Below are 115,343 nucleotides of genomic sequence, written 5' to 3'. Positions count from 1 at the left end.
TGTACGCACTCGGTGTGCTGCTGCACGAACTCCTCAGCGGCGACGTCCCGTTCGCAGGCTCGACGGCACTCGGCGTACTGCACCGGCACCTGTACGAGCCGCCGGTCCCCGTGCGCCGTATCCGCCCCGAAGTCCCCGAGGCGCTCGAAACCCTCGTCCTGCGCCTGCTCGCCAAGGACCCGCTGCACCGCCCCGCCTCCGCCCAGGAGGTCTACGAGCACCTGGAGCTGCTGCTGCCCGCGCGCGGGACGCCCACCGGGGCGCCCCTGGACCCCACGCGTCCCTTCCTACGCCCGCACGCCCCCTGGCCGGACCGCGCGCGTACCCCCGCGCCCCAGCCCGCCCCGGCGGTCGAGAGAGCGGAGAAGGCGGAGAAACCGGACGTCGCCCGCGCCGTCGACGAAGTCAAGCGCCTCCTCGGCGAGGGTCGCATCACCCAGGCCGTCGACATCCTCGGCGCGATCCTGCCCGCCGCCGCCGAACAGCACGGCGAGCACTCCCCGGTCGTACGCACCCTGCGCAAGCAGTACGCGGCCACCCTCATGGACGACGGCCAGTACCGGCGCGCGCTGCCCGAACTGCGCCGCCTCGCCGACGAACGCGCCGCCGAGGCCGGCCAGGCCGACCCCCAGTCGCTGCGCTTCCGCTACGAGGCCGCACAGTGCCTGGAGTCGCTCGGTGAACCGGCCGCGGCGCTCGCCGAGTACCGCTCGCTGCTGCCGTACTACGAGAACCAGTACGTGGCCGGCGACCCCGAGCTCGCCCACGACGTCCGCCGCCGCATCGGCCACCTCCTGCTCGCCCTCGGCGACCGCGGGGCCGCCCACGAAACCCTGGCGCGACTGCTGATGGACGTGGAGCGACTGCGCGGACCCGGGCACCCGCTCGCCGCGGAGATCCGCAGGACGCTGCAGTGGCTGGGGCAGGTGCGCGGCTAGGGCCGGTGGATTTTGCCGTGCCCTGGGAGAATCTTGTGATCTTGCGGGGCTTATGTTTCCCGAACACATGAGTGGTGCCGGATACGTTGCCGTTCGTTTTACGCCAGGCAACGCACAACCAGGGTGGGGTACACATGGCAGGACATCGGCAGTCCAGGAAGCGCAGACACATCACGTGGGCCGTCGCCGGTGCCGCAGTCGTCGCCGGAGCGGGCATCGCCGCGCAGACCTCCATGGCCGCCACCACCTGGCCCGCGCAGAAGACATACACCGGACGCGCCTTCGACACCTGCGCCGCACCCTCCCTCGCCGCGATGAAGGCCTGGCACACCGGCTTCTACGGCGCCGCCGCCGTCTACATCGGCGGCAAGAACCGAGGCTGCCCCCAGCCCAACCTGAACGCCTCCTGGGTGAAGTCGGTCAGCACGGTCGGCTGGAAACTCATCCCGCTCTACGTCGGCGCCCAGCCGTCCTGCGGATCCGGCGGCTCCGAGAAGATCAGCGCCTCCACCGCCGCGACCGTCGGCAAGAGCGAGGCGGACGACGCGGTGGCCAAGGCCTCGGCGCTCGGTATCAAGGCCGGCAGCCCGATCTACCTGGACATGGAGTCGTACGACACCACGAACACGTCCTGCAACAACGCCGTGCTGACGTATGTGCGCGCCTTCGACAAGGAGCTGCACGCCAAGACGTACCGCACCGGCTACTACGGCTTCACCAGCTCCAGCGCCAAGGCGATCGCCACCGCGACCGACAAGACCGACCTGCCGGGCAACCTCTGGTACGCCCTGTGGGACAAGCAGAACACCACGACCACGGACTGGCCGTGGGGCTCCACCCAGTTCACCGACCACAGCCGCGCCCACCAGTACCTGGTCAACAGCAAGGAGACGCGGAACGGGTACACGATCACCGTGGACCGCGACGCCTGGGACGCCCCGGTGGCGATCACGAGCTGACCCCGGCACGCGCGCGCGTACGCGCTGCGGGGGCGCGGCGGTGCCCGAAGTCGCCGTGAATCGTTGGTCGAATGGGTTGGCCACAGCCGACCCACTGCCTACCATCGATCACCGCAAGACTTTGTGCACCGCCGCACAATCTCCTCGGGAGGCTTCCTTGCACCGCCGCCGTCGCACCGCGCTCGTCCTCACCGCCGCGATCGCCGCCGCGGCCCCCCTCCTCACCGCCTGCGGAAGCGCTGAGCACCCCGGTGCGGCAGCCGTCGTCGGCGGTCAGCGGATCACCGTGGCGGAGCTGGAGACCCGGGTGAACGAGGTGCGCACCGCACAGCGGGCGGCCGTGAAGGACGACGCGCAGTACAAGCAGGCCGTCGCGCAGACCGCCGGCCTCACCCGCGACACCCTCCACGGGATGGTCATCGACCGGGTGCTGCTGCGTGCCGCCCGGGACGCGGGCGTCACCGTCACCCCCAAGGAAGTCCAGCAGATGCGCTCCGGCCTGGAGCAGCAGGTCGGCGGCTCCAAGGCGCTGGAAACGGCCTGGCTGCAGCAGTACGGCGTCGCCCCGAAGCGTCTCGACGACAACCTGCGCCTCCAGCTCGAGGCCCAGAAGCTGGCGCAGGCACTCGGCGCCGACACCAGCAAGCCGGCCTTCTGGAACGCCCTGTCGAAGGCGTCCAGGGAACTCCACGTCGACGTCAACCCGCGCTACGGCACCTGGGACGTCCAGAAGAGCAGCCGCGTCGACGCCAAGACCCCATGGGTACGAGAGGTCACGACGACCGGGACGCAGCAGGCGACGTAAGACGACGTAAGACGGCATAGCGGTCCGGCAGAGCCGCCCGGCCGTCGGAAAACGCCCTGTGGACAACGGCCCCGCCGGACCACAGCCCTGTGGACAACTTCCGGGGCTGTCGGCGGGGTGCGTTACGTTCGGATCGTGAACGCAACCAGCTCCGAAGAGGCCGCCCCCGGCCGCATCGTCCTGCTCACCACCAGCCACCGCGTCGCGCCCGGCCTGCTGTCCTGGCCCGCCTGGCAGGCCCTGCACGCCGCCGACCGGGTGCTGTGCGCGGACGGCGCCCACCCGCAGCTGCCGTATCTGCGGGAGGCGGGCGTACGGGTCGACGAGGCGGCCCCCACCGCCGAGGAGCTGGTCGACACGTGCGCCGGCGGCCGTACGGTCGTCGTGGTCGCGACCGGCGAGGGCGAACCGGCCCTCACCGACGGCCTGGCCCGCCTCGCCGGCTCCGGACGCATACAGATGCCGGACCTGGAGCTGCTCCCCGCCTCCTACGACCTCCCGGGCGCCCGCCTCCTGGACCTCGTCCAGGTCATGGACCGCATCCGCGCCGAGTGCCCGTGGTCGTCCCAGCAGACCCACAAGGGCCTGGCCAAGTACGGCATCGAGGAGGCGTACGAGCTCGTCGAGGCGATCGAGGAGGGCGACCGCGACGAGCTCCGCGAGGAGCTCGGTGACGTCCTGCTGCAGGTCGTCTTCCACGCCCGTATCGCCGAGGAAGGCCGTGCCGAGGACGGGGCCGCCCCCTTCTCCATCGACGACGTGGCCGCCGGCATCGTCACCAAGCTGATCCACCGCCACCCGCATGTCTTCGGCGACGAGACGGCGTCGACGCCCGAGGAGGTCAAGGAGCACTGGCTGCGCACCAAGGCGATAGAGAAGCAGCGCACCTCGGTGACGGAGGGCATCCCCCTGGGACAGCCGGGCCTGGCCCTCGCGTCGAAGCTGGCGTCACGAGTGCGGACGGCAGGACTCGATGTCCCGCTGCCCCAAGTCGAGGGCGTCGGTTACGAGTTGCTCGCGCTGGCGGTGCGTGCCGAGGCCGACGGCGTGGACCCGGAGGCGGCGCTCCGGGCGGCCGCCCGGGCCTACCGGGATGCGATCAGACAGACGGAGACGGAGGACCGGGGCCGGTCAGGCGGCGGTGAACCGCACGGGCAGGTCCCGTAGGCCGCGCATGATGAGCCCGCCCCGCCAGCGCAGATCGGCGGGGTCGGCGGCGAGCTCCAGGTCGGGCAGGCGGCGCAGCAGTGTCTCCAGGGCGGTGCGGCCTTCGAGACGGGCCAGCGGGGCGCCGAGGCAGTAGTGGATGCCGTGGCCGTATCCGAGGTGCTGGTTGTCCCGGCGGGAGAGATCGAGCGCGTCGGGCTGCGCGAACCGTGCCGGGTCGCGGTCCGCCGCGGCCAGGACGACCAGGACGGGGTCGCCGGTGGCGATGCGCTGCCCGCCGATCGTCAGGGGCTCGGTGGCGAAGCGCCAGGTGGCCAGTTCCACGGGGCCGTCGTAGCGGAGCAGCTCCTCTATACCGGTGTCGAGCAGTGCGGTCTCGCCGCGCTCGATCGACTCCTGGAGCCGGTGCCGCTGTCCGGGGTTGCGCAAAAGCGCATATGTCCCGTTACCGATCAGGTTGATGGTGGTTTCGAAGCCGGCGAAGAGAAGCACGAAGCACATCGCGGCGGCCTCGTTCTCGGTGAGGTGTTCGCCGTGGTCGGAGGCGCGGATCAGGCCAGAGATCAGGTCCTCGCCGAGGTCGCCCCGCTTACGGTGGATGAGTTCGGCGAGATAGCCGCGGATCTTCTTCACGGAGCGCGCGACACCGCCGCGCGGGCCCCCGCCGTGCCGGATCATCATCCCCGCCCAGTCGCGGAAGTCGTCCTGGTCCTCGCGGGGGACACCGAGCAGGTCGCAGATCGCGTAGATGGGGAGGGGGAACGCGAAGTCGTGGATCAGATCGGCCTCGCCCCGCGGCGCGAACCGGTCGATGAGGTCGTCCGTCAACTCCTGTACGCGCGGGGCGAATTCGGCCACCCGGCGTGGGGTGAACGCCTTGGAGACGAGGCGGCGCAGCCGGGTGTGGTCCGGCGGGTCGATATTGAGCAGATGCGTCATCAGATTGGCGCTGCGTTCACCCGGGATGCCGGTCCTGCCCTTGGCCTCCGCGTCCTCGGCGTGATGGTCGGGGTTCTTGGACAGCCGTCCGTCCGCGAGCGCCTGACGCGCGTCGTCGTAGCGCGTGACCAGCCATGCCTCGACCCCGCTGGGAAGTTTCGTCCAGTGGACGGGGGAGTGCTCGCGCAGCCAGGCGTAGGCCGGGTACGGGTCGCCGGCGAATTCCCAGGTGAAGAGTTCGGGGGCGGTGTTCGGGACGTTCACAGGACGACCGTATCCGGAGCTCGGCGGTGAATGCGCGGCCGCGGCGGACCGGTCAAAGGTGACACGCGCTCAAGTCTGTGATCTTCACGTGATCTACGCGGCATTAACTTGTGACAAGTGATCGGCAGCAGATACGTTTCCGGACCAGCGCGGTGGTTTCGAACGCCTGTCGGTGTCATGCGCCGCGCGGTCACTGCTGTCTCGCGAAAGGCCTCCGCATGCTCTCCGGGAACGGTCGACACCGTCGCCCCCGTCAGGCTCCGGCTCTCCTCGTCGCGGCCGGAGTGACCGGCTCCGCCATCGCGATCCCGCTCTTCGCCGCGAGCGGCGCCAGCGCCGCCGACGGCACCACGTGGGACAAGGTGGCGCAGTGCGAGACCAGCGGCTCCTGGAGCGAGAACAGCGGCAACGGGTTCTACGGCGGGCTCCAGTTGACCCAGGAGAACTGGGAGAAGTACGGCGGCCTCGACTACGCCCCCAGCGCCGACCTGGCCAGCCGCAACCAGCAGATAGCCGTCGCCGAGAAGCTCCTGGACGACCAGGGCGTCGGCGCCTTCCACACCTGCGGACTGACCTCCGGGCTGACCAAGGACTCGGGTTCGGCCGACGTCGACACGGGTGTGCTGGACGGCGGTTCCGGTTCTGGTTCCGGTTCGTCGGACTCATCCGATTCATCCGGGGCATCCGACTCCACCGGCCTGTCCAATGGACTGTCCAACTCGTCGAGTGATGTGTCCGGCGGGTCCACTTCGTCGGATTCGTCCTCGGATTCTTCCTCCGACTCGTCCTCCGGTGCCTCCCCTTCGGCGTCTGCGGACGCGACGGACAACTCATCCGAATCCGGCACATCCGCCTCGCCTTCCACCTCCCCGTCCGAGAAGGCCACGGGCAACTCACGGGGCGGCGACAGCTCGTCCACAGACCAGGCGAAAGGTGATGACTCGGACAAGTCCGAGCAGGCGGTGGGCTCTTGGAGCCTCGTCGACACCGGTGCGATCGGCACCGGCCGCCACCGCGGCACCAGCGCCGACGAGACCAAGGGTGAGACCAAGGCGGACAGTCGCGCGGACGACACGTACACCGTCCATGCCGGCGACACCCTCGCCTCCATCGCCGACTCCCTTGACCTCCACGGTGGATGGCGGGCGCTCTACGCCGAGAACAAGAAGGCGATCGGTACCGACCCGAACCACATCGTCGCCGGTCAGACCCTGCAACTCGGTGTCGAATAGGGCGAAATCCAGCTGGAGTTCGCGTCACACTTCGCGCCGAATGTCCACTTTGGTGAAAGTGTGGGATGAGTCTCAGAAGCCCTGATCGTCTTTGAAATTCCCCCGATCGCATGTCTACCGTCGTCACCGCTCGTCACCACGAGCCCCGGCTGCCGCAACGCCGAATCCTGCCAGCGGCCGTACGGGAACAGTCGTCGCGTAAAGCGCCGTAGGCAGGAGCGGGGGACCCAAGGTAAGTGCCGGGTCCGGCAGTTGAGGCCGTATGGCCGAAGGCAGCCGGAACCGGCTTGGGGTGAAGCGGCGCACCGGGAGGTGCGTGGCAGGGCAACTCAACCGGCCCTAACCCGACAGCTCACCTCGCAGGCGTCGGTGAGGGGATGAACCATGCTGTTTTCCGGCAAGGGCAAGCACCGCCGTCCGTCCAAGGCCACCCGCGTCGCCGCGCTGGCCGGCGTCACCGGTGTCGCCATCGCCGCCCCGCTGATGGCGGCCGGCAACGCCTCCGCCGCCACCGCCTCCGAGTGGGACACGGTCGCCCAGTGCGAGTCCGGCGGCAACTGGTCCATCAACACCGGCAACGGCTACTACGGCGGCCTGCAGTTCTCCGCCTCCACCTGGGCCGCGTACGGCGGCACGCAGTACGCCTCCACCGCCAACCAGGCCAGCAAGGCGCAGCAGATAACCGTCGCCGAGAAGGTCCTCGCCGCCCAGGGCAAGGGCGCCTGGCCGGTCTGCGGCACGGGCCTGTCCGGCGCCGCCTACAACGGTGGCAGCGCGTCGAGCAGCTCCAGCAGCTCGTCCTCCACCAGCAGCCACTCCTCCGAGCAGAGCGCCTCCCGCTCCGCCGAGCGCCCGACGGTCAAGAAGTCGACGAAGACCGTCACCACCCCGACCGGCAAGAAGGTCAAGAAGGGCGACGGCGAGTACAAGGTCGTCAAGGGCGACACCCTCAGCTCGATCGCCGAGAAGCACGGCGTCAAGGGCGGCTGGCAGAAGCTGTTCAAGCTGAACAAGGACATCGTCGAGGACGCCAACCTCATCTACCCGGGTCAGCAGCTGCACCTCAAGTAATAGAGGGCTGGTAGCTGAACCACAGCGCCCTGACAGCCGTGTCCTCCAGCATGGAGGGCACGTGAGGGCCTCCCCCGTCCCCACGGGCTCCCCGCTCCGGTGCGTCTTCCCCCGTACGCACCGGGGCGGGGTTCTTTTTGCCCCCACGCTTTGTTCCGTTCGGAAACAATTTACTCTCGGTTCTGCCCAAGGCGTGGTCGGCAACGTGGCCGATCGGCCGGAGGCGGTTAGGCTCGTCTCGCAGAGCCACTGCGCTACTGCCGCAGCCGCGTCACATTGAAGAAGGAGATGCTCGTGCCGTCCATCGACGTCGTCGTAGCCCGGGAAATCCTGGACTCCCGAGGCAACCCCACGGTCGAGGTCGAGGTCGGCCTCGACGACGGCAGCACGGGTCGTGCCGCCGTCCCGTCCGGCGCCTCCACGGGCGCCTTCGAGGCCATCGAGCTCCGCGACGGTGACCCCAACCGCTACCAGGGCAAGGGTGTCGAGAAGGCCGTCCTCGCCGTCATCGAGCAGATCGGCCCGGAGCTGGTCGGCTACGACGCCACCGAGCAGCGCCTGATCGACCAGGCCATGTTCGACCTGGACGCCACCGACAACAAGGGCTCCCTCGGCGCCAACGCCATCCTCGGCGTCTCCCTCGCCGTCGCCCACGCCGCCTCCGAGGCGTCCGACCTGCCGCTGTTCCGCTACCTCGGTGGCCCGAACGCGCACCTGCTGCCCGTCCCGATGATGAACATCCTCAACGGCGGCTCGCACGCGGACTCCAACGTGGACATCCAGGAGTTCATGATCGCCCCGATCGGCGCGGAGTCCTTCTCCGAGGCCCTGCGCTGGGGCGCCGAGGTCTACCACACCCTCAAGAAGGTGCTGAAGACCAAGGGCCTGTCCACCGGCCTCGGCGACGAGGGCGGCTTCGCCCCGAACCTGGAGTCCAACCGCGCCGCCCTCGACCTCATCCTCGAGGCCATCAAGCAGGCCGGTTACATCCCCGGCGAGCAGATCGCGCTCGCGCTCGACGTCGCCGCGTCCGAGTTCTACAAGGACGGCAAGTACGAGTTCGAGGGCAAGTCCCGCTCGGCCGCCGAGATGACCGAGTACTACGAGGAGCTCGTGGCGGCCTACCCGCTCGTCTCCATCGAGGACCCGCTGTTCGAGGACGACTGGGCCGGCTGGAAGGTCATCACCGACAAGCTGGGCGACAAGGTCCAGATCGTCGGCGACGACCTGTTCGTCACCAACCCGGAGCGCCTGGCCCGTGGCATCGAGGAGGGCTCCGCCAACGCCCTGCTCGTCAAGGTGAACCAGATCGGCTCGCTGACCGAGACCCTCGACGCCGTCGAGATGGCCCAGCGCAACGGCTTCAAGTGCATGATGTCCCACCGCTCCGGCGAGACCGAGGACGTCACCATCGCCGACCTCGCGGTCGCGGTGAACTGCGGCCAGATCAAGACCGGCGCCCCGGCCCGCTCGGACCGCGTCGCCAAGTACAACCAGCTGCTGCGCATCGAGGAGATCCTCGACGACGCCGCGGAGTACGCCGGCCGCAGCGCGTTCCCGCGCTTCAAGGGCTGAGCCTTCCCCACGTCCGCTCTGCGGACCATGAGCACAGCAAGGGCTGACCCCTCAAGGGCTGAACCGTAAAGGGTTAAGCCTGCGCCAGTCGTACGTACGTCCCCGTACCGGTCCCGTACCGTGTGCGGGGACGTACGCGCGTGTGAACGGGAGGCGGGGAACATGGCCGTGAAGGACCGGGACCGGTTCTCCACCGCGACCAGGATCAGGCTGCTGGGCGAGCAGACGGCGGCCGTTGTCTACCGCTCCCAGACCAAACGGCAGGCCCGCCGCTCCCGGCTGACCGGCCGGGCGGCGCTGCTTGCCCTGGTCCTGTGCTCGATGGTGGTGGCCCTCGCCTACCCCATAAGGCAGTACGTCTCCCAGCGCTCCCAGATCGCCGATCTCCAGCGGGAGAAGGAGCAGGCCGCGGCGCGGGTCGAGCAGCTGCGCGACCTGAAGGCGCGCTGGCAGGACGACGCATACGCCGAGCAGCAGATCCGGGAGCGGCTGCACTACGTGCTGCCCGGCGAGACGAGCTACGTCGTGATCGACCCGAACGCGGCCAGGCAGTCCCGCTTCGAGCAGGGCGCGGGCCACCGCCCCTGGTACACGAACGTCTGGGACGGGGTCGACAAGTCCGACGCCTCCGCCCAGTGAACCGACAGAGGAATTCAGTACAGGCATGGATACGCCCCCGCCGCCCACCCCGCGCACCGAGCCCACCGACGCCGACGTCGAGGCCTTCAAGCAGCAGCTCGGGCGGCCGCCGCGCGGGCTGCGCGCCATTGCGCACCGCTGCCCGTGCGGTCAGCCGGACGTCGTCGAGACGGCGCCGCGGCTGCCCGACGGCACGCCCTTCCCGACGACGTACTACCTGACGTGTCCCCGCGCCGCCTCGGCGATCGGCACGCTGGAGGCGAACGGCGTCATGAAGGAGATGACGGAGCGGCTGGGGACCGACCCGGAGCTCGCGGCCGCGTACCGCGCCGCGCACGAGGACTACATCGCGCGCCGTGACGCCATCGAGGTCCTGGAGGGCTTCCCCAGCGCGGGCGGCATGCCGGACCGGGTGAAGTGCCTGCACGTACTGGTGGGCCACTCCCTGGCCGCGGGCCCGGGCGTCAACCCGCTGGGCGACGAGGCGATCGCGATGCTGCCGGAGTGGTGGCTCAAGGGGCCGTGCGTGCAGCCGCTTCAGGCGCCCGACCCGGCGGACGAGCTCCCCGGCGAGGCGCAGGGCGAGGTCACCGACCCCACCGCGATCCGCAGCAGCTTCTTCGCGTACGCCCCTCTCGTCCCCGAAGGCTTCAGCCGGGTCGCCGCCGTGGACTGCGGTACGAACTCCATCCGCCTGCTGGTCGCGGACGTCAACCCGGCCACCGGTGAGCTGCTGGAGCTCGACCGGCGCATGACCATCGTGCGGCTCGGCCAGGACGTGGACCGCACCGGCCGGCTGGCCCCCGAGGCGCTGGAGCGGACGTTCGCGGCGTGCCGCGACTACGCGGAGACGATCCGCGAACTGGGCGCCGAGAAGGTGCGGTTCGTGGCCACCTCGGCCTCCCGGGACGCCTCCAACCGCGACGAGTTCGTACGGGGCGTCGTGGACATCCTGGGTGTCGAGCCCGAGGTCATCTCCGGCGACCAGGAGGCCGAGTTCTCCTTCACGGGGGCGACCAAGGAACTGAAGGGGCGTGACGACCTCGCCCGGCCCTTCCTGGTCGTGGACATCGGCGGCGGCTCGACCGAGTTCGTCGTGGGCGAGGAGCACGTCCGTGCCGCGCGCTCCGTCGACGTCGGATGCGTGCGGATGACCGAGCGGCACCTCGTCCGGGACGGCGCCGTCACCGACCCGCCCACCGAGGAGCAGATCGCGGCCATGCGGGCCGACATCGAGCGTGCCCTCGACCTCGCCGAGGAGACGGTCCCGCTGTGCGAGGCCCGCACCCTGGTCGGGCTCGCCGGGTCCGTCACCACGGTGTCGTCGATCGCGCAGGAGCTGCCCGAGTACGACTCGGAGCGCATCCACCACTCCCGTATCTCCCGCGACAAGGTCCGCGAGATCACCGAGTGGCTGCTGCACTCCACCCACGCCGAGCGCGCGGCCGTCCCCTCCATGCACCCGGGGCGCGTCGACGTCATCGCCGCGGGGGCCCTCGTACTGCTGTCGATCATGGAACGGATCGGTGCGGAGGAGGTCGTGGTGAGCGAGCACGACATCCTCGACGGGATCGCCTTCAAGGTGGCGGAAGGCGTCTGACGATCCGGCGGCGGCCTACTTGAACCAGTACCGGACGCCGTGGTGGCGCGAACAGGTGCCCTGCGAGTGCCGTGAGTAGGACAGGGTGGCGTCCTTGCACTTCGCCGTCTCGTACTTGTCCTTCGGCCTCTGGTGGTGCGTCCAGCCGCATACGCCGGTGGTGTGGTGGACGCAGTGGTGGGACGTGTTGGTGGGCGGCAGAGTGGCCGCGGAAGCGGTCGGTGCGCTGATGAGGACGCCGGCCAGGGCGACGGTGATCGCCGAGGCAGCAAGACGTGCGCGCATAAGAGTTCCTCCCCCTTGGAGTGCGTGGCAGCGGGAGCTTATAGCGATGTGAGCGACTTGTGGTCTTTATCGGAGTAAGTCGTGGAGGCGAGCTCCATCCCCGTCGGTTGGGCCGTGTCGTAGGTCTCGATTGTTACCGATCGGTAGCTCTCGGACGAGCAGGTCGGATAGCGTATGAGCATGTCCCAGGGGGCCTTTCGGGGCCTCTTGGCGACACGCCGCCAGGAAAGTTCGTGAAGTTCTTCACAAGGAATTCCGCCCTGTGGAAGCACGAAAAGGGGCCGGTTGGGCCTTCCGGGGGTCCAACAGGCCCTTGAACGTGTTCAGAAGGGGTGTGAGAAGCTTCCGTGGAAGGTGCTCACGAAGGGGTGTTGCGGAAGGCTCACGACACCTTCGGAGACTCGGAGAGGCAGCTCACGCGGCATTGACAACGGGACGTACCGGTCCGGGGAACCCCCGCCGCGACGTGGCCCGTGTGAGCGAGTCGCGGAGGATAACACACCCCCTGCAAGAGCTTGTGAAGGGGCGCACGAGCGACCCCCCTGGGGCAGGTGGATACTCGATGGCATGAGCACCACGGAGCGTCCCAGGATCCTCGTAGTAGGCGGTGGGTACGTAGGCCTGTACGCAGCTCGGCGTATCCAGAAGAAGATGCGCTACGGAGAGGCGACCGTCACGGTCGTCGACCCCCGGTCGTACATGACCTACCAGCCCTTCCTTCCCGAAACCGCCGCCGGCAACATCTCCCCGCGCCACGTCGTCGTCCCGCTGCGACGCGTGCTGCCGAAGGCGGAGGTTCTCACCGGCCGGGTCACCACCATCGACCAGGACCGCAAGGTCGCCACCGTCGCGCCGCTGGTCGGCGAGGCGTACGAGCTGCCCTTCGACTACCTGGTGATCGCGCTCGGCGCGGTCTCCCGCACCTTCCCGATCCCCGGCCTCGCCGAGCAGGGCATCGGTATGAAGGGCGTCGAGGAGGCCATCGGCCTGCGCAACCACGTTCTTGAGCAGCTGGACAAGGCCGACTCCACCACCGACGAGGAGATCCGTCGCAAGGCGCTCACCTTCGTCTTCGTCGGCGGCGGCTTCGCCGGTGCGGAGACCATCGGTGAGGTCGAGGACCTGGCCCGGGACGCGGCCAAGTACTACAAGACCGTGTCCCGCGAGGACATGCGCTTCATCCTCGTCGATGCCGCCGACAAGATCCTTCCCGAGGTCGGCCCCAAGCTGGGCGCCTACGGCAAGGAGCACCTGGAGAGCCGCGGTGTGGAGATCTACCTCTCCACCTCCATGGACTCGTGCGTGGACGGGCACGTGGTGCTGAAGAACGGCCTCGAGGTCGACTCCAACACCATCGTGTGGACGGCCGGCGTCAAGCCGAACCCGGTCCTGTCCCGCTACGGCCTGCCGCTCGGCCCCCGCGGTCACGTCGACTGCGCCCCGACCCTCCAGGTCCAGGGCACCGACTACATCTGGGCCGCCGGCGACAACGCCCAGGTCCCGGACCTCGTCGGCCGCAAGGCGGGCAACGAGAACGCCTGGTGCCCGCCGAACGCCCAGCACGCGCTGCGTCAGGCCAAGGTCCTCGGGGACAACGTGATCTCCGGTATGCGGGGCTTCCCGCAGAAGGACTACAGCCACGGCAACAAGGGCGCCGTCGCGGGTCTCGGCCTGCACAAGGGCGTCGCGATGATCGTCATGGGCAAGATGAAGATCAAGCTCAAGGGCCGTCTCGCCTGGTACATGCACCGCGGCTACCACGGTCTGGCCATGCCGACCTGGAACCGCAAGGTCCGCGTCTTCGCCGACTGGACCCTCGGTATGTTCCTCAAGCGCGAGGTCGTGTCGCTGGGTGCGATGGAGCACCCGCGCGAGGAGTTCTACGAGGCTGCGAAGCCGGTACCTGCGGTGCCGAAGCCGGAGAAGACCGAGGCGAAGGCCTCCTGACCGGCTGCGGTCGCTGAACTTACCGAAGAGCCCCCTGCCATCCGTGGTGCAGGGGGTTCTTCGGCGTTCCTGGGGGCTGCCGCCCCCAGACCCCCGCTTCGGCCTGAACGGCCTCGTCCTCAAACGCCGGACGGGCTGGATTCGTAACGCCAACGGGGGACTGCGCAGCACGCCCATTTTGTTTATACGTGGTGTTGGACATTCCGGGATCGTTGTCACGGAGGTGTGCACCATGGCCGACGCCGCGCTGCGGCTGAAGAGCCTCGTCGAACAGTTGCTGGGGGTTCCGCTCCCGGTGCGCATCCGCGCCTGGGACGGTTCGCAGGCCGGGCCGCCGGGCGCGCCGGCGCTGGTCGTGCGCAATCGCCGGGCGGTACGGCGGCTGCTGTTCAAGCCGGGAGAGCTGGGGCTCGCCCGGGCCTGGGTCGCCGGGGACCTGGACATCGAGGGGGATCTCTACGCCGCCCTCGATCTGATGTCGGAGCACGTGTGGGAGCGCGGGGAGGACTCCAGGAGCCTGCTGCAGATGCTGCGCGACCCCGGGGTGCGCGCCGCCGCCCGCGGCCTGGTGAAGGTCGCCGGACTCCCGCTGCCGCCCGCCCCGCCCCGCGAGGAGGTCCGCCGGGCCCGCACCCATCTGCACACCAAACGCAGCGACAGACGCGCCATCAGCCACCACTACGACGTCGGCAACGACTTCTACGAGATCGTCCTCGGCCCGTCGATGGTCTACTCGTGCGCGTACTGGCCCGACCCCGACGCCTCCCGCGGTGCCACCCTTGAGGACGCCCAGCGCGACAAGCTCGAACTCATCTGCCGCAAGCTCGGCCTGACACCCGGTCAGCGGCTTCTCGACGTCGGCTGCGGCTGGGGCTCCCTGGCCATCCACGCCGCCCGCGGGTACGGCGTGCGCGTCGTCGGCATCACGCTGTCGCAGGAGCAGGCCGCGTACGCCCGTAAGCGCGCCGCGGACGAAGGGCTGACCGACCGGGTCACGATCAGGGTGCAGGACTACCGGGACGTCCCGGACGGGCCCTACGACGCCGTCGCCTCCATCGGCATGGCCGAACACGTGGGCAAGGAAAGGTACTTGGAGTACGCCGAGGACCTCCACGGCCTCCTGAAGCCCGGCGGGCGGCTGCTCAACCACCAGATCGCACGCCGGCCGCAGCGCGACGAATCGTCGTACAGCGTCGACGAGTTCATCGACGCCTACGTCTTTCCCGGCGGTGAACTCGCCCCCCTCGGCAGCACCGTCGGCCAGTTGGAGCGGGCCGGGTTCGAGGTGCGTGACGTGGAGGCGATCCGCGAGCACTACGGGCTCACCCTGCGCCGCTGGGTGGCCAATCTGGAGGCCGACTGGGCCCGGGCGATGCGGCTGGCCGGGCCCGGCCGCGCCCGCGTCTGGCGGCTGTACATGGCGGCCTGCGCCCTCGCCTTCGAGCGCAACCGCATCGGCGTCAACCAGGTGCTGGCCGTGCGGACACCGGAGGGCGGCGACTCCGGGATGCCGCTGCGCGCCCGGACCTGGGGTGCGTGAGTCCCGTACGTACGAAGGGGCCCCGTCCGTACACCGGACGGGGCCCCTTCGTACGTACGGCTACTCCGACTTGATGGCCGCCAGCATGTTGAGCCGCGCCGCCCGCCGGGCCGGCCACAGCGCCGCCAGGACGCCGACCGTCGCCGCCAGGAGGAGGAAGACGGCCATCCGCGCCCAGGGCAGGACCAGTTCGTACGTCGCCATCTTCGAACCGAGGAGTTCGCCGGCCGCCCAGCCGAAGAACACGCCCAGGCCGATGCCGAGCACCCCGCCGAAGAGCGAGATGACGAGGGACTCCAGGCGGACCATCCGCTTGATGCCCTTGCGGTCCAGGCCGATCGCGCGGAGCATGCCGATCTCCTGCGAGCGTTCGAAGACCGACATGGCCAAGGTGTTGATCACGCCGAGGACGGCCACGATCACCGCCATGGCCAGAAGGCCGTAGAGCATGTTCAGCATCAGCGTGAACATCTTCGCGATGTCGTTCGACAGATCCTGCTTGCTCTGGACCTTGATGGCCGGGTTGGTGCCGAGGGCCTTCTCCAGCTTGTCCTTGGTCGTGCCGGAGGCGCCGTCGGCCGTCCTGACCAGCACCTGCATGTCGCCGGGGTCGGTCATGTGAGGGGTGACGACGGTCTTGTCGAGGAGGATGCCCCGGATCAGGTCGTTGCCCTCGAAGATGCCGGAGACCGTCAGACGGGAGGACTTGCCGTCCTCGTAGTGCGCGGTGAAGGCCGAACCCGCCTTCCAGCCGTGGGACTTGGCGGTGTCCTGGTCGACGACGACCTGAGTGCCGCCCACCTTGAAGGCGCCGCTGTCCACCTTCAGGTCGGTCAGCTCGGCGATCGCCGAGCCGTTGACGCCCGTCAGGGACTCGCCCGTGCCGTCGATGCGCGAATAGACGTTGCGCAGGGGGCTGGTTGCGGTGACCCCGGCCGTGGCCTCCAGCTTCTTGGCGACGTCCGGCGAGAGCTCGTTGCCGTTCGCCATGGAGACCACGTAGTCGGCCTTGATGGCGGACGACGCCATCTTGTCGATCGACTTCTGCAGGCTGCCCGCCATCACCGTCATGCCGGTGATGAGGGTGAGCCCGATCATCAGCGCGGAGGCGGTCGCGGCCGTACGGCGCGGGTTGCGCACCGAGTTCTGGCGGGCCAGCTTGCCCGAGATGCCGAAGACGCGCAGGACCGGCGCCGCGGCCGCGATCAGGGGCCGGGACAGCAGCGGCGTGAGGATGAAGACACCGATGATCAGCAGGACCGCGCCGAGCCCCATGGGGGCCTGGCCGTCCGAGCCGTCCATCGTCGTGGCGGCCAGGACGGTCGCGATGCCCGCGGCGCCGAACAGCGCGCCCAGCGTGTTGCGCAGCACCAGCGACTTGGTCGTCGCCTGCGCGTGCACGCTGCTCATCGCGGCGACCGGCGGGATCTTCGCGGCCCGGCGGCCCGGCAGCCACGCCGCCAGCATGGTGATGACGATGCCGACGACGAGGGCGCTGACGATCGTGCCGGGGGAGATGACGAGCGGCCCGTCCGGGACGGTGGCGCCCAGCGTGTTCATGAGGGAACGCAGCCCGGCGCCGATGCCGATGCCGGCGACGAGGCCGCTCACACCGGCGACCGTACCGACCACGAAGGCCTCGATCAGCACGGACCGGGTGACCTGGCGGCGAGAGGCGCCGACGGCACGCAGCAGGGCAAGTTCCTTGGTGCGCTGGGCGACCAGCATGGTGAAGGTGTTGGCGATGATGAACGTGCCGACGAAGAGCGCGATGCCCGCGAACACCAGCAGGCCCTGCTTCAGCCCGCTCATCGACGAGGAGATCTGCTCGGCCTGGTCGTCGGCGAGCTTCTTGCCGGTGGTGGTCTCGACGAGCTTCGTCCCGAGAGCCTTGTCCAGTCCGGCCTTCAGCGCGGTCTGGGAGGTGCCCGCAGCGGCCTTCACATCGATCTCGTCGTACGTGCCCGGCTTGCCGAACAGCTTCTGGGCGGTGGCCGTGTCGTAGAGGGCGAGGCTGCCGCCCGCGGCGACATTGCCGTCGTCGGTGGTGAAGATGCCGGAGACGGTGGGCGTGAGGACCGGCCCGTTCACGGAGAGGCGGACCTTGTCGCCGACCTTGTACCCGGCGCGCTTCGCCGTCTCCGAGTCGATGGCGACCTGGTCCTTGCCGTGCGGCGCGCTGCCGGACTTCAGCGGGTACCGGGCGTCCTTGTCGCCCCAGTAGTTGCCGCCCTGCGACTGGAAGCCGCCGCCGATGAGCTTGCCGTCCTTGTCGGCGATGGCGGTGAAGCCGCTCACGACGCCGATCGAGGACGCCGCCCCCGGCACCTTGGTGCTCTTGTCGAGCATGGCCTGGGTCAGCGCGGGCCTCTTGCTGATCGTGTTGCCCTTGTCCTCCTGGTACTTGGCCGCCACGGAGACGTCGACCTGGTCGAAGCCCTTGGCCGAACTCTTCTGGTACGCCTGAGAGATGGTGTTGGTGAAGACCAGCGTGCCCGACACGAACGCGACGCCGAGCATCACGGCGAGCACGGTCATCAGCAGCCTGGCCTTGTGCGCGAATACGTTGCGCAGGGCGGTGCGGAACATCAGCTGGTGCGGCCCTTCGCGTCGAACTGCTTCATGAAGTCCAGGACGAGCTCCGCGGTCGGCTGCAGCATGTGGTCGACGATCTGTCCGTCCGCCAGGAAGACCACCCGGTCCGCGTACGCCGCGGCCACCGGGTCGTGGGTCACCATGACCACCGTCTGCCCCAACTCCCGTACGGAGTTGCGCAGAAAGCCCAGCACCTCGGCGCCGGAGCGGGAGTCGAGGTTTCCGGTCGGCTCGTCGCCGAAGATGATGTCCGGCCTGGAGGCGAGGGCGCGGGCGACGGCGACGCGCTGCTGCTGACCGCCGGAGAGCTGGGCGGGGCGGTGGCCGAGCCGGTCCCGCAGGCCCACCATGTCGATCACGGTGTTCAGCCACTGCTTGTCGGGCTTGCGGCCCGCGATGTCCATCGGGAGGGTGATGTTCTCCAGGGCCGTCAGCGTCGGCAGCAGGTTGAACGCCTGGAAGATGAAGCCGATCTTGTCCCGGCGCAACTTGGTGAGCTGCTTGTCCTTGAGCGAGCCCAGCTCGGTGTCGCCGATGCGCACGGAGCCGGAGGAGAAGGTGTCCAGCCCGGCCACACAGTGCATCAGCGTGGACTTGCCCGACCCGGAGGGGCCCATGATCGCGGTGAACTCGGCCTGTCGGAAGTCGACGGAGACCCGGTCGAGGGCGACCACCTGGGTCTCGCCCTGTCCGTAGATCTTCGAGAGATCCGTGGCTCGTGCGGCCACGGTGGTGGTGGACCGGTCGGCGACGGGTGTGGTGGTCACGGGAAAGAACTCCTCGCGGGACGACGTCTTGAAGGGGACGTGTTCCATCGTGGTGGCCGAACTCTGCCGTGTAGTCAGCCGCTGTTCCGGTTCGCGGGGGAGACTCCGGTCGGACCCAAGTCCGCCGTGTCATACCTGGGGATGACGGGAAACCCTGACCGCCCGTACGCCGCCGGCCCCGGCAAGCGCTTGCGACGGCAACCGTCGAGAACCGGTGGAGCACCCTCGTTCGGGCGGTGAAATTCCGTCATTCCGCATGTGCCGCCGACAGCCGCACGCAAGGCTATTGGCAAGTGCGGATGGCCCGTTCCACGGGCTGATGCACCCTCAGACCTCAATAAAATAAGACAACATCGGTCCACCGCTCCGCTGTTCGGGGGACGTATCCCGATAGGCTCGGAACCTCGACGCGGAGCCCATGGCCTGCCCGGATGGTGGAATGCAGACACGGCGAGCTTAAACCTCGCTGCCCCTACGCGGGCGTGCCGGTTCAAGTCCGGCTCCGGGCACCACCATGTTCGTCGACGCGTGGTGATCCCTGCATCCTCCATTGAAGACTTCACCGCGCGACCCGTTGACATCAGGCATGAGCGGACGGAAACTCACGTCAGCAATTGAGTGAAGTAAATTTCACTGGACGAACAAAGGAACGCAGGAGGACGCAGGATGCGCACCACCGTCGGCATCATCGGAGCGGGCCCCGCCGGCCTCCTCCTCGCCCGGCTGCTCCACAACGCCGGCATCGACTCGGTCGTGCTCGAAAGCCGCGACCGCGCCTACGTCGAGCAGCGCCAGCGCGCCGGGATCCTGGAGCAGGGCACCGTGGACGTGCTGCGCGCGGTCGGCGCCGGGGAGCGCATGGACCGCGAGGGGCTGCGCCACGACGGCATCGAGCTGCGGTACGCGAAGAAGCGCCACCGCGTCGACTTCCCCGCCCTCACCGGCGGCCGCTCCGTGACGGTCTACGCCCAGACCGAGGTGTGCAAGGACCTCATCGCCCTCCAGCTCAAGGAGGGCGGCCCGCTGCTGTTCGAGGCGGAGGCGCTGGCGGTGGAGGGAGCGGACACCGACAGTCCCTCCGTCCGGTTCCGGCACGAGGGGCGGGAGGAGCTCCTGGAGTGCGATTACGTCGTCGGCTGCGACGGCTCCTGGGGAGTGGCCAGGAAGGCGATCCCCGCCGAACTCACCCGCGTCTTCGAGCGGACGTACCCCTTCGGCTGGCTCGGCATCCTCGCCGACGTGCCGCCCTCGCACGACGAGCTCGTCTACGCCCGCCACGACCGCGGCTTCGCCCTGCTCTCCATGCGCCCGCCCGTCTCCCGCCACCACCCTTCCAAGGAAGTCGCTTCGCTCCCTATTGAATCCTTCGTCTCCCGCCTCTACCTCCAGGTGCCCGAGGGCACGGACGCCGAGGAGTGGGGCGACCAGGAGATCTGGGACGAGCTGGAGCGCCGCTTCGAGACGGAGGACGGGTGGCGGCTGGAGCGCGGGCCGATCACCCAGAAGTCGGTGACCCCCATGCGCTCGTACGTCCAGGAGCCCATGCGGTACGGCCGCCTCTTCCTCGCCGGCGACGCCGCCCACATCGTGCCGCCGACCGGCGCCAAGGGGCTGAACCTCGCCGTGGGGGACGTCGTGACGTTCGCGCGGGCGCTGACGTACCAGCAGGAGACCGGTTCGGCGGAGCTGCTCGACGCCTACTCCGAGACCTGTCTGCGCCGTGTCTGGCAGGCCGAGCGGTTCTCGTACGACATGACGACCCTGCTGCACCGCGCGCCGGACGCCACGCCCTTCGAGGACCGGCTGCAGCTCGCCCGGCTGGAGCGCATCGCCTCCTCGCGGGCCGCCGAGACCGACCTCGCCGAGGGGTACACGGGCTTCCCGCTGGACTGAGACGCGGGGTGATGCGCGGGGCGACACGCGGGGCGACATACGGATGGCGTAAGGAGGCGATCTCCGACCGGTTCCGGCCATGTCGCAGATTGGTCATGAATGGGCCCCTGCGGTCGGGGGAATCACGGACCCGGCTAGCGTGTTGCGCAGCACGACGAGGGAAAGATCCTCCCCAAGCACTAGGGTCAATCCTTTGCCTACCCATTACCCTTGATGCTCAAGGCCGCGCACGGCGGCCACGGAGGAGTGCAATGAGGAGCAGAAACCCGGTCTTCTCGCGACGGGGGTTCAGCCGCGACAACGGCTACGCGGGCTTCAACGCCGCGCCGCAGGCCGGGGGACCCGCCGTCGTCACGCAGGGCAACCCGTACGCCCAGCCGACCGGCAACCCGTACGCGCAGAACCCCTACGCCCAGCAGGGCCTGCAGCAGGGCGCCCCGCCGCAGGCCCCGGCCACCACCGGCCGGATGACGATGGACGACGTCGTGCTGCGCACGGCGTCCACGCTCGGCACCCTGATCGTGACGGCCGCGCTCGCCTGGGCACTGCTCCCGGTCGACGACGCCCACATCAGCCGGTCCTACGGCATCGGTATTGGCGCCGCCCTGGTCGGCATGGTCCTGGCGTTCGTCCAGTCCTTCAAGCGCACGGCCTCGCCGGCGCTGATCCTGTCGTACGCGGCCTTCGAGGGTGTCTTCCTCGGCGTCGTCTCCAGCGTCGTCGACAACCGCATCGCGAGCGGCGCGGCCATGCAGGCCGTGATCGGCACGATGGCGGTCTTCGCCGCGGTGCTGATCGCCTACAAGGCGGGCTGGATCCGCGTCAACCGCCGCTTCTACGGCTTTGTGATGGCGGCCGCGCTCGGCTTCGTGCTGCTGATGATGGTGAACATGCTGTTCGCGGTCTTCGGCGGCGGTGACGGCCTCGGCTTCCGCAGCGGCGGGCTCGGCATCTTCTTCGGTGTCATCGGCGTCATCCTCGGCGCCTGCTTCCTCGCCCTGGACTTCAAGCAGGTCGAGGACGGCATCGCCTACGGCGCGCCCCGCCAGGAGGCGTGGCTGGCGGCGTTCGGTCTGACCCTGACCCTGGTGTGGATCTACATGGAGTTCCTGCGGATCCTCGCGATCCTCAACAGCAACGACTAGCCGTACGGCCGGTTCGGCTGACAGCGCGTATGACGAAGGGCCCCGGTGGAACCGGGGCCCTTCGTCGTCGTCCAGACAGTGCGCGCCTAGAGGAATTTGCGCGCCGCCCTCCTCAGGTCGTACTCGTGGATGATCGCCTTCGCGTGGCCGTACGCGAGGTTGTGCTCGTGGCGGAGCCAGCTGACCTTCTCCTCGAAGCGGAAGAGAGCGGGGCCTTCTTCGACGGTGCGGAGCCAGTCGGACACTTCACGACCGGTGCAGTGGGGGATGCGGGCGAGCATATTGCGGTGGGTCTCCTCGGAGAGGACGTGGGACATCGGCGCCTCCGGACGCAAAGGGGATGTAAGCCGGTCCTTCAGGTCACGGTGCCTGAGCGTTCGCCTGTTGGCAACAGTCGGGATGCGACGCGTACGCTCCACTCCGTGGTTGATACGACGCCCTTGACTCGTGCCGTTGATCACTTTGCCGACCGTTTGCGGGCCGCCCCGCAGAGTCGGCTGCAACGCGGAGCTGCCGCTGAGGCGCTGCAATTGGCCAGGGAGTTGTCCTGCCGGGCGCAGGCTCTGGAGGAGCCGGGCGCCGAGCCGCGCGAGATGCCGGACGCGGGGATGTTCGCCGCCGCCGATCAAATCACCGTTGCGGTGCATGACTTGGCCCTCGTGCTGAGTGACGAGGGCCAGGTGGATGAGGCTGTGCGGTTGGTGGAGGAGTCGCAGCAGCGGGCGGGGGTCTGAGGAGCGTTTTCGGGTGCGGGTGCGTTGTGGCTGGTCGCGCAGTTCCCCGCGCCCCTTAAGGGGGTGCAGTGGCCCGGCGGCCTACAGCGACGCTATGACCCTGTCCGCCAGGATGTAGACGTTTTCTTCGCCGCACTCGAATGTCAGGGTGTACGCGCCCGAGATTCCGGAACCGCCGAGCAGGACCGGGGTTTCGCCCGCCCGCAGGGCCGCGGCGAGGCGTTCTGCCGTTTCGCGGTGGCCCGGGGTCATGCAGAGGGTGGTGCCGTCGGCGAAGACGTAGACGTCGAGGGTGCCGAGGGGGCCCGGGCGGACGTCGGCGAGTTCCACGCGGGACGCGGCGAGTTCCTCCAGGGTGGCCACCGTGCGCTCATGGTCGTTCACCACCGGTGACTGGACCGGGACGAAGTCCGGGTGGGAGGGGTGGCGGCGGCGGGCCGCGGCCAGTTCGGGGGAGTCCCCCGCGAACTCGTCGGCGTCCACGGTCGGCTCGCTCACCGGCTCCAGGCCCATGAAATCGGCCTGCCGGGGCAGGAACAGCTCGCTGTCCGCCAGACCCAGCAGCGAGGGCGCGTCGGAGGCGTCACGGGCCTCCTGTGCGGCCCAGAAGGCGCGTGCCTCGGCCAGTTCGCGCTCACGCTCCTCGGCGAGCGCCTCGGCCACCGCGGCGCGTATCTCGTCGGCCTCGGAGGAGGGGCGGGCGGCCGGCACGAGACCGCGCGCGGAGCGGTGCTCGGCGAGCTGGGTGTGCAGTACCGCGACCTCACGGCGCAGCACCATGAGCGTCCGCAGGACGGCGACGCCCACGGCGCCCGTGGCGGCCGTGATGACCAGCAAGGTGATCGGCATGGCGCTCACTGACGTACTCCCGGTTCAAAGTCGACCCCCGACTTCCTACATCAGCTTGAAGGGCGGACTAACCAGCTGTCAGTGCGTAACGTCACGAAACGGGCAGGGATTTGGGTCCCGGGTTTAGTGCCGCAACGGCCTTGACCTGCGTAAATCCCCCTTCTAAGGGAGATAGGTCACATCCTGGGGGAGATTGGATCACAAAACGGCCCGGAGGCCCGGGGTTTCCCGGACTCCGGGCCATCGGCTCACGGTGGGTGCCTTGTTGACTACCGAGAGGTTGGGTCAGGGGTTCAGCTGAGGCGCTCGATGACCATCGCCATGCCCTGGCCGCCGCCGACGCACATCGTCTCCAGGCCGAACTGCTTGTCGTGGAACTGGAGGGAGTTGATCAGCGTGCCGGTGATGCGGGCGCCGGTCATGCCGAAGGGGTGGCCGACGGCGATCGCGCCGCCGTTCACATTCAGCTTCTCCAGCGGGATGTTCAGGTCGCGGTAGGAGGGGATCACCTGGGCGGCGAACGCCTCGTTGATCTCGACCAGGTCGATGTCGTCGATGGTGAGGCCGGCGCGGCGCAGGGCCTGGTTGCTGGCCTCGACCGGGCCGAGGCCCATGATCTCCGGGGAGAGGCCGGAGACGCCGGTCGACACGATGCGGGCGAGCGGGGTCAGGCCGAGCTCGCGGGCCTTGGTGTCGCTCATGATGACGACCGCGGCGGCGCCGTCGTTCAGCGGGCAGCAGTTGCCGGCGGTGACCAGTCCGTCGGGGCGGAAGACCGGCTTGAGGCCTGCGACGCCCTCCAGGGTGACGCCGGCGCGGGGGCCGTCGTCCTTGGAGACGACGGTGCCGTCGGGGAGGGTGACCGGGGTGATCTCGCGCTCCCAGAAGCCGTTCTTGATGGCTTCCTCGGCGAGGTTCTGCGAGCGGACGCCGAACTCGTCCATGTCCTGGCGGGTGATGCCCTTGAGGCGGGCCAGGTTCTCGGCGGTCTGCCCCATCGCGATGTAGGGGTCGGGGAGCAGGCCGTCCTCACGCGGGTCGTGCCAGGTGGTGCCCTCCTGCTGGGCGACGGCCTCGGTGCGGGCCTCGGCCTCGGCGAAGAGGGGGTTGCGGCCGCTGGGCATGTCGGAGCTGCCGTTGGCGTAGCGGGAGACCATCTCGACACCGGCCGAGATGAAGACGTCGCCCTCGCCGGCCTTGATGGCGTGCAGGGCCATGCGGCTCGTCTGGAGCGACGAGGAACAGTAACGGGTGATCGTGCAGCCCGGGAGGTGGTCCATGCCCATCTGTACGGCGACGATCCGGCCGAGGTTGTGGCCCTGCTCGCCGCCGGGGAGGCCGCAGCCGAGGTGCAGGTCGTCGATGTCGCGGGGGTCCAGCTCGGGGACCTTGGCGAGGGCGGCCTGGATGATCGTGGCGGTGAGGTCGTCGGGGCGCAGGTCCTTGAGGGAGCCCTTGACGGCGCGGCCGATGGGGGAGCGGGCGGTCGAGACGATCACGGCTTCGGGCATCACGGCTCCATTGGCGTACGGGTGTTCTTCGGGGCAGGGCTGGTTGGGAAGTTACCCGTACGTACCTTCACGGTCACCCGTGTCGGGGTGTGACCCTGGCCGCAATTTTCTAAGCGCTTGCTTTTTTCGCCCCCGCCGCCCCTACCCGTCCCGTCCCTGGGGGCTGCCGCCCCCAGACCCCCGCTTCGGCCTGAACGGCCTCGTCCTCAAACGCCGGACGGGCTGAAAGACCAAGCCCCGGTCGGCGAAAATCAGCCCCTCCGGCGTTTGAGGAGCGGGGGTCCGGGGGCTGGCCCCCGGGACGGGTAGGGGCGGCGGGGGCGAGATCAAGGTGATGGCTGCTGCGCAGGGGCCCGTTCCGGCTCCGGTACGCGGCGGCGGCGCCTCCGCTTGAGGAGGGCCCAGGGGCCCCGTGGGCCCGTCGGCATGGCTGCCGTGACCTCTGTGCCCGCCTCGGAGGCCGCTTCTGCCGCCGCCCGTGCCACCGGCAGGAAGCCCTCGCGGCGGGTGACGTCGGGGCGCTCCTCCTCCGCCGGCCACAGGCCCAGGGCTGCGCAGACGGTGGGAAGGACTGCCATCGCCGCTGTCGCGTACCCCTCGGCCGAGGGGTGGTAGTTGTCGGGGCCGAACAGCTCGCGGGGGTTCGCCTCGAACTCCGGGCCGAGGAGGTCGCCGAGCGACACCGTGCGGCCGCCCTGTTCGACCGTGCCGATCGTCTGGGCGGCCGCCAGCTGGCGGGAGGCCCGGCGGGCCAGCCAGCGCAGGGGCTGCTGGACCCGTTCCACCGTGCCCAGGTCGGGACAGGTGCCTACGACCACCTCCGCACCGGCCGTACGCAGCCGCCGTACCGTCGACGACAGGTGGCGGACCGAGCGGGTCGCCGGCATGCGGTGGGTGACGTCGTTCGCGCCGATCATGATCACGCAGACGTCCGGCACCAGGGCGGGGTTCGCCAGGACCAGGGCCACCTGGCGGTCCAGGTCGTCGGACGTGGCCCCCGGAAGGGCCACGTTGTGGAGTTCCACCGGGCGCTCCGCCACCGCGGACAGCCCGGAGGCCAGCAGTGCGCCCGGTGTCTGGCCCGCCCGGTGCACGCCCTGGCCCGCGGCCGTGGAGTCACCGAGCATCGTCAGGCGCAGGGGAGGTTCGTCGGGGGTGGAGTACGTGGTGCCGTACTGGCCGTCCGCCACCGGGACACGTCCGCCGGAGCCGTTGCCCACATGGCGCCTGGCCATCCGGGCCTCCGCCAGCAGCAGACCGACGGCTGCTGCGCCGGCCAGTCCGATCCCACCACCGCCGTATGCCGCACCGGCCGCGATCCGCCGGGCCACCCTCGCCCTAGACATGCTCGTCATACGTCGCCGCCACCTCCTCGTAGCCGTACATCCACTCCTTGCCCCGAACCGGCCATTCGCCAATCTCAACGTCCGGTGAACGGCTCCGGTGAGCCGTAGGCTGGCGGAACAATCACGACCACTTCTTTTGCAAGCATCCGGAGACAACGGTGCAATTCCACGACTCGATGATCAGTCTCGTCGGCAACACCCCGCTGGTGAGGCTCAACAGCGTGACCAAGGGCATCCGGGCAACCGTCCTGGCCAAGGTCGAGTACTTCAATCCCGGCGGCTCCGTGAAGGACCGCATCGCCCTGCGCATGATCGAGGCGGCGGAGGAGAGCGGCGCGCTCAAGCCCGGCGGGACGATCGTGGAGCCGACCAGCGGGAACACCGGGGTCGGCCTGGCCATCGTGGCGCAGCAGAAGGGGTACAAGTGCATCTTCGTGTGCCCCGACAAGGTGAGCACGGACAAGATCAATGTGCTGAGGGCGTACGGGGCCGAGGTTGTCGTGTGCCCGACCGCCGTGGATCCCGAGCACCCCGACTCGTACTACAACGTCTCCGACCGGCTGGTGCGCGAGACGCCGGGCGCGTGGAAGCCCGACCAGTACTCCAACCCCAACAACCCCCTCTCCCACTACCACTCCACCGGCCCCGAGCTGTGGGAGCAGACGGAGGGGCGGATCACCCACTTCGTGGCGGGCGTCGGCACCGGCGGCACCATCTCCGGCACCGGCCGCTATCTGAAGGACGCGAGCGAGGGCCGCGTGCAGGTCGTCGGCGCCGACCCCGAGGGCTCCGTGTACTCCGGCGGCTCCGGGCGGCCGTATCTCGTCGAGGGCGTCGGTGAGGACTTCTGGCCCACCGCCTACGACCGGACCGTCGCCGACGAGATCGTCGCCGTGTCCGACAAGGACTCCTTCCAGATGACCCGCCGGCTCGCCAAGGAGGAGGGGCTGCTCGTCGGCGGCTCCTGCGGGATGGCCGTCGTGGCCGCGCTGCGGGTCGCCGAGCGGCTGGACGAGAACGGCGTCGTGGTCGTGCTGCTGCCGGACAGCGGCCGCGGGTACCTCAGCAAGATCTTCAATGATGAGTGGATGGCGGATTACGGCTTCCTGGAGGACGAGAGCTCCAGCGCCCGCGTCGCCGATGTCCTGAGCGACAAGGAGCACGGCGCCATCCCGTCCCTCGTCCACATGCACCCGGACGAGACCGTCGGCGAGGCCATCGAGGTGCTGCGCGAGTACGGCGTCTCGCAGATGCCGATCGTGAAGCCGGGCGCCGGTCACCCGGACGTCATGGCCGCCGAGGTCGTGGGGTCGGTCGTCGAACGCGAACTGCTCGACGCGCTCTTCACCCAGCGGGCCTCCCTCTCCGACCCGCTGGAGAAGCACATGTCCGCCCCGCTGCCCCAGGTCGGCTCCGGCGAGCCGGTCGGCGACCTGATGTCCGTGCTCGGCGCCGCGGACGCGGCGATCGTCCTCGTCGAGGGCAAGCCGACCGGTGTGGTCAGTCGGCAGGACCTGCTGGCCTTCCTCGCCAAGGGTGGGAAGTAGCAGGAAACGTCCGGTGAACCGCCGGTGCCGGAGGCGAACTTCCGGTTGCCCACCGAAGTGGTCGACTTCGCGGAAGTGGTACGAGGGCGTCACGTCCGCGCAGCACACGCTTAACACGGGTCCGGCACATTAGTGGGTGTCGGCAGGGCGGGAGCGGCTCCCCGCCCGAGCCGGCACCGAAACGTCCAAGGACCTCCGGAGCGGCTCCCGGACCTCCATGGACGCCCGGACGTAAGACCTGGCCTGACCCGGTCGACGTCCCTCGCGGGGACCGCCGTCGTCCCGCCCCCCGGCAACGGGGGTGCGGCGGTCCCCGCGCATATTTCTTTCCGGTTCTTCCGGTTTCTTCAGTTCTTTCCGCTTCAGTGGGCTGTCGCCCAACTCCCCAGCAGCGCAAGCCTTTCCGCCGTCTCCGAGCCCGGCTCCGGTGTGTAGACCACCAGGGTCTGTTCCGGTGTCTCCGGGAGCGTGAGGGACTCGTACGGCAGGGTCAGCAGGCCCGCCACCGGGTGCCGGAGGCGTTTCACGCCGTACAGGCACGCCTTGACCTGGTGGTCGGCCCACAGGCGGCGGAATTCCTCGCTCTTGAGGGAGAGTTCGCCGATGAGGTCGCGCACCCGGTGGTCGTCGGGGTGGGCGCCCGCGCTCAGTCGCAGATTGGCGACGGACTGGGCGGCGACCACGGCCCGGTCGGCGTAGAGGTCGCGGCCCTGGGATTCCAGGAAGAACTGGCGGACGAGATTGCGCCGGCCGGGAGGCATGCGGCCGAAGCCGTGCACGGTGTCGCCGAGGGTGTTCCAGGCCAGGGCGTCCATGGCGGGACCGAGGACGAAGGCCGGGGTGCGCTCCATGCCGTCGAGGAGCCGCTGGACGCCCGGGCGGACGCGGGGCGCGCTCCGTCGTCGCCCGTCCTTCTTCGGCGGCCGGGCCACCGAGAGCAGATAGGCGTGCTCGGTCTTGTCCAGGCGCAGCACGCGGGCGATGGAGTCCAGGACGGCGTCCGAGACTCCCCCGGACTTCGTCCGGGAGGTGCCCCCGGGCCCGCGGCCCTGCTCCAGCCGGATGTAGTAGTCGACGCTCACCCCGGCCAGCTGCGCCACCTCCTCGCGGCGCAGCCCGGGGACGCGGCGCCGGCCGTACGAGGGCAGCCCCACGTCCTCGGGCTGGATGCGGGCACGGCGCGAGCGCAGGAAGTCTCCGAGATCCCCGTCCATGGGCTCGATCGTAGGGGAGTCCCGGGCGCGGAACCTGGTACTGGCAGACCCAGGAAAAGCTCATCCCTGGGTACGGCGGCCGGGACGGCGGAGGGTCGTGGAGGAGGCCGGGGAGACACCCCGGCGGACTTCCCCTCCGACCTTCCGACGTTCCGAGGAGCACTTCCATGTCGTACGAGAACCTGGCCGGCCGTACCGCCGTCGTCACCGGGGCCGCGAGCGGGATCGGCGAGGCCGTCGCCGTGACGCTGGCCGCGCAGGGGGCGAGGGTCGCGCTGCTGGCGCGGCGCGCGGAGCGGCTGGAGGCAGGCGTCGAGAAGATTCGGGCCGACGGCGGACAGGCGCTGGCCGTGGCCGCCGATGTCACCGACGACGCATCCGTCGCGGCTGCCGTGGAGCGGATCCACGAGGCGTACGGGACCGTCGACCTGGTCGTCAACAACGCCGGCGTCATGCTGCCGAACCCGATCGAGGCCGCGCGCGTCGACGAGTGGCAGCGGATGATCGACACCAATGTCACCGGGGTGCTGCGCGTCACCGGCGCCTTCGCCGAGGACCTGACGGAAGCCGCCGCGCAGGGCCGCAGCGCGGACCTGGTGAACGTCTCGTCCATCGCCGCACACCTCACCGGCTTCCCCGGCTTCGCCGTGTACGGGGCGACGAAGGCCGCGGTCACCCACCTCTCGGCGATGCTGCGCGACGAGTTCGGGCCGCGGGACGTGCGGGTCACCAACATCGAGCCGGGGGTGACGGAGACCGAGATCGTCTCGCATCTCGCCGACGGTATGCAGGAGCAGGTCGGCGGGATGATGGAGGCGTTCGGCGCACTTGCGGCCGGTGAACTCGCCGATGTCGTCGCCTACGTCACCAGCCGCCCCCGGCACGTCAACCTGCGGCAGATCATGGTGCTGCCGACCCGGCAGGTGTGACCCCGAGGGTCACTCCTCCCACTCGCTGTCCTGGGCGGACTTGCGCCTACGGCCGCCGAACAGGCCGGGGTTGGCGCGGGCGGCCTGGAAGGCGTTGACGCCGACGATGCCCGCCCAGGCGGCCATCAGGCCGGGCAGGTGGGCGATGCCGCCGCCGATCGCGGACAGCGGGATCGCCAGGACCAGCGAGACGATGCCGAAGCCGAAGCGCTCGCCCCAGGAGTCGGTCGCCTTCGGCGCCCGGGAACCCCGGGCCACCACCATCTGCTGTTCGGCGAGCTGCCGGCGCACCCGGCGCTCCACCGCCCCGTCGATGCGCTGGTCGACCTTCTCCAGGAACGAGTCGACCAGCGCGGACTCGTACTCCTCGCCCAGTTCCCGGCGCGCCTGCAGGGTGGCGTTGAGTTCCTTCTTGAGCTCGGCGTCCCGCGCGTCCATCCCCGTCTCCATTCCCGTCATGGGAACTCACGTTAGGGAGCCGGGGCGGTCGCCGCACTGGGGTTAGCCCCCCTGTTCCTGCTCGGGTTCGCCGCGAGGACGCCCAGTGATTCCAGGACCCTGCGGTGGCCGTGCTCGACGCCGGTGATGTTGACCTCGATGCCGCGGGCGCGCAGGTCGCCGACCGCGTCCTTCAGGGCCAGCGCGCCGGTCGCGTCCACCGCGGTCAGGCCGGTCAGGCGCAGGTCCACCACCGAGACGCCTTCGACGTCGGCGAGGGTGCGGCGGATGCGGTGGGCGGCGGCGAAGAGGAGGGGACCGGCGCAGTGGTATGTCACATTGCACCGGCCCGGGAGCTCGTCGGAGGCCGCCCGGGTCAGGCAGGTGCCGCGGACCGCCGCCCGCAGGGCCAGCAGCACCGAGACGCCGAGCCCGATCAGCACCGCCCGCACCAGGTCCAGGGCGAGCGTCGAGGCCGCGGTGAGGACCAGGACCAGGGCGTCGCCGCGGGTCGCGCGGGCCATGGCCCGTACCGCGTCCGTCTCCACCATCCGTACGGCGGTCGCGAGCAGCACGCCCGCCAGCGCGGCCAGCGGGATGCGGCCCACCAGCGGGGCGGCGACCGCGACGATCCCGGCGAGGATCACGGCGTGCGCGAGGGCGGCAAGCCGGGAGGAGGCGCCGGTACGGACGTTGACCGCGGTGCGCGCGATGGCGCCCGTCGCCGGGACGCCGCCGAAGAGCGGGGCCGCGAGGTTGGCGATGCCCTGGCCGAAGAGTTCCTTGCCGGGGTCGTGGCGCTCGCCCGGGCGCATTCCGTCGGCCACGGAGGCGGAGAGGAGGGACTCCAGGGCGGCCAGCGCGGCGACCGCGGCTGCGGGCGCGAGCAGGGTGGGGATGCGCGAGACGTCGAGGAAGGCGAGGGAGGGGGCCGGGAGGGAAGGCGGGAGCTGGCCGATGCGGGTGACGTGGAGGTGCAAGGCCTCGGTCACCACGGCGGCCGCGGCGACGGCCGCGAGGGAGAAGGGGACCGTGGGCTTCCAGCGGGCGCCCGCGAGCATCAGCGCGGCGGAACCCAGGGCGAGCAGCAGGGCCGGCCAGTGCGGGGCGGCCCCGAACTCCTCGGCGGCCCGCGCCGCGACGACGGCGACCTGCTCGCCGTGCGGGAGCGGAACGCCGAGCGCGTTCGGCACCTGCTGGAGGGCGATCACCGCCGCGATGCCGATGGTGAACCCGGCGATCACGGGCGCGGGCACGTACGCCATGGCGGATCCGGCCCGGGCGAAGGCCAGCCCCAGCAGCATGAGCCCGGCGAGCAGGCCGACGGTGAGGACGCCGTCGGCGCCGTAGTGGTGGACGATCGGGACGAGGACGACGGTCATGGCGCCGGTGGGGCCGCTGACCTGGCGGGCGCTGCCGCCGAAGAGCGCGGCGAGCGCCCCGGCGACGATCGCGGTGACCAGCCCGGAGGTGGCACCGAGCCCGGAGGTGACCCCGAAGCCGAGGGCGAGGGGGAGGGCGACGACGGCGACGGTGAGGCCGCAGAGGAGGTCGCGCCGCGGGGCGCGGGTCATGGAGCGGAGGTCGGCGGCGGAGGGCAGGACGGAGAGGGACGGGCGAGGGGGGTTCATGGGTCTCTTCAGGTGGACTTCAAGTGGGGGGTTTCAAGCGGGAGTTGTGGTCGTTCAGGGCAGCAGGGACACCAACCCGGTATCCAGGTCGAACCTGGCCGCCGTCACCGTGGCCGCCGCGAACGCGGGATCAGCGCGGATCGCGTCCCGTACCCAGATGGTGTTCGCCCGCATGGTGTGTTCGGCCCAGTCGCCGGGCAGCGAACGGGTGCGGAGGGCGGCCGGGGCGATCTCGTCGACCAGCAGCTCCAGGTGGCCGGGGACCCGGGCGCCCGTGCGCAGATGGTCCAGCGTCGCCGCGATGGCCCCGCAGCGCTCGTGCCCGAGCACCAGCACCAGCGGGATGTGCAGCTCCGCGACGCCGTACTGGATGGATCCGAGGACCGCCTCGTCCAGCACCTGGCCGGCCGTCCTTATGCAGAGCAGGTCCCCGAGCCCCTGGTCGAAGACCAGCTCCGGCGGTACCCGCGAGTCGATGCAGCCGACGACCACCGCGAACGGGTGCTGCCCGGCCGCGAGCGTGTGCCGGCGCAGGAGACCCTCGTCGGGGTGGCGGGGCAGGCCGGTGGCGTAGCGCCGGTTGCCGGCGAGCAGTTCGGCCAGGGCGGCCGGGGCGGTCGTCGGGCGGGGGCGGTCGTCAGGTTCGGCGGGGGCCGCCGACGCGGGGGCGGCGGCCAGCGCGCCGACGGCGGCCGTGGCTGTCAGAAAGGCCCTGCGGTTCGAGGCCATGACGGTTCCTCAGGTGGTGTGCCAATAACGCATGTTCACCGTATGCATGCGATCAGTCACCCTGAGTGCCCGTTTAACGACACTTGGTTGATTCGTCGTCAGATCATCGACCCCGCGATACCCCTGCTTGATCCCCTGGTCGGTCAGGTCAGCCCGTGCTGCTTGGCGTAGGTGTTGGCCACGTCCTCCGGGTCCTTCTTGTCGTTGTCGACCTGGCTGTTGAGCTGGGTGAGCTGCTCGGTGGTGAGGATGTTGCCGAGCTTGGCGAGGGCCTTGCGGACCTTGTCGTCGGCCTTGCGGTCGGCGATGAGCGGGACGATGTGCTGGCTGGGGATGAGGTTCTTCGGGTCGGTCAGCACCACCCAGCCGTTGGCCGCGATGTCGGTGTCGGTGGTGAAGAGGTTCGCCACGTCCACATCGCCCTTCTTCAGGGCGCCCTTGACCAGCGGGCCGTCGGAGTCGAGCGACTTGAACTCCTTGAACTCCACGCCGTAGACGTCCTTGAGGCCGACCGCGCCGACCTGGCGCTTCTTCACCTCGGGGGCCGCGCCGATGACCAGCTTGCCGTTCTGCTTCTGCAGGTCGGCGAGGGAGGTCAGGCCGTACTTCCGCGCGGTCGCCCGGGTGACGACGAAGCAGTCGGAGTCGGCCGCCTGGCCGTACGGCAGCACCTGGAGGCCGCTGGGCATCGCCAGCGTGAGCGCGTTCTGCATGGTGCCCGGCTCCGCGGAGGTGTCCTTCGGGGCCAGGTAGTTGAGGAGGGCGCCCTGGTACTCGGGCAGCAGGTCGATGTCGCCCGCCTTGAGCGCGGGGATCACGATCTCGCGGGTGCCGAGGTTGGGGCGGACCTTCACCTTCACGCCGGCCTGCTGGAGTACGGCGGCGTAGAGGTAGCCCAGTACCTGGTTCTCGGTGAAGTTGGCGGTGCCGATGGTGACTCCGCCCTTGCTGGAGCCGCCGCCACCGGAGGAGGAGCCCTGGCTGTCGAGGGACGTGATGCCGCTCGCGCACGCGGAGAGGGCAGGGACGGACGCGGCCGCGAACAGGCCGCCGAGGAGGGTGCGTCGGTTCATGTTCTGGGTTCCCTAAACGGTTGTCTGTGTGGCCTATGCGGTGCGGTGGCGGAAGAGGAAGCGCTGGAGGGCGGAGAGCGCGAGGTCCAGGACCACGGCGACCACGGCGACCAGCACCGCGCCGCCCAGCACCTGCACGAGGTCGCGCTGGGCGAGGCCGTCGAAGACGTAGCGGCCGAGGCCGCCGAAGGAGACGTACGCGGCGATCGTGGCGGTGGCGACGACCTGGATGAGCGCGAGGCGCAGGCCCGTCATGATCAGGGGGAGCGCGAGCGGCAACTCGACCTGGAACAGGACCTGGTGGCCGCGCATGCCCTGGCCGCGCGCCGCGTCCTTCACATCCGGGTCGACGGCCGTCATGCCGGCGTAGGTGTTGGTGACGATCGCCGGGACCGCGAGGGCGACCAGGGCGACGTAGACCGGCAGCATCGACAGGCCGCCCGCCAGGAAGACCAGGACCACCAGGCCTACGGTCGGCAGGGCGCGGCCGAAGGAGGCGAGGTTGATCGCGACGAAGGCGCCCTTGCCGGTGTGGCCGATCAGCAGGCCGAGGGGGAGGCCGATCGCGGCCGCGATGAGGGTCGCGAGGAGCGAGTACTGGAGGTGCTCGGCGAGGCGGTGGGCGATGCCGTCCGAGCCGGCCCAACTCGCGCCGTTGGTCAGCCACTTGCCGAGGTTCTTGAAGAGTTCGAACATGTCAGGCTCGCCGCCTCCGCCACGGGGTCAGGACGTATTGGACGGCGACCAGCAGTGCGTCCGCGACCACCGCGAGCAGGATGGTGAGGACCACGCCCACGATCACCGGGGTCGGGAAGTTGCGCTGGAAGCCGTCGGTGAAGAGCTGGCCGAGGCCGCCGTCGCCGATGTAGGTCGCGACGGAGACCAGGGAGATCGACATGACCGTCGCGATCCGGACGCCCGCCATGATCACGGGGAGCGCGAGCGGGAACTCGACGGTGAGCAGCGTGCGCAGGGGGCGCGTGCCCATCGCCTTGGCCGCCTCCTTGGTCTTCGCGGGGACCGAGTCGAGGCCCTCGACCGTGTTCCGCAGCAGCACCACCAGGGTGTAGACCGTCAGGCCGATGACGGTCGTGGTGCGGGTCAGGCCGCTGATCGGCAGCAGGAGCACGAAGATCGCGATCGACGGGATCGTGAACAGGATGTTCGAGAAGCCGAGCAGGAAGCCGCGCAGGGGGCGGACCCGGTGCGCGATCACGGCGAGGGGGAGGGAGATCAGGACGCCGAAGAAGACTGCCGTCATGGCGGCCTGGAGGTGGGAGAGCGTCAGGCTGGTGAGGTCGTCGGTGTGGTCGCCGATCCACGACCAGTCGATGGTCATGCGGCCACCCGGGCTTCCGTGTGTGCCTGCCCTGCGTGCTCGTGGATGTCGTCGCGGGAGGTGACGCCGGTGAGGACGCCGTCCGCGTCGACGCGGGCGACCAGGCCGGCGGGGGAGGCGACGGACTCGTTGAGCGCCGAGAGCAGGGAGTCGGTGTCCTTGAGCGGCCGTACGGGGAGCTCGGTGTCCTTCGACGCCCAGTGCAGCGGCTTGTCCGCCTCGTCGAGTACGAGGGTCCAGGCGCCGCCCTCGGGGGCCGGGCCCTGCGGGACGGCCGCGAGGGTCTTCAGTGAGAGCAGCTTCAGGCCGCGCTCGGCGCCCAGGAAGTCGGCCACGAAGTCGTCGGCGGGGCGGGCGAGGAGCTCGGCGGGGGTGGCGCACTGGACCAGGTGGCCGCCGGTGCGGAAGATCGCGATCTGGTCGCCGAGCCGTACCGCCTCGTCGATGTCGTGGGTGACGAAGACGATGGTCTTGCTCAACTCCTTCTGGAGGCGCAGGAGTTCGTCCTGGAGCTGGGTGCGGACGACCGGGTCGACCGCGCCGAACGGCTCGTCCATGAGGAGCACCGGCGGGTCGGCGGCGAGTGCGCGGGCCACGCCCACGCGCTGCTGCTGGCCGCCGGAGAGCTGGTGGGGGTAGCGCTTGCCGGCCTCGGCGGTGAGGCCGACGGTCTCCAGCAGCTCGGCCGCGCGGGCCCGCGCCCTGCGGCGGCCGTGGCCGAGCAGCAGCGGCACGGTGGCGATGTTGTCGAGCACCGTGCGGTGCGGGAAGAGGCCCGACTGCTGGATGACGTACCCGATGGAGCGGCGCAGCTCGGCGGCGTCCTGCCGCGTGACGTCCTTGCCGCCGACCCGGATGGTCCCGGAGGTCGGCTCCACCATGCGGTTGATCATCCGCAGGGTGGTCGTCTTGCCGCAACCGGAGGATCCGACGAGGACCGTCACGCCCCCTTCCGGCATTTCCAGGGAGAGGTCGTGGACTGCTGTCGTGCCGTTGGGGAAGCGCTTGTGGACCGCGTCGAACTGGATCATGAGTTGTCCCTTGCCCGGCTGTATAACGTCATGCAGAGTTCTTGGTAGCTGAATAGGTTGTCAACGGGTTGGTGTTAATCCGAGGTAACGGATGACCGAAGAGCAAGATCGAGTGTCCGGATTGAGGGGAGTTTGGGGCCTTATGTCGTCTCGAATCGTGGACACGCCGGGAACGGTGTTCTCAGGGGGCACCGGTCTCGTCGTCCTCGACGGGGTCGGTCTCGGCGTCGCGGACGTCGTGCGCCTCGCCGACGGGAGCGCGCGGCCCGTCCCCGGGAGCGAGGCGATGCGGCGCGTCGAGGAGACCTGGGACGCCGCCCGGCAGATCGCCGCGACCGGGCGCGTCTACGGCCGCTCCACCGGCGTGGGCGCCAACCGGAACGAGGACGTGCCCACCGAGGCGGCCGCCGAGCACGGGCTCAGACTGCTGCGCAGCCATGCCGGCGCGATCGGCGCGGAGCTGCCCGCGCGGGAGGTGCGGGCGATGCTCGCCGTCCGCGCCAACCAGCTCCTCGCGGGCGGCGCCGGGCTCAGACCCACCGTCGTCACGGCGCTCTGCGAGGCGCTGGAGAGCGGGGCGTATCCGGTCGTCAACGAGTTCGGCTCGGTGGGTACGGGCGACATCGCGGCGCTGGCCCAGGCGGGCCTTGCGCTCGCCGGTGAGCACCCCTGGCGGGGGCCGGGAGCGCCCAAGCCGCAGCAGCTCGACAACAACGACGCGCTGGCCTTCATCAGCAGCAACGCCCTCACCCTCGGCCAGGCTGCCCTCGCCCTGCACGAACTGCGCGGGCTCGTGCAGGCCACCCAGGTCGTCGCCGCCCTCTCCCTGCTGGCCGTCGACGGCTCGCACGAGGCCTACGCCGCCCCCGTGCACGCCGCCCGCCCGCACCGGGGGTCCAGCGAGGTCGCCCGCCGGATGCGGGAGCTGATCGGCGCGGCGGACCGGCCCACCCCTCCGCTCGGCCGGATCCAGGACCCGTACGGCTTCCGCTGTCTGCCGCAGATCCACGGACCCGCGCTGGATGCGGCGGACGGCCTGGAGGAGGTCGTCGCGATCGAGATCAACGCGGCCAACGAGAACCCGCTGATCTCACCGCAGGACATGGCGGCCTACCACCACGGCGGCTTCTACCAGGCCCAACTCGCCCTCGCCCTGGACCACTTCAGGCTGGCCCTCACCCAGGTGGCCCGGCTGTCGACCTCACGCCTCTCGACGCTCAACGAGCCCGCCTTCACCCGTCTGCGGCCCTTCCTTGCCGACGAGGTGCCCGCCTCCTCGGGCGTGATGATCCTTGAATACGCCGCCGCGGCCGCCCTCGGTGATCTGCGGGCCTTCTCCGCTCCCGCCTCGCTCGGGCACGCTGTACTCTCCCGGGGCGTCGAGGAACAGGCCAGTTTCGCCTCGCTCGCCGCACGTCAGACGCTGCGCGCCTGTGGCGCGTACCGTCTCGTCGTCGGCTGCGAACTCGTCGCCGCCGTACGGGCGCTGCGCCAGCGCGACCTGCGGCCCGAACCGGACCTCCCGGTGGGCCGGGCGCTGGAGCTCGCCGAGTCGGTGCTGGCGGCAGACCTGGCCGACCGGCCGCTCACGGACGACGTGACGGCGGCGGCCGCACTGCTGGACCGGTTCACGGACATCTGGAGGGGGAGCGGGTCATGAGCACGGAGAGGGACTTGAGCGTGGTGGACAGTCCGGCGGGGCGGCTGCAGGCGCTCTTCGAGGGGCACCGGCTGACGCCGACCCAGCGGCGCATCGCGCACAGCATGGTGCGGCGGGCCGCCGACGTGCCGTTCCTGTCCAGCGTGGAGCTGGCCGAACTGGCCGGGGTCAGCCAGCCGTCCGTGACCCGCTTCGCCGTCGCCCTCGGCTTCGACGGCTACCCGGCCCTGCGCAAGCATCTGCGCGAGGTCGCGCCTGCCGAGCAGGCGGCGGAAGCGGGCTCGTACAACGAGTACCAGCAGGCCGTCGAGGCCGAGATCGAGAACCTGAAGCACCTCGCCGAGCTGCTGGCCGACCCGCGGCCCGTGCAGAAGGCGGGACGTCTGCTGGCGGCCTCCCGTCCGCTGCCCGTCCTCGGGCTGCGCGCCGCCGCCTCCCAGGCCTACGGCTTCGGCTACTTCGCCGCCAAGGTCCACCCGGACGTACGGCTGCTCAACGAGGGCGGCACGATGATCCACGATCGCATCGAGGCCGCCGTACGGGCGGGTGCGAGCGCCCTGCTGTGCTTCGCGCTGCCCCGGCATCCGCGCGAGGTCGTGGACACGCTGGCTTTCGCGAAGGAGGCCGGGCTGACGGTGGTGACGGTCGCGGACTCGGCCTTCGCCCCGGTCGCCAAGGTGTCCGACCTGCTGCTGCCCGCCGCCGTCGGCACGGGCCTGGCCTTCGACACCGCTTGCGCCCCGATGCTGCTGGGCCGGGTCCTGCTGGAGGCGATGTGCGACGACCTGCCGGACGCGCAGGCGCGGCTTGAGGAGTTCGACGCGCGGGCCGCGGCGCGGGGGCTGTTCGTCGAGTAGGCGGGCGTTTTCAGATCCCTCTCACGTTGCCTCGTTAGCGTGCGTCTCACGGATGCCGTACAGACGTGAGACGGAGGACTGACGTGGCACGCGGAGAAGGCAGGGCTCAGGGTCTGGCCCGGGTGGCCGTCGTCGTACGGGCCGGAGCCGCACCCCTGTGGTGGGCCGGGGTGTTCGCGGCGGGTGTCGGGGTGCTGGTACCGGGGGTCACGGGCCGGCGGATCGGGGTCATGGCCGGAGCGGCGCTGTTCATCGTCGCGGCGGCCGTGGTCTCGTACGCCGGCCGCAAGCGGTATGTCGAACTCGCCCGCTCGGCCGCCCGCGCGGGCAGGCACGATGTGCTCCAGGACCGCGCGGTCAGCGTGCGCAACTGGCGCCGCGGGCATCGCTGGTGGCTGCTGCTCGCGTTCGCGGTGGCGCTGGGCAGCGCGTTCGCGGTGCCTGCCGCCGGGGGCATGCTGCTCGCCGGATGCGGCACCGGGCTGCGGCTCAGGGCCGCCTGGCTCGGGCGGCGCGAACGGGCCGACGAGGCCCTGCTCTGGGTGCGTGTCGACTGGCTCGCCGCGAACGGCGGCCGCCCGGCCGGCAAGGCCGTCAAGGCGTACCGCAGCACGGGCATCGCGGCGGGCGACGCGGCCCCGGGCGGGGCGCGACGCCGCACCGCGGCGCTCGTCTAGCGGTCAGACTTCGAGATCCTCCTCGATCTTCTTCAGCTGGTGGCGGGCCATCGCCAGGTTGGACCTCTTGATGTCGAGCACCAGGTACAGGAAGAGGCCGTTGCCGCCGCGGCCGCTGATCAGGCGGATCAGGTGGTACTGGTCGGACAGGGTGATCAGGATGTCCTCGATCTGGCCCTTCAGTCCGAGGTGTTCCATCGTGCGCATTTTGGCGCGCACGACATCGGTGTTGCCGGCGGCAGCGACGTTCAGGTCGAAGCTCTTGCTGCCGCCCAGCGTGCCCAGCGCCATGCCGCTGGTGTAGTCGACGAGAGCGACGCCCGTGGCGCCCTCGATGGAGGCGAGCGCCTCTTTCAGTGCGGTTTCGGTATTGGCCATGACTCTGCTCCTGGTCCTTTCAACTTTCCGTGGTGGTACGCGCGTTGGTGGTCGTGGTGCGTGGCGCGCGCGGGGTTCTGGTCCTTGTGGCGGCCGGTTTGGGCTGCGGACCGGTCTCCGGGGCGGGCTGCGGTTTGGCTTCCCCGGCCGGCCTGGTCTGGTTCGCCGGTGTCGGACGGCTGTCGCCGAGCTCGCCGATGCGGGCGGCCGCCCGGCGGCCCTCCAGGAGGAGCCGGCCGACGTTCACACGGTCCTGGGCGAGCAGGGTCAGCACGGCAGTGCCGCCCGCCGCGTACGCAGCCACGTAGCCGTACACGCCCCGTACGAGCAGTTCGTGGAACTCGCCCTGCCCCGTCGCGTCCGCCAGCTTCACCGCTGCCCCGTGCGCGGTCCCGACGAGCGCGGCCGTGCCGTCCGGGTCGACGCCGGGGGTGTCCTGGGCGAGGACGCGCCCGTCGACGCCGGTCACAAGGGCGCCGGTGAGCTGGGGAACGCGGGCTCTCAGACGGCGCAGCTCGTCGAGAATGTGGGGGTCGGCGGACATCGGGTGTCTCCTCTCGAACCGGTCAAAGGGCCTCCAGCGCATCTCTGAGCCTCTTCAGCAGGGTGGTGTGGGGATCGGACGGCAGCTGATCGAGGGCGGTCGGCGGGGGCGGCTCGCCGCGGGCCAGGTTCGGCGGTGGAGGCTTGGGCTGTGGTTGTCTCGGCGGTGGTTGTCTCGGTTGTGGTCGTACGACCCCTGCCGCCATCAGCCGGCGCACGTCCATCAGCGTGTGGAACGCCGGGCGGCCCAGTTCGCGGGCGATGTCCGGTGCCGTGCAGGTGCCGTTCACCGCGGCCAGTACCGCCTTCTGGCGGCGGGTGAGGGCGGGGGCCGCCACGGGGTCCGCGCGGATCAGGGGAGCGCTGTCCGCCCCGGGGTCCGGCCAGATGCGGTGCAGGAGGTCCCGGCGGCGCAGCGTCTCGTGCTCCAGGGCGGCCACCGGGACCGGGTGGACCGGGCCGAGCCGGTGTGGGGTGCCGTAGCGGAAGCGGCCCGGGGTGCTGCTGGGGGCGAGGGTGAAGTACGCGGCGTCGTACAGGGCCGCCAGATGGCACAACTCCAGTGCGCCCGGCGCGAGATGACCGCCGTCGACCAGGTGGCGGCCGACGCCGCGTACTTCGCCCGCCTCCGTGAGCGCCCGCTGCCAGGCCTCGGTGGAGAGCGTGCCGTGGGCCGTGAGGAGGATGCCCAGGCCGGGTGCGGACGGGCTTTCGGCGTGCACGACCAGGCCGTCCGTGAGGTGGAGCGTGCCGCGCTCGCGGACCAGGACGCCGGTGGCACGCTCGGCGGCGAGCCGGGTCAGCATCGGTGAGACGCCGCTCCAGGCGCGCTCGCGGGCCGCCGCCTTGTCCCGTACAGGCAGCCGCGGGTGCTCGGTCATGTGGACGGCGGTCATGCCAGCACCAGCCGTTCGGCCATCTCGCCCAGCCGGATCCGGGCCAGCGCGAGGTTGCCCTCCGCACGGGCCAGCCACAGGTGCAGGAACACACTCCCGTCGAAGGAGGACCCCACGAACCGCAGCACGTGATAGCTGTCCCGGTTGCTGACGATCAGGTCCTCGACCGGCGGATCCGCGTCGGCCGCCACACCGTCGTCGGGATCGTCGTCGGGCGCGAACGCACGCTGCTCGGCGGCCAGCCGGGCGATCTCCGCGGCCTCCACCGCGGCCGTCTCCTGGTCGCCGCCCGGGGACTCCCCGACGGCGCCCAGGGCCAGCCCGCTCATCCAGTCGATCAGTGCGGCACCCCGGGCACCGGGCAGTCGCATCGCTTCGAGCAGGCACTCGTCGATTCCGGGCACCGTGGGTCCTCTCCCGCCTGACGTTCGGCTGAGTGACGCCGAAGCTACGCAACGTATGCGCGAGGGGTGAGGGATCTGGCATTTTCCGGTGGAACATGCGACGAGGGACTAGGGTGGGTCAACTCGCCTTGTTTTCAGCCCAATTGACGATCAGATCCACCGGCATGCGTCAACGGTGGTCAGGCGCACGGAGGGTGGTGAGCGAGCCCGCGTGCGCCCCTCCCGACTCGGCCACGATCTCGTCGAGGCTCTGGGGTTCCCGGACGGTCGCGAAGGCGACGCCCCCGGCGCCGTCCGGTGCGAAGCCGTAGATCCCGGGCCGGGCAAGGGAGTTGTACGCGTAGTGGTGGGCGAAGTAGTACGCGCCCGTGTCCAGCGCCGCCGCGTAGTCCCCCTGCTCCAGCAGCGGCAGCGCGCGCCCCTCCGCCAGCAGGTCGCCCGAGAAACAGGCTGGCCCGGCGACGTCCTGCACGACCGCCGGCCCCTCCTTGGGGCGCCCCTTCCCGTCGTACGCGGCGATCCTGAGCGGCCAGGCCCCCGGCGCATACACCGTCCGCGCCGCCACCTGCACGCCCGCGTGCGTGACCGCGACCGGGCGGCCGCCCGCGCTCTTGGCGTACTCCACCCGCGCCACCACCGTCCCGTGCTTGGCCAGCAGCGACCGCCCGAACTCGGTCACCAGCCCGTACCGCCCGCCGAACAGCCCCGGCACCGCCTCGCTCAGCAGTCGCGCATACTGCGCATACGTCGGCGTCGTCTCGTCCGAGCCGAAGTTCACCGGCAGCCCGCCGCCGATGTCGAGGGTGTCGATCTGCCGCCGCCCGAGCCGCCCGTTGATCTCCTCGGCGAGCGCGTACGTCTCGGCGACGCCCTGCGCCATCAGCGAGAGCGGGACGCCCTGGGACCCGGTGTGCGCATGCAGCCGTGTCAGCCACGGGCGGTCCGCATACGCCCGTACGACCCACTCGCGCGCCCCCTCGTCCCGCAGCGCCACCCCGAACTTCGAGGTCGCCGTCGCGGTCGACGTCGCCTCGATGGAACCCCCGCCGACCTGCGGGTTCACCCGGATCCCGAGGGGGGAGCGGCTGGTCGCCGACCGCATGAGCCCGTCGATGCGGTCCAGCTCCTGCGGATTGTCCGCGTTGACGGCAATCCCCAGCGCCAGCGCCTCGCGCAGCTCGGCCGGCGTCTTCGCGGGCGAGTCCAGGACCGTACGGTTCGGCGGCACCCCCGCGGCCCGCGCCAGCGCCAGTTCGCCCGGGCTCGCGACCTCCGCGCCGATCCCCTCCGCGTGCAGCAGCCGCAGCACCGGCACCAGCGGGGTCGCCTTCACCGCGAAGGCGTGCAGCACGGGCGTGCCGGGTGCGACGACCGCGTCGAACGCCGCCTGCAGCTCGGCGGCCGCCTCCCGGATGCCGGTGACGTCGAGCAGCCCCACGATGGGGGTGGCGGGCCCCAGCAGCCCCTGTTCCACGGCGGCCCGCACCGCGTCGTCCCGCCGGGCCGCCCGCACGGCCCCGTCGTCCCCGTGTATGCCGTTCACGCCGTCCCCGTTCTCCGCTGTCCGCGCCTGTACATCCAGCCAAACATCTGCGGCGGGCCGATGCTGGCCCACGGATGTATTGACTAGTTCTATTCAGGACGCCAGGATGTGAATAGACGCAGTAACAGTCACTGGGAGCAAATCCGCATAGGAGGCAGACCATGTCAGGACCCCGCCCCGTACGAGCGCCGCGCGGTACGGAACTGAGCGCCCTGGGATGGCAGCAGGAAGCCGCACTGCGGATGCTGCAGAACAACCTCGACCCGGAGGTCGCCGAGCACCCCGACAAGCTCGTCGTCTACGGCGGCACGGGCAAGGCGGCCCGCGACTGGCGCTCCTTCGACGCGATGGTGCGGACGCTGCAGACCCTGAAGCAGGACGAGACCATGCTGGTCCAGTCCGGCCGCCCGGTCGGCGTCATGCAGACCCACGAATGGGCCCCGCGCGTCCTCATCGCCAACTCCAACCTCGTCGGCGACTGGGCCAACTGGGAGGAGTTCCGCCGCCTGGAGGCCCTCGGCCTGACCATGTACGGCCAGATGACCGCCGGCTCCTGGATCTACATCGGCACCCAGGGCATCCTCCAGGGCACCTACGAGACCTTCTCCGCCGTCGCCGCGAAGAAGTTCAACGGCACGCTGGCGGGAACCATTACGTTGACGGCCGGTCTCGGCGGCATGGGCGGTGCCCAGCCGCTCGCAGTGACCATGAACGACGGCGTCGCCATCTGTATCGACTGCGACCCGCGCGCCATCGAGCGCCGCATCGAGCACCGCTACCTGGACGTCAGGGCCGACAACCTGGAGCACGCCCTCCAGCTCGCGGTCGAGGCCCGCGACGCTCGCCGCCCGCTCTCCATCGGCCTGCTGGGCAACGCCGCCGAACTGCTGCCGCGCATGCTCGCCGAGAGCGCCCCCATCGACATCGTCACCGACCAGACCTCCGCCCACGACCCGCTGTCGTACCTGCCGCTCGGCATCGACTTCGACGACATGGCGGACGCGGCGGCCAAGGACCCGGCCGGCTTCACCACCCGGGCCCGTGAGTCCATGGCCAAGCACGTCGAGGCGATGGTCGGCTTCATGGACGCCGGTGCCGAGGTCTTCGACTACGGCAACTCGATCCGCGGCGAGGCCCAACTCGCCGGGTACGAGCGGGCGTTCGCCTTCCCGGGCTTCGTCCCCGCGTACATCCGTCCGCTCTTCTGCGAGGGCAAGGGCCCCTTCCGCTGGGCTGCCCTGTCGGGCGAGGCGTCCGACATCGCCAAGACCGACAAGGCGATCCTGGACCTCTTCCCGGAGAACGAGTCCCTGGCCCGCTGGATCAAGATGGCGGGGGAGCGGGTCCACTTCCAGGGCCTGCCCGCCCGTATCTGCTGGCTCGGCTACGGCGAGCGGGACAAGGCGGGCGAGCGGTTCAACGACATGGTGGCTTCCGGTGAGCTTGCGGCGCCGCTGGCCATCGGGCGCGACCACCTCGACTGCGGTTCCGTCGCCTCGCCCTACCGCGAGACCGAGGCCATGCTCGACGGGTCGGACGCGATCGCCGACTGGCCGCTGCTGAACGCCATGGTCAACGTGGCTTCCGGTGCGTCGTGGGTCTCCATTCACCATGGCGGTGGTGTCGGTATGGGGCGGTCCATCCATGCCGGGCAGGTGTCGGTGGCCGACGGTACGAAGCTGGCCGGCGAGAAGATCCGGCGGGTCCTCACCAACGACCCCGGTATGGGCGTCATCCGGCATGTGGACGCCGGGTACGACATCGCGGAGTCCGTTGCCGGTGAGCGGGGTGTGCGGGTTCCTATGCGCGAGGGGGACGAAGCGTGAGGCAGTCTGAGGGCGGGCACGGCAACTCTTCGGTGGGGGCCGAGGTCTCGTCGCCGACTGCGGGTTCGGCTGTGCCCACCCGTTCCGCCCTGCGGAACGACTGCCCACAGCCTGGACGGTCTGACGCCCCACAGCCTGGACGGTCCGAGGCCTCGGCGCCTGCCGGTGGCAACTCGTTCCACTCCATGTGGCGTGAGCTGCTTCCCATCGGGCAGCACCCCGACTCCCACGGCTACCGCCGTTTCGCCTGGACCGGGGCCGACACCGAATGTCGGGCCTGGTTCAAGGAGCAGGCCGAGGCCCGCGGGCTGACCTGCGAGGTGGACCGCAACGGCAACCAGTGGGCCTGGCTCGGGGATCCGGCCGCCGGGGACGCCGTCGTCACGGGGTCGCACCTCGACTCCGTGCCCGACGGGGGTGCCTTCGACGGCCCCCTCGGTGTCGTGTCCTCCTTCGCCGCGCTCGATGAACTCCGCGGCAGGAACGCACAGTTCAGCAAGCCCCTCGCCATCGTCAACTTCGGCGACGAGGAGGGCGCCCGGTTCGGGCTCGCCTGCGTGGGGTCGCGGCTCACCGCCGGGCAGCTCACCGTCGAGAACGCCCACAAGCTGACCGACGGGGACGGGATCAGCCTGCCCCGGGCCATGGAGGCCGCCGGATACGACCCCGACGCCATCGGCGCGGACCCGGAGCGGCTCGCCCGCATCGGCGCCTTCGTCGAGCTGCACGTCGAGCAGGGGCGGGCCCTGGACCTGTCCGGCGACCGGGTCGGCATCGCCAGTGCCATCTGGCCGCACGGGCGCTGGCGGTTCGACTTCCGGGGCGAGGCCAACCACGCCGGCACGACCCGTCTCGTCGACCGGCGCGACCCCATGCTGTCGTACGCCGAGACCGTGCTCGCCGCCCGCCGGGAGGCCGAACTCGCCGGTGCCGTCGCCACCTTCGGCAAGATCGCCGTCGAGCCGAACGGTGTCAACGCCATTCCGTCGCTCGTGCGCGGCTGGCTCGACTCCCGCGCCGCCGACCAGGAGAGCCTGGACGCCGTGGTCGGCGGGGTCGAGAAGGCCGCCCGTGAGTACGCCGCCGCACACGGCGTCGACCTCGATGTCGTCCGTGAGTCCTTCACGCCCGTCGTCGAATTCGACCACGCCCTGCGTGACGAACTGGCCCGCATCCTGGGCAAGGACACGGAGCTGAAGGTCCCCGTCCTGGGCACCGGTGCCGGACACGACGCCGGAATCCTCTCCGGGAGCATCCCGACCGCCATGCTGTTCGTGCGCAACCCCACAGGCGTCTCGCACTCCCCGGCCGAGTTCGCCGCCGAGGACGACTGCCTGGCCGGGGTGCTCGCACTCGCCGACGTACTGGAAGGGCTGGCCTGCAGGTGACGCACCCCCACACGCGGACGTACTGGCTGGAGCACGCCTGGCTCGACACCCATGTCGAGCCGGGGGTGGCCGTCGAGGTCCTCGACGGCCGCATCACCGCCGTCCGCACGGACGTGCCCACCCCGCCCCCCGGCGCCGAGATCCTGCGCGGACTGACGCTCCCGGGCCTGGCGAACGCCCACTCGCACGCCTTCCACCGCGCCCTGCGCGGCACCGTCCAGGTGGGCTCCGGCACCTTCTGGACCTGGCGCGAGGTCATGTACTCGTTCGCGGACCGGCTGACACCGGAGACGTACCACGCGCTCGCCCGCGCGGTGTACGCCGAGATGGCCCTGGCGGGTGTCACCTCCGTCGGCGAGTTCCACTACGTGCACCATGCACCCGGCGGCACCCCGTACGCCGACCCCAACGCCATGGGCGAGGCCCTCATCGCGGCCGCCGCCGACGCCGGCATCCGTATCACCCTCCTCGACACCGTGTACCTCTCCTCCGGGATGTCGGACAAGCGCGGTGGCGAGCCGCCCAACACCCACCAGCTGCGCTTCTCCGACGGCAGCGCGGAGGCCTGGGCAGAACGCTGTTCAGTTCTCAAGGAACGGGATCACGCACGGATCGGGGCGGCGATCCACTCCGTACGGGCCGTGCCCGCCGACCAGTTGGCGACCGTGGCGCGCTGGGCCGAGGAGCGGCGGGCCCCGCTCCATGTGCACCTGTCCGAGCAGACCGCCGAGAACGACGCCTGCCAGGAGATCCACGGCTGCACCCCGACACAGCTCCTCGCCCTGCACGGGGTGCTCGGGCCGCGCACCACCGGCGTCCACAACACCCACCTCACCGCCGAGGACATCTCCCTCATCGGCGGCTCCGGCACCGGCACCTGCATGTGCCCGACGACCGAGCGGGACCTCGCGGACGGCATCGGGCCGGCCGTCGCCCTGCAGAACGAGGGCTCCCCGCTCTCCCTCGGCTCCGACAGCCACGCCGTCATCGACCTGCTCGAAGAGGCACGCGCGATGGAGCTCAACGAGCGCCTGCACACCCGCACCCGCGGCCACTGGACCGCCGCCGCCCTGCTGCGCGCCGCCTCCGCCGACGGTCACGTGGCCCTCGGCTGGGACGAGGCGGGCACCATCGAGGAAGGCGCCCTCGCCGACCTCACGACGATCGCGCTCGACTCCGTCAGGACGGCAGGCCCGCTGCCCAGGCTCGGCGCCGAGACCGCCGTATTCGCCGCGACGGCAGCGGACGTACGGCACACGATCGTGGGCGGGCGGCACGTCGTACGCGACGGCGCGCACGCGCTCGTACCGGATGTGCCGCAGGCCCTCGCCGCAGCCGTAGAAGCCCTGCGCGGCTGAGACCACCCACCGAAGCCCACGAGGACACGACGATGAGCAGCAGCACCGTCATCACCAACATCGCCACGCTGGTCACCAACGACCCCTCCCTCGGTGACGGCTCTCCCCTCGGCCTGATCCAGGACGCGGCCGTCGTCATCGACGGCGACCGCATCGCGTGGACCGGTGAATCAAGCAAAGCACCCGCCACTGACAATCGGGTCGACGCCGGCGGCCGGGCGGTCCTCCCCGGCTTCGTCGACTCCCACTCCCACCTGGTCTTCGCGGGCGACCGGACGCAGGAGTTCAACGCCCGTATGTCCGGGCGGTCGTACAGCGCGGGCGGCATCCGCACGACGGTGGCGGCGACCCGCGCGGCCACGGACGCCGAACTGGAGGCCAACCTCACCCGTTACCTCACCGAGGCGCTCCGCCAGGGCACGACGACCTTCGAGACGAAGTCCGGCTACGGCCTGACCACCGAGGACGAATCCCGCGCCCTGCGCATCGCCGCCGCCCACACCGACGAGGTCACCTACCTCGGCGCCCACATCGTCTCCCCCGACTACGCCGACGACCCCGCCGCCTACGTCGCCCTCGTCACCGGCGAGATGCTCGACGCCTGTGCCCCGTACGCCCGTTGGATCGACGTCTTCTGCGAGAAGGGCGCCTTCGACGGCGACCAGGCCCGCGCGATCCTGACGGCGGGCAAGGCCAAGGGCCTGCATCCCCGTGTCCACGCCAACCAGCTGTCTTACGGCCCAGGTGTGCAGCTCGCGGTCGAGCTCGACGCCGCCAGCGCCGACCACTGCACGCACCTGACGGACGCGGACGTCGACGCCCTCGCCCACAGCCGTACGGTCGCCACCCTCCTCCCCGGCGCCGAGTTCTCCACCCGCGCCGAGTGGCCGGACGCCCGCCGCCTCCTGGCCGCCGGCGTCACGGTCGCCCTCTCCACCGACTGCAACCCGGGCTCGTCCTTCACCTCCTCCGTCCCCTTCTGCATCGCCCTCGCGGTGCGGGACATGGGGATGACCCCGGACGAGGCGGTGTGGTCGGCCACGGCTGGCGGGGCGGCGGCACTGCGGCGCGACGACGTCGGCCGCCTGAGCACCGGCGCATACGCGGACCTGATCACCCTCGACGCGCCCAGCCATGTGCACCTTGCCTATCGGCCGGGAGTGCCGCTGGTCACGGACGTGTGGCGGCGGGGCGTTCGCCAAGGCTGAGCCAGAGGCTCACCGCGCCCCCGCCCGCCACCGCTGCTCCCCACCCCCGCTCAACGGCTCCAGCGACAGCCCGTCGCCGTCGCCCCCGTCGCCCCCACCGTTCGGAGTCACCGCCGTCTCGATGGCGATCGCCGGCCTGATCACACCGTCCGGATCCACGGTGAACCTCAGGTTCTGGCCGTTGCCGCCGTACACCGAGCTGCATTCCCAGATGCCCACGCCCCTGTCCACATTGCCCCGGCTGTCCAGGCAGAAGTCCGGGTCGGCGTACGACTGCACGACCCCGCGCGCGGAGTCGACCCGCCAGCGCTGGGTGCGTGAGGAGGAGCAGGGTGCCGTCACCACGTCCGTGCCCTTCTGGAAGTCGCCGTCGCGGACGTCCAGGCACAGGCCCGAACTCACATTGACCACCTGGGCGTACGTGCCGTTCGGGGCGTGCGTGGGGGAGGGCTTGGGGGACGGCCGTGCCGACTTCGAAGCCGACTTCGAAGGGGAGGGGCTTTTCGGATGAGTCCGGGTCGGGGTGGGGGACGGGGACGGGGACGGTGACCTGTTCGTCGCCGAGGGCAAGGGGATGGCCGACAGCGTCGGCGTCGGCGCCGTACCGACCGCTCCTGCCGCCTGCTCCGACGGCGAGGACGACGGACCGCCCTGCGAGAGCAGGAAGATCAGCAGTGGGGTCAGGGCCACCCCGAGGGCGACCGAGGTCAGCAGGACGCGCTGGGACAGTGGCCAAGTCGCGGGGATGGAAAGGGCCTTGGGGCGTGTGGGCGACTTGGCGCGTGGGGCGGACCTGGGGCGTGGGGAGGCCGCGTCGCGTGTGGCGTATGCCGTGCCCGCCCATGGCAGCAGGCCCTCGGCGAGTGCGGTGCGCGGGGCGTCGCGGAGGGCGGACAGCTCCTCGTAGGCCGCGGTGCAGTGGGCGCAGTGCACCATGTGGGCGCGAAGGTCCGTGCTGGTGCGCGGGTTGTCGGGGCGTACCGCCTCCCCGATGAGCCGGCCGAAGTTGCCGCAGCGGGGGTCCTCCGAGGCGGCCAGGCGGGTGCGCAGACAGGTCTGGCCCATGGTCTGGAGGGCGGCGGCGGTCTCGTGGGCGACGTCCTCGGGGGTCAGGCCGAGCAGGACGGCCGTCCGTGCTGTCGGCTCCCGCTCCACCATGCCGTACCAGAGCAGGCCCTGTGCCCTGGACGGGAGGGCTTGGTAGGCGGCCAGCATGGGTGGGGTGGGGATGTCGGGGGCCGTCGTGCTCAGGACGGGCAGCAGGTCGGGGGCGAGGCCGCCCGCCCGCTCGTCGGTCGCCCAGGCTGCCGCCAACTGGGCTGTCAGCAGCAGGAGTTGGAGCCGTAGCGGGACAAGTGGCTCGGTGCCGCGGGCCGTCTGGCGGGCCGCCAGGGTGAAGGTCTGCGCGGCCAGTTGGGCGGCGGCGGAGTCACTCGTCGTGCACAGGCGGGCGTAGGCGAGGACCGCGGGCTGGTGGCGCGTGCGGACTTCTTGGAGGGCCGGGTAGGCGGTGGGGGTGCTGGTGCGCAGCAGTTCGACGAGGCGTGCGTCGGATGTGTTTGCGTGAATCCCACCGCCGGTCTCGGGGATCCCGCCTCCGGTCTCGACGCCGCTGCCCGTACCGTCGGCCCGAGCCATCGCCACCCGCCTCCTTGCACTCTTGCTGCCCGCCCGGAGCTCTGGCGTACCGGCGGGTATGGGGGCCCATAGTGATGGATGTAAACCTCTGGGGAAAGAGTTTCTGTGGGTAACCCAGGGAAAGCCTGAGCGCGGTGTGCCCGGCAGTCAGCCGGGCGCACCGCGCTCAGAAACGCTCAGAAACGGTCACTGGAAGACCGGAGGAGGTGTCACTCCTCGAGTGTCAGCCCCTTGCGCAACCGCACCAGCGTCCGCGACAGCAGCCGCGACACATGCATCTGTGAGATCCCGAGCTCGTCGCCTATCTCCGACTGGGTCAGACCCGCGACGAAGCGCAGCGAGAGGATCTTCCGGTCCCGGGGCGGGAGTTCGGCGATCAGCGGCTTCAACGACTCGACGTACTCGATGCCTTCGAGCCCGTGGTCCTCGTACCCGATCCGGTCCGCGAGCGCGCCCTCGGCGTCGTCCTCCTCGGGCTGGGCGTCCAGCGAGGAGGCGGTGTACGCGTTCGACGCCGCCATGCCCTCGACGACCTCGTCCTTGGAGAGGTCGAGGCGCTCCGCGAGCTCCGCCACGGTCGGCGCCCGGTCGAGTTTCTGGGCCAGTTCGTCGCCGGCCTTGGCCAGGTCGAGCCTGAGCTCCTGCAGCCTGCGCGGCACGCGCACGGACCATGAGGTGTCGCGGAAGAAGCGCTTGATCTCGCCGACGATGGTCGGCATCGCGAACGTGGGGAACTCGACACCCCGGGCCAGCTCGAACCGGTCGATCGCCTTGATCAGGCCGATCGTGCCGACCTGGATGATGTCCTCCATCGGCTCGCTGCGCGAGCGGAAGCGGGAGGCGGCGAACTTGACCAGCGCGAGGTTGAGTTCGACGAGGGTGTTACGGACGTACGAGTATTCGTGCGTGCCTTCCTCGAGGGACTCCAGCCGCGTGAAGAGGGTCTTGGAGAGCGCTCGCGCGTCCACCGGTCCCACTTCGTCGTACGGGGGGATCTCCGGAAGGCCTGCCAGCCCGGTGAGCCCGGCAACTGCCTCTGGGTCGCTGCTCTCGATGTGCTCGATGCTCTCGATGGGATCCAGATGTTCCGGAGGGGATGCCGACGTCGCCTCCTGGGTATGCGATGCGTCGAGCCGGGGTGACATGATGTCCTCCATCGTTCTCGGCATATGGCTGCCGATGCCATTGCGTGCACTGCGGTGTGCGGCGCCTCCAAAGCCGGCCGTGTCGGTTACGTATCCCTACTAGCCCTACCCGCTTTACCACGCCCGCCGCAAGTGCGTTCCGTGTGGTTATGTCCGTTTATGGGCGGTTGTTCGGGTGTCGGAGAGTGTGAGGAAGGCGTAGTGTTCGAGGGCGTGAGTCAGCAGCCACGACGTCGGGAGAAAGACGGCATGGACCGCGGGACGGTCGGCAAGGCACAGTCTGGCCGGCTACTGGTGGAGGTCAGGGAAGAGGGCTCCAGCGCCGTCGTGACCCCGGTGGGTGAGTTGGATCACCACACCGCCGATCTGTTGCGTGAGCCACTCGAGGAATGCCTCGCCAAGGGGTTCAGCCGCCTGGTGGTGGACTGCTCGCGGCTGGAATTCTGCGACTCCACCGGACTCAATGTGCTGCTCGGCGCGCGACTCAAGGCGGAGGCCGCGGGGGGCGGGGTGCATCTCGCGGGGATGCAGCCCGTGGTGGCGCGCGTCTTCGAGATCACCGGGGCGGAAGCGGTCTTCACCGTCCATGACACGCTCGCGGCGGCCCTGGCCGACGAGGCGGGCTGAGCGGCGAGCCCGCCGCTGCCCCTGTGTGATGCCTCAATCACCTCTGTGTGACCGGCACTTTCCGGGCGTCACGCCGTCCGTGCGGAACAGGGGGGTGTTCGTCCGGTTCGGTCGGGCAGGAGACATCCTGAACCTGTCGGCGCTACGGCGACGGATCCGCCCTCGGGCTACGTACTGACGCTTGACGCTTGAACGACTCTTGAATCTTGAACTGGTGAATCGGTGAATCGGTGAGGTGAAGCGCTGATGAGCACCACCCGGCCTTACTCGCCGGGCGACCGCGGCCCGGAGTCCAGCGGCGCTTCCGGGGCGTCCGAGGGGGACGCGGCCGCGTCGTCGGCTGCGCCCGGGTCGTCCAGGGGCGGCCAGGTCCGCAGGCTGAACTTCGACGGCGAGAGCGGCGTCGTCCCGCTCGCCCGCGACTTCACCCGCCAGGCGCTGTACGCGTGGGGCTGGCTGCCCGCCGCCACGGCCGACCAGCGGGCCGCCGCCGAGGACGTACTGCTGGTCGTCTCCGAACTGGTCACCAACGCCTGTCTGCATGCGGAGGGCCCGGACGACCTGTGGATCGCCTGCGACAACAAGGTGATCCGCATCGAGGTCTCCGACAAGGGCTCGGGCCAGCCGGCACCCCGCACCCCGCACCGCGCGGGCCGCCCCGGCGGGCACGGCATGTTCATCGTGCAGCGGCTGTGCCTGGACTGGGGCGTCGTACGGACGCCGGGAGTGGCCGGCAAGACCGTGTGGGCGGAGCTGGGCGCACCCGCGTAATTCGCTTGGCCGTGCCGGAGGTGCTGCGGCGGTACGGGCTGCCGGAGGTGCTGAGCATGGCTTGACCCTCGGTTACCGCGGGTCACCCTCTCCATCACAACCCCCTCCCGTGCGCGCCGGATCCCCACAACTCCGGCGTGCACCGTGTCTTCCCTCCTCAAGACCCCGGGCGTACCTTGACGGCCGAATCTGATGTGCCGTCAGGAAGTTGAAGAGGAACTCGAAGAGGGAGCGGAACCGTGTCGTACCGGAAACGAACCGCCGCGCTCGCGTCCGCCGCAGCCCTGGCCGGCTCGGCGGTGCTGCTCGCCGCCCCCGCAGCCGAGGCCAAGGTCGTCGACGTCAACTACCAGTGCAAGACGCCGATCGGGAACAAGAGTGCCGTCTCGCCCATCGACATCAAGGGCGTCAAGAGCGGCAGCGGCTACCGGCTCACCATGTCGTGGCAGAAGGGCGTCTCCTCCAGTCCGGTCGAACTGGGCAAGGGAGCGATGAACCCGAGCGCCACCATCAAACTGGGCGGCGCCGACAGCGGCACCGTGTCCGTCTCCGGCCCCGCCAACCAGGCGGCGATTCCGGCCAACACCCCGATCAAGATCAACGACTTGACGGGCACCTACACCCCGAAGAAGACGGGCAGCGTCACCTTCACCCCGGGCATCCTCACCATCAAGGCGCTCGGTACGACGACCACCTGCACACCGTCGAACAACCCGGGACCGGCGCTCACCCTCTCCGTGACGGCCGCGAGTGGCTCCGCCGGCAACAGCCAGAGCGGCTCCGGTGCCTCCCTTCCGCAGACCGGCCCCGACGATTCCGCGATCGCGCTGGGCACGCTCGGCGGCACGGTGCTGCTCACCGGAGCGGCGGGGGCGCTGTGGCTGACCCGGCGGAACCAGGTGCCCCGCTAGGACTGCCGCGATGGGTCGTCTGTTGTCTGCGGCTTCGTCGTGGCTGGTCGCGCAGTTCCCCGCGCCCCTTACGGGGCGCTGCCCACCGCCGACTTACGACCACTGGAGCCGCCGGATGCCATCTGCTGCCCGTGTTCTGCTTGTGTCCCTGTTGCTGGTGATGACCGCCGCCCCGGCTGCCTCGGCCGCAGATGGCTGGTCGCTCGTGCCCTCCGGCGGCGGGCGTCCGTCCTTCTACGCCGAGGGCGCGCCCGGGGCGGTTCTGCAGGACACGGTGTCCGTGGTCAATCGGACTGGGCGGGCGGTCACGGTGCGGCTGAGCGGCACCGGCATCCCGGTCACCTTCGCGGCGGGCCGGGTACGGGTGCCCGCCCGCACCCGCGCCGACGTCCCCTTCACGGTGAGCGCGCGCGACGACCGCGCGGGCGAGATCGTCGCCCGCGACCAGGACGGCCGCAAGGCCACGGTCCCGGTCCGTCTGCGGGTGGGCGGACCGGCGCTGTCCGCGCTGACCGTCGAGCACGTCGCCATGAGCGGCCACAGCATCACATACGACCTGGTCAACCGCGGTACGACCACCCTCGTACCGCGCCTCGCCGTGCACGCGGACGGTGTCTTCGGCCCGGTCCTCGACCGCCCTTCGCGCACCCTGCCGATCCGCCTCGCCCCCGGCCGCCGCCTGCAACTCACCGAGCCGTGGCCGGACCGCCCCGCCCTGGACACCGTCGACGTACGGCTGACCGTGACGGCGGCGGGCGGCGCGCACGACTCGGCCGGGGCGTCGGCGCGGTTCGTGCCGTGGGGTGCGGTGGCGGGGATCGCGGGTGCGGTGGCGGCAGGGGGTGCGCTGCTTCTCGTACGACGTCGCAGGCGCCGTACGACCGATGACGAGGCGCTCGAACCCCCGCGTACGGAAGTCGAGTTGACGGGAGCGGTGACGTGAACGGCAAGCTGCGGATCACGGCGTTGCTGGGAGTGCTCGCGCTGCTCCTGCTGCCCCTGACGGCGGGGACGGCGACGGCGGACGGGCCCACCGTGAAACTCTCCAGGTCCCAGGCCGGTACCGGCGGTTCGGTCACCGTCAGCGGGAGCGGCTGGCGTTCGCACGCCCTGCTGATGATGCTGGTCTGCGGACAGTCGACGCCGTCCCGGGGCGTGATCGGCGGCACCAACTCCTGCGCCAACGCGGACGGAAGGGCCGTCACCACCGACGCCAAGGGCTCCTTCAGCAAGAAGCTGCCGGTCGCCGAACCGCCGGTGCCGTGCCCGTGCGTGGTGCACGTGGCGACCGTCGAGGGCACGAAGGCGCAGGCGGACGCGGTCTTCCAGGTGGCCGGGCACGCCGTGGAACCGCTTCCCGCCGAACCGTCCGGCGGGCGTCTGTCGGTCCTCACGGACGTCCGGCTAGACGGATCGAGCGGCCTGCTCACCTGGTTCGGTGCTCCGCCCTCGCGCACCCTCGTCCTCACCGTCGGCAACGCCGGTACGACCGCGATCAAGAACCCGGTCTTCCAACTCGGCACCTCCCACGGCGTGTTCGCCCCGCAGTGGGAGGACCAGCAGTGGCGCGGCACCATCGCGCCCGGCAAGAGGGCGCAGATCGAGCTCCCCGTCGAACTCACGGCGGGCGCGCACGGCGACTACACCGTCTCCCTCAAGTACGACGGGAAGGTCCTCGCCGAGCAGCCCTGGGGCGTGGGCCGCCCCTGGGGCGTGACCCTGTTCTGGCTCCTGGTCTGCCTGGTCGTGCCGGCCGCGGTGTTCCGCGCCGGGATGGCCGTCGTGGACCGGGTACGGCCGCGCCGCGCCGGCGGGCTCAGGCATCGCGGGCTGCGCCTGCCCGAACTCGCCCTGCACATGCCCAAGTTCAGCACCCGGGCGGCAGAAGCGCCCGCCTCCACTTCGACCCTGCCGTGGTTCACCCCGGACTCCGATCCGGGCACGGCCGGTCGGCTCTCCGCACCGCACGACGACAGCCCGACGAGTCCTACGACTCCCACGAGTCCTACGACTCCCACCAGGAAAGGACCCCCGTGAGAAAGCGCAGGAGAGTCACACCGGTCGGCAGCGGCAGCGGCAGCGGCAGAGCGGGTGCGGCGGGCGCCGCGCTGGTACTGGGCTCGGCAGGCGTCCTGCTGGGCCTGGCCGCCGCCCCCGCGCAGGCCGCGGAGGTGTCGTTCGCGACGCACTGCGTGCCGCCCGCGGGCATCACCCCCGTCGACGGCACCACGAAGGTCGAGATCACCGCGCCGGCCACGGCGAAGGTGGGCGACACGGTGGACGTCGTATGGAAGTTCGTCCAGGCCGCCTCCAAGAACCCCGACATCATCGACCTGCCCGCCAACTCGGTCCAGCCGTCCGGGGTGCTCAAGGCGGCGGGTGCGCAGGCGGCCGCCATTGCGATGCAGGGGGCGCGGGAGAACCCGGCCATCCCCAAGGGCGGCGCCATGGTCCTGTCCGACATGAAGGGCACCCTGAAGCTGACGACACCGGGCGAGGTGACGCTCACCCCGGACGCATACACCGTCAACGCCATGTCGACGGACACCAAGTGCACGCCGACCCAGACGGTGCAGAAGGCGGCGACCATCGAGGTGTCGCCGGGCGACGGAAGCTCGTCGAGCACGACACCGGACCCGACGGACTCGGCGTCGCAGTCGGCCTCGCCCTCAGCCTCCGCCTCGGACACGGCGACCGCGTCGGCCTCCGCGTCCGCCAGTGACGGCACCGGCAGCGACCAGACCGACTTCACCGGCAAGGAAGTCGACATCCCCTACACCTGCCAGTCGCCCATCGGCGAGAAGAAGGCGACCTCGCCCATCCAGATCGACGCCAAGAAGAACGGCGGCAGTTTCGACCTCACCGTGCAGTTCAAGAAGTCCGTGATGGACAGCCCGGCCGACATCCCGAAGGGCTCGGTCAAGCCGTCGATGGAGGTGGTCCTGGGCGGCGCCGACAAGGGCACGGTGCACGTCGAGGGCCCGACGAACTCCAAGGAGATCAAGTCCGGCGACCCCATCGAGATCCCCGACCTGACGGGCACCTACAAGCCGGGCGCGGACGGCAAGTCGACCTTGTCGCCGGGCGTCCTCACCATCAACGCCCTCGGTACGACCACAACCTGCAAGCCCGACAAGACAGAGGTCTCCCTGACCCTGGACACGACGCAGCAGGCGAGCGGGGCGTCGGGTGGTTCGTCGTCGTCCTCGTCGTCGAGCGGAGGCTTGGCGGAGACGGGTTCGGATGATCACGGTGCGCTGAAGGCCTTGGGCCTGGTGGCCGGTACGGCGGTGTTGTTGGGCGCGGGCGTGTTCACGTTCCTGCCAGGCCGCAGGGTCCGGTAACCGTCCTGTTTTTCAGGGGCGCGGGGAACTGCGCGACCAGCCACATACAACCGGCAGACGAAAGGGCCGCCGCACCCACGTGGATGCAACGGCCCTTTCGGCAAAGCCAACGCTCAGTGCACGTCACCCATGAGCGACTTCACCTTCCGCCGATACATCCACACCGCAAAGCCCGCGAGGGCAGCAAGGGCGGCTTCGCCGAAGACCGCAGGGGTACCGCTGAGGTCGACCCCCGCGATCGCCGGGTTCGACAGCAGGCCGGTGATCGAGTCACCCGCGGTGACCGCGAGGAACCACACGCCCATCATCTGGCTGGCGTACTTGGCCGGAGCCATCTTCGTCGTCACGGACAGGCCCACCGGCGACAGGCACAGCTCACCCACGGTCTGGATGAAGTAGATGCCCACCAGCCACATCGGGCTGACCGCGGTGCCGTTCGCCGCCATCGCGAGCGGGATCAGGAAGAAGAAGAACGAGACGCCGATCAGGACCAGGCCCATCGAGAACTTCACGATGGTGCTGGGCTCCTTGCCCTGGCGGTTCAGCCACATCCAGATCCAGGCGAAGACCGGGGCCAGCGCCATGACGAACAGCGGGTTCAGCGACTGGTACCAGGAGGTCGGGAAGCCGAAGCCGAGCATCGAGTGCGCGGCCTTGCCCTCGCCGAAGGCCTGGACGGTGGAGGCGCCCTGGTCGTAGATCATCCAGAACACGGCGGCCGCGACGAAGAACCAGATGTAGCCGGTCATCTTCGACTGGTCCGTGGCCGACAGGTCCTTGTCCCGCTTGATGCGCAGCAGCACACCCGCCGGGACGATCAGGCCGATGACGGTGAGCGGGATCATCGCCCAGTTCAGCGTGAAGTGGCCGGTGACACCGACGACGCCGTAGAAGACGGTCGCGGCGATCACCCAGAGCAGACCCTTGCGCAGAAAGGCCGTGCGCTCCTCGGCCGCCAGCGGCTTCGGGACGACGCTGCTCTTCGGGTTCAGGTTGCGGGTGCCGAGCAGGAACGCGGCCAGGCCGATCGCCATGCCGACGGCGGCCATGCCGAAGCCCAGGTGCCAGCTGACCTCCTGGCCGACGGTGCCGATGGTCAGCGGGGCGAAGAACGCGCCGGCGTTGATGCCCATGTAGAAGATCGTGAAGCCGCCGTCGCGGCGCGGGTCGTCCGGGCCGTTGTAGAGGTGGCCCACCATCGTGGAGATGTTGGCCTTGAGCAGACCGGAACCGGCCGCGACCAGCGCCAGACCTGCGAAGAACGGTGCCTGACCGCCGGGCAGTGCCAGCGTGATGTGGCCGGCCATGATCGTGACGGCCGCGATGGTCACCGTCTTGCGGGGGCCCCAGACGCGGTCGCCGAGCCAGCCGCCGGGCATGGCGAGCAGGTACACCATCGCCGAGTAGACGGAGACGATCACCGTGGTGGTGGCCACGTCCATGGCCAGGCCGCCGCCCATGCTCCCCTTGCCGGCGCCGGGGCCGCCGGAGAGCAGGTAGACGGTGAGCAGAGCTTTCATGCCGTAGTAGGAGAATCGCTCCCACATCTCGGTCATGAAGAGGGTGGCCAGACCGCGAGGGTGGCCGAAGAAGGTCTTCTCGGAACCGGGGGTGCCCGGGCGGACCGAGTCCTTCGTCAGGCTGGACGCCATGGTCGTTCCTTGCTGCTGTGGTGGGGGTTTACCGCACACAAAAGAGACCTTCGGCGTCAAGTCGTCGCCAAAGGTCCCCGCAGTGCTACAGGCGTTGAATCACCATACGGCAGGACAGTGCCGGATATGGAAGGACTTGAGACGCGGATCACAGGTGGAAGTGGAACCGTACACGCCTTTTCCAAGGTCTCTTTCAGGATCGCACCGCACAGACACAGGTTCGGTTCGGTGCGTCCAAAGGTAAGAATCACGGGTGCCGATCACACCACAGCACCTGTCAAGAGCGGACTACCATCACCTCATGACCCGTGTACTGCTCGCCGAGGACGACGCGTCCATCTCGGAGCCGCTGGCCCGCGCACTGCGCCGGGAAGGCTACGAGGTCGAGGTCCGCGAGGACGGCCCCACCGCACTCGACGCCGGAATGCAGGGCGGCGTCGACCTGGTCGTGCTGGATCTCGGTCTGCCCGGCATGGACGGCCTCGAGGTCGCCCGCCGGCTGCGCGCCGAAGGCCACACCGTGCCGATCCTCATCCTGACCGCGCGTGCCGACGAGGTGGACACCGTCGTCGGTCTCGACGCCGGCGCCGACGACTACGTCACCAAGCCGTTCCGCCTTGCCGAACTGCTCGCCCGGGTGCGGGCGCTGCTCCGCCGCGGCGCCGCGGAGCCGGCGCAGCCGCCTGCCACGCACGGCGTGCGGATCGACGTCGAGTCGCACCGTGCGTGGATGGGGGACGAGGAACTCCAGCTCACCGCCAAGGAGTTCGACCTGCTGCGGGTTCTTGTGCGGGACGCGGGGCGGGTTGTCACCCGGGATCAGCTGATGCGCGAGGTGTGGGACACCACCTGGTGGTCGTCCACGAAGACGTTGGACATGCACATCTCGTGGCTGCGTAAGAAGTTGGGTGACGATGCGGCGAACCCGCGGTATATCGCCACCGTGCGGGGTGTGGGTTTCCGGTTCGAGAAGAGTTAGTTGGCTACGCGCGTTGCGCCGTCGTGGCTTGGGTCGGTGCGCGGCTGACTGTCGTCTGTGGCTGGTCGCGCCCACGCGGCGGAGCCGCAAATCGATGCGGCCCGCGCCCCTGAGGGGGGTGCCCGGGCCCGGCGTTTTCAGGCTCCCACCGGCACACTGGTCGTCGTAGAACCATTGCCCGGAGGGCCCTGTGCGTCGTCGTCTTATTCAGTCCACGCTGGCTGTTGTGCTCGTGGTCATCGCTGTCTTCGGTGTGTCTCTGGTCATCGTCGAGACGCGGACCATCAGCAACAGTGCCCAGGAACGGGTGAGCTCCGAGGCGCAGCGGCTGGCCAGCATTGTGGACAGTCGGCTCATCGGGGCGGGGACCGTCAGCGCCGAGGTGCTGAAGGGCCAGGTCACGGGGGAGCGGTACGCCGTGGTCCAGCTCCCGGGGCAGTCCGCCATCGAGGTCGGGACCAAGCCCGAGGGTGAGGTCATCCGCGGGCGGGCCACGGGCGAGGAGGGCGAGCGGGTCGTCGTCGAGGAGCCGCGTTCGACCGTGAGCCGCGAGGTCGGCCGGACGCTGCTGGTCATCGGGCTGGTCGCGCTGCTCGCCGTGGTCGCCGCCGTACTGCTGGCGATCCGGCAGGCCAACCGGCTCGCATCCCCGCTCACCGACCTCGCGGAGACCGCCGAGCGGCTGGGTTCCGGCGACCCGCGGCCCCGTCACAAGCGGTACGGCGTTCCCGAGCTGGACCGGGTCGCGGACGTGCTGGACTCCTCCGCCGAGCGCATCGGCCGCATGCTCACCGCCGAGCGGCGGCTGGCCGCCGACGCCTCCCACCAGCTGCGTACGCCGCTGACCGCGCTGTCGATGCGGCTGGAGGAGATCACCCTCACCGACGACCCGGACACGGTGAAGGAGGAGGCCAACGTCGCGCTCGCCCAGGTCGAGCGGCTGACGGACGTGGTGGAGCGGCTGCTGACCAACGCCCGTGACCCCCGCACCGGCAGCGCCGTCTCCTTCGATCTCGACGAGGTCATCCAGCAGCAGCTCGCCGAGTGGCGGCCCGCGTACCGCCAGACGGGGCGGGCGATCGTGAGCTCCGGCAAGCGGCATCTGCAGGCGGTCGGCACGCCGGGCGCGGTCGCGCAGGTGCTGGCGGCGCTGATCGAGAACTCGCTGATGCACGGCGGGGGCACGGTGGCGCTGCGTACTCGGGTGACCGGCAACCAGGCGGTCGTGGAGGTCACCGACGAAGGGCCCGGCGTGCCCGCCGACCTCGGGGCGCGGATCTTCGAGCGCACGATCAGCGGACGGAACTCGACGGGCATCGGGCTGGCGGTGGCGCGGGATCTGGCGGAGGCGGACGGCGGGCGTCTGGAGATGCTGCAGACTCAGCCGCCGGTGTTCGGTCTGTTCCTGTCTCGTACGCCGCTGAAGAGGCCTCCGGCGGAGGACGAGGAGCCTATGGTCCGCTGAGGCTCGCTCCGCGGGGCGCAATGGGCCGTCGGTCCACTGCGGCGCCGTCGTGGCTGGTCGCGCAGTTCCCCGCGCCCCTTCGGGGCGCTTCAGCTCACGCGTGCCTTGGGCTTCGGGCGTTCGGCCTCGGCCTTCTCGGCCTCTTCCAGGAACGATTCGGCGCTGGCGACTGCCTCGTGGGCGGGGAGTGACTTGAACACCCAGGTGCGGTACGACCAGAACCGGAACAGTGTGGCGATAGCGATGCCGACGAACTTGAAGACGTTGCGCTCCAGCGAGCTCTCCCAGCCGAAGCCGTAGATGGCCGCGTAAAGGATGCCGTTCTCGATCACCAGGCCGACCGCGCTGAACGCGAGGAAAAGGGTGAGCTCCTTGGCCCGGTCGCCCTTGTCGCGGTCCCGGTAGGTGAAGTAGCGGAAGCCCACGTAGTTGAAGGCGATCGCGACGACAGTGGCGATCACATTGGCACGCACGGCCTGCAGGCTCGTGAGGTGCCAGAGGAGATTGGAGACTCCGAAGTTCACGATGGTGCCCAGTGCACCCACCGCACCGAACTTGGCAACTTCGTGTGCGAGCCTTCGCAGCCCGGCGGAACCATGTCCCATGGCCGTGCAGGCCCCCATTCGGTCGGTCGGTTTTGTCAACCCAGCCATGCTAACCACCCCCCTTCTCAAACGCCTGTGGTTGAGTTCACAGGTCGGATACAGGTCGGGAAGAGGACCGGAAAAGCCCGGAAAGGCCCGGGTAAGAGGGCCGGAAAACAGCCGGAAACCGGCCAGTGTGGCGCGGCCGATACCCTAGGGGCGTGACGTTCCCGGTAGTCGGCATGGTCGGCGGAGGCCAGCTTGCTCGTATGACACACGAGGCAGGCATCCCGCTCGGCATCAGATTCAAGCTCCTCAGTGACACCCCTCAGGATTCCGCGGCGCAGGTCGTCAGCGATGTCGTCATCGGCGACTATCGCGATCTCGACACGCTGCGCGACTTCGCGAGGGGCTGCGATGTGATCACCTTCGATCACGAACATGTACCCACCGAGCATCTACGGGCCCTGGAGGCGGACGGCATCCCCGTGCGCCCGGGCCCCGACGCGCTCGTGCACGCCCAGGACAAGGGTGTGATGCGCGCGAAGCTCGACGCGATCGGCGTGCCGTGCCCACGGCACCGGATCGTGAGCGACCCGGCCGACGTGGCCGCCTTCGCGGCGGAGGGCGACGGCTTCCCTGTCGTCCTCAAGACCGTCCGCGGCGGCTACGACGGCAAGGGTGTGTGGGTCGTCGACGATGTGACTCAGGCCGAGGCGCCCTTCCGCGCCGGCGTCCCCGTCCTCGCCGAGGAGAAGGTCGACTACGTACGGGAGCTGGCGGCGAACGTCGTCCGCTCCCCGCACGGCCAGGCGGTCGCCTACCCGGTCGTCGAGTCCCAGCAGGTGAACGGCGTCTGCGACACCGTGATCGCCCCCGCCCCCGGCCTCGACGAGGCCCTCGCCCTGCAGGCCGAGCAGCTGGCCCTGAACATCGCCAAGGAACTGGAGCTCGTCGGCCATCTCGCCGTCGAGCTGTTCCAGACCCGCGACGGCCGCATCCTCGTCAACGAGCTCGCGATGCGCCCGCACAACTCCGGCCACTGGACCCAGGACGGGGCGATAACCTCCCAGTTCGCCAACCACGTCCGCGCGGTCCTGGACCTCCCCCTCGGCGACCCGCGCCCGCGCGCCAGGTGGACCGTCATGGTCAACGTCCTCGGCGGCGACTACCCGGACATGTACTCCGCGTATCTGCACTGCATGGCCCGCGACCCCCAGCTGAAGATCCACATGTACGGCAAGGACGTGAAGCCCGGCCGCAAGGTGGGCCACGTCAACACCTACGGCGACGACCTGGACGACGTCCTGGAGCGGGCACGTCACGCTGCCGGTTACCTGAGAGGCACGATCACCGAATGAGCACCGCTGCCGGCCCTGTCGTGGGCATCGTCATGGGTTCGGACTCCGACTGGCCCGTCATGGAGGCCGCCGCCCAGGCCCTCGACGAGTTCGAGATCGACTACGAGGTCGACGTCGTCTCCGCGCACCGCATGCCGCGCGAGATGATCACGTACGGCGAGCAGGCTGCCGAGCGGGGTCTGAAGGTGATCATCGCGGGCGCGGGCGGCGCCGCCCACCTCCCCGGCATGCTCGCCTCCGTCACCCCGCTCCCGGTCATCGGCGTCCCAGTCCCGCTCAAGTACCTCGACGGCATGGACTCCCTGCTCTCCATCGTGCAGATGCCGGCCGGCGTCCCCGTCGCGACCGTCTCCGTCGCCGGCGCCCGCAACGCGGGCCTGCTCGCGGCCCGCATCCTGGCCACCCAGGACGACGAACTCCTCGGCCGCATGCGGGAGTTCCAGCAGGAACTGAACGACCAGGCCACCGAGAAGGGCAAGCGCCTGCGTGCCAAGGTCGAGGGCAACGGCGGCGGCTTCGGCTTCGGGAAGTGACGCGGATGACCTCCCTGGAGGAAGCCCGGGAACTCCTCGCCGAGTTCCCGGTCGTGGACGGGCACAACGACCTGCCCTGGGCACTGCGCAAGCAGGTCCGCTACGACCTCGACGCCCGCGACATCGCCGTACACCAGAACGCGCATCTGCACACCGACATCCCGCGCCTGCGCGAGGGCGGCGTCGGGGCGCAGTACTGGTCGGTGTACGTCCGCTCGGACCTGCCCGACGCGGTGCCGGCCACCCTCGAACAGATCGACTGCGTACGGCAGTTGCTGGCGCGCTACCCGGCGGACCTGGCGCCCGCGCTCACGGCCGCCGACATCGAGACGGCGCGCGGTGAGGGCCGTATCGCCTCCCTCATGGGCGCGGAGGGCGGCCACTCCATCGGCTGCTCGCTCGGCACGCTGCGCGGGCTGTACGGGCTGGGCGTGCGCTATATGACGCTCACCCACAACGACAACAACCCGTGGGCGGACTCGGCGACGGACGAGCCCGGCGTCGGCGGTCTGTCGGCCTTCGGCCGCGAGGTGGTCCGGGAGATGAACCGCCTCGGCATGCTGGTCGACCTCTCGCATGTGGCGGCGACGACCATGCGGGACGCGATGGACGCGACGTCCGCGCCGGTGATCTTCTCCCACTCGTCGTCGAGGGCGGTCTGCGACCATCCCCGCAACATCCCGGACGACGTCCTCGAACGCCTGCCGGGCAACGGCGGCGTCGCGATGGTGACGTTCGTGCCGAAGTTCGTGCTGCAGGCGGCCGTGGACTGGACCCTCGCGGCGGACGAGAACATGCGCGCCCACGGCCTGCACCACCTCGACACCACCGCCGAGGCGATGAAGGTCCACCGCGCCTTCGAGGAGCGCAACCCGCGCCCGGTCGCCACGGTCTCGACGGTCGCCGACCACTTGGACCACATGCGCGAGGTGGCGGGCATCGACCACCTCGGCATCGGCGGCGACTACGACGGCACAGCCTTCACCCCCGACGGCCTCGGCGACGTCTCCGGCTACCCGAACCTGATCGCCGAGCTCCTCGACCGCGGCTGGTCCAAGCCCGACCTGGCCAAGCTGACCTGGCAGAACGCGGTACGTGTGCTGGGCGCGGCGGAGGACGTGGCGCGGGATCTGCAGGCCACGCGCGGCCCGTCCAACGCGACGATCGAGTCCCTCGACGGCTGACCGGCACGAGCGAGCGGTCCCTGCGCTGCCACGAGGCGCAGGGGCTGCCGGGCGCTCCGCTGAAAGTGCCGCGACGGGCGGACCGTGCGACGGTGACCGTATCCCCACGGGACGATTCACGACGTACGGAGCCCGCCATGGCAGACCTCCAGGACGACACCAGCGAGCTCGACGGCCTGCCGGACCCCTACAAACCCGTCGCCGCCTCGGGCGCCGCCCCTCTGGAGCGTGCCCACGCCATCCTCGCCGCCCACCCCGTCGCCGACGGCTACAACGGACTGCCGTGTGCCCTCAGGAACCTGCACTGGTACGACCTGGAGCTCGGCGAGAGCGCCGTCGACACGGACGTGCCGCGGCTGCGTGAGGGGCACGTCGGTGTGCTGTTCTGGTCGCTGCATCTGCCGGAGGGCGTCGCCGGGGACCGGATCGTCGCCGGGACCCTGGAGCAGCTGGACCTCGTGAACACCGTGGTGCGGGCCCATCCCCAGGGGCTGCGTCTCGTCTGCACCGCCGGGCAGGCCACCGACGCCCGCAACTGCGGCCGTATCGCCGTGCTGCCCGGCCCCGCCGCGGCCGCCGCGCTCGGCGACTCCCTCGGCATCCTGCGCGCCCTGCACACCCTCGGCCTGTGCGTCCTCACCCTGTCCGGCGTGTCCTGGGCCGGCGAGGACGGGCTCACCCGGTTCGGCGAGGAGGTGCTGCGCGAGATGAACCGGCTGGGCGTCCTCGCCGACCTCTCCGGAGCCTCCGCGGACACCGCCCGCCGTGCCCTGGCGGTCTCCAGGGCGCCGGTCCTGTTCACCCGCTCCGCCGCCGGCACCCTGCGCCCCCACCCCGCCAACCTCCCCGACGACCTGCTTGCCGGTCTGGGCGCCGCCAAGGGTCTGTGCATGGTGCCGTTGACGCCGGAACAGACGGGCCCGTCCGTCCAGGACGTCGCCGACCACCTCGACCATGTGCGCGAGGTGGCGGGCCCGGACTGCGTAGGCCTGTCCGGCACCTACGACGCCGGCACCGCCCACCCCCAGGACCTCGGCGACTCCTCCTGCTACCCGCACCTCATCGCGGAACTCCTGCACCGCGGCTGGTCCGAGCCCGATATCGCCCTGCTGACCTGGGGCAATGTCCAACGCGTGCTGCGCACCGCCGACTTCACGGCCCGCGCCACCCAGCAGCGCCGCGAGCCGTCGACAGCGAAGATCGCCGACGTGGACGGGTGACGAGACCCTTCAGACGCGGTGGGCGGGCTCGATCCGGCAGAGGCAGAACGGATGCCCCGCCGGATCGGCGTACACCAGGAAGTCCTTCTTCTCCCGGTCCTCCAGATCCAGCGGCCGCGCGCCCAGCGCCAGCACCCTCTCGTGCGCCGCGTCGATCTCCGCCCAGGTCGCCCCGGCGTCGAAGTCGAGGTGGAACTGCTGCGAGTTGCGGTCCGCGCGCGGCCACTCGGGCGGTGTGAAGTCCTCCGCCCGCTGGAAGGCGAGCCTGGGTCCGCCGGGGATGTCGAGTACGACCCAGTCGGCGTCCACCTCGTCGGGCGTACCGCCCGCGACAGCGGCGTAGAAGCGGGCGAGCGGGAGCGGGTCGGGGCAGTCGAGCACGACGGAGCGGAAGCGTGCCACGGTCACGACGGTTCCTCCTTGTTCAGCAGGCGCAGAGACAGAACGGGTGCCCCGCCGGGTCCGCATACACACGCCAGGTGCGCGAGCGGTCCCCGGCGTCCAGCGGCTTCGCGCCGAGCGCCAGCACGCCCGCCTCGGCCGCGTCCAGGTCCTCGACGGTCAGGTCCAGATGGAACTGCTGCGAGTGGTCCGGGGCAGGCCACTGCGGGGCCGTGAATCCGGGCGCGGCCTGGAAGGCGAGCGACTGTCCGCCGGGCACCTTCAGGTCGACCCACTCCCCTCCGTCCTCGTCCTCCACCGTGCCGCCCAGCACCTCGGCGTAGAAACCGGCCAGCGCGCGCGGGTCGGGACAGTCCAGGACGACGACGCCCAGCTTGGCGAGAGCCATGACTTCCTCCTGTTACCCATAGAAGGGATTAACCAGTAACGGTTACTGCATGCTGCCGCATTGGAGGTAACGTCGCAAGCATGAGTGAGAGATCGGCCGCACCGGGGGGCCTGGTCCTGGTCGAGTCCCTGGTGAACACGCTGGACATCGAGTCCGGCGCCGACTCGCTGGACACGGCGGAAGGCCGGGCCCGCTTCGGTCTCGCGGCGGACGAGCTGCCGCGCGCCCGTGAGCTGCGCGAGTCCCTGCGTGCGGCCCTGCTCGCCCACGCCGGCCACCAGCCGCACCGCGAGGTGACCCCGCTGGGGGACCTGTTGGCGAAGGCGCCCCTGGTGCTGACGGTCGACGAACAGGACGGCTCGGCCGCGCTCGCCCCGGCGGACGTACGCCCCCTGCTCTCCCGTATCGCTGCCGCCGTCGCCGAGGCGCTGGTGGCGGGCACCTGGACCAGGCTGAAGGCCTGCGAGGCGGTCACCTGTCACTGGGCGTACTACGACCGCAGCCCGGCCGGACGCGGCCGCTGGTGCTCCATGCAGGTGTGCGGGGCGCGCGCGAAGATGCGCCGGTATCGGGCGAAGTAGTTCAGATGTGGTTCACCGGCCGTGGCACGGGCCGGTGGTGCAGAATGCAACAAGACGCCGGTTCGGCCGACTGAGCCTCGGCCGAACCGGCGTCGTTCGCGTCTGAGGTCCTTCGCGGCTAAGCGGTGGGGCGGCCCATCGCCCGGTACGTCCATCCGGCCTTCCGCCACACCTCGGGGTCCAGCGCGTTGCGCCCGTCAAGGATCACCGGGTCCGCCACGACCTCGCCCAGCGCCGCCGGGTCCAGCTCGCGGAACTCCCGCCACTCCGTCAGGTGCAGTACGACATGGGCGCCCCGCACGGCCTCGATCGCGGTGTCGGCGTAGCCGAGCGTCGGGAAGACCTTGCGGGCGTTGTCCATGCCCTTGGGGTCGTAGACCGTGACCTGGCCGCCCTGGAGGTGGATCTGCCCGGCGACGTTCAGCGCGGGGGAGTCCCGTACGTCGTCCGAGTCGGGCTTGAACGTGGCGCCGAGCACCGCGACCCGCTTGCCCAGGAAGGGGCCGCCGCCGAGCACCTGCCGGGCCAGCTCCACCATCTGCCCGCGCTGGCGCATGTTGATGGAGTCGATCTCGCGCAGGAAGGTCAGCGCCTGGTCGGCGCCGAGCTCACCGGCGCGCGCCATGAACGCCCGGATGTCCTTGGGCAGACAGCCGCCGCCGAAGCCGATGCCGGCCCGCAGGAACTTCTTCCCGATCCGGTCGTCGTACCCGATGGCCTCGGCGAGCTTGGCGACATCGCCGCCGGACGCCTCGCACATCTCCGCCATCGCGTTGATGAAGGAGATCTTGGTGGCGAGGAAGGAGTTGGCGGAGGTCTTCACCAACTCGGCGGTCGGGAAGTCCGTGACGACGAACGGCGTCCCCTCGGCGATGGGCGTCGCGTACACCTCGCGCAGCAGCTTCTCGGCCCGCTCGCTGCGCACGCCGACCACGAGCCGGTCGGGGTGCAGCGTGTCGTCGACGGCGAAGCCCTCGCGCAGGAACTCCGGGTTCCAGGCCAGCTCGGCGTCCTCGCCGGCGGGGGCGTTCTCGGCGAGGTAGCGGGCGAGCCGGTCGGCGGAACCGACGGGCACGGTCGACTTGCCGACGACGAGCGCGGGCCCGGTCAGATGCGGGGCCAGGGAAGCGAAGGCGGCATCGACGTACGACATGTCGCAGGCGTACTCGCCGTGCTTCTGCGGGGTGTTGATGCACAGGAAGTGGACGTCGCCGAAGGCCCCGACCTCGGCCCAGTCCATGCTGAAGCGGAGCCGCCCGGTGGACCCCTCGAACCCGGCGACATGCTTGCGCAGCAGCTCGTCGAGCCCCGGCTCGAACATGGGGGCCTCGCCGCGCTCCAGCTTCTCGATCTTCTCCCGCACGATGTCCAGGGCGAGCACCTCGAAGCCCAGCTCGGCCATGGCCGCGGCGTGCGTGGCGCCGAGGTAGCCGGTGCCGATCACGGTGATCTTGAGGCTCATGGGTGCTCCAGACGGGTACGGAGTTTGCTGCGCTGCCCGAGCATATCCGGGGCGTTCGAAGGGCTTCCCACGGGCAACTTACGGGCAGCTTGCCCGCTGTCGCCAAGCTCACGTATCACTCCCGTGGGCCGCCCCCTAAAATTTGAGTTACTTAACGGTAATTAGCGCCATCACCACAGTGCGTCAGAAGCGTCCTTGGAGCGTGAGAAACCTTGGCCGGATCGGCTGACTTCGACCTGTACCGCCCGTCCGAGGAGCACGACATGCTCCGCGACGCGATCCGTTCGCTGGCCGAGGCGAAGATCGCGCCGTACGCCGCCGCGGTGGACGAGGAGGCCCGCTTCCCGCAGGAGGCCCTGGAGGCCCTGGTCGCGAACGACCTGCATGCGGTGCACATCCCCGAGGAGTACGGCGGCGCGGGCGCGGACGCGCTGGCCACCGTGATCGTGATCGAGGAGGTGGCGCGCGTCTGCGTCTCGTCCTCCCTGATCCCGGCCGTGAACAAGCTCGGCTCCCTCCCCGTGATCCTCTCGGGCTCCGAGGAGCTGAAGAAGAAGTACATGTCCCCGCTCGCCAAGGGCGACGGGATGTTCTCGTACTGCCTCTCCGAGCCCGACGCGGGCTCCGACGCGGCCGGCATGAAGACGAAGGCGGTCCGCGACGGCGACCACTACGTCCTGAACGGCGTGAAGCGCTGGATCACCAACGCGGGCGTCAGCGAGTACTACACGGTGATGGCGGTGACGGACCCCTCGAAGCGCTCGAAGGGCATCTCGGCCTTCGTCGTCGAGAAGTCGGACGAGGGCGTCTCCTTCGGCGCCCCGGAGAAGAAGCTCGGCATCAAGGGCTCCCCGACCCGCGAGGTCTACCTCGACAACGTCCGCATCCCCGTCGACCGCATGATCGGCGAGGAGGGCACCGGCTTCGCCACGGCGATGAAGACCCTCGACCACACCCGCATCACCATCGCCGCCCAGGCCCTCGGTGTCGCCCAGGGCGCCCTCGACTACGCCAAGGGCTATGTCCAGGAGCGCAAGCAGTTCGGCAAGCCGATCGCCGACTTCCAGGGCATCCAGTTCATGCTGGCCGACATGGCGATGAAGGTCACGGCCGCACGCGCCCTGACGTACCAGGCCGCGGCGGCCTCGGAGCGCGGCGACAAGGACCTGACCTTCCAGGGCGCAGCCGCGAAGTGCTTCGCGTCGGACGTGGCGATGGAGGTCACCACGGACGCGGTGCAGCTGCTCGGCGGTTATGGCTACACCCGTGACTACCCGGTGGAGCGCATGATGCGCGACGCGAAGATCACGCAGATCTACGAGGGTACGAACCAGGTCCAGCGGATCGTGATGGCGCGGAACCTGCCGTAGGACTCCTCGCGCACGGTACGGCCCCCGGCGTCTTCTTCTGCCGGGGGCCGTCGTGCGTTCTGGCTCAGTCGTTGCTTCCGGCTCAGTCGTCGAGCCCGTCCGCCGCCCGCCTCGCCCGCAGCTCCACGATCTCCCGCCGCCGCGCCAGCCGGTGCGTCCGCCGGATCTGCGCCTCCTCGTACCGCCGCTTGTCCTTCTCCGTCTCCGGGAGGACCGGCGGCACCCGGCGCGGCCTGCCGTCGGCGTCGACAGCCGCGAAGACGAGATACGCGGAGCCGACCTGGGTGGGCGGGGCCGACTCGTTCCAGCGCTCGGCCAGGACCCGGACCCCCACCTCCATCGAGGTCCGGCCGGTCCAGTTGACCTGCGCCTTGACGTGGACCAGGTCGCCGACGCGGACCGGCTCCAGGAAGGCCATCTCGTCCATCGAGGCCGTGACGGCGGGTCCGCCGCTGTGCCGCCCGGCCACCGCGCCCGCCGCGTCGTCCACCAGCTTCATGATCACGCCGCCGTGCACCGTACCCAGAAGGTTGGTGTCGTTGTGGGTCATGATGTGGCTGAGCGTGGTCCGGGAAGCCGAGGTGGGCTTGCCCGGAATGCCCGGCCCACCCGCTATGTCCGAGACGTCTTGAGTACCCGATTCCGCGGCGGGGGCCTGGTCTGTCATGGCCTCCACCTTATGCCGAGGCGACATCTGCGGACTTTGTGTTGGGTTCGCAACAGCAGTGCCCTGATTTTCCTACGACCCTTGTAAAGGGCATGGCCGCTCCCTGCACACTAAGGCCCATGAACGATTGGCCCGAGGCATGGTCCGACGACAACCGCAACCGGTACGGACGCGGCAGCGGCAGCGCACAGCCTGAAGGTGCGCGCGCGATGCGGCAGGTCCGCCGGCCCGCCTCGGGCGCGTACGGGGGCTCCGGCCCGTCCGCGCCGCCGTACGGCGGGCGTGTTCCCCAGCAGCCGAACTACGTCGACGGCCAGGGGTACGGCGGCGGCTACGACGACGGCTCCGCGGCCGACGGCTATGACGGCTACAACACCGGCCAGGTGTACGGCGGCGGGAACGGCGGCCCCGGCGGCCAGGGCGGCGACCTGCGGCCCCGGCCGAACTGGCGGCGCCGTATCAAGTGGACGGCGATCACGCTGGTGACGGTGCTGACCGTGACGTCGGTCGCCACGTACTTCTGGGCCGACGGCAAGCTGCACCGCGACGTCGACCTGTCCACGGTCATCGACCGGCCGTCGTCGGGCTCCGGCACGAACTACCTGATCGTCGGCTCCGACAGCCGGGCCGGGCTCTCCTCCGACCAGAAGAAGAAGCTGCACACCGGGTCTGCGGAGGGCAAGCGGACCGACTCGATGATGATCCTGCACGTCGGTGACAGCGGCGACACACTGATATCGCTGCCCCGCGACTCGAACGTCACGATCCCCTCGTACAAGGGATCCACCTCCGGCAAGACCTACCCGAACACGGGCCGGCAGACGAAGCTGAACGCGGCCTACGCGGAGGACGGGCCGACGCTGCTCGTGCGGGCCGTCGAGTACAACATGGGACTGCACATCGACCACTACGTGGAGATCGGCTTCGCCGGCTTCGCGAACATAGTCGACGCGGTCGGCGGCGTGACGATCAACATCGACAAGGGTTTCAAGGACAAGTACTCGGGCGCCGACTTCAAGGCGGGCAGCCAGACGCTGAACGGCGAGCAGGCCCTGGCCTTCGTCCGTACCCGGCACGCTTTTGCCGCCTCCGACCTGCAGCGCACCAAGAACCAGCAGAAGTTCCTCTCCGCGCTGGCGCACCAGGTGGCGACGCCGTCGACGGTCCTCAACCCCTTCAAGCTGTACCCGACGATGGGTGCGGGTCTGGACTCGCTCACCGTCGACAAGGACATGAGCCTGTGGGACCTGGCGTCCATGTTCTGGGCGATGAAGGGCGTCAGCGGCGGTGACGGTACGTCGATGAACATGCCGATCTCCGGCTCGACGGGCGGCAACCTCGTCTGGGACAAGGCGAAGGTCAAGACGCTGGTGACTGAGCTGAACAACGACCAGAAGGTCACGGTCTCGGGTGACTGAGCGGCCTGGCAGAGCACCGTTCGACGCGGTGCTCTGCGACGTGGACAACGTGATCCGGTCCTACGACCCCTCCGGGCTGCATGCCCTGGAGCGGGCCGCCGGTCTCGCCGAGGGCACCACGGCGAAGATCGCCTTCGCGCCGGAGGTCGACCTGCCGGTGCTGCTGGGCCGGACCGACCTGCAGGAGTGGGTGCAGACGATCGCCGAGGGCCTGTCCGGGCTGGTCCCCGAGCCGACGGCGTGGGACCTGGGCACGGCCCTGCTGGAGTCCCCCTTCTCGGCCGACGAGACGGTGGTCTCACTGCTGCGCCGGGCACGCACCCGGGTGCCGCTGGTCCTCGTCAGCAACGCCACCGTCCGCCTGGAGGACGACCTCACCGCGCTCGGCCTGGCCGACCTCGCCGACGAGGTCGTCAACAGCGCCCGCGTCGGCCTCGCCAAGCCGGACCCACGCATCTACCGCCTGGCAGCAGACCTGGCCGGCACCCGCCCCGACCGCTGCCTGTTCGTCGACGACAGCGCGGAGAACGTCGAGGCGGCAGCCGCCCTGGGAATGCACCCGGTCCACTTCCGCACCGCCGCGGACCTGGAACGGGCCCTCCAGCCACTGTTCACCTGACGACGGCGGAACCGAGCAGGGCCACATGGGGGAGCACCAACTGCCCTTGGCCGCAGGCGAATTGGGTGCTGATCCGCTCGTACGCCTCCTTTATCCGTACGACGGTTGCTCCGCAAGGCCGACAGATGCTTGCTGCCCCCGGTCACTGCAACTACAGCCCGTCCGGCGTTTGAGGACGAGGCCGTTCAGGCCGAAGCGGGGGCCCGGGGGCGGCAGCCCCCAGACGGCGGCGCACAGCCCGCCCCACACATGATCGAGGGCACCCATGGCGCGGGTGCCCTCGGTCACGTTCGGGTGGGCGTCACATCGTGGCGCCCGCCATCGTGCGGCACATCTCGGCGGTGCGGCGACACGCCTCCGCGCAGCGCATCATCTGGGGGTCGTCCGGCATGGACATACACGCCTCGGCGCACATGTCGCACGCCCTGGCGCACATCGCGCACATGGCCGCCGACATGGGCGAGCGGCGCATCATCATGTCCGCGCACATACGGGTCGTCTCGGAGCAGTCCATGAGCGCGCGCATGATCTGCATCTGGGCCTGGCCGCCCATCTGCATGCAGGAGCTCATGGTCTCCTCGCAGATGGTGTGGCAGGACATGCACGCCTGGACGCAGTCCTGCATCTCCTTGGTCATGGCGGTCATGGGTCCGGTCTGGGTCATGGCTCCTCCTGAGAGGCAGAGGGGCCCGGGGGTGGGCCCCGTGCCCTTCCGTTCCTACGCCTGCCCGGCGCCGGGCGCCATCGGGCGGACGCCAACAATCCGCAACGTATCCAGACCAATCGGCAACGCGTACCGCACAGCGCACGACCCCCGACATTCCGCCGGGGGCCGCATCACAGGACCGTTCGGGTTACGAGCACAGCTCCTGGCCCCCCGTCACCACCCCGGGCTCCCCCTGGTCCGCGGCCTCCGCCCGCACCTGCCGCACCTGCTTGAAGTCGGCCCCCGCGATCACCTTCAGCGTGGGCCCGAGCCCCGGCACCGCCCGCAGTTCGCTGCCGGGCAGCGCGGCGGCCAGCGCCTTCGCGGACCGGTCCCACCCGGGGTCGTAGGCGATGACCGTCCGCTTCTGGGTGTGGTCGTCCGCGTCCGCCGGCAGCCGGGTGGTGTGGAAACCCGCCGCCGCCAGCGCCGCGTCCACGCGCTTGCCGAACCCTTCGGTGGCCGTGCCGTTCTCGACCTGGACGCGGATCTGCTGCGGGTCCACCTCGACCGGCACCGGCTGGGGGCGCGACGGACGGGCGGCCAGCGGCTTGTCGTCGCGCAGCGACTGGAAGAGGCGGTCGGCCTTGGCCGTGTCCCATTTCAGCGTCTCGCCGATGCCCGGCACGACGTATCCCATCTGCCCGATGGGCACGGTGGTGAACTCCGAGGACGAGGGGGAGAAGTTGCGCATCGCCCGCCCGAGGTCGAGCAGCTCGTCCGTGCCGAAGCCCTTGTCCGCACGCACCGACCCCAGCACGGCCCGCGTCACGTCCCGGAACTTCATCGGGTTCAGCAGGATCCCGGAGGACGTCGCCCGCTCGATGAGCGCCGCCAGGAACCGCTGCTGCCGCTTCATCCGGCCGAGGTCGGAGGCCCCGTCGACATGCCGGGCGCGGACGAACTGCAGGGCCTGTCCGCCGCTGAGGACATGCGTTCCGGCGGGCAGGTCGAGTCCGGTGTACGTGTCCTTGAGGGGGAGGGCGGTGCAGACCGACACCCCGCCGAGCACATCCACCGTCTTCATGAAGCTGGTGAAGTCGACCTCCAGATAGTGGTCGATCTTCACATGGGTCATGTCCTCGACGGTCTGGACGGTGAGGTTCGGCCCGCCTTCCGCATACGCTGCGTTGATCTTGAGGGCATGGCCGGGGATCCGCTTCCCGGTCCTCTCGTCGGTGTGCGCGGGCGTCATGGCGTACGAGTCGCGGGGCAGGCTCACCACGGTCGCCCGCTCCCGGTCCGCCGAGATGTGCACGATCATCATCGTGTCGGTGCAGTGACAGGGCTCGCCGCCCAGGTGGAAGCGGTGCCGCTCCGCCTCGCTGATCCGGTCGCGGCCGTCCGTGCCGACCAGCAGGACGTTCATGCCGTGACCGGCCTTGGGGCGGTTCTTCATGTCCTTGAAGGGATCGACCCGGGCGATGCCCGCATCCAGGCTGGTCACCACCGCATGCCCGATCCCGGCAGAGGCCAGGACGACCACGGAGAGGGTCGTCGCCGCCCGCATCACCCAGCGCGGCTTCCTCCGTGGTACGGGCGGCCGCGGCCCCCGTGGCAGCGGGGTGCGCGCGGGCTGGGGGCGGCGCTGCGGAGGCGCGGGCGCGGCGGACCGAGGCTGGGTGGGCAAGGCGGACACCTCCGGGCGACGGCCGTACGTGGGACCGTGAGCACCGTAGGCCGATACGATCTGTGGACCGGGCCACCGCCCCGGCGGGGCGCAAAGCTGTCCCCCGTTCGCGGTAACGTTGCGGGCGATGAACGCCAACCCCGACGCGCCGCTCCCCGCCGTTTCTGTGATCATGCCCGTCCTCGACGAGGAGCGGCATCTGCGCGGAGCCGTCCAAGCGATCCTCGCGCAGGAGTACGCCGGCGAGATGGAGGTCGTGATCGCCCTCGGTCCGTCCACGGACCGCACGGACGAGATCGCCGCCGAACTCGTGGCCGAAACTGCGTCCCATGCAAACGGGCGCGTCCACACCGTCCCGAACCCGACCGGCCGCACGCCGGCCGCCCTCAACGCCGCGATCAAGGCCTCCCGCCATCCGATCGTCGTCCGCGTCGACGGGCACGGCATTCTCTCGCCCAACTACATCGCGACCGCCGTACGGCTCCTGGAGGAGACCGGCGCGCAGAACGTCGGCGGCATCATGCACGCCGAGGGCGAGAACGACTGGGAGCACGCGGTCGCCGCCGCCATGACCTCGAAGATCGGGGTCGGCAACGCCGCCTTCCACACGGGCGGCGAGGCGCAGCAGGCCGAGACCGTGTACCTCGGTGTCTTCCGGCGCGAGGCGCTGGAGCAGCAGGGCGGGTACAACGAGGAGTTCATCCGAGCCCAGGACTGGGAGCTGAACTTCCGCATCCGGGAGGCCGGCGGGCTGATCTGGTTCTCGCCGGAGCTGAAGGTGTCGTACCGCCCGCGGCCGAGCGTGAAGGCGCTGGCCAAGCAGTACAAGGACTACGGCCGCTGGCGGCACGTCGTCGCCCGCTACCACGAGGGCTCCATCAACCTGCGCTACCTCGCGCCGCCGACGGCGGTCCTGGCGATCGCGGCGGGCCTCGTGGCCGGTGCGGTGCTGACGCCCTGGGCTCTCGTGATCCCCGGCGGCTACCTCGCGGCGATAGCCCTCGGGTCCGTCCCGGCGGGCAAGGGGCTGCCGCTGAAGGCGCGGCTGCAGATCCCGGTGGCTCTGGCGACCATGCACATGTGCTGGGGCTGGGGCTTCCTGACCAGCCCCAGGGCACTGGCGAAGAAGGTCATCGCCTCCCGCCGCCCCGCGGTGCTCGCCTCCAACTGAGAGCCGAGCACCGGGGGCCTCCTCCGACTACCAGGTGTAGTTCGGGTTGACGTGCATGCACTGCTTCTTGTCCGAGCCGTTGATGACCTGCGCGGACGCCGGAGTCTGGTCGTCGTCCGCCGGGGCCGTGTACTTCGTGCCGGAGCGCCAGTCGGCGCCGACGACCAGCGTGACCCCGGAGACCTCGGTCGACTTCTTCACCGAACTCATCTGAATCCCGAGGGACTTGGCGATGCGCTGGGCGTCGCCCTCCAGGTCCGCGCTCGGATAGCGGATCACCGTCTTCTCCTCGCTGAGGATCGTCGCGGTGTCCGCCACCGCCTCGGTGAACCCCTTGCCGACGAGCAGCTGGGCGATCGTGCGCGCCCGTCCGGTGACCGCGAGCTGCGTGCTCGACCTGGTGCCGTTCTGCACCTGTACGGCGATCTTGTCGTCCGCGGCGGCCGGATCCGAGGACGGCGTCGTCGTCGTCCTCGTCGACTTCTTCTTGTCCTTGCCGTCCAGCGCGATGTCCTCGCGGACCAGCCGGAACAGCTTCTGAGCGTCACCCGGCCTGGGCACGACCCGGCCGCTGTTCGTCGTGGAGTACTGCCAGGGCATCGTCGTCATGGTGATGCGCTTGGTGGGGACCTTCTTGAGCTCCTTGCTCAGGTCGTACAGCTTCGCCACGGTCCCGAGGCCGTCGTCGACGGTCAGTGCCTTGGTGGCCGTCTCGGCGAGCTTGCGGAGTTCGTTCGGGTTGCCGAGCGTGGCGTTCTCGCGCAGCTGGCGGACCATGGCGTTCATGTACTGGTGCTGGGCCTTGGCCCGGGCGATGTCCGTGTTGTCCTCGAAGCCGTACCGCGTGCGCAGCCACTGCAGGGCCTGGACGCCCTTGACGTACGTGGTGCCCTTCTTCAGCTTCAGGCCCGAGCCGTGGCCGTCGGAGGACTTGGAGTAGACGTTGGCGTCCACACAGACCGGTACGCCGCCGATGGCGTCCGCCATGGACACCACGCCCGCGAAGTCGATCATCATGAAGTGGTCGATGTGGATGTCGGTCAGCTTCTCCCAGGTCGCCACCGTGCAGCCGGGGCCGCCGCGGCCCAGGGAGTCGTTGGTGATCGCCGAGGTGAGTGCCCCGTAGACCTTGCCGCTGTCGGGATCCGTGCACTTGGGAATGGAGACCAGGGTGTCGCGCGGCATGCTCACGACCGACATGTTGCTGCGGTCCGCCGAGACATGCAGCAGCATCTGGACGTCGGCGCGCGGGGCGGTGTTGAAGGTGTCCTTGGCGCCGCCGAGCTTCTGGTTCTCCTTGGAGTCCCGTGCGTCGGAGCCGATCAGCAGGATGTTCAGCGGCGTCTGACCGGCCGCGTTGGCCTTCCCCTTTGCCGCCCTGTCCTTCTTGTCGCCGATGTTGAGGGCCTTCTTTTTGATGTTGGCGTTGAGGTGCTGGTAGTAGAGATAGCCGGCCCCCGCCGTGCCGAGTATCACCACCGCCAGGACCATCGCCGACCAGCGCAGGACGCGCCGTCTGCGAGGTTTCCGGTCGCCGCCCGGGCCCTTCCTGCGCCGGCCGCCGCCATGCCGGCCGTGCTCGCTCGTAGCGTCCTGGTCCCGCGGTGTCAGGGACATCGTGTCCTCGACCGCGGGAACCTTTCTGCGCACACTGCTGCGCGTCAACTCGCTGCCCTCCCACCCCTGTGCCCGGCAACGGGTCCGTGCCGTGACAGGTCAGACTCACGACGGACCCTTTGGGTTGGAGCCTGGGTCATGTCCCCGGCCGGGCGCGCGACGCCTGGCACGCACGCTCGCCGCGTTGCCGAAACGCCCTAGTAGCTCCGCTACGAGGGCGCTCCGGCGCCTTGCGATCGCACGCACCAGACGCCGCGCGCTGATCCGGCCGGGGACATGACCCAGGCTCCTACCTGCCGGCGCACCACCTTGTCCGCCGCGGACCTGCCGAACCTCTCTGCTGCCCGTCCCCCCCCCCGGATCAGGCGAGTGAGAGGGCGCGCCCCGTCCCCTGATTCCTTCGGACGTGAGCGCGCCTCATCATTGTGCAGTCAGTTAGGAGTTCGCTGTGGGGATCGGTGAAGATCCGCTACCAGCGGTAGGGCCCGTACACGTCCATGCACTGGCTCTTGTCCGAGCCGTTGATGGCGTCGGTGTTGCCGGGCAGGTCGCCGGCCTTGGGCTTGGACTGCTTCGGATACGTCGTGCCCGTGCGCCAGTCGGCGCCCACCACGAGCGTGACCCCGGAGACATCCGTCGACCTCTGCACCGAACTCAGCGGAATCCCAAGGGACTTGGCGATGCGCTGGGCATCGCCCTGCAGCTCGGCGCTCGGGTAGCGCACGACGGTCTTGTCCGCGGACAGTCCCGTCGTCGCGTCCTTGGACGCCCTCGTGAACCCCTGCTGTGCGAGCTCCTGGGCGAGCGTGCCCGCCCGCCCGGGCACGGGGCCGAGCGTGGAGGTCTGGGTGGCGTTCTGCACGACGACGCCGATCTGACCGTCCGGCGCCGAAGGAGCCTTGGTGGCCTCCTCCTTGGCGGCCGTCTTCTTCGCGCCCGAGGCCTTGCCCTTGTTGTCGAGGGGAATGTCGTCGCGGAGCATCTCCCAGAGCTTGTCGGCGCCCGCGCCGTCCGGTACGACGTGCTCGGAGTTCTGCGGGTCCGCGACATTCGGCATGGTCACCGAGGTGATGCGGTCCGTCGGCACCGACTTGAGCTGCATACCCAGGTCGTAGAGCTTCTTGACCGTGCCGATCTCCTCGGAGACCTTCAGGGACTTGGTGGCCGCCTCGGCCAGGTCGGTCAGCCGCCCGGTGTCGGTGAAGACGTTCTGGCCCTTCAGCGTGCGGATCATCGAGTTCAGATACATGTGCTGCGCCCTGGCCCGCATCAGATCACTGCCCCAGGCATGCCGGGTGCGCAGCCACTGCAGGGCCTGCTTGCCCTCGACCTTGTGCGTGCCGGCCGTCAGCTTCAGGCCGGAGCCGCCGTGCACGGCGGCCGTCGAGCGGTCCCACACGTTCTGCTTCACACACACGTCGACGCCGCCGATGGCGTCGGCCATCCGCACCACACCCGAGAAGTCGATCGTCATCCAGTGGTCGATGTAGACCCCGGTGAGCTTCTCCCAGGTGGCCAGCGTGCAGCCGGCGCCGCCACGGGCCAGCGACTCGTTGATGATCTTGTTCGTCTCGGGGTACGACTCGCCGGTCTTCGGGTCCTTGCACTGCGGGATGTCGACCCTGGTGTCACGCGGAATGCTCACCATGGCGGCGCTCTTGCGGTCCGCGGAGAGGTGGATCAGCATCTGCACATCGCCCAGCGGCGGGGTGCCGCGGTCGTACTTGGCGCCGCCGAGCTTCACGTTCTCGTCGGAGTTACGGCTGTCCGAGCCGATCAGCAGGATGTTGAGCGGCGTCTGCCCGGCCGCGTTCGGCGCGGTCTTCTGCGCCTTGGCGTCGCCGCTGCTGCGCTCGCCCTTCTGGATGTTGCCGTTGAGGTGCTGGTAGTACAGGTATCCGGCGCCGGCCGTCACGAGTATCAGCACCGAGAGCGTGGTCGCAGACCATCTGAGCACCCGCCGCCCCCGCCGGGGTGCGGGCCTGCTCCGCCTGCCGCGCCGGCCGCCGCCCGGCCCGCCCGGTCCGCCGGGCTCGCGCGGGCTGTCCCGCTCGGGTTCACGAGTGTGCGGAACGCCTCGAAACGTCCCTTCCCCCTGCACGCTGCTCTGCGCCATCTCCCCGTCCTCCCCACCCTGCACCCATGCATCAGGCCTGCCGTACGCCCTGTTAGACGTACGACAGGCCTGTCAGGTCACTGCGTGCTGTCAACTCACTTGGCGCACTGGACCTTGTCGGCCGTGGTCTTGTCGACGTCCGGCGCCTTGGACGCCGCGGTGAACGACTCCCCGGCGCCCGGGAAGTCCTTGCCCAGAGTCAGCGTCATGGCCGGCAGGCCCTGGGAGTTGGTCACGCTCTTGCCGGGCTTCAGCGCCGAGCCGGACAGACCCAGGATGGCGGCCAGCCGGCGCGCCTGATCCGCCTGGTCCGGGGCGTACTCGAGCGTCGTCTTGGCAAGCTGCACGCCCGCGTTGCCGGCGTTCTCGGACTTCTCCACGCCCGCCTGGTTCTGCAGGTACTCCAGCTCCGCCTGCGCACTGCCGGCGTCGGCGCCGCCGTTCAGGATCCGCACCCGCACCGCGGAGGCGGCCGACTTGGTGCCCTTGAGGCGGGCGGCCACGGCGGCCGCCTCCTTCTTCTTTTTCTCCTTCACCGCGGTGAAGGAGACATCGTTCTTGATCGCGTCGAAGACCGGCTGGGTCGCGCCCGGTTTGAGTACGACGGTGGCCTTCACCTTCTCGGCCGGGTTGTCGATCACCGGCACCGTGGTGAACGTCAGGTTCTTCGGGTTGAGCTTGCCCAGCTCCAGACCGAGGTCCTTCAGCTTGCCGATGCTGTCGAGGTTGTCGTCGACGGTCAGCGCCTTGGTTCCGGCCTCGGCGATCTTCACCATCTTCGTCGGGTCGGTGAGCGTGGAGTTGGACTTGAGCTTCCGCATCAGCGCACTGAGGAACTGCTGCTGCAGGGTGATCCGGCTCAGGTCACCGCCGAAGCCCACCGCGTGCCGGGTGCGCACGAAGGCGAGTGCCGTCTCGCCCGCGATGTGCTGCATGCCCTTCTTCAGGTTCAGGTGTGAATCCGGGTCGTTGATGTCCTTGCCCAGGCAGACGTCGACGCCGCCCACGGCGGTGGTCAGCGTCTTGACCGCGTTGAAGTCGGCCACCATGAAGTTGTCGGGCTTGATGCCGGTCAGCTCCGTGACCGTGCGCGCGACGCAGCTGGGCGTACGGTCGTCCTGGCCGAGGCTGGTGTTGAAGCGGACGCCGGACGTGCCCTGGATGACCTTGGTCGAGCCGTCGGCCTGCTGCGTCGGGCAGTCCGGAATGTCGGTGATCAGGTCGCGCGGGATGCTCAACGCGGTTGCGTTCGAGCGGTCCTTGGAGACGTGCAGCAGGATCGTCGTGTCCGCGTGGCCGACGCTGCCGGAGTCGCCGTACTTCGTGTTGCCCTTGCCGGTGCGCTTGTCGGTGCCGATCAGCAGGATGTTGATCGCCTTGCCCTTGCTGAAGCCACCGGTGCTCGCGCCGTCGTCGGAGACGGACGTGATGTTGTCGTTGAGGTGCTTGATGTACAGGTATGCACCGCTTGCCGCGGCGACCAGCACGAACGCCATGGTGCCGCCGGTCCACAGCAGGACCTTCTTCGCCTTCGACTTCTTCTGCACCGGCCGGCGCCCGCGCCGCCCCGGCGGCGGCTCCTCGGGCGCGCCGCGGCGGCGGCGCTGCGGCGGCACCCCGCGGCCCGGGGCCTGCGGGTTCGCCGTACGACCGCGCGCCGAGCCGTTCGCGCCACGGGGGGCGGATCTGCGCGGCCGCGGAACCGCCGATTGCGGTGCGGAAGGATTCAGTCGCAGTTCGTATTCACCGGTGTTCGGATTGAGTACCCACTGGTCTGCGGGGTCGACGTTGTCCGCCCGCCCACGGCTTTGCGCGTCCACGGTTGTCCGAATCCTCCGTTTGGGCCACGCGGCGCCTTCCCCCTCAAAGACGCTCGGGTCTCGGTCACGCAGTGCACGACCCCGGGAAGGACCTCGCGGCCGGGTGCACCGGATCGCTCACACTATCCGCCCAGTTCAGCGTGGGGCGACGTCGGTGACAAATTCCACGTCCCTACAACTGGGCAATCCACCCATTTCCTTGAAGTTTGTTGAGACGGCTGTTCGTCGACTTGGTGCTCGCTTTACCCGCAGTGGTCCTCGGCGGCGGTGTTCCCGTGGAACGTCGGCGCGGGCGAACTGTCCGCCGAGGCCCCGCCCAACCGCTTTCCGCCGGACTTCTCGTCACCGAATCCGTACGCGCCGTAGTCGTCCGTAGCCGAATTACCACTCTTTGAGCCGTAATCCCGCGGAACTTCCTCCGTGACCGCCAACGGCGCGTCCCTGCGCAGCTGTTCGAACAGCTTCTGTGCCTCGGGCTCCACGAGCTGGTCGCGATTGGAGTCGTGGACGTACGACTCCCGCGGAACCGTGAGGAATTGCACCCGTTCCGTGGGGATGTCGCGCAGCCCGCGCACGAGTTGGTACAGCCCGCGCAGGCTCGCCAGAGCCGGGTCGGTGGTGAGGGACGACGTGGCGGCGTCCAGCACGGGATAGAGCTTCACCGGATTCAGCAGTACGTCGTTGCTCTGCACCTTGTTGACCAGTGCCCCGAGGAACCGCTGCTGACGGTCCATCCGGTCGGTGTCGCTGCCGTCGCCGAGCGACTTGCGGGCGCGGACATAGCCGAGGGCCTGCTCGCCGTCGAGCGTGACCCGTCCCGCGGGCAGCTTCAGCTTGGCGGCCTTGTCGTCGATCGGCTCCTTCAGACACACCTGGACGCCGTCGACCGCGTCGACCATCTCCTTGAAACCGTGGAAGTCGACGACGATGTGGTGGTCGACGCGGACGTTCGTGAGCTTCTCCACCGTCCGGATGGTGCAGGCCGAACCGCCGGTCTCGAAGGCGGAGTTGAACATCGCGAACATCGGCTCGGAGCGGGTCCCGTCGGGCTGCAGACAGGCGGGGATGTCCACCATCAGGTCACGGGGGAGCGAGATCGCGGTGGCGGTGCGCCGCCCCGCGGACAGGTGCAGCAGGATCGTCGTGTCGGACCGCTGGGTTCCCGAGTCCCGCCCGTACCGCGCGTTCCCGTCCCCGGACCGCGAGTCCGACCCGATCAGCAGAATGTTCTGCGCGCCCTTGACGAGCGAGGTGGGCCGCTCCTTCTCGTACCGGGCGAGCTCCGCGGCGGCGGCTTCATCGGGCGTGATGTTCCCGTTCAACTTCACATACAGCGCCCACCCACCCCCGACGGCCCCCAGCACCACCACGCCGACCGCAAGCCCCCCGTACCGCACCCACCGCCGCCGCCGACGACCCTTCGAGGCCATGCTCCCTCCCTCACGGCGCATGAACGTGCAGTCCCAACCTGCAGTTCTTATGACCATGGCCCGGAGGGGCTGGTGGAGCGGGCTATTGCTGGACCATCCGGGTGACGGCAGCCACCTCAGGGGCGCGGGGAACTGCGCGATCAACCCCCACCGACCCGCAGTCGCCGCACAGCCGCACACACCCCTTCTCAGCGGCGCACCACACCCACCCGCTCACTCTCCACCCGCTTGGCCAGCGCCTCTTCCCCCAACCGCTCCAGATGCCGGCACAACACCACGGACCCCCCGGTCGCGAGTGGCCCGTACAACCCGACATTGAGCCCCTCCCACGTGTCGTACGACAACCCGGACAGAATCCGCGCCCCGGGCCCGGTCAGCCCAAGCCCCGCCGCCTCCGCCCGAGCCCGCTCGACAACCTCCGCCCCACTGAACTCCCGCCCGGCCACAATCAGCCCAGCGTCCTCAGGATCCACCGCCGCGAACGGCACAAACCGATCCCCTTGGCTCGGCACCTCCACGGCGTAATCGGCGAAGCCCTCCGGTACCTGGGGAAACCGCCCGCCCAGCGGCCGCAGCGCAAGGGCGACCCGCTCCCCCCGGCAGGCCCGCGCCGCGTCCAGGGCGTCGGGCCCGCTCACCACGACGTCGGCCGCCGCCGGATCCCCGCCGACATCCGCGACCGCCCCCACCGACGCACACGCAAGCAGCCACACCGCCGTCTGCCAGTGCGCCGGCAGCAGCAGTGCCACCCGGTCGCCGGGCCCGGCGGCCAGGTCGCCCTGGAGGAGATTGGCGGTCTTGGCCACCCAATTGGCGAAGGTGGCCACGGACAATTCGACTCGCTCGCCCGTGGCGTCGTCGTAGAAGGTCACCAGGGGGCGTCCGGGGTCCGCGGCGAGCGCGGAACGCAGCAGGTCGGCAGGGGTGTGGTCGGTGGCGTTCACCCGCGCAAGGGTACGCGGACGGCCACCCGCGCATCGCTCGCCGGGGCCACCGGTTCGGAGGAACGGAAACCGACAGTCCGTCAGTTCCGGTATGGACAGATATGTATGACTATGTTCAAGATCAATGGCATGCGTGGATTCCTTGCCTCTTCGATCGCCTCCTCGATCGGCGTCGCCTGCGCGGCCGCCCTCGCCCTTCCGTCGACCCTGCCCGCCACCGCAGCGACGGCGAGACCTGCGCCCGGCGTCGCAAGATCCGCGCCGGCAGCCGGCCGGCCCGACGTCCCCGGCAGTACCCAGTCACTGCCCCTGACCCCTCTGGCCCCCCTCGCTCCCCGCACCCGCGCGATCGGCGCCACCGGCTCCGAAGCCTTCGCGGAACAGGGCCTGACCCGCCACCATGTACAACGCTTCTCCATGGTCGGAGTGATCTGGAACAACCCGGACACCGAACTGCACGGCCATGTCCAGGTCCGCACCCGCGCGACCGGCACCGGCACCTGGACCGGCTGGCGGAGCCTCGAGACCCACAACGACGACGCGGCCGACCCCGGCACCGCCGAGCGCACCTCGGGCCGCGTCCGCGGCTCCACCGCACCGCTGTGGGTGGGCGACTCGGACGGGGTGGAGGTCCGGGTCCGCGCCGAGGGCGCACGCCGTACCGAAGACGCCCCGAGCACCCGCGCCGTCCCGGCCGCCTCCCGCCTCCCCTCCGGCCTGCGTCTGGAACTGGTGAACCCGGGCGATCCGGACGACGGGGGCGACGAGGCCCCGATGCGGGGCGCGCCACCGGTCGCCCCGCACGGCAGCCAGGCCGGCCTTCCCGGCAGCGGGACCGGGGGCGCCGAGTCGGCCGAGGACCTGGCCGCCTCCACCGCCAACGCGGACCTCGCCCCGCTCGGCGCCACCGTGATCCCGGCGCTGAGCCGGTCCGCGACCGAGCGGGAGATGCGGACGCTGCGCGGGCGCGAGTTGACGGAGAGTCAGCGGAAGAAGCCGCACATCGGCCCGCGTCCCCGCATCGTCACCCGCCGGGGCTGGGGCGCGGACGAGCACCTGCGCGAGAAGGGGTTCGTCTACGCCAAGAAGGTCAAGGTGGCGTTCGTGCACCACACCTCGTCCGGCAACACCTACCGCTGTTCCGAGGCCGCCTCCGTCATCCGCGGTATCTACCGCTACCACGTCCAGAGCATGGGCTGGCGCGACATCGGCTACAACTTCCTCGTCGACAAGTGCGGAAACATCTACGAGGGGCGCGCCGGGGGAGTGGCGAAGCCGGTCAAGGGCGCCCACACTCTCGGTTTCAACTACAACAGCATGGGGATCGCCGTCCTCGGCAGCTTCGGCAAGGGCAAGCCGCCCGCGGCAGCGCTGAAGGCCATCGCTCGGCTCACGGCCTGGAAACTCGGGCTCTACGGTGTGAATCCGCGCGGGAAGGCATTCCTGAGGTCGGGTGGTGGCAATCTCTACCGAAAGGGAGAGAACGTACGACTGAATGTGATCTCCGGCCACCGTGACGGCTACCCCACGGCATGCCCGGGCTGGCAGCTCTACCGCAAGCTCGGCACGGCCCGCTCCACCGCGGCGCGCTACCAGGGCCGCTAGACACCGCAAGGGAGTCGGGCAAGGAGGTGCATCTACGCCAACGGGGGGCACCGGGTGGAACCGCGGAACGCCGCACGGCCGTCGAAGGCGCCACACAACGGTCTGCATAAACTGGCCGGCCGAAAGACAGTTCGGCCGGTCCCGGCAGGAAGCAGAGACGACAGGTGACAGAAGCGATCCTCCTGGTCGGCGGCAAGGGCACCCGGCTCCGCCCGCTCACGGTCCACACGCCGAAGCCCATGGTCCGCGCGGCCGGCGTCCCGTTCCTCACCCACCAGCTGGCGAGAGCGAGAGCGGCGGGCGTCGACCACATCGTCCTGGCCACGTCCTATCTGGCCGAGGTCTTCGAGCCCCACTTCGGCGACGGCTCGTCGCTCGGTCTCCACATCGAGTACGTGACGGAGGACGAGCCCCTCGGCACGGGCGGCGCCATCCGCAACGTGGCCTCGCGCCTCCACTCGGCCCCCGACGACCCGGTCCTGGTCTTCAACGGCGACATCCTCACGGGCCTGAACATCAAGGCACTGGTGGACACCCACGAGAAGACGGGCGCTGACGTCTCCCTCCACCTCACCAAGGTCACGGACCCGCGCGCCTACGGCCTCGTCCCCACCGACGAGACGGGCCGCGTCCTCGCCTTCCTGGAGAAACCGCAGACCCCCGAGGAGATCGTCACCGACCAGATCAACGCGGGGGCGTACGTCTTCCGCCGCTCGGTCATCGACACGATCCCCGCGGGCCGCCCGGTCTCGGTGGAACGGGAAACCTTCCCCGACCTCCTCTCCGCCGGAGCCCACCTCCAGGGCCTGGTGGACTCCACATACTGGCTGGACCTCGGCACCCCGGCGGCCTTCGTACGCGGCTCCGCCGACCTCGTCCTGGGCCGCGCCCCGTCCCCCGCGGTCCCCGGCCGCTGCGGCGACCGCCTGATCCTGCCGACGGCCAGGGTCGCCCCCGACGCCAAGCTCACGGGCGGCACGGTGGTCGGCGAGGGCGCGTTCGTGGCGGAGGGCGCCCGCGTCTTCGGCTCCACCATCCTCCCCGGCGCCGTCATCGAACCCGGCGCCGTCATCACCGACTCCCTCATCGGCACCCGCGCCCGCGTGGGCGAACGCTCCGTCCTGACCGGCACGGTCATCGGCGACGGCGCGGTCATCGGCGCCGACAACGAACTGAGGGACGGCGTACGGGTGTGGTGCGACGCACGGATCCCGGCGGGTTCGGTGCGGTTCTCGTCGGACCAGTAGCCCTGCTCCGACTCGGTCGACTTCTCACCCGCCGGCTGGGCAATCCCGGCCCGTCCGGCGCGTGAGGGGGGCACCATGTGTCGACGTCGGAGGGACTGAGCTCGTCCCGTGTGCGGGGCCTTGGTCTGCCGTCCGGAACCCTCACCTGCCCGATGGGGCGCCAGGTCTCGACGCGCGGGGCTCGGCTCGTCCGGCGTGTGGGGGACATGGCTTCGCCGTCCCAAGCCCCGTCTGACTGATGGGGTGCCATGTGTCGACGCCGGAGGGACTGAGCTTGTCCGGTGTGTGGGGGTGTGGGGTGTGCCGTCCCGAAGCCTGGGGTGGCTGACGGGGTGCCATGTGTCGACGTCGGTGGGAATCAGCTCTTCCGGCATGTGAGGCCGTGGGTTCTGCCATCCCTGCCCCCCACCCACCCAACGAGGGCGCCGCCTCTTGCCGCCGGTCAGCGCAATCCAGCCCGTCCGGCGTTTGAGGACGAGGCCCGTTCAGGGCCGAACGGGGGTCCGGGGGCGGAGCCCCCAGGGCGGCACCCCGACCGCTGGTGCGTTCACAACCGCCCGATGTCGGTCTTCGGCATCTTCGGCGCCCGCCTCGGCGGAACCCGCCCGCTCAGCAGAATGAACCGCGCGGCCCGATGCCGCTGCCCCGCATACGGCTCCAACAGCTCCAGCATCATGGCGTCGTCCGCGTGCCGGTCCCCGGCCAGCGCCCACCCCACGATGCCCGGCAGATGCAGATCCCCGACGGTCACGGCGTCCGGCGCCCCATGACTGCGCTGCACGGTCTCCGCCGACGTCCACGGACCGATGCCCGGCACGACCTCCAGCCGAGCCTGCGCGGCCGCAGGCTCCATCCCGACCGCCTCCTCCAGCCGCGCGGCGACCTTCACGGCCCGCAGAATCGTCGACGCCCGCTTGTTGTCGACGCCGGCCCGGTGCCACTCCCACGACGGAATCAAGGCCCACGTGCGCGGCGCCGGCATCACCCACAACCGCCCGCCCGCCGCGGGCCCCGGCGCCGGCTCCCCGTACTTCCGCACCAGCAACCGCCACGCCCGATACGCCTCATCGGTCGTGACCTTCTGCTCCAGCACCGACGGAATCAGCGACTCCAGCACCAGCCCGGTCCGCGTCAGCCGCAGCCCCGGCCGCCGATGCCGCGCGACCGCCACCAGCCGGTGCCGGGGCGCAAAGGCGTCCGGATCATCCGAGCCCCCGAGCAACTCCGGCAACTTCTCCAGCAGCCACTCGGCCCCCGGCCCCCAGGCTTCCCCGCGCACCGCACCCCCGGACACGGAAACCCGCAGCGTCCCCGGCCCGGCAGGGGTAAGACTGGCCCGCCACACGGCCCCGTCGGGCATCGCCCGAAACGTCGGATCCCCCGGCCCCCGCCGAAGCGGCCCCAGCACCAGCCCAAGATCGAGCGGCCCGCCCGGCACGACCGTCCGCACCCGCCCCGGCACAGAGACCTGCCGCGGCACACCACCGCCCGCAGACACGGCAACATGCCCACCGCGCACGGTCGTACGGGTGGGCCGCGGAGCGAAACGTCCTGCCACGGCTGAGTCCCTGGGGTGTCGGGGATGCCCTAAGAGACTAGGCGGTACATACGACCGCCGGTGCGCCCAACGGCTTTTGGCTTTCAGGGGCGCGGGGAACTGCGCAACAAGCCCCCACCGCCCCGCACTCGCACACGAGACCCAGAACCCCCACAAACCGTAGGCACCCAGCCCCCGGAGGGAAGCGTCACCGAACCTCCACAAACGCGCCAGCGTCCCGCTCCGGCCGAGGCCGAGGCTCCTCCGCCGGATGCCCGACCGCCACGGCCCCCATCGGATCCCAGTTCTCGGGCAACCCGAGAACCCCCCGCACGACATCCCGGCAGAACATGGTCGACGACACCCACGCGGACCCCAGCCGCTCCCCGGCCAGCGCAACCAGGAAGTTCTGCACGCCGGCCCCCGCCGCGACGACGAACATCTCCCGCTCGGCCCCGTCGCGCCGTGCGTCCCCATACGTGTGCGACCCGTCCATGACGAGACACGGCACCACCAGGTACGGCGCGTTACGCAGCACATCCCCCCGCCGCACCCGCTTGGCGATGGACTCCTCGCTCTTCCCGTCCCGCCGCAGATCGGCGATCCAGGCGTCGCGCATGGCATCCAGCAATCCGTTCCGCGAGGCCTGCGACTCCAGCAGCACGAACCGCCACGGCGTCGTGTGATGCGGCGCCGGCGCGGTCACGGCCGCGGCGACGGCCCGCCGTACGGCACCGGGATCGACGGGTTCGTCGGTGAACGCCCGCACGGTACGCCGCTGGGTCACCGCCGTCCGGATCGCCTCGGACGTCCCCAGCCGGAACATGTCGTCGCGCCCGCCGCGCACCATGGCCCGCGCCCCCTCCCCGTCGTCCTCGGCCACCACGTGCGGCAGCCCGCGCACAACGGCGACGGGCAGCCCGGCGGCCTTGCCCTTGACCAGATCGCCGGCGGCGGCCAGCTCGTCCGCCGTCGCCACGACCGTCGCGCTGAGCGGATTGCCGTACGCGTCCGTGCCGCCGCGCAGATCGTCGAGTACGTGCACACCGGCGGCGCCGATCGCGACGTCCGTGAGCCCCGAGCGCCATGGTCGCCCGAAGGTGTCGGTGACGACTACCCCGACATTGACGCCGAGAGCATCCCGCAGCCCGACCCGGATCGCCCGGGCGGACGCGTCCGGATCCTCGGGCAGCAACAGCACGGTCCCGGAAGGGGTGTTGGAGGCATCGACCCCGGCGGCGGCCATCACCAGCCCCTGCCGGTTCTCGACGATCCTGAGCGTCCCCCGCCGCGCCACGACCCGCACGGTCTCGGCGTCGATGGCGGCCTCCCGGTCCCCCGCCTCGAGAACCCGCCCCTCCGCCTTGGACAAGACCTTCGAGGTGACGAGCAACACATCCCCGTCGACCAGCCCGGGCTCGGCGGCAGCGATCAACTTGGCAACGTCGTCCCCCGGGACAACCTCAGGAAGCCCGGCCACAGCCCAGACCCGATACCCACCCACACCGCCCCCTCCCGCCACAGCCCCGTCCCCCACGCCACGCCCACTCACGTCCTCGCTGCCCCCCGGCCCTCCGACGGCCCCGGACACACCGCCCGCGGCATCCGCGGCCCCCGCTTCCTCACCGCTCCGCGCATCCGCAGACCTGCCGCCTCCGTGACCGTCGATGGCCCCGGACACACCGCCTGCGGCATCCGGGGCTCCCGCTTCCTCACCGCTCCGTGCATCCGCGGGCCCGCTGCCTCCGGGACCGTCGATGGCCCCGGACACACCGCCTGCGGCATCCGCGTTTCCCGCTTCCCAACCGATCCGTGCATCCACAGGCCCGCCGCCCGCCAGCCCCTCGTTAGCCCCGGGCACACCGCTTCCAGCAGCCGCGGCCACCACATCCCCACCGCTCCGCGCGCCCGCGTACCCGCTGCCACCCATGCCCTCAGCCACCGAGGACGCATCGCCCGCCGCAGCGGCACCGCTGGCGCCGGCCGTATCCCCGGCGCCGCGCGCGCCCGCGCCCTCGGAAATCCCGTCGTTCAAGACACCCGCACCTCCTCCGCCAGCGCCAGCGCCGCAGCTGCCATACGGGCGGTCGCGTCGGCGTCGGTCATCATCAGCGGGACGGCCCGGCACCGGATTCCGGCGGCCTCGACCCGCTCCACCACGCCCGCGTCCACGGTGTCGACGAGCCAGCCGTCGAGCAGCCCGGATCCGTAGTGCTCGGCCACCGCCGCGGCCGTCGACTCCACGCCGACCGCCGCGAGCACCTTGTCGGCCATTCCCCGCACGGGCGCGTCCCCGACGATGGGGGAGAGGCCGACGACCGGCACCCCCGCATCGGCGATCGCCTCACGGATGCCGGGCACGGCGAGGATCGTGCCGACGGACACCACCGGGTTCGAGGGCGGGAACAGCACCACGTCCGCCTCCGCGATCGCCTCCAGCACACCCGGCGCCGGCTTCGCCTGCTCGGCCCCGACGGGCACGACCGCCTCGGCCGGAACCGAGGCCCGCAGCCGCACCCAGTACTCCTGGAAGTGCACAGCCCTGCGCTCACCGTCGACCTCGACGGCCACATGCGTCTCGACCCGGTCGTCCGTCATGGGGATCAGCCGCACGCCCGGCTTCCACCGGTCGCACAGCGCCTCGGTCACCGCGCTCAGCGGATACCCGGCACCGATCATCTGCGTCCGCACGATGTGCGTGGCGAAGTCACGGTCGCCGAGCCCGAACCACTCCGGCCCCACGCCGTACGCCGCGAGCTCCTCCTTGAGATGGAAGGTCTCGTCGGCCCGTCCCCAGCCCTGCTCCTCGTTGATGCCGCCGCCGAGCGTGTACATCACCGTGTCGAGGTCCGGGCAGACCTTGAGTCCGAAGAGGTGGATGTCGTCCCCGGTGTTGCCGATGACGGTGATGTCCGCGTCCGGCACGGCCTTCTTCAGACCGCGCAGGAACCGGGCACCACCGATGCCGCCTGCCAGAACCACAATGCGCATGGGCCAAGTCTTACAGGCGGGTACGACAACGCGTCAGGCGGTCACGACGTCCACCGCGTCGTGGGCGGCAGGGGCCGCGGAGCACGCCGTGTGCATCGGCATCTCGGTCAGGCCGGGGTAGTAGACATGCAGACTGACCGCCGGCTCCAGCGCGTCGTTGACCACCTCGTGCACATACCCCGGAGCGAACACCCGCTGCGCACCCGCGCCCAACGCGCGCGTGCCCCGCCCGGTGCGCTCGGTCAGCGTGCCTTCCAGCACGGTCAGCACACCGGAGGAACGGCCGTGGTCGTGCAGCCCACTGCCCTGGCCGGGCACCCAGGACAGCAGCCACACCTCGTAGCCCGGCCCCGTGCGCAGCCGGTGGTACCAGCGTGTCGTCGCGTCGTACTCGACAAGGTGCTCCCACTGCGAGCGGTCGGCGGCGATGGAACGAGCCAGGCCGACGAACTCGGCCACGGTGGCCGGGTGCTCGCGCGGGGGCTGCAGCAGGTGCTGCACTTCGAGGATGTCGCCGGCGATCTGGAGGTCGTTGTCGCTGTTCATGGGGTGCGGTGGTTCCTCAGTGAAAGAAGGTCAGAGGGAACGGGAGCCCAGTCACGGACGACTGGACCTACAGCCGGAGCAGGTGTGGCTCAACAGCTGGAACAGCAACAACAGCTACAGCGAGCGCGGGCAGCACCGTGGGACCCGGCGGTGCGGGTCGAGGTGGGTGCCAAGTTCGCGAGCATGCCCACAAGGACATCGGTTCACACCTTTGCTGTCAACTCGACGCCCGCCATGTGGGACATGGTTCACCTCATCCGGTTCATGTCTGAGGCGAAAGGTTTGTTCAGTCGCCACCCGGGACACATGGCGCTCAAACCTCGTTGCGATCCTGTGATCCGACTGTGATCCGGTTCGCTTCGAGGTGCGCTTGGAACGAGATCGGATCTCCGGGCGTCCTTCCCCGTACAGGCTCTGCGCGGGGTCGGAAGCCCTTCCGGGCTTCGTCTGCATGTCAAGGTTTATGCCGATTTGAACACTTTCCGCATGGCCTTGGTTCCGCAGAGTGAATAAGGGGCTCAATAGCAGATCTCGGCTTGACTCGCCCGGAGCAGCACACTTGTAATTTCACTCGTGTCGTTCAGCCGGAATCGGTAACGGCCGCATCACGGGGACGCGAAAGACAGACGAGGGGCGCACATGACCGAGCTGGTGCAGCAACTGCTGGTCGACGACGCGGACGAGGAACTCGGCTGGCAGGAGCGCGCGCTGTGCGCCCAGACCGACCCCGAGTCCTTCTTCCCCGAGAAGGGCGGCTCCACCCGTGAGGCCAAGAAGGTCTGCCTGGCCTGTGAAGTCCGCTCCGAGTGCCTCGAATACGCCCTCGCCAACGACGAGCGCTTCGGTATTTGGGGCGGTTTGTCCGAGCGTGAACGACGCCGCCTGAAGAAGGCCGCCGTCTGACCGGGCGGCCCAGCACCCGCACGTAATCGAAACTCAATCGAACGGCCCGTCGCAGGTGGGGTTATCCACAGGCGGCGGGCCGCCGTCATGCCTAGCCGATAGTGTGGTCGCTCGTCCGAGACGCCTCGCTGCCCCCACGGGGCACAGACGTCCACCGCAGTCCATCGAACCGGGGCCCGTACCTCGATGTCCGTGCACAGCCACCCGGCAGCCCATCAAGACGTCGCTGCCGCACCAGAGTTTCCGCGTCACGTGGTGACCGCGGTCGTCGTCTCCCACGACGGCGCCCGCTGGCTGCCCGACGCGCTCGCCGGGCTGCTCGGCCAGGAGCGCCCCGTCCAGTACGTCATGGCCGCCGACACCGGCAGCGGGGACGCCTCCGCCCAGCTGGTCACGGACGCCCTCGGCGCCGACCGAGTGCTGCACCTCGCCCGGCGCACCGGCTTCGGCCAGGCCGTCGAGGAGGCGGCTCGCACCGCCCCCGTCCTGACCCCGGACGAGCTGCCCTATCTGAAGCGGCCCAGCGGCTGGGACCCGGTCACGCGCAGCTGGCGCGACGACGCGTACGACATGCCGGAACTCCCGCACGGGGAGCCGGTCCAGTGGCTGTGGCTGCTGCACGACGACTGCGCCCCCGAACCCGACGCCCTGGCCCAGCTGCTGCGCGTCGTGGAGAACGAACTGGAGCTCGGCCGCGACGACGTGGCCGTCGTGGGCCCCAAGCTCCGCGGCTGGTACGACCGCCGCCAGCTCCTGGAAGTCGGCGTCACCATCGCCAACTCCGGCCGCCGCTGGACCGGTCTGGACCGTCGCGAACAGGACCAGGGGCAGCACGACCACGTCCGGACCGTGCTGTCCGTGTCCACCGCCGGCATGCTGATCCGGCGCGATGTCTTCGAGCAGCTCGGCGGCTTCGACCTTCGGCTGCCGCTGATGCGTGACGACGTCGACCTGTGCTGGCGCGCCACCGCCGCCGGCCACCGTGTCCTCGTCGCCCCCGAGGCGGTCGTACGACACGCCGAGGCCGCCTCCCGCGAGCGCCGCGACGTCGACTGCTCGGGCCGCACCGTCGCCTCCCCGCACAAGGTCGACAAGGCCGGCGCCGTCTACACCCTCCTGGTCAACACGCGTACGGCGGCGCTGCCCTGGGTGCTGCTGCGCCTCGTGCTCGGCACCCTCGTGCGGACCGTCGCCTACCTCGTAGGCAAGGTCCCGGGGCAGGCGGTCGACGAGATCCGCGGTCTGCTGGGCACGCTGCTGCGCCCCGAGCGGATCATCGCCGGACGACGCAGGCGCGGGCGCCCACAGATCGACAAGGGCGAACTGCGCGCCCTGTTCCCGCCACCCGGCGCGACCGTGCGGGCCACCGTCGAGCAGGCCGCGGGCAGCCTCGTCGGCCGCTCCGACCCCGAGGTGACCTCCGGCGCCGGACGGCACGGCAGCGCGGTCGAGTCCGGGCCCGGCGGCGACGACGCCGACTTCCTGGAGATCGAGCAGTTCGCCCGCCTCAAGCGCATCGGCCGCAAGCCCGGCCCGATGCTCTTCCTGGTACTGCTGTTCGTCTCCCTGGTCGCCTGCCGCGCACTGCTCGGCGGCGGCGCGCTCGCGGGCGGCGCCCTGCTGCCCGCCCCGGCCGACTCCGGCGAGCTGTGGTCGCGCTACCTCGACTCCTGGCACGCCGTCGGCGCGGGCGGCACCCCGTCCGCACCGCCGTACCTCGCGATCGTGGCGATGCTGGCCTCCGTGCTGTTCGGCTCGACCGGGCTCGCGGTCACGGTCCTGCTCGTGTGCTCGGTGCCGCTGGCCGGCGTCACCGCGTACTTCGCCTCCCGCCCGCTAGTCGAGTCGCGCCTGCTGCGCGCATGGGCGGCCGTCGTCTACGCCTTCCTGCCCGCCGCCACGGGCGCGCTCGCGGGCGGCCGTATCGGCACCGCCGTACTGGCCGTCCTGCTGCCGCTCATCGCACGCGCGGGCGTCGCGGCCAGCGGCCTTGCGAACGCCACGGGCGCGCGTGGCAGTTGGCGCGCCACCTGGGCGTACGCACTGCTGCTGACGATCACCACGGCGTTCACTCCGATCGTGTGGCCCGTCGCGCTGGTCCTCGGCATCGCGCTGCTGGGCGTGCGCCGCACCGACATCACCGCCCACGGCCTGCGCTTCCTGGCCCAGTTCGGCACACCCCTGCTGGTCCTGGCGCCCTGGTCGCTGTCGCTGCTCCCGTTCGGCTTCTTCAAGGAGGCCGGGCTCGACTACGGCCCCTCGGCGGCATCCGCCCTCGATCTGCTCGGCGCGAGCCCCGGCGGCCCGGGCACGGTCAGCGGGCTGATGCTCATCGGCATCGTCCTGGCCGCGCTGTCCGCCCTGCTGCGCTCGGAGCGCCAGTTCGGAATCTGGACGGCCTGGGCGGTCGCCCTGGTGGGCCTCGTCTTCGCGGTCCTGTCCAACAGCTCGACCTGGGCCGGCCCGGCGACCCTCGTCTACGGCCTCGCCCTGCTGACCGCCGCCGTCCTCGGCGCCGACGGTGCACGCGCGCGCGTGGCCGAGCAGAGCTTCGGCTGGCGCCAGCCGGTGGCCGCACTCATAGCCTTCGCCGCGCTCGTGGGCCCGCTGGTCATCGCCTTCGGCTGGATGATCCGCGGCGCCGACGGGCCGGTCGAGCGGCGGGACCCGGTGCAGGTCCCCGCGTTCGTCGCCGAGGAGAGCGGCACCCGAGACCAGGCACGCACGCTCGTGCTCGACAGCGACTCCACGGCCCGCGTCGGCTACACCCTGGTCCGCGGCTCCGGCGCCCGCCTCGGCGACGCCGAGACCGCCGCGACCGACGGCGAGAACGCCAAGCTCGACAAGGTCGTCGCCAACCTCGTCGCCGGCTCCGGCGCCGACCAGGCTGACCAGCTCGGCAAGTTCGCCGTCCGCTACGTCCTCGTCCGCAAGGGTGCGCCCCGCGAGGTCACCCGCGTCCTGGACGCCACCCCCGGCCTCTCACGCCTGAGCCAGCAGGGCGGCAGCGCCCTGTGGCGGGTCGACCAGGAGGTCGCCCGCGCCACCATCGCCCCCGCCTCCGGCTCCGGTACGGCGCAGCCCGTCGCCGCCGGACCCGTGGAGATCCACACCACGGTCCCGGCCGGCTCCGACGGCCGCATCCTGCGCCTCGCCGACACCGCCTCCGCGGGCTGGACGGCCACCCTGGACGGCAAGCCGCTCACCCGCACCACGGTCGACGGCTGGGCCCAGGGCTTTCAACTCCCCGCCTCCGGCGGCAAGTTGGACGTCACCTACGACGATCCGATCACCCACACCGCCTGGCTGTGGGCGCAGGGCTTCCTCGCCGTCGTCCTCGTCGTCCTGGCCCTGCCGGGCCGGCGCCGCGACATCGACGACGACCTCCCCGAGGAGCCGGTCGTCCCCGCCGAGGCCGTCGCCGGCGAGGGCCGCCGCGCCCGCCGACTGCGCGCCCAGGCGGAGGCCGAGGCCGAAGAGACGGGCCAGAGCGAGGAGTTCCCGTCTCCTCCCCCGGAGGAGACACCGGTCGCCGTCCCACAGCAGCAGTCCTACGGCGACTGGGACGCGGCGGGCTACCAGGGCGCCGACTACGGCAGCTACGGCAACGAGCAGTACCAGGGCGCCCAGCAGTACCCGGCGGGCACGTACGACCAGACGTACCAGGCGGACCCGTACCAGGGCGGCCAGTACGACCCGTACGCGTACGGGGGTCAGTCCCAGGGGGCGTACGACCAGACCGGGTACGACCCGTCGTACCAGCAGGGTTACGACCCCACGTACGACCCGGCGCAGCAGCACCCGCACGCCCCTGAGCGCCCCGACGGGAGTCAGCAGTGAACCGCACCACCATCTCCCTGATCGCCGGCACGGCCGCGCTCGCCGCCATCACGGGGTTCGCCTCGCTCACCGCGCCGGGCGCCTCCGGAGCGGACACCGCCAAGGCCGCTGCCGAACTGCCGGTGGAGCGCACGACCTTGCTGTGCCCGGCGCCCAGCTCCTCCGACCTCGCCGAGACGTCGTACACGTCCTTCACGCCCGTCACTAAGGGCACCGGAAGCGACGGCACGGCCCAACTCCAGTCCGCCGCCGAGCAGTCGGCCGCCGGCACGAGTGGCAGCGGCAAGACGGGCGAGGCGGGCAAGACGGACAGCAAGAAGAGCGGCAAGAAGAAGGCCGACAAGCCGGTTCTCACGCCCAAGGAGCCCGGCAGGCCCGTCACGGGCGACACCTCCGGTGCCGACACGCCCGCGCTCGTCGGTGCGGCCGAGGGCAGGTTCGCGCCCGGCTGGGCGCTGCAGGAGACCACCGAGGTCGCCGCGGGCACCGGCCGGGGCCTCCAGGGCGTCAACTGCACCGCGCCGGACACGGAGTTCTGGTTCCCGGGTGCCAGCACGGAAGCCACCCGCACCGACTACGTCCACCTCACCAACCCGGACGACTCCGCCGCCGTCGTCGACATCGAGCTCTACGGCAAGGACGGCGCCCTCAAATCGACCGTGGGGGAAGGCATCACGGTCGCACCTCACTCCAGCGATCCGGTCCTGCTGTCCACGCTCACCGACGAGAAGCAGACCAACCTCACCGTGCACGTGAACGTCCGCAGCGGACGCGTGGGCGCCGCCGTACAGGCCCTCGACGACAAGCTCGGCGGCGACTGGCTGGCCGCGGCCACGGACCCGGCGGGCAGCCTCGTCCTGCCCGGCATCCCCAAGGACGCCACCTCTGTGCGCCTGATCGCCTTCACGCCCGGTGACGCGGACGCCGACCTGAAGGTGCGGCTCGCCTCCCCGTCCGGGCAGATCACACCCGCCGGCAACGAGACGCTGCATGTGAAGGCAGGCATGACCACCGCCGTCGACCTCGGCCCCGTCACACGCGGCGAGGCGGGCTCCCTGGTCCTCACGCCCACCGACAAGTCCGTGCCGATCGTCGCCGCGCTGCGCGTCGTACGGGGCACGGGCGCCAAGCAGGAGACGGCGTTCATCCCGGCCACCAGCCCGGTGGACACGCGCGCGACGTCCGCCGACAACAGCGCAAAGGGCTCCACGCTGTCCCTGGTGGCACCCACCCGCACCGCGAAGGTGAAGGTCACCGCGTCCGCGGGCAGCGACGGCGGCACCGCGGTCTCGAAGACGTACACGATCAAGGCCGGCACCACCCAGAACGTCGACGCCCCGGTCCCGAGCGGCCTGAAGGGCACATACGCGCTGACGGTCGAGCCGCTGTCCGGCGGCCCGGTGTACGCGGCCCGGACCCTGGCGGCGACGCAGGAGGGAGTGCCGGGCTTCACGGTGCAGACACTGCCGGACGACCGGGGGACGGTGGCGGTACCGGAGGCGGACCAGGATCTCTCGGTGCTGCAGAAGTAGCGGCGACGCTGGCTGGCTGAAGCGGGCGGAATTTCTCAGCACCGGCCAGGCAATCTCAGCCCGTCCGGCGTTTGAGGACGAGGCCGTTCAGGCCGAAAGCGGGGGTCTGGGGGCGGCAGCCCCCAGCAGGGCCACACCAGCACCGGGTGCAGTGGAACCGCGGCTCAGTCCTCCCCGTACCGCGGATCCACCGTCTCCGGAGTGAGCCCCAGCAACTCGGCCACCTGCTCAACAACAACCTCGTGCACCAGCGCCGCCCGCTCGTCGCGCCCCTTCGTGCGGATCTCGACCGGCCGCCGATAGACGATCACCCGGGCCGGCCGTCCTTCCCGCGAGGGAATCGTGCCGCCCAGCGGCACCGCCTCCTCGCTCCAGGCCTCACCGGGGCCGTCCAGACGCGGCACCTCGAGGACGAGGAAATCGATGTCGGCGAGCTGCGGCCACCGCCGCTCCAGCCGCTCCACCGAGTCCTGCACCAGATCCGCGAACGCCTCGGCCCGGCTCGCGGCGAGCGGCACCTGGGGCGGCGCGATCGGGCCGCGCATGCCCCGGCCGTGGCGATCACGACGGCGGGGCCCGGAGCGGGCGGCACGGGGCGGTACGGGGTTGTCCATCACTGGTGAAGCGTAGTCCCCGACGGGACCGTACGCCGTGCCCCACGCGGCTTGCCGGACGGCCTCGGACCCCCCTGGACGGCCTGTCGAAGGATGACCATTCCAGCCAAGGTTGGGCTCGTTTCCATATCTCTCCGAGACCGACGATCTTGGGTCAATTGACGGTGTTTGTACGGTGTGTTGATCGGGCGAAGGGATGCGCGACGCCATGTGAATGCACGTCTATGCAGGTCAGCGGGGTGTTCCCGGGGAGGTGTGTGGGGTGTTTCACAGTACGACACGGTGGAGTGACCTGGGGGAGAGTCGTCGCGGCCCGCTCAAGAGTGCGGTACCGTCCAACGTCGTGAGCCCTGTACGTCGCTGTTCGCGCACCGCTTGCGGCCGCCCCGCCGTCGCGACGCTGACGTACGTCTACGCCGACTCGACCGCGGTCCTCGGCCCGCTCGCCACCTACGCCGAACCCCACTGTTACGACCTGTGTGCCGAGCACTCCGAGCGCCTCACCGCCCCGCGCGGCTGGGAGGTCGTCCGGCTGCTCGACGGCTCCGCTCCGGCCCGCCCCAGTGGCGACGATCTGGAAGCGCTTGCCAACGCGGTGCGCGAGGCGGCACGCCCCCAGGAGCGGGCGGCCGGTGCCGGCGGTGGCGGGCGCACGGCGGACCCGATGGAGGTCGCGCGGCGCGGGCATCTGCGAGTGCTGCGGTCTCCGGACAACTGAGGACGTCCGCCCCCTCCCGTTCCACCCGGCGAGCACGCCCATTGACGCGCCCTTGTCGCGGACACGACCATTCCGGGAGACCGGCGGGAAATCGCTTTCCGCATGCCGGAATCCGGGGAGGCGCCCGTGTACGTCCAGGAACTGGAACCCGTCGCCGACTCGATCGGCCTGTCCGCCCTCGTCGCGACGCTGCCCCTGCTGATCGTCCTGGTCCTGCTCGGCGGAGTGCGCATGAAGGCACACCTGGCGGGCGCGACAGGCCTCCTGGCGGCCGTTCTGGTCGCCTGGCTTGTCTACGGCATGCCGCTCGACCAGACGCTCTCCAGCGCCGCCCAGGGAGCCGTCTTCGGCCTCTTCCCCATCCTGTGGATCGTCGTCAACGCCCTGTGGGTGTACCGGATGACGGTCCGCACCCGGCACTTCGACATCCTGCGCCGCTCCTTCGGACGGCTGTCCGACGACCCTCGTATCCAGGCGCTCGTGGTCGGGTTCTGCTTCGGTGCGCTCCTGGAGGCCCTCGCAGGATTCGGCGCGCCGGTCGCGATCTGCTCGGTCATGCTCGTCGCCCTCGGCTTCGACCCGGTACGCGCGGCCGTGGTCGCTCTGGTGGCCAACACCGCGCCGGTCGCCTTCGGGGCGATGGGCACACCGGTCGTGACACTCGCGCAGGTGACAGGAGTGCCGCTGGACTCCGTGGCCTCCGTGGTGGGGCGTCAAACACCGTTGCTGGCACTGGTGGTGCCGCTCGTCCTGGTCTGGCTGGTGGACGGGCGGCGCGGCCTGCGCGAGACCTGGGTGCCGGCCCTGGTGTGCGGAGTCGCCTTCGCCGTCGCCCAGTTCGCCGCCTCCAACTACGTCTCCGCACAACTCGCCGACATCGGCGCCTCCTTGGCGGGCGCGGGCGCCCTGGTCGCCGTACCGCACGCACGCGTACCCGCCACCGACTCCGTGCGCGCGTCCGTGCTGACCGGCGTGCGCAGCGAGGAGTTGGACGAGGAGGACCCACGGCGCGAAGTCCTGCGTGCGTACGCCCCGTACGCACTGATCGTCGCGATCTTCTCGGTCGCGCAGATCCCGGCGGTCAAGGAATGGCTGGCCGGGGCGACCCAGACGTACGACTGGCCGTTCCTGGATGTCGCCGGGCCGGACGGGAAGCCGGTCGGCGGCAATGTCTTCACCTGGCCGATCGTGTCGACGGGCGGCACGCTCGTGCTCCTCGCCGGGGTGTGTACGGCCGTCGTACTCGGCGTGCACGCACGCGTGGCGGTCAAGGAATGGGCAGCGACCGTGCACGAGCTGAGGTTCGCGATCCTGACCGTGACGTCCGTACTGGCACTCGCGTACGTCATGAACCTCTCCGGGCAGGCGGGCACGATCGGCCACTTCGTGGCGGCGGCGGGAGCCGGGCTGGCCTTCCTGTCGCCCGTCCTGGGCTGGTTCGGAGTGGCGGTCTCCGGTTCGGACACCTCGGCCAACGCGCTCTTCGGAGCCCTGCAGGTCACCGCGGCGCACGAGTCCGGCCTGTCGCCCGAACTCCTGGCCGCCGCCAACAGTTCGGGCGGTGTCCTCGGCAAGATGATCTCGCCGCAGAACCTCACCATCGCGTGCGCGGCCGTGGGCCTCGCGGGCCGCGAAGGGGATCTGCTGCGCAAGGTGCTGCCCTGGAGCGTGGGCCTGCTGCTGGTGATGTGCCTGATCGTGGTGGGCCAGAGTTCGCCCGTCCTGGACTGGATGCTGCCCTGATTCTTCCCGCTTTCTCACCCTGCTCTGACCTGAGGTTACGTCTGGGGATCCACTGGGAGTCCGCGCAGCGCACGGTCAGTCGGTACGGGTAGTTTGGGGCGACCGATAGGACTTTCAGGAGGGTTGGCCGTGGCTGCTGATCTGTCGCAGATCGTGAAGGCGTACGACGTACGCGGAGTGGTCCCGGACCAGTGGGACGAGCCGCTGGCCGAGCTCTTCGGTGCGGCCTTCGTCCAGGTGACCGAGGCGGACGCGATCGTGATCGGCCACGACATGCGCCCCTCCTCGCCCGGCCTGTCGCGTGCCTTCGCGCGCGGGGCGGCCGCACAGGGTGCCGACGTGACCGAGATCGGCCTGTGCTCGACGGACCAGCTGTACTACGCGTCGGGCGCTTTCGGCCTGCCGGGCGCGATGTTCACGGCCTCGCACAACCCGGCGCAGTACAACGGCATCAAGATGTGCCGCGCGGGCGCGGCGCCGGTGGGCCAGGACACGGGCCTGGCGCAGATCCGCGAACTGGCCGAGCAGTGGCTGGAGTCGGGCGCCCCGGAACCGGTCGCGAAGCCGGGAACCATCACTTCGCGCGACACGTTGACGGACTACGCGGCCCACCTCCGCGCCCTCGTCGACCTGACCTCCATCCGCCCCCTGAAGGTCGTCGTCGACGCGGGCAACGGCATGGGCGGCCACACGGTCCCCACGGTCTTCGCGGGCCTGCCCCTGACCCTCGTCCCCATGTACTTCGAACTCGACGGCACGTTCCCCAACCATGAGGCGAACCCCCTCGACCCGGCGAACATCGTGGACCTGCAGCAGCGGGTGCGCGAAGAGTCCGCCGACCTGGGCATCGCCTTCGACGGCGACGCGGACCGCTGCTTCGTGGTCGACGAGCACGGCGACCCCGTGTCCCCGTCCGCGATCACGGCCCTGGTGGCCGCGCGCGAACTCGCCCGCAACGGCGGCAAGGGCGTGATCATCCACAACCTGATCACGTCCTGGTCGGTTCCCGAGGTGGTGCGCGAACACGGCGGCACCCCGGCCCGCACCCGCGTCGGCCACTCCTTCATCAAGGCCGAAATGGCGAAGTCGGGCGCGATCTTCGGCGGCGAACACTCGGCCCACTACTACTTCAAGGACTTCTGGAACGCCGACACGGGCATGCTGGCCGCCCTGCACGTCCTCGCTGCCCTCGGCGGCCAGACCGGCCCCCTGTCCACCCTCACCGCCGAGTACGACCGCTACGTAGGCTCCGGCGAGATCAACTCCACGGTCGCCGACCAGGCCGACCGCCTGGCGGCCATCAAGTCGGCGTACGGCGCCCGCGAGGACGTAACCCTGGACGAACTCGACGGCCTGACGGTCACCTCCACCGACTGGTGGTTCAACGTCCGCCCGTCCAACACGGAGCCGCTCCTGCGACTGAACGCAGAGGCGAGGGACGAGGCAACGATGGCGAAGATCCGTGACGAGGCGTTGGCAATCATCCGGACCTGACCAACCCAGACTCCAATGGGGGCGCACCTTCCAGCCGCCGGTGAGTGTCTTTCAGCCCGTCCGGCGTTTGAGGACGAGGCCGTTCAGGCCGATCGGGGGTCCAGGGGGCAGAGCCCCCTGGCGGGGCCGAAGGGGCAGCGCCCCTGGGGACGGGACGGGTAGGGGCGGCGGGGGCGCTGCACCCATCAGCGGCTCCGCCGCGGGCCTCCCACAGCCCCCCGACCCCACCCCGGCCCAACACCGGCACCCCGCCCCCCACGGCGGTACGCTGACCAGGCACATCCGCACACGCACACACCCAAGCAAACGCACGCGCAACCGCACACGCCCCCGAAGGGACACCCCCATGCCGCTCGAAGCCGGCCTCCTGGAGATCCTCGCCTGCCCGGCCTGCCACGCCCCCCTCAAGGAGCAGGAAGCCAAGCAGCAGGAATCCAAGGAGCAGGAAACCGAGCTGATCTGCACGGGTGAGGACTGCGGCCTGGCCTACCCCGTCCGAGACGGCATCCCCGTCCTGCTCGTCGACGAGGCCCGCCGCCCCGTGTAACGCCGAGCCCCGCCACCCGCGCACGAAACCCCGGGCGCGCGTACGACCCCTGGCGCGCACACAAAGAACCCCCGGTGATCGGAGGCTGCCGCCCATGCTCGACGAATCGCTGCTCGACACCCCCGAGGCCCTCTCGGAGGCCGACCGCCGCGGCCTGCTCCGCGGCGCCGCCGAAGCAGGCGCCCGCGTCCGCACGGCCGCCCGCCACGCGGCCGAAGCAGGCGTCAACGACCTCAAACCCGACGGCCGCCCCCGCGCGGTCCTCATCGCGGGCCCCGGCGCCGCAGCCATTTCCGCCGCCGACTTCCTGGGCACGCTCGCCGGCCCCGGCAGCCCCGTCATCCGCCTCGCCCCCACCGGCGTCGCCCCCGCCGCAGGCGCCCTGCGCTGGGAGCTCCCGGGCTGGGCCGGAAGCGTCGACCTGCTCCTGATCACCACCCCCGACGGCACCGAACCGGGCCTGTCCCTGCTCGCCGACGCGGCCTACCGCCGAGGCTGCACGGTCGTCGCGGTCGCCCCCGCTCGCACCCCGCTCACCGAGGCGGTGGAAGGTGCCCACGGCCTCTTCGTACCGATGGCGACAGCCCCGTACGAGCAGGACGAACACGAACTCGCGGCATCCGCCCCGGGCGTCCTGTGGGCGCTGCTCACGCCTCTCCTCGCCATCCTCGACCGCACCGGCCTGGTCACCGCCCCGCCGGAGGCCGTCGAGAAGGTCGCCGACCGCCTCGACCACATCGCCGAACGCTGCGGGCCCGCCATCGCGACCTACAGCAACCCGGCCAAGACGCTGGCGGCCGAACTCGCCGACGCGCTGCCGATCGTATGGACCGAGGGCACCTCGGCCGGCCCCGCGGGCCGCCGCCTCGCCGCCGCCCTCGCCGAACTCGCCGGCCGCCCGGCGGTCGTGGCAGAACTCCCCGAGGCACTCGCCGCACACAGTGCTCTGCTGGCCGGTCCGCTCGCCGCCAGCGCCGACCCGGACGACTTCTTCCGTGACCGCGTGGAGGAAGCGCCCGCACTGCACGCGCGCGTGGTGCTGCTCCGCGACCGCCCGATCGGCGGGCTCACCGCCGCCCCCGCCGCCCGTGACCTGGCCCTCAGCCACGACACGCCGATCAGCGAACTGGAACCGGAACCGGGCGACGAACTGGAGACCCTCGCCGAACTGATCGCCATCACGGATTTCGCCGCCGTTTACCTGGCGCTCGCCTCGGGGGCATGACGTTGACTCGCGCAACCCGCGCCCACTGACCAGCGCCCGCCGAGCGGCGTACGTCGTACGTACGGAGACGAAGACACAGCATGGACCGCCTCGACAACACCATCCGCCCCTACGCCTGGGGTTCGACCACCGCGATCCCGCACCTGCTCGGTGTCGAACCGACCGGTGAACCGCAGGCGGAGATGTGGATGGGCGCCCACCCGGGCGCACCCTCGCGCACCGGACGCGGCACGCTCGTCGAGGTCGTCGACGCGGACCCGGAGAGGGAACTCGGCCCGGCAGCCGTCGCCAAGTTCGGCCCCCGCCTGCCGTTCCTCCTCAAGATCCTCGCCGCGGGCGCCCCGCTCTCCCTCCAGGTGCACCCCAACCTGCAGCAGGCGAAGGAGGGTTACGAGGACGAGGAGCGCCGCGGCATCCCGGTCGACGCCCCGCACCGCAACTACAAGGACGCCAACCACAAGCCCGAACTGATCTGCGCACTCACCGAGTTCGACGGCCTGTGCGGCTTCCGCGACCCGCTCCAGGCGGCCGACCTGCTGGACGGTCTCGGCGTCGACTCCCTCAAGCCGTACGTCGACCTGCTGCATGCCCACCCCGAGGACGCGGCCCTGCGCGAAGTCCTCACGGCGATCCTCACCGCCGACCCGGAGAAGATGCACCACACGGTCGCCGAAGCCGCGGCTGCCTGCACCCGCCTCGGCGGCGACTACGCGCCCTATGCGGACATCGCCCACCACTACCCGGGCGACCCCGGCGTCATCGCCGCCATGCTCCTCAACTACGTCCGCCTGCAGCCCGGCGAGGCCCTCTTCCTCGGCGCCGGCATCCCGCACGCGTATCTCAACGGCCTCGGCGTGGAGATCATGGCCAACTCCGACAACGTCCTGCGCTGCGGCCTGACCCCCAAGCACGTCGACGTCCCCGAACTCCTCCGCATCGTCAACTTCGAGGCGAGCGACCCGGGTGTCCTGCGCCCCGAGGCGTCCCCGGACGGCGAGGAGGTCTACGAGACCCCGATCGACGAGTTCCGGCTGTCGCGATACGTCATTCCCGAGGGCGGCTCCGCCCACGACCTCACCCGCGCCACCCCGCAGATCCTGCTCTGCACGGCAGGCACCGTGCGGGCGGGTGAACACGAACTGCGCCCCGGCCGGTCGGTCTTCGTCCCGGCGGGCGAGAAGACCGAAGTGTCCGGACCGGGAACGGTCTTCCGGGCCACCGTGATCGCATGACACCGGATTACTGCGATCGTATGACCGGGGTTGTGGATACCTGACGCGCCGTCGCCGGGCAGGGCTGCAAGAATGGCCCACCGGCAAAGGACGGGCAAAGCCGCGACGAGGCGGGGCCCCGGACGGCGTACGTACGAAGGCGAAGGGACAACGCGAACACATGAGCGCGTCAGGCGGCACCAGGGCGATCGTGGCGGCACTCGGCGCCAACCTCGCGATCGCGGTATCGAAGTTCGTGGCGTTCGCGTTCAGCGGTTCGTCGTCGATGCTCGCCGAGGGCGTCCACTCGCTCGCCGACTCCGGCAACCAGTTCCTGCTGCTGATCGGCGGCAAGAAGGCCCAGCGCGAGGCCACCCCGCAGCACCCCTTCGGCTACGGCCGCGAGCGGTACATCTACGCCTTCCTCGTCTCGATCGTCCTCTTCTCGGTCGGCGGCATGTTCGCCATCTACGAGGGCTACGAAAAGATCCGCCACCCGCACGAACTGGAGCACTGGTACTGGCCGGTGGGCGTCCTCGTCTTCGCGATCATCGCCGAGGGCTTCTCCTTCAAGACGGCCATCAAGGAGTCGAACGAACTGCGCGGCACGCTCTCCTGGTCGCAGTTCATCCGCCGCGCCAAGGCCCCCGAGCTGCCCGTCGTCCTCCTGGAGGACTTCGGCGCACTCATCGGTCTGGTCCTCGCCCTCGGCGGCGTCGGTATGGCCCTGCTCACCGGCGACGGCGTCTGGGACGGCATCGGCACGGTCTGCATCGGCATCCTGCTCGTCCTGATCGCGCTCGTCCTGGCCGCCGAGACCAAGTCCCTCCTCCTCGGCGAGGCCGCCGGCGTCGACGAGGTCCGGAAGATCGAGACCGCCATCGTCGACGGCGACACGGTCACCGGGATCATCCACATGCGCACTCTCCACCTGGGCCCCGAGGAACTGCTGATCGCCGCCAAGATCGCCGTCCAGCACGACGACACGGCCGCCGAGGTCGCCTCCGCCATCAACGCCGCCGAGGCCCGCATCCGCGCCGCCGTTCCCATCGCCCGCGTCATCTACCTCGAACCGGACATCTACAGCGAGGCCGAGGCCGCCAAGGGCCCGGACCGCGAGGCGACGCCGGGCGGACCGGCGCCGCACCCCGCCGGTCACTGACACCACTTCGCCGTACGACCAAGGGGCCCGCGGAGCGCTCGGCGAGCCCCGCCGTCAGACCTGCACGGCCCAGGGCGGGGGAGGGGGCACGACGACACGCCTCCGTACGGCCACGGCCGCGATCCCCAGCCCGAACCCGGTGAGCGCCAGCAGCAGTCCCACCAGCGCGGCCACTCCGAGCAACTCAACCACGGTGTAGTCGTCCGTCACACGGCCCTGCACCGCGCTCACGGGCACCGTGCCTGCGTGATCGTCGGGGAAGGCCCGTGAGTCCCGCGAGTTCAACCGGTGATCACCGAGCACGAAGAGCCGACCCTCGGGCACTGTCACGTTGTACGGCTGGTGTGTTCCGTCGGCGATGCCGCCCGACACATACGGCTCGTCGAGCGGCTTGCCGTTCACGAGGAGCCGCTCGCCCTTGTCTTCCCCCGCGCAGCACACGATGTGATCGCCACCCACGCCGATGACGCGCTGCATGACGACGGCGCCCTGATAGCGGGTTGGTGCCGAGTAGAGCACGACGTCGCCCCGCCGTACCCCCGTCCCGTCCATACGCTCGTAGACCAGCTGCTGTCCCTGTCTGTACGTCGGCGACATGCTGTCGCTGGCCACCGTGGTGCCGTGGTAACCCGTCCACAGGCTCACCAGCGCCACGATCACCAGCACCAGCCCCAGCGGCCCCAGCACCCCCGCCCAGATCCCGAGCTTTCGCGCCCTGCTCATCGACACTCCCTCCCCACGCGGAACATCCGGCCGCGCAGAGGGTAGCGGCCGCCTGTGAACCACCTGTGGGGGCCCGCTCCCGCGAACGGACGCGGGCCCCGCCGGCTACCGGATCTCGCTCAGCACCCCGAGAACCGCCCGCTCGTCCCCGGCCGCCATGAGCCGCTCCCGGAACCCGGCGTCCATCAACTTCCGCGACAGCAGCGCCAGAATCCGCAGGTGCTCATCGCCCGCGGCCGCCTTCGGTACGGCGATCATGAACACCAGCCGCGCCTTCGTACCGTCCAACGACCCCCACTCCACGCCCTCCCCGGACCGGGCGAACCCGACGACCGGCGCGGTCACGGCGTCCGTCTTGGCATGCGGAATCGCGATCTCCTCGCCGAGCCCGGTCGTACCCTGCTCCTCGCGTCGCAGCGCCGTCCGCACCAACTCGCCCACATCGGCGACCCTGCCGCTCCGTACCAGAAGCTCCGCCATCTCCCGGATGCCGGTTTCTTTGTCCCGCGCGTCGAGCCGTACCTTCACGGTCCGCTCGGTGAGGTAGCCGGAGAGGATGTCGCCACCGGCATCGACGGGACCGGCCGGACCAGTCCCAGAAGCGGAGTCCGCCCCACCCGAGCCCGAAGCAGGCGGCATGGATCCACGCTCGGCCCGCAGCGCTACGACAGCACGCGCACCCGAACCCGACGACACACCCACACCCGCCGGGACCAGCACGGGCTCGGCACCGGCGACACCTGTACCGGCCAACGGCACACCCCGCCGCTTCCGCTCACTGACGTCGATGAGCGTGACGGTCGTCAGCGCGGTGACGACCGTCCCGATCACCACCGCCCCGAAGAACATCGGTACGCCGCTGACCGCACCCAGCACGGCCACGATCGGCCCACCGTGCGGCACCGCGTCCTTCACTCCGGCGATACCGGCGACCGCACCGGCCACCGCGCCACCGAGCATGTTGGCCGGAATCACCTGCGCGGGCCGCGCCGCCGCGAACGGGATCGCGCCCTCGGAGATCCCGAAGCACCCCATGAACAGCGCCGCGAGACCGGTCTCCCGCTCCTGCTCGGTATAGAGCCGCTGCCGTATCAGCGTCGCCAGCCCCTGCCCCAGCGGCATCACGGGGATCGCAGCGGCACACATGCCCATGACCGTCTGGTTGCCGGTCGCGATGAGCCCCGCACCGAACAGGAACGCCGTCTTGTTGACCGGCCCGCCCATGTCGAACGCGATCATGAGCCCCAGAATCCCGCCGAGCAGGACCGCACTCGTGCCCGTCATTCCGCTGAGCCAGCTGGTCAGATGCTCGAACACCCACGAGATCGGCTGCCCGATGACGTAGATGAAGAACATCCCGAGCGCCGTCGTCGCCACGATCGGGATCACGATGATCGGCATGATCGGCTGCACGAACTTCGGGACCCTGACCTTCTTGATCCACAGCACCAGATACCCGGCGAGGAACCCGGTCACGATCGCCCCGATGAACCCCGCGCCCGCCTTGGAGTCGTACAACGACCCCGTGTTCGCGATCCAGCCACCGATCATGCCCGGCACGAGCGCAGGCCGATCTCCGATGGCATACGCGATGTACCCGGACAGAATCGGCACCATCAGCGTGAAGCCGATGACCCCGATGTTGTTCACGTCCATCCAGAAGGAGCCCTTCGGGATGACCAGACCACCGGACGGGTCCGCGTGTCCGCCCAGCGAGAGCGAGACGGCGATCAGCAACCCGCCCACCACCACGAACGGGATCATGTAACTGACCCCGTTCATCAGCGCCTTGTACGTGACGCTCCGCTCCCTGCCACCCCCCGCCGCCGAAGCCGCCGCAGCGCTGCCGGGCTCGTACACCGGCGCCGACCGCACCTGTTCGATCAGCCGCTCGGGGTGACGAATGCCCTCGGCCACCCCGACCTTGAGGACCCGCCTGCCCGCGAAACGGCTCAGATCCACGTCTTTGTCCGCGGCGACGATGATGCCGTCCGCGGTTCTGACATCGTTGTCGTCGAGGACGTTTTCAGCCCCGATGGATCCCTGGGTCTCCACCTTCATGTCGATGCCACGGCTCTCGGCGGCCTGCGCGAGCTTCTCCGCAGCCATGTACGTGTGCGCGATGCCGGTCGGGCATGCGGTCACCGCGAGCAGCTTGAGCCGCCTCTGCTCGCCTTTGCCGCCGCCCGTGGGGGGAGGGCCGGCCGGACTGGTCACATCGATCTCCTAACGCCTTTGTTGCACGAAGCGCCGTCCCGGACGCCCCGCAAGATCGATCAGCGATTCCCGATCTCCTGGCATCCTGCAACACCCGCCGCCCGGCTCAAAGGTGCGAAAGCCCCTGTTCGACCTGGTCTGCTGCCTCCTGTTCTCCCGTTTCGTAGGTGACCTGTTATCGCTCCCCCCCAACCCTCGCGACCACCACCCGCCGCACGTCCGATCGGCGCGATGTGTTCGAAGGCGGACTGGGGGCCGCCGGGCCGACCGGTGTAGCTTGGGACGGAGCCAGACGTCGCTGCTGATGGCGGTCGGGCGGTCCCACCGCGGACCGACCGAGGGAGAGAGGGCCTCCGACGGACTGCGCTGCGCGCACGCGGGCATGCCTGTGTCCTCTTTCGGGCACCCCTGTGTCCGCCGCCGCGCAGACCAGCCGTACCCACCTCGCCCCAACCCCGAGGAGCAGCTCGCAATGACGACTGTCGACAACCGACAGGACTTCAAGGTCGCCGACCTCTCCCTGGCCGCCTTCGGCCGCAAGGAGATCACCCTCGCCGAGCACGAGATGCCCGGCCTGATGGCGATCCGCAAGGAATACGCCGAGACCCAGCCGCTGGCCGGCGCCCGTGTCACCGGCTCCCTGCACATGACCGTGCAGACCGCCGTCCTCATCGAGACCCTGGTCGCCCTGGGCGCGCAGGTCCGCTGGGCCTCCTGCAACATCTTCTCCACCCAGGACCACGCGGCCGCCGCCATCGCCGTCGGCCCGAACGGCACGCCCGAGAACCCGCAGGGCGTCCCGGTCTTCGCCTGGAAGGGCGAGACCCTGGAGGAGTACTGGTGGTGCACGGAGCAGGCGCTGACCTGGCCGGACAGCCCCACCGGCGGCCCGAACATGATCCTCGACGACGGCGGCGACGCCACCCTCCTCGTCCACAAGGGCGTCGAATACGAGAAGGACGGCAAGGTCCCCTCCGTCGACACCGCCGAGTCCGACGAGCACCGCGTCGTCCTCGAACTCCTGCACCGCACCATCACGGACGGCTCGCAGAAGTGGACCCAGCTCGCCTCGGAGATCCGCGGCGTGACCGAGGAGACCACCACCGGCGTCCACCGCCTGTACGAGATGCAGCGCGACGGCGCCCTCCTGTTCCCGGCGATCAACGTCAACGACGCCGTCACCAAGTCGAAGTTCGACAACAAGTACGGCTGCCGCCACTCCCTGATCGACGGCATCAACCGCGCCACCGACGTCCTCATCGGCGGCAAGACCGCGGTCGTCTGCGGCTACGGCGACGTGGGCAAGGGCTGCGCGGAGTCCCTGCGCGGACAGGGCGCCCGCGTCATCGTCACCGAGATCGACCCGATCTGCGCCCTGCAGGCGGCGATGGACGGCTACCAGGTCACGACCCTCGACGAGGTCATCGACAAGGCCGACATCTTCGTCACCACGACCGGCAACAAGGACATCATCATGGCCTCGGACATGGCCAAGATGAAGCACCAGGCGATCGTCGGCAACATCGGCCACTTCGACAACGAGATCGACATGGCCGGCCTCGCCAAGATCCCGGGCATCGTCAAGGACGAGGTCAAGCCGCAGGTCCACACCTGGACCTTCTCCGACGGCAAGGTGATCATCGTGCTGTCCGAGGGCCGCCTGCTGAACCTGGGCAACGCCACCGGTCACCCGTCGTTCGTGATGTCCAACTCCTTCGCGGACCAGACCCTGGCCCAGATCGAGCTGTTCACCAAGCCCGACGAGTACCCGACGGACGTCTATGTGCTGCCCAAGCACCTCGACGAGAAGGTCGCCCGGCTCCACCTGGACTCGCTCGGCGTGAAGCTGACCACGCTCCGCCCCGAGCAGGCCTCGTACATCGGCGTCGAGGTCGAGGGCCCGTACAAGTCGGACCACTACCGCTACTGAGCGGCTCGGCGCAGCCCATGGTGAGCGTGTCGGTGCGCTGACACGCTCACCAGCAGCAGTTCCTCCGAGGCAGGCCCCCGCACCCCCGTGCCGGGGGCCTGCCCCTTTGGCTGCTGCGGCCGGACCAGCCCGTCAAGACCCAGGACCCCCATGCCCCGCGGCCGTTATTCGCTCCACGATCCGCACGATCACACCCCCCTCGCAGTCGAGCACTTCCACTGCGCCCCCGGCCCTTCCGGTTGGCGCTACGTCTCCCAACTCACCACCCCCTCGGGCGATCACCGAGGCTCCGTCGACCTCGCCCTCGACGAACTGGGCCGCCCCATCCGCCTCGAACTCCACGCCGCGGGCTGGCAGGTCCGCGGCGCCGCCCTCGACGGCGTCACCTGGGTCCGAACGGACCCCACCGGAGCTCATGCCACCGAAGGCAACGTCCGCGCCCACGCCTTCACCGGCACATCCCCCGCATTCCTCATCGCCACCACCCGTCTCCTGCGCCTCACCCCTTCCGCCACAACAACCCGCGTACGCCTCGTCGCCTTCACGGACCCCGTCCTCGCCCCGCGCACCGTGGACCAGTCCTGGGCCTTGGTGAACAGAGAAACACACGCCACTGACAACGCCCCTCTGACCGTGGACGAATACCAGGTCACAGCCCTGGACACGGGTGAGCAGCACGCCGTACACATCGCCGGCGACGTGGTGCTCGCGGCGCCCGGCATCGAGCTCGAAGACCTCGAATCGCCGCCGTCCACATTCACCTGAGCGAGACGTTCGCCGAAGCGGCGCAGAGGAAACCCGCGGACGCGGCCGCCTTGACCCGGCGGCTCGTGTGGCGGCCAACGGCCAGCGGCGACGGGGCTACGCCGGCGGTGCGAACCCGGTGGACTCCGTGGTTCCGCCCGCCCCACTGGTCGGACGGTCAGCCGACGGCACATCCTGCGATCCGGTCTGCGCGGCCTCGTGTGCCGGACCTTCGTGCGTCGGAGCCCCCACCGGAGGAAACCCGGCCGGAGGTCCGTAAGAGCCCGGCGCACCAGTCGGACGCATGGCACTCACAGGCTGCCCACCCGCAGCCGGGCCCCCGACCGCCGAACCGTTCGCGAAGGCTCGTCGCGCCTCGCGGGCCTGCCTCTCCTGCACCACAGCCGCCAGATACGCTGCCGACGGGACGCCCTGCGGAACCGCCGTCCCCGTATGAGCCGAGAGGTCCGAGGCAAGCCGCTCCGCCATGGCCCACCCGACCTGCGGGTCCAGCTGCTGCATCCGTGTCAGGTACTGACGAACGGCGAGCCACAACCCGTCGGGAACCCCAGACAGATCAAGTTCCGAGAACCTCCCGGCCAGCCAGACCGGCGGCGGAGGCTGGAAGCCCGTCCGTGCGACAGGCACCCTTTCCCGCACGACGAGAGTCCCGGCGAACACATCGCCGAGCCTCCGCCCCCGAGCCGACACAAGGGATGCGACGCAGGCGACGACCCCGAACGTCATCAGGATCTCGACCACGCCGATCCCACCCCGAACCAGTGCATGCCGGAACCGGATCGGCCCCCCGTCGTCCCGCACCACTCGCAGTCCGCACGCCATTTTCCCGAGCGACCGCCCGTGGCTGAGCGTCTCGACCGCGATCGGCCCGCCCACCAGCACCAGAGCGAAGGTCGCGATCGACACTGCGATCTGTGCCGCGTCGTCCAGCGAAGCTGTGGAAGCAACCAGAGCAATGGTCAGGACGACGTAGACGACCATGGCCACGGTCAGGTCGAGCAACACCGCAAGCGCCCTGCTCGGCAGCCTCGCGGGGCGCAACTCCAGCGCCACCGCCTCGCCCGTCACAAGCTCACTCACGCCCGTCGTCCTTCCCCTGGCCTGCTCCGTGAACGGTCAGTCTGCCAAGCTGAGGGCGCATCGCGCCGCAGTACGACAAGCTGACACCACGACGAGCCGCCGACGAACAGCCGAGGAGCAGGCAAACCGATGGACCTCGACGTCTTCGTCACTGCCCACCGAGCCCAATGGGACCGCCTCGACGCCCTCCTGAAGCGCCAACGCCGCCTCACCGGCGCCGAGGCCGACGAACTCGTCGCGCTCTACCAGCGCACCGCCACCCACCTCTCTCTGATCCAGTCCAGCGCCCCCGACCCCCAGCTGACCGGCCGCCTCAGCCAACTCGTGGCACGCGCGCGTAGCGCAGTGACAGGCACCCGACGCGCCTCCTGGAGAGACGTCACACGCTTCCTGACACAAGGATTCCCCGCTGCGGTCTACAGATCGCGCCGCTGGTGGGTCCCCACCGCGCTGCTGTCCACCGTTGTCGCCGTACTCCTGGGTTGGTGGATAGGCACCCACCCCGAGGTGCAGGCCACCATCGCGGCCCCCAGCGAGCTGCGTGAGCTCACCCGTCCCGGGGGGCAGTACGAGACGTACTACTCGAGCCACCCCGCGGCGTCCTTCGCCGCCCAGGTATGGACGAACAACGCCTGGGCCGCCGCTCAGTGCCTGATCCTTGGCGTCTTCCTCGGCCTGCCCGTCCTCTGGATCCTCTTCCAGAACATGCTCAACCTCGGGGTCGGCTTCGGCCTGATGTCCTCGGCCGGCCGGCTCGACACCTTCCTCGGCCTCGTCCTCCCGCACGGCCTGCTCGAACTGACCGCAGTCTTCGTGGCCGCCGGAACCGGGCTCCGCCTCGGCTGGACACTCATAGACCCGGGACCTCGCTCCCGACGCACGGCTCTCGCCGAGGAGGGCCGCGCCGCCGTGGGCATGGCGATCGGTCTCGCGCTCGTCCTCTTCGTCTCCGGCGCCATCGAAGGCTTCGTCACCCCGTCGGGCCTGCCCACCTGGGCCCGAATAGGCATCGGAGTCACCGTGGAGCTCACCTTCCTTGCGTACGTCTTCGTCCTGGGCGGCCGAGCGGCTCGTGCTGGAGCGACGGGTGACGTCGAGGCAGCGGAGCGCAGCGCCACGGTGCCGACGGCCGCCTGATGTGCGGACACACCTCCTGACCTGTTAGTCTCTCCTTCGCCCCGCAAGAGCCGTTGACACGGACCAAGCGGGGAGGTAGATTCGAACAGTTGCCTGGAACTGGATCTAGTCCGGTCGGCAACGGTTAGTATCTGTCTGCTTCTCGGAAACATCGATTTCGAAGAAGCCACTCCCGATGAATCGGAAATGAGCGGCCGGTCAGTCCGGCTCGAAACTTCTGATAAAGTCGGAACCGCCGGAAAGGGAAACGCGAGAGCGGGAACCTGGAAAGCACCGAGGAAATCGGATCGGAAAACGGTCTGATAGAGTCGGAAACGCAAGACCGAAGGGAAACTGCCCGGAGGAAAGCCC

At 70.4% G+C, this 115,343-nt stretch carries 99 protein-coding genes, 1 tRNA gene and 1 riboswitch (1 of these 101 running past the window's edge); of the genes, 56 read left to right on the top strand and 44 right to left on the bottom strand.

Features of this window, described 5'->3' with window-relative positions; genetic code table 11:
* The 4 genes from P2Q00_RS16490 to P2Q00_RS16475 form a co-directional block, all read left to right on the top strand.
* Positions 1–938, top strand: partial view of a serine/threonine-protein kinase gene (locus tag P2Q00_RS16490; protein ID WP_275773595.1) — the 3' portion only. 556 nt of this gene lie to the left of the window's left edge; only the last 938 of its 1,494 coding nucleotides appear in the window; its start codon lies beyond the left edge, outside the window; its stop codon occupies positions 936–938.
* A gap of 134 nt (positions 939–1,072) precedes the next feature.
* Positions 1,073–1,897, top strand: a complete 825-nt coding sequence (locus P2Q00_RS16485; protein ID WP_275773278.1) for a glycoside hydrolase domain-containing protein — start codon at positions 1,073–1,075, stop codon at positions 1,895–1,897.
* Between the two features lie 157 nt (positions 1,898–2,054).
* Complete coding sequence (locus P2Q00_RS16480; RefSeq protein ID WP_275773277.1) at positions 2,055–2,702, top strand: SurA N-terminal domain-containing protein; 648 nt, start codon at positions 2,055–2,057, stop codon at positions 2,700–2,702.
* Between the two features lie 135 nt (positions 2,703–2,837).
* On the top strand, positions 2,838–3,869 hold the full coding sequence (locus P2Q00_RS16475; protein WP_275773276.1) for a nucleoside triphosphate pyrophosphohydrolase: 1,032 nt from the start codon (positions 2,838–2,840) through the stop codon (positions 3,867–3,869).
* Here P2Q00_RS16475 and P2Q00_RS16470 read toward each other — a convergent pair.
* Positions 3,834–5,072, bottom strand: a complete 1,239-nt coding sequence (locus P2Q00_RS16470) for a cytochrome P450 family protein (RefSeq protein ID WP_275773275.1) — start codon at positions 5,070–5,072, stop codon at positions 3,834–3,836. The genes P2Q00_RS16475 and P2Q00_RS16470 overlap by 36 nt on opposite strands.
* Positions 5,073–5,290: 218 nt before the next feature.
* Here P2Q00_RS16470 and P2Q00_RS16465 point away from each other — a divergent pair, with 218 nt between their 5' ends.
* The 5 genes from P2Q00_RS16465 (at position 5,291) to P2Q00_RS51115 (ending at position 11,189) form a co-directional block, all read left to right on the top strand.
* On the top strand, positions 5,291–6,304 hold the full coding sequence (locus P2Q00_RS16465) for a LysM peptidoglycan-binding domain-containing protein (protein WP_275773274.1): 1,014 nt from the start codon (positions 5,291–5,293) through the stop codon (positions 6,302–6,304).
* Positions 6,305–6,498: 194 nt separating this feature from the next.
* A riboswitch (cyclic di-AMP (ydaO/yuaA leader) is annotated at positions 6,499–6,685 on the top strand.
* A 3-nt stretch (positions 6,686–6,688) separates the two neighbouring features.
* On the top strand, positions 6,689–7,375 hold the full coding sequence (locus P2Q00_RS16460; protein ID WP_275773273.1) for a LysM peptidoglycan-binding domain-containing protein: 687 nt from the start codon (positions 6,689–6,691) through the stop codon (positions 7,373–7,375).
* Between the two features lie 288 nt (positions 7,376–7,663).
* Positions 7,664–8,950 (top strand): phosphopyruvate hydratase, encoded by a 1,287-nt coding sequence (gene eno / locus P2Q00_RS16455; protein ID WP_275773272.1) that lies wholly within the window; start codon positions 7,664–7,666, stop codon positions 8,948–8,950.
* Between the two features lie 162 nt (positions 8,951–9,112).
* Complete coding sequence (locus tag P2Q00_RS16450; RefSeq protein ID WP_275773271.1) at positions 9,113–9,589, top strand: FtsB family cell division protein; 477 nt, start codon at positions 9,113–9,115, stop codon at positions 9,587–9,589.
* Between the two features lie 25 nt (positions 9,590–9,614).
* Positions 9,615–11,189: a DUF501 domain-containing protein gene (locus P2Q00_RS51115; RefSeq protein WP_275773270.1), complete on the top strand. Its 1,575-nt coding sequence runs from the start codon at positions 9,615–9,617 to the stop codon at positions 11,187–11,189.
* A gap of 15 nt (positions 11,190–11,204) precedes the next feature.
* On the opposite strand, the gene P2Q00_RS16440 is transcribed toward P2Q00_RS51115, so the two are convergent.
* Positions 11,205–11,474: a DUF3761 domain-containing protein gene (locus P2Q00_RS16440; RefSeq protein WP_275773269.1), complete on the bottom strand. Its 270-nt coding sequence runs from the start codon at positions 11,472–11,474 to the stop codon at positions 11,205–11,207.
* A 567-nt stretch (positions 11,475–12,041) separates the two neighbouring features.
* Between P2Q00_RS16440 and P2Q00_RS16435 the strand changes: the two genes are divergently transcribed.
* Together P2Q00_RS16435 and P2Q00_RS16430 are read left to right on the top strand one after the other, a co-directional pair.
* Positions 12,042–13,421: an NAD(P)/FAD-dependent oxidoreductase gene (locus tag P2Q00_RS16435; RefSeq protein ID WP_275773268.1), complete on the top strand. Its 1,380-nt coding sequence runs from the start codon at positions 12,042–12,044 to the stop codon at positions 13,419–13,421.
* A 232-nt stretch (positions 13,422–13,653) separates the two neighbouring features.
* Entirely contained in the window at positions 13,654–14,961 is a 1,308-nt protein-coding gene (locus P2Q00_RS16430; protein WP_275773267.1) for an SAM-dependent methyltransferase, read from the top strand.
* Between the two features lie 60 nt (positions 14,962–15,021).
* Here the strand turns inward: P2Q00_RS16430 and P2Q00_RS16425 are convergent, their stop codons facing one another.
* Entirely contained in the window at positions 15,022–17,550 is a 2,529-nt protein-coding gene (locus tag P2Q00_RS16425) for an ABC transporter permease (protein ID WP_275773266.1), read from the bottom strand.
* Positions 17,550–18,323, bottom strand: a complete 774-nt coding sequence (locus P2Q00_RS16420; protein WP_275773265.1) for an ABC transporter ATP-binding protein — start codon at positions 18,321–18,323, stop codon at positions 17,550–17,552. Before P2Q00_RS16420 ends, P2Q00_RS16425 begins: the two co-directional genes overlap by 1 nt.
* Before the next feature lie 425 nt (positions 18,324–18,748).
* Between P2Q00_RS16420 and P2Q00_RS16415 the strand changes: the two genes are divergently transcribed.
* The 3 genes from P2Q00_RS16415 (at position 18,749) to P2Q00_RS16405 (ending at position 21,361) form a co-directional block, all read left to right on the top strand.
* Positions 18,749–18,835 (top strand) — tRNA-Leu (locus tag P2Q00_RS16415).
* Positions 18,836–18,989: 154 nt separating this feature from the next.
* Entirely contained in the window at positions 18,990–20,216 is a 1,227-nt protein-coding gene (locus P2Q00_RS16410; protein WP_275773264.1) for a 4-hydroxybenzoate 3-monooxygenase, read from the top strand.
* A gap of 251 nt (positions 20,217–20,467) precedes the next feature.
* Entirely contained in the window at positions 20,468–21,361 is an 894-nt protein-coding gene (locus P2Q00_RS16405; protein WP_275773263.1) for a Bax inhibitor-1/YccA family protein, read from the top strand.
* A gap of 86 nt (positions 21,362–21,447) precedes the next feature.
* Here P2Q00_RS16405 and P2Q00_RS16400 read toward each other — a convergent pair whose 3' ends face one another.
* Positions 21,448–21,678, bottom strand: coding sequence for a DUF4287 domain-containing protein (locus tag P2Q00_RS16400; RefSeq protein ID WP_275773262.1), 231 nt, complete (start codon positions 21,676–21,678; stop codon positions 21,448–21,450).
* 105 nt (positions 21,679–21,783) lie between these two features.
* On the opposite strand from P2Q00_RS16400, the gene P2Q00_RS16395 reads away from it, so the two are divergent.
* The gene (locus P2Q00_RS16395; RefSeq protein WP_275773261.1) at positions 21,784–22,095 is read left to right on the top strand and encodes a hypothetical protein; all 312 of its coding nucleotides are present in this window, start codon (positions 21,784–21,786) and stop codon (positions 22,093–22,095) included.
* 81 nt (positions 22,096–22,176) lie between these two features.
* Here the strand turns inward: P2Q00_RS16395 and P2Q00_RS16390 are convergent, their stop codons facing one another.
* The 3 genes from P2Q00_RS16390 to P2Q00_RS16380 form a co-directional block, all read right to left on the bottom strand.
* A complete protein-coding gene (locus P2Q00_RS16390) occupies positions 22,177–22,953 on the bottom strand; it encodes a hypothetical protein (RefSeq protein WP_275773260.1) in 777 nt (258 codons plus the stop codon).
* A gap of 284 nt (positions 22,954–23,237) precedes the next feature.
* Complete coding sequence (locus P2Q00_RS16385) at positions 23,238–24,455, bottom strand: acetyl-CoA C-acetyltransferase (RefSeq protein ID WP_275773259.1); 1,218 nt, start codon at positions 24,453–24,455, stop codon at positions 23,238–23,240.
* 326 nt (positions 24,456–24,781) lie between these two features.
* Entirely contained in the window at positions 24,782–25,810 is a 1,029-nt protein-coding gene (locus P2Q00_RS16380; RefSeq protein ID WP_275773258.1) for an SGNH/GDSL hydrolase family protein, read from the bottom strand.
* Positions 25,811–25,959: 149 nt separating this feature from the next.
* Between P2Q00_RS16380 and P2Q00_RS16375 the strand changes: the two genes are divergently transcribed.
* Positions 25,960–27,348, top strand: a complete 1,389-nt coding sequence (locus P2Q00_RS16375; RefSeq protein WP_275773257.1) for a cystathionine beta-synthase — start codon at positions 25,960–25,962, stop codon at positions 27,346–27,348.
* A 362-nt stretch (positions 27,349–27,710) separates the two neighbouring features.
* On the opposite strand, the gene P2Q00_RS16370 is transcribed toward P2Q00_RS16375, so the two are convergent.
* Positions 27,711–28,562, bottom strand: coding sequence for a helix-turn-helix transcriptional regulator (locus P2Q00_RS16370; RefSeq protein ID WP_275773256.1), 852 nt, complete (start codon positions 28,560–28,562; stop codon positions 27,711–27,713).
* A 167-nt stretch (positions 28,563–28,729) separates the two neighbouring features.
* Here P2Q00_RS16370 and P2Q00_RS16365 point away from each other — a divergent pair, with 167 nt between their 5' ends.
* Positions 28,730–29,491, top strand: coding sequence for an SDR family oxidoreductase (locus tag P2Q00_RS16365; protein ID WP_275773255.1), 762 nt, complete (start codon positions 28,730–28,732; stop codon positions 29,489–29,491).
* Between the two features lie 9 nt (positions 29,492–29,500).
* Here the strand turns inward: P2Q00_RS16365 and P2Q00_RS16360 are convergent, their stop codons facing one another.
* The 7 genes from P2Q00_RS16360 to P2Q00_RS16330 form a co-directional block, all read right to left on the bottom strand.
* Positions 29,501–29,929, bottom strand: a complete 429-nt coding sequence (locus P2Q00_RS16360; RefSeq protein ID WP_275773594.1) for a hypothetical protein — start codon at positions 29,927–29,929, stop codon at positions 29,501–29,503.
* A gap of 32 nt (positions 29,930–29,961) precedes the next feature.
* Positions 29,962–31,560, bottom strand: a complete 1,599-nt coding sequence (locus tag P2Q00_RS16355; RefSeq protein ID WP_275773254.1) for a SulP family inorganic anion transporter — start codon at positions 31,558–31,560, stop codon at positions 29,962–29,964.
* A 54-nt stretch (positions 31,561–31,614) separates the two neighbouring features.
* Positions 31,615–32,289: a carbonic anhydrase gene (locus P2Q00_RS16350; protein ID WP_275773253.1), complete on the bottom strand. Its 675-nt coding sequence runs from the start codon at positions 32,287–32,289 to the stop codon at positions 31,615–31,617.
* Positions 32,290–32,432: 143 nt separating this feature from the next.
* Complete coding sequence (locus P2Q00_RS16345) at positions 32,433–33,362, bottom strand: ABC transporter substrate-binding protein (RefSeq protein ID WP_275773252.1); 930 nt, start codon at positions 33,360–33,362, stop codon at positions 32,433–32,435.
* A 33-nt stretch (positions 33,363–33,395) separates the two neighbouring features.
* Positions 33,396–34,058 carry an ABC transporter permease gene (locus tag P2Q00_RS16340; protein WP_275773251.1) on the bottom strand — a complete coding sequence of 221 codons (663 nt, stop codon included), beginning with the start codon at positions 34,056–34,058 and terminating at the stop codon, positions 33,396–33,398.
* 1 nt (position 34,059) lies between these two features.
* Complete coding sequence (locus tag P2Q00_RS16335; protein WP_275773250.1) at positions 34,060–34,701, bottom strand: ABC transporter permease; 642 nt, start codon at positions 34,699–34,701, stop codon at positions 34,060–34,062.
* Positions 34,698–35,732 (bottom strand): ABC transporter ATP-binding protein, encoded by a 1,035-nt coding sequence (locus tag P2Q00_RS16330; protein ID WP_275773249.1) that lies wholly within the window; start codon positions 35,730–35,732, stop codon positions 34,698–34,700. Before P2Q00_RS16330 ends, P2Q00_RS16335 begins: the two co-directional genes overlap by 4 nt.
* Positions 35,733–35,874: 142 nt before the next feature.
* Between P2Q00_RS16330 and P2Q00_RS16325 the strand changes: the two genes are divergently transcribed.
* The 3 genes from P2Q00_RS16325 to P2Q00_RS16315 all read left to right on the top strand — a co-directional run bounded on the left by P2Q00_RS16325 (position 35,875) and on the right by P2Q00_RS16315 (position 38,926).
* The gene (locus tag P2Q00_RS16325; protein ID WP_275773248.1) at positions 35,875–37,392 is read left to right on the top strand and encodes an aromatic amino acid ammonia-lyase; all 1,518 of its coding nucleotides are present in this window, start codon (positions 35,875–35,877) and stop codon (positions 37,390–37,392) included.
* Positions 37,389–38,249: a MurR/RpiR family transcriptional regulator gene (locus P2Q00_RS16320; RefSeq protein ID WP_275773247.1), complete on the top strand. Its 861-nt coding sequence runs from the start codon at positions 37,389–37,391 to the stop codon at positions 38,247–38,249. The genes P2Q00_RS16325 and P2Q00_RS16320 overlap by 4 nt, the downstream gene beginning before the upstream one ends.
* Positions 38,250–38,332: 83 nt before the next feature.
* Positions 38,333–38,926, top strand: a complete 594-nt coding sequence (locus tag P2Q00_RS16315) for a hypothetical protein (protein ID WP_275773246.1) — start codon at positions 38,333–38,335, stop codon at positions 38,924–38,926.
* 3 nt (positions 38,927–38,929) lie between these two features.
* Here P2Q00_RS16315 and P2Q00_RS16310 read toward each other — a convergent pair whose 3' ends face one another.
* The 5 genes from P2Q00_RS16310 to P2Q00_RS16290 form a co-directional block, all read right to left on the bottom strand.
* A complete protein-coding gene (locus P2Q00_RS16310; protein WP_275773245.1) occupies positions 38,930–39,304 on the bottom strand; it encodes a roadblock/LC7 domain-containing protein in 375 nt (124 codons plus the stop codon).
* A gap of 19 nt (positions 39,305–39,323) precedes the next feature.
* The gene (locus P2Q00_RS16305; RefSeq protein ID WP_275773244.1) at positions 39,324–39,848 is read right to left on the bottom strand and encodes a roadblock/LC7 domain-containing protein; all 525 of its coding nucleotides are present in this window, start codon (positions 39,846–39,848) and stop codon (positions 39,324–39,326) included.
* Between the two features lie 22 nt (positions 39,849–39,870).
* On the bottom strand, positions 39,871–40,743 hold the full coding sequence (locus P2Q00_RS16300) for a transcriptional regulator (RefSeq protein WP_275773243.1): 873 nt from the start codon (positions 40,741–40,743) through the stop codon (positions 39,871–39,873).
* Complete coding sequence (locus P2Q00_RS16295; RefSeq protein WP_275773242.1) at positions 40,740–41,147, bottom strand: hypothetical protein; 408 nt, start codon at positions 41,145–41,147, stop codon at positions 40,740–40,742. The genes P2Q00_RS16300 and P2Q00_RS16295 overlap by 4 nt, the downstream gene beginning before the upstream one ends.
* Before the next feature lie 169 nt (positions 41,148–41,316).
* Positions 41,317–42,690, bottom strand: coding sequence for a type III PLP-dependent enzyme domain-containing protein (locus tag P2Q00_RS16290; protein WP_275773241.1), 1,374 nt, complete (start codon positions 42,688–42,690; stop codon positions 41,317–41,319).
* Positions 42,691–42,851: 161 nt separating this feature from the next.
* On the opposite strand from P2Q00_RS16290, the gene hutU reads away from it, so the two are divergent.
* The 4 genes from hutU (at position 42,852) to hutI (ending at position 48,470) form a co-directional block, all read left to right on the top strand.
* Positions 42,852–44,516, top strand: coding sequence for a urocanate hydratase (gene hutU, locus P2Q00_RS16285; protein ID WP_275773240.1), 1,665 nt, complete (start codon positions 42,852–42,854; stop codon positions 44,514–44,516).
* A gap of 185 nt (positions 44,517–44,701) precedes the next feature.
* Positions 44,702–45,904, top strand: coding sequence for an allantoate amidohydrolase (locus P2Q00_RS16280; protein ID WP_275773239.1), 1,203 nt, complete (start codon positions 44,702–44,704; stop codon positions 45,902–45,904).
* Complete coding sequence (locus P2Q00_RS16275; protein WP_275773238.1) at positions 45,901–47,262, top strand: formimidoylglutamate deiminase; 1,362 nt, start codon at positions 45,901–45,903, stop codon at positions 47,260–47,262. Before P2Q00_RS16280 ends, P2Q00_RS16275 begins: the two co-directional genes overlap by 4 nt.
* Positions 47,263–47,294: 32 nt before the next feature.
* Entirely contained in the window at positions 47,295–48,470 is a 1,176-nt protein-coding gene (gene hutI / locus P2Q00_RS16270; RefSeq protein WP_275773237.1) for an imidazolonepropionase, read from the top strand.
* A gap of 9 nt (positions 48,471–48,479) precedes the next feature.
* Here hutI and P2Q00_RS16265 read toward each other — a convergent pair whose 3' ends face one another.
* Positions 48,480–50,108 carry a ricin-type beta-trefoil lectin domain protein gene (locus tag P2Q00_RS16265; RefSeq protein WP_275773236.1) on the bottom strand — a complete coding sequence of 543 codons (1,629 nt, stop codon included), beginning with the start codon at positions 50,106–50,108 and terminating at the stop codon, positions 48,480–48,482.
* 209 nt (positions 50,109–50,317) lie between these two features.
* Entirely contained in the window at positions 50,318–51,265 is a 948-nt protein-coding gene (locus tag P2Q00_RS16260; protein WP_275773235.1) for an RNA polymerase sigma factor SigF, read from the bottom strand.
* A 237-nt stretch (positions 51,266–51,502) separates the two neighbouring features.
* On the opposite strand from P2Q00_RS16260, the gene P2Q00_RS16255 reads away from it, so the two are divergent.
* The 6 genes from P2Q00_RS16255 (at position 51,503) to P2Q00_RS16230 (ending at position 56,906) form a co-directional block, all read left to right on the top strand.
* On the top strand, positions 51,503–51,880 hold the full coding sequence (locus P2Q00_RS16255; protein WP_275773593.1) for an STAS domain-containing protein: 378 nt from the start codon (positions 51,503–51,505) through the stop codon (positions 51,878–51,880).
* Between the two features lie 246 nt (positions 51,881–52,126).
* Complete coding sequence (locus P2Q00_RS16250; protein ID WP_275773234.1) at positions 52,127–52,651, top strand: ATP-binding protein; 525 nt, start codon at positions 52,127–52,129, stop codon at positions 52,649–52,651.
* A 239-nt stretch (positions 52,652–52,890) separates the two neighbouring features.
* On the top strand, positions 52,891–53,562 hold the full coding sequence (locus P2Q00_RS16245) for an LPXTG cell wall anchor domain-containing protein (protein ID WP_275773233.1): 672 nt from the start codon (positions 52,891–52,893) through the stop codon (positions 53,560–53,562).
* Between the two features lie 115 nt (positions 53,563–53,677).
* Complete coding sequence (locus P2Q00_RS16240) at positions 53,678–54,505, top strand: hypothetical protein (protein ID WP_275773232.1); 828 nt, start codon at positions 53,678–53,680, stop codon at positions 54,503–54,505.
* Complete coding sequence (locus tag P2Q00_RS16235; RefSeq protein ID WP_275773231.1) at positions 54,502–55,599, top strand: hypothetical protein; 1,098 nt, start codon at positions 54,502–54,504, stop codon at positions 55,597–55,599. The genes P2Q00_RS16240 and P2Q00_RS16235 overlap by 4 nt, the downstream gene beginning before the upstream one ends.
* Positions 55,596–56,906, top strand: coding sequence for a hypothetical protein (locus P2Q00_RS16230; RefSeq protein WP_275773230.1), 1,311 nt, complete (start codon positions 55,596–55,598; stop codon positions 56,904–56,906). Before P2Q00_RS16235 ends, P2Q00_RS16230 begins: the two co-directional genes overlap by 4 nt.
* Positions 56,907–57,019: 113 nt before the next feature.
* On the opposite strand, the gene P2Q00_RS16225 is transcribed toward P2Q00_RS16230, so the two are convergent.
* Positions 57,020–58,558: a peptide MFS transporter gene (locus tag P2Q00_RS16225; protein WP_275773229.1), complete on the bottom strand. Its 1,539-nt coding sequence runs from the start codon at positions 58,556–58,558 to the stop codon at positions 57,020–57,022.
* Positions 58,559–58,859: 301 nt separating this feature from the next.
* On the opposite strand from P2Q00_RS16225, the gene P2Q00_RS16220 reads away from it, so the two are divergent.
* Positions 58,860–59,537 (top strand): response regulator transcription factor, encoded by a 678-nt coding sequence (locus P2Q00_RS16220; protein WP_058928367.1) that lies wholly within the window; start codon positions 58,860–58,862, stop codon positions 59,535–59,537.
* Positions 59,538–59,727: 190 nt separating this feature from the next.
* The gene (locus P2Q00_RS16215) at positions 59,728–61,002 is read left to right on the top strand and encodes a sensor histidine kinase (protein ID WP_275773228.1); all 1,275 of its coding nucleotides are present in this window, start codon (positions 59,728–59,730) and stop codon (positions 61,000–61,002) included.
* Positions 61,003–61,091: 89 nt separating this feature from the next.
* Here P2Q00_RS16215 and P2Q00_RS16210 read toward each other — a convergent pair whose 3' ends face one another.
* A complete protein-coding gene (locus P2Q00_RS16210; RefSeq protein ID WP_275773227.1) occupies positions 61,092–61,607 on the bottom strand; it encodes a GtrA family protein in 516 nt (171 codons plus the stop codon).
* Positions 61,608–61,807: 200 nt separating this feature from the next.
* Here P2Q00_RS16210 and P2Q00_RS16205 point away from each other — a divergent pair, with 200 nt between their 5' ends.
* From P2Q00_RS16205 to P2Q00_RS16190, 4 genes are all read left to right on the top strand, one after another.
* The gene (locus tag P2Q00_RS16205; RefSeq protein ID WP_275773226.1) at positions 61,808–62,947 is read left to right on the top strand and encodes a 5-(carboxyamino)imidazole ribonucleotide synthase; all 1,140 of its coding nucleotides are present in this window, start codon (positions 61,808–61,810) and stop codon (positions 62,945–62,947) included.
* Positions 62,944–63,480, top strand: coding sequence for a 5-(carboxyamino)imidazole ribonucleotide mutase (purE, locus tag P2Q00_RS16200; RefSeq protein WP_275773225.1), 537 nt, complete (start codon positions 62,944–62,946; stop codon positions 63,478–63,480). The genes P2Q00_RS16205 and purE overlap by 4 nt, the downstream gene beginning before the upstream one ends.
* 5 nt (positions 63,481–63,485) lie before the next feature.
* Positions 63,486–64,664 (top strand): dipeptidase, encoded by a 1,179-nt coding sequence (locus tag P2Q00_RS16195; protein ID WP_275773224.1) that lies wholly within the window; start codon positions 63,486–63,488, stop codon positions 64,662–64,664.
* Between the two features lie 137 nt (positions 64,665–64,801).
* A complete protein-coding gene (locus P2Q00_RS16190) occupies positions 64,802–65,884 on the top strand; it encodes a dipeptidase (RefSeq protein ID WP_275773223.1) in 1,083 nt (360 codons plus the stop codon).
* Between the two features lie 9 nt (positions 65,885–65,893).
* Here the strand turns inward: P2Q00_RS16190 and P2Q00_RS16185 are convergent, their stop codons facing one another.
* The gene (locus tag P2Q00_RS16185; protein WP_425579574.1) at positions 65,894–66,286 is read right to left on the bottom strand and encodes a VOC family protein; all 393 of its coding nucleotides are present in this window, start codon (positions 66,284–66,286) and stop codon (positions 65,894–65,896) included.
* Positions 66,287–66,308: 22 nt separating this feature from the next.
* Complete coding sequence (locus P2Q00_RS16180) at positions 66,309–66,674, bottom strand: VOC family protein (RefSeq protein WP_275773221.1); 366 nt, start codon at positions 66,672–66,674, stop codon at positions 66,309–66,311.
* A gap of 80 nt (positions 66,675–66,754) precedes the next feature.
* On the opposite strand from P2Q00_RS16180, the gene P2Q00_RS16175 reads away from it, so the two are divergent.
* On the top strand, positions 66,755–67,255 hold the full coding sequence (locus P2Q00_RS16175; RefSeq protein WP_275773220.1) for a CGNR zinc finger domain-containing protein: 501 nt from the start codon (positions 66,755–66,757) through the stop codon (positions 67,253–67,255).
* 118 nt (positions 67,256–67,373) lie between these two features.
* Here P2Q00_RS16175 and P2Q00_RS16170 read toward each other — a convergent pair whose 3' ends face one another.
* Positions 67,374–68,717, bottom strand: coding sequence for a UDP-glucose dehydrogenase family protein (locus tag P2Q00_RS16170; protein ID WP_275773219.1), 1,344 nt, complete (start codon positions 68,715–68,717; stop codon positions 67,374–67,376).
* A gap of 212 nt (positions 68,718–68,929) precedes the next feature.
* On the opposite strand from P2Q00_RS16170, the gene P2Q00_RS16165 reads away from it, so the two are divergent.
* A complete protein-coding gene (locus tag P2Q00_RS16165) occupies positions 68,930–70,087 on the top strand; it encodes an acyl-CoA dehydrogenase (RefSeq protein ID WP_275773218.1) in 1,158 nt (385 codons plus the stop codon).
* A gap of 82 nt (positions 70,088–70,169) precedes the next feature.
* Here P2Q00_RS16165 and P2Q00_RS16160 read toward each other — a convergent pair whose 3' ends face one another.
* Positions 70,170–70,754, bottom strand: a complete 585-nt coding sequence (locus tag P2Q00_RS16160; protein WP_275773217.1) for an acyl-CoA thioesterase — start codon at positions 70,752–70,754, stop codon at positions 70,170–70,172.
* 119 nt (positions 70,755–70,873) lie between these two features.
* Here P2Q00_RS16160 and P2Q00_RS16155 point away from each other — a divergent pair, with 119 nt between their 5' ends.
* Both P2Q00_RS16155 and P2Q00_RS16150 read left to right on the top strand, forming a co-directional pair.
* Positions 70,874–72,172 carry an LCP family protein gene (locus P2Q00_RS16155; RefSeq protein ID WP_275773216.1) on the top strand — a complete coding sequence of 433 codons (1,299 nt, stop codon included), beginning with the start codon at positions 70,874–70,876 and terminating at the stop codon, positions 72,170–72,172.
* A complete protein-coding gene (locus tag P2Q00_RS16150) occupies positions 72,165–72,791 on the top strand; it encodes an HAD family hydrolase (protein WP_275773215.1) in 627 nt (208 codons plus the stop codon). Before P2Q00_RS16155 ends, P2Q00_RS16150 begins: the two co-directional genes overlap by 8 nt.
* A 301-nt stretch (positions 72,792–73,092) precedes the next feature.
* On the opposite strand, the gene P2Q00_RS16145 is transcribed toward P2Q00_RS16150, so the two are convergent.
* Positions 73,093–73,455 carry a four-helix bundle copper-binding protein gene (locus tag P2Q00_RS16145; protein WP_275773214.1) on the bottom strand — a complete coding sequence of 121 codons (363 nt, stop codon included), beginning with the start codon at positions 73,453–73,455 and terminating at the stop codon, positions 73,093–73,095.
* Between the two features lie 190 nt (positions 73,456–73,645).
* Positions 73,646–75,127: an LCP family protein gene (locus P2Q00_RS16140; protein ID WP_439145901.1), complete on the bottom strand. Its 1,482-nt coding sequence runs from the start codon at positions 75,125–75,127 to the stop codon at positions 73,646–73,648.
* A gap of 127 nt (positions 75,128–75,254) precedes the next feature.
* Between P2Q00_RS16140 and P2Q00_RS16135 the strand changes: the two genes are divergently transcribed.
* Positions 75,255–76,298, top strand: a complete 1,044-nt coding sequence (locus P2Q00_RS16135; protein WP_275773213.1) for a glycosyltransferase family 2 protein — start codon at positions 75,255–75,257, stop codon at positions 76,296–76,298.
* Positions 76,299–76,325: 27 nt separating this feature from the next.
* Here P2Q00_RS16135 and P2Q00_RS16130 read toward each other — a convergent pair whose 3' ends face one another.
* The 5 genes from P2Q00_RS16130 to P2Q00_RS16110 form a co-directional block, all read right to left on the bottom strand.
* Complete coding sequence (locus P2Q00_RS16130) at positions 76,326–77,915, bottom strand: LCP family protein (RefSeq protein ID WP_275773212.1); 1,590 nt, start codon at positions 77,913–77,915, stop codon at positions 76,326–76,328.
* A gap of 469 nt (positions 77,916–78,384) precedes the next feature.
* Positions 78,385–80,031 carry an LCP family protein gene (locus P2Q00_RS16125; RefSeq protein WP_275773211.1) on the bottom strand — a complete coding sequence of 549 codons (1,647 nt, stop codon included), beginning with the start codon at positions 80,029–80,031 and terminating at the stop codon, positions 78,385–78,387.
* Between the two features lie 95 nt (positions 80,032–80,126).
* On the bottom strand, positions 80,127–81,851 hold the full coding sequence (locus P2Q00_RS16120) for an LCP family protein (RefSeq protein ID WP_275773210.1): 1,725 nt from the start codon (positions 81,849–81,851) through the stop codon (positions 80,127–80,129).
* Between the two features lie 242 nt (positions 81,852–82,093).
* Entirely contained in the window at positions 82,094–83,281 is a 1,188-nt protein-coding gene (locus P2Q00_RS16115; protein WP_275773209.1) for an LCP family protein, read from the bottom strand.
* A gap of 188 nt (positions 83,282–83,469) precedes the next feature.
* Positions 83,470–84,225, bottom strand: a complete 756-nt coding sequence (locus P2Q00_RS16110) for a TIGR03089 family protein (protein ID WP_275773208.1) — start codon at positions 84,223–84,225, stop codon at positions 83,470–83,472.
* A 129-nt stretch (positions 84,226–84,354) separates the two neighbouring features.
* Here P2Q00_RS16110 and P2Q00_RS16105 point away from each other — a divergent pair, with 129 nt between their 5' ends.
* Together P2Q00_RS16105 and manB are read left to right on the top strand one after the other, a co-directional pair.
* The gene (locus P2Q00_RS16105; protein WP_275773207.1) at positions 84,355–85,830 is read left to right on the top strand and encodes a peptidoglycan recognition protein family protein; all 1,476 of its coding nucleotides are present in this window, start codon (positions 84,355–84,357) and stop codon (positions 85,828–85,830) included.
* Positions 85,831–85,994: 164 nt separating this feature from the next.
* Entirely contained in the window at positions 85,995–87,077 is a 1,083-nt protein-coding gene (gene manB, locus P2Q00_RS16100; RefSeq protein WP_275773206.1) for a mannose-1-phosphate guanylyltransferase, read from the top strand.
* 547 nt (positions 87,078–87,624) lie between these two features.
* On the opposite strand, the gene P2Q00_RS16095 is transcribed toward manB, so the two are convergent.
* From P2Q00_RS16095 to P2Q00_RS16080, 4 genes are all read right to left on the bottom strand, one after another.
* Positions 87,625–88,635: a DNA-3-methyladenine glycosylase family protein gene (locus P2Q00_RS16095; RefSeq protein WP_275773205.1), complete on the bottom strand. Its 1,011-nt coding sequence runs from the start codon at positions 88,633–88,635 to the stop codon at positions 87,625–87,627.
* Positions 88,636–88,822: 187 nt separating this feature from the next.
* Positions 88,823–90,151, bottom strand: coding sequence for a coenzyme F420-0:L-glutamate ligase (locus tag P2Q00_RS16090; RefSeq protein ID WP_425579575.1), 1,329 nt, complete (start codon positions 90,149–90,151; stop codon positions 88,823–88,825).
* Between the two features lie 494 nt (positions 90,152–90,645).
* Complete coding sequence (gene cofD / locus P2Q00_RS16085; RefSeq protein WP_275773204.1) at positions 90,646–91,605, bottom strand: 2-phospho-L-lactate transferase; 960 nt, start codon at positions 91,603–91,605, stop codon at positions 90,646–90,648.
* A 33-nt stretch (positions 91,606–91,638) separates the two neighbouring features.
* Positions 91,639–92,151 (bottom strand): cysteine dioxygenase, encoded by a 513-nt coding sequence (locus tag P2Q00_RS16080; RefSeq protein WP_275773203.1) that lies wholly within the window; start codon positions 92,149–92,151, stop codon positions 91,639–91,641.
* 639 nt (positions 92,152–92,790) lie between these two features.
* On the opposite strand from P2Q00_RS16080, the gene P2Q00_RS16075 reads away from it, so the two are divergent.
* From P2Q00_RS16075 to P2Q00_RS16065, 3 genes are all read left to right on the top strand, one after another.
* Complete coding sequence (locus P2Q00_RS16075; RefSeq protein ID WP_003975777.1) at positions 92,791–93,054, top strand: WhiB family transcriptional regulator; 264 nt, start codon at positions 92,791–92,793, stop codon at positions 93,052–93,054.
* A 186-nt stretch (positions 93,055–93,240) separates the two neighbouring features.
* Positions 93,241–96,894, top strand: coding sequence for a glycosyltransferase family 2 protein (locus P2Q00_RS16070; protein WP_275773202.1), 3,654 nt, complete (start codon positions 93,241–93,243; stop codon positions 96,892–96,894).
* Positions 96,891–98,426, top strand: coding sequence for a DUF5719 family protein (locus P2Q00_RS16065; RefSeq protein WP_275773201.1), 1,536 nt, complete (start codon positions 96,891–96,893; stop codon positions 98,424–98,426). The genes P2Q00_RS16070 and P2Q00_RS16065 overlap by 4 nt, the downstream gene beginning before the upstream one ends.
* Positions 98,427–98,590: 164 nt before the next feature.
* Here P2Q00_RS16065 and P2Q00_RS16060 read toward each other — a convergent pair whose 3' ends face one another.
* A complete protein-coding gene (locus tag P2Q00_RS16060) occupies positions 98,591–99,040 on the bottom strand; it encodes a metallopeptidase family protein (protein ID WP_275773590.1) in 450 nt (149 codons plus the stop codon).
* 292 nt (positions 99,041–99,332) lie between these two features.
* Between P2Q00_RS16060 and P2Q00_RS16055 the strand changes: the two genes are divergently transcribed.
* The 7 genes from P2Q00_RS16055 (at position 99,333) to P2Q00_RS16025 (ending at position 107,140) form a co-directional block, all read left to right on the top strand.
* Positions 99,333–99,758 carry a DUF3499 domain-containing protein gene (locus P2Q00_RS16055; protein ID WP_275773589.1) on the top strand — a complete coding sequence of 142 codons (426 nt, stop codon included), beginning with the start codon at positions 99,333–99,335 and terminating at the stop codon, positions 99,756–99,758.
* Between the two features lie 126 nt (positions 99,759–99,884).
* Complete coding sequence (locus P2Q00_RS16050) at positions 99,885–101,501, top strand: L-lactate permease (RefSeq protein ID WP_275773588.1); 1,617 nt, start codon at positions 99,885–99,887, stop codon at positions 101,499–101,501.
* Positions 101,502–101,630: 129 nt separating this feature from the next.
* Entirely contained in the window at positions 101,631–102,995 is a 1,365-nt protein-coding gene (locus P2Q00_RS16045) for a phosphomannomutase/phosphoglucomutase (RefSeq protein ID WP_275773200.1), read from the top strand.
* 346 nt (positions 102,996–103,341) lie between these two features.
* Positions 103,342–103,542 (top strand): Trm112 family protein, encoded by a 201-nt coding sequence (locus P2Q00_RS16040; protein WP_275773199.1) that lies wholly within the window; start codon positions 103,342–103,344, stop codon positions 103,540–103,542.
* 94 nt (positions 103,543–103,636) lie between these two features.
* A complete protein-coding gene (locus P2Q00_RS16035; protein WP_275773198.1) occupies positions 103,637–104,767 on the top strand; it encodes an SIS domain-containing protein in 1,131 nt (376 codons plus the stop codon).
* A gap of 80 nt (positions 104,768–104,847) precedes the next feature.
* The gene (gene manA / locus P2Q00_RS16030; protein WP_275773197.1) at positions 104,848–105,999 is read left to right on the top strand and encodes a mannose-6-phosphate isomerase, class I; all 1,152 of its coding nucleotides are present in this window, start codon (positions 104,848–104,850) and stop codon (positions 105,997–105,999) included.
* Between the two features lie 160 nt (positions 106,000–106,159).
* Positions 106,160–107,140 (top strand): cation diffusion facilitator family transporter, encoded by a 981-nt coding sequence (locus P2Q00_RS16025; RefSeq protein WP_275773196.1) that lies wholly within the window; start codon positions 106,160–106,162, stop codon positions 107,138–107,140.
* Between the two features lie 54 nt (positions 107,141–107,194).
* On the opposite strand, the gene lepB is transcribed toward P2Q00_RS16025, so the two are convergent.
* Together lepB and P2Q00_RS16015 are read right to left on the bottom strand one after the other, a co-directional pair.
* The gene (gene lepB / locus P2Q00_RS16020) at positions 107,195–107,863 is read right to left on the bottom strand and encodes a signal peptidase I (RefSeq protein WP_275773195.1); all 669 of its coding nucleotides are present in this window, start codon (positions 107,861–107,863) and stop codon (positions 107,195–107,197) included.
* Positions 107,864–107,968: 105 nt separating this feature from the next.
* Entirely contained in the window at positions 107,969–110,080 is a 2,112-nt protein-coding gene (locus tag P2Q00_RS16015) for a fructose-specific PTS transporter subunit EIIC (RefSeq protein WP_275773194.1), read from the bottom strand.
* A 472-nt stretch (positions 110,081–110,552) separates the two neighbouring features.
* On the opposite strand from P2Q00_RS16015, the gene ahcY reads away from it, so the two are divergent.
* Entirely contained in the window at positions 110,553–112,010 is a 1,458-nt protein-coding gene (gene ahcY / locus P2Q00_RS16010; protein ID WP_275773193.1) for an adenosylhomocysteinase, read from the top strand.
* Between the two features lie 150 nt (positions 112,011–112,160).
* Positions 112,161–112,775, top strand: a complete 615-nt coding sequence (locus tag P2Q00_RS16005; RefSeq protein WP_275773192.1) for a hypothetical protein — start codon at positions 112,161–112,163, stop codon at positions 112,773–112,775.
* Positions 112,776–112,871: 96 nt separating this feature from the next.
* Here P2Q00_RS16005 and P2Q00_RS16000 read toward each other — a convergent pair whose 3' ends face one another.
* Positions 112,872–113,855 (bottom strand): RDD family protein, encoded by a 984-nt coding sequence (locus tag P2Q00_RS16000; protein ID WP_275773191.1) that lies wholly within the window; start codon positions 113,853–113,855, stop codon positions 112,872–112,874.
* Positions 113,856–113,984: 129 nt separating this feature from the next.
* On the opposite strand from P2Q00_RS16000, the gene P2Q00_RS15995 reads away from it, so the two are divergent.
* The gene (locus tag P2Q00_RS15995; protein WP_275773190.1) at positions 113,985–114,992 is read left to right on the top strand and encodes a stage II sporulation protein M; all 1,008 of its coding nucleotides are present in this window, start codon (positions 113,985–113,987) and stop codon (positions 114,990–114,992) included.
* Positions 114,993–115,343 lie beyond the last annotated feature (351 nt).

The sequence above is a fragment of the Streptomyces coacervatus genome (assembly GCF_029223485.1).
Lineage (GTDB): Bacteria > Actinomycetota > Actinomycetes > Streptomycetales > Streptomycetaceae > Streptomyces > Streptomyces coacervatus.
This window is presented reverse-complemented; position numbering and strand designations above follow the sequence as displayed.

Bases quoted from the DNA above. Each gene is read 5' to 3' on its own strand.
- P2Q00_RS16405 (WP_275773263.1), top strand. From the start codon at position 20,468: ATGAGGAGCAGAAACCCGGTCTTCTCGCGACGGGGGTTCAGCCGCGAC.
- P2Q00_RS16125 (WP_275773211.1), bottom strand. From the start codon at position 80,031: ATGGCGCAGAGCAGCGTGCAGGGGGAAGGGACGTTTCGAGGCGTTCCG.
- P2Q00_RS16350 (WP_275773253.1), bottom strand. From the start codon at position 32,289: ATGGCCTCGAACCGCAGGGCCTTTCTGACAGCCACGGCCGCCGTCGGC.
- P2Q00_RS16345 (WP_275773252.1), bottom strand. From the start codon at position 33,362: ATGAACCGACGCACCCTCCTCGGCGGCCTGTTCGCGGCCGCGTCCGTC.
- P2Q00_RS16060 (WP_275773590.1), bottom strand. From the start codon at position 99,040: ATGGACAACCCCGTACCGCCCCGTGCCGCCCGCTCCGGGCCCCGCCGT.
- P2Q00_RS16190 (WP_275773223.1), top strand. From the start codon at position 64,802: ATGGCAGACCTCCAGGACGACACCAGCGAGCTCGACGGCCTGCCGGAC.
- P2Q00_RS16465 (WP_275773274.1), top strand. From the start codon at position 5,291: ATGCTCTCCGGGAACGGTCGACACCGTCGCCCCCGTCAGGCTCCGGCT.
- P2Q00_RS16155 (WP_275773216.1), top strand. From the start codon at position 70,874: ATGAACGATTGGCCCGAGGCATGGTCCGACGACAACCGCAACCGGTAC.
- P2Q00_RS16370 (WP_275773256.1), bottom strand. From the start codon at position 28,562: ATGGACGGGGATCTCGGAGACTTCCTGCGCTCGCGCCGTGCCCGCATC.
- P2Q00_RS16310 (WP_275773245.1), bottom strand. From the start codon at position 39,304: ATGGCCAATACCGAAACCGCACTGAAAGAGGCGCTCGCCTCCATCGAG.
- cofD (WP_275773204.1), bottom strand. From the start codon at position 91,605: ATGCGCATTGTGGTTCTGGCAGGCGGCATCGGTGGTGCCCGGTTCCTG.
- P2Q00_RS16450 (WP_275773271.1), top strand. From the start codon at position 9,113: ATGGCCGTGAAGGACCGGGACCGGTTCTCCACCGCGACCAGGATCAGG.
- P2Q00_RS16255 (WP_275773593.1), top strand. From the start codon at position 51,503: ATGGACCGCGGGACGGTCGGCAAGGCACAGTCTGGCCGGCTACTGGTG.
- P2Q00_RS16220 (WP_058928367.1), top strand. From the start codon at position 58,860: ATGACCCGTGTACTGCTCGCCGAGGACGACGCGTCCATCTCGGAGCCG.
- P2Q00_RS16435 (WP_275773268.1), top strand. From the start codon at position 12,042: ATGAGCACCACGGAGCGTCCCAGGATCCTCGTAGTAGGCGGTGGGTAC.
- P2Q00_RS16410 (WP_275773264.1), top strand. From the start codon at position 18,990: ATGCGCACCACCGTCGGCATCATCGGAGCGGGCCCCGCCGGCCTCCTC.
- P2Q00_RS16195 (WP_275773224.1), top strand. From the start codon at position 63,486: ATGACCTCCCTGGAGGAAGCCCGGGAACTCCTCGCCGAGTTCCCGGTC.
- P2Q00_RS51115 (WP_275773270.1), top strand. From the start codon at position 9,615: ATGGATACGCCCCCGCCGCCCACCCCGCGCACCGAGCCCACCGACGCC.
- P2Q00_RS16400 (WP_275773262.1), bottom strand. From the start codon at position 21,678: ATGTCCCACGTCCTCTCCGAGGAGACCCACCGCAATATGCTCGCCCGC.
- P2Q00_RS16025 (WP_275773196.1), top strand. From the start codon at position 106,160: ATGAGCGCGTCAGGCGGCACCAGGGCGATCGTGGCGGCACTCGGCGCC.
- P2Q00_RS16440 (WP_275773269.1), bottom strand. From the start codon at position 11,474: ATGCGCGCACGTCTTGCTGCCTCGGCGATCACCGTCGCCCTGGCCGGC.
- P2Q00_RS16430 (WP_275773267.1), top strand. From the start codon at position 13,654: ATGGCCGACGCCGCGCTGCGGCTGAAGAGCCTCGTCGAACAGTTGCTG.
- P2Q00_RS16425 (WP_275773266.1), bottom strand. From the start codon at position 17,550: ATGTTCCGCACCGCCCTGCGCAACGTATTCGCGCACAAGGCCAGGCTG.
- P2Q00_RS16225 (WP_275773229.1), bottom strand. From the start codon at position 58,558: ATGGCGTCCAGCCTGACGAAGGACTCGGTCCGCCCGGGCACCCCCGGT.
- P2Q00_RS16240 (WP_275773232.1), top strand. From the start codon at position 53,678: ATGCCATCTGCTGCCCGTGTTCTGCTTGTGTCCCTGTTGCTGGTGATG.
- P2Q00_RS16360 (WP_275773594.1), bottom strand. From the start codon at position 29,929: ATGGACGCGCGGGACGCCGAGCTCAAGAAGGAACTCAACGCCACCCTG.
- P2Q00_RS16145 (WP_275773214.1), bottom strand. From the start codon at position 73,455: ATGACCCAGACCGGACCCATGACCGCCATGACCAAGGAGATGCAGGAC.
- P2Q00_RS16080 (WP_275773203.1), bottom strand. From the start codon at position 92,151: ATGAACAGCGACAACGACCTCCAGATCGCCGGCGACATCCTCGAAGTG.
- P2Q00_RS16005 (WP_275773192.1), top strand. From the start codon at position 112,161: ATGCCCCGCGGCCGTTATTCGCTCCACGATCCGCACGATCACACCCCC.
- P2Q00_RS16305 (WP_275773244.1), bottom strand. From the start codon at position 39,848: ATGTCCGCCGACCCCCACATTCTCGACGAGCTGCGCCGTCTGAGAGCC.
- P2Q00_RS16115 (WP_275773209.1), bottom strand. From the start codon at position 83,281: ATGGCCTCGAAGGGTCGTCGGCGGCGGCGGTGGGTGCGGTACGGGGGG.
- P2Q00_RS15995 (WP_275773190.1), top strand. From the start codon at position 113,985: ATGGACCTCGACGTCTTCGTCACTGCCCACCGAGCCCAATGGGACCGC.
- hutI (WP_275773237.1), top strand. From the start codon at position 47,295: ATGAGCAGCAGCACCGTCATCACCAACATCGCCACGCTGGTCACCAAC.
- P2Q00_RS16180 (WP_275773221.1), bottom strand. From the start codon at position 66,674: ATGGCTCTCGCCAAGCTGGGCGTCGTCGTCCTGGACTGTCCCGACCCG.
- P2Q00_RS16385 (WP_275773259.1), bottom strand. From the start codon at position 24,455: ATGCCCGAAGCCGTGATCGTCTCGACCGCCCGCTCCCCCATCGGCCGC.
- P2Q00_RS16330 (WP_275773249.1), bottom strand. From the start codon at position 35,732: ATGATCCAGTTCGACGCGGTCCACAAGCGCTTCCCCAACGGCACGACA.
- P2Q00_RS16355 (WP_275773254.1), bottom strand. From the start codon at position 31,560: ATGAACCCCCCTCGCCCGTCCCTCTCCGTCCTGCCCTCCGCCGCCGAC.
- lepB (WP_275773195.1), bottom strand. From the start codon at position 107,863: ATGAGCAGGGCGCGAAAGCTCGGGATCTGGGCGGGGGTGCTGGGGCCG.
- eno (WP_275773272.1), top strand. From the start codon at position 7,664: ATGCTCGTGCCGTCCATCGACGTCGTCGTAGCCCGGGAAATCCTGGAC.
- P2Q00_RS16485 (WP_275773278.1), top strand. From the start codon at position 1,073: ATGGCAGGACATCGGCAGTCCAGGAAGCGCAGACACATCACGTGGGCC.
- P2Q00_RS16170 (WP_275773219.1), bottom strand. From the start codon at position 68,717: ATGAGCCTCAAGATCACCGTGATCGGCACCGGCTACCTCGGCGCCACG.
- P2Q00_RS16340 (WP_275773251.1), bottom strand. From the start codon at position 34,058: ATGTTCGAACTCTTCAAGAACCTCGGCAAGTGGCTGACCAACGGCGCG.
- P2Q00_RS16460 (WP_275773273.1), top strand. From the start codon at position 6,689: ATGCTGTTTTCCGGCAAGGGCAAGCACCGCCGTCCGTCCAAGGCCACC.
- P2Q00_RS16105 (WP_275773207.1), top strand. From the start codon at position 84,355: ATGCGTGGATTCCTTGCCTCTTCGATCGCCTCCTCGATCGGCGTCGCC.
- P2Q00_RS16075 (WP_003975777.1), top strand. From the start codon at position 92,791: ATGACCGAGCTGGTGCAGCAACTGCTGGTCGACGACGCGGACGAGGAA.
- P2Q00_RS16130 (WP_275773212.1), bottom strand. From the start codon at position 77,915: ATGTCCCTGACACCGCGGGACCAGGACGCTACGAGCGAGCACGGCCGG.
- P2Q00_RS16320 (WP_275773247.1), top strand. From the start codon at position 37,389: ATGAGCACGGAGAGGGACTTGAGCGTGGTGGACAGTCCGGCGGGGCGG.
- P2Q00_RS16070 (WP_275773202.1), top strand. From the start codon at position 93,241: ATGTCCGTGCACAGCCACCCGGCAGCCCATCAAGACGTCGCTGCCGCA.
- P2Q00_RS16265 (WP_275773236.1), bottom strand. From the start codon at position 50,108: ATGGCTCGGGCCGACGGTACGGGCAGCGGCGTCGAGACCGGAGGCGGG.
- P2Q00_RS16325 (WP_275773248.1), top strand. From the start codon at position 35,875: ATGTCGTCTCGAATCGTGGACACGCCGGGAACGGTGTTCTCAGGGGGC.
- P2Q00_RS16175 (WP_275773220.1), top strand. From the start codon at position 66,755: ATGAGTGAGAGATCGGCCGCACCGGGGGGCCTGGTCCTGGTCGAGTCC.
- ahcY (WP_275773193.1), top strand. From the start codon at position 110,553: ATGACGACTGTCGACAACCGACAGGACTTCAAGGTCGCCGACCTCTCC.
- manA (WP_275773197.1), top strand. From the start codon at position 104,848: ATGGACCGCCTCGACAACACCATCCGCCCCTACGCCTGGGGTTCGACC.
- P2Q00_RS16210 (WP_275773227.1), bottom strand. From the start codon at position 61,607: ATGGGACATGGTTCCGCCGGGCTGCGAAGGCTCGCACACGAAGTTGCC.
- P2Q00_RS16035 (WP_275773198.1), top strand. From the start codon at position 103,637: ATGCTCGACGAATCGCTGCTCGACACCCCCGAGGCCCTCTCGGAGGCC.
- P2Q00_RS16250 (WP_275773234.1), top strand. From the start codon at position 52,127: ATGAGCACCACCCGGCCTTACTCGCCGGGCGACCGCGGCCCGGAGTCC.
- hutU (WP_275773240.1), top strand. From the start codon at position 42,852: ATGTCAGGACCCCGCCCCGTACGAGCGCCGCGCGGTACGGAACTGAGC.
- P2Q00_RS16365 (WP_275773255.1), top strand. From the start codon at position 28,730: ATGTCGTACGAGAACCTGGCCGGCCGTACCGCCGTCGTCACCGGGGCC.
- P2Q00_RS16380 (WP_275773258.1), bottom strand. From the start codon at position 25,810: ATGACGAGCATGTCTAGGGCGAGGGTGGCCCGGCGGATCGCGGCCGGT.
- P2Q00_RS16260 (WP_275773235.1), bottom strand. From the start codon at position 51,265: ATGGAGGACATCATGTCACCCCGGCTCGACGCATCGCATACCCAGGAG.
- P2Q00_RS16135 (WP_275773213.1), top strand. From the start codon at position 75,255: ATGAACGCCAACCCCGACGCGCCGCTCCCCGCCGTTTCTGTGATCATG.
- purE (WP_275773225.1), top strand. From the start codon at position 62,944: ATGAGCACCGCTGCCGGCCCTGTCGTGGGCATCGTCATGGGTTCGGAC.
- P2Q00_RS16280 (WP_275773239.1), top strand. From the start codon at position 44,702: ATGTGGCGTGAGCTGCTTCCCATCGGGCAGCACCCCGACTCCCACGGC.
- P2Q00_RS16160 (WP_275773217.1), bottom strand. From the start codon at position 70,754: ATGACAGACCAGGCCCCCGCCGCGGAATCGGGTACTCAAGACGTCTCG.
- P2Q00_RS16335 (WP_275773250.1), bottom strand. From the start codon at position 34,701: ATGACCATCGACTGGTCGTGGATCGGCGACCACACCGACGACCTCACC.
- P2Q00_RS16300 (WP_275773243.1), bottom strand. From the start codon at position 40,743: ATGACCGCCGTCCACATGACCGAGCACCCGCGGCTGCCTGTACGGGAC.
- P2Q00_RS16040 (WP_275773199.1), top strand. From the start codon at position 103,342: ATGCCGCTCGAAGCCGGCCTCCTGGAGATCCTCGCCTGCCCGGCCTGC.